This is a genomic window from Paracoccus sediminis, from assembly GCF_900188295.1.
In the GTDB taxonomy this organism is placed as follows: Bacteria; Pseudomonadota; Alphaproteobacteria; order Rhodobacterales; family Rhodobacteraceae; genus Paracoccus; species Paracoccus sediminis.
Genome location: NZ_FZNM01000006.1, coordinates 1 through 113,018 on the forward strand (window position 1 = coordinate 1; position 113,018 = coordinate 113,018).

114 protein-coding genes (1 of these 114 running past the window's edge) are annotated in these 113,018 nt (G+C 64.9%); 58 read left to right on the forward strand and 56 right to left on the reverse strand.

Features of this window, described 5'->3' with window-relative positions; translation table 11 throughout:
* The first annotated feature begins 217 nt into the window (after positions 1–217).
* The 3 genes from CHB77_RS09910 (at position 218) to CHB77_RS09920 (ending at position 1,966) form a co-directional block, all read left to right on the forward strand.
* A complete protein-coding gene (locus tag CHB77_RS09910) occupies positions 218–772 on the forward strand; it encodes a thioredoxin family protein (protein WP_089388060.1) in 555 nt (184 codons plus the stop codon).
* Positions 769–1,449: a phosphoglycolate phosphatase gene (gene gph / locus CHB77_RS09915; RefSeq protein WP_089388061.1), complete on the forward strand. Its 681-nt coding sequence runs from the start codon at positions 769–771 to the stop codon at positions 1,447–1,449. The genes CHB77_RS09910 and gph overlap by 4 nt, the downstream gene beginning before the upstream one ends.
* A 91-nt stretch (positions 1,450–1,540) precedes the next feature.
* Positions 1,541–1,966, forward strand: coding sequence for a protein tyrosine phosphatase family protein (locus tag CHB77_RS09920; protein ID WP_089388062.1), 426 nt, complete (start codon positions 1,541–1,543; stop codon positions 1,964–1,966).
* A gap of 7 nt (positions 1,967–1,973) precedes the next feature.
* On the opposite strand, the gene CHB77_RS09925 is transcribed toward CHB77_RS09920, so the two are convergent.
* The 6 genes from CHB77_RS09925 to CHB77_RS09950 all read right to left on the reverse strand — a co-directional run bounded on the left by CHB77_RS09925 (position 1,974) and on the right by CHB77_RS09950 (position 9,274).
* Complete coding sequence (locus CHB77_RS09925; RefSeq protein ID WP_089388063.1) at positions 1,974–2,318, reverse strand: arsenate reductase family protein; 345 nt, start codon at positions 2,316–2,318, stop codon at positions 1,974–1,976.
* Positions 2,319–2,450: 132 nt separating this feature from the next.
* Positions 2,451–3,758, reverse strand: a complete 1,308-nt coding sequence (locus tag CHB77_RS09930) for a DUF3422 family protein (protein WP_089388064.1) — start codon at positions 3,756–3,758, stop codon at positions 2,451–2,453.
* A gap of 11 nt (positions 3,759–3,769) precedes the next feature.
* The gene (locus CHB77_RS09935) at positions 3,770–5,203 is read right to left on the reverse strand and encodes an NCS1 family nucleobase:cation symporter-1 (RefSeq protein ID WP_089388065.1); all 1,434 of its coding nucleotides are present in this window, start codon (positions 5,201–5,203) and stop codon (positions 3,770–3,772) included.
* A gap of 199 nt (positions 5,204–5,402) precedes the next feature.
* Positions 5,403–6,842, reverse strand: coding sequence for an NAD(P)(+) transhydrogenase (Re/Si-specific) subunit beta (locus tag CHB77_RS09940; RefSeq protein ID WP_089388066.1), 1,440 nt, complete (start codon positions 6,840–6,842; stop codon positions 5,403–5,405).
* Between the two features lie 10 nt (positions 6,843–6,852).
* A complete protein-coding gene (locus tag CHB77_RS09945; protein WP_089388226.1) occupies positions 6,853–8,433 on the reverse strand; it encodes a Re/Si-specific NAD(P)(+) transhydrogenase subunit alpha in 1,581 nt (526 codons plus the stop codon).
* 175 nt (positions 8,434–8,608) lie between these two features.
* Complete coding sequence (locus CHB77_RS09950; protein WP_176430330.1) at positions 8,609–9,274, reverse strand: hypothetical protein; 666 nt, start codon at positions 9,272–9,274, stop codon at positions 8,609–8,611.
* Positions 9,275–9,468: 194 nt separating this feature from the next.
* Here CHB77_RS09950 and pepN point away from each other — a divergent pair, with 194 nt between their 5' ends.
* Together pepN and CHB77_RS09960 are read left to right on the forward strand one after the other, a co-directional pair.
* Entirely contained in the window at positions 9,469–12,060 is a 2,592-nt protein-coding gene (gene pepN, locus CHB77_RS09955; RefSeq protein WP_089388067.1) for an aminopeptidase N, read from the forward strand.
* 42 nt (positions 12,061–12,102) lie between these two features.
* On the forward strand, positions 12,103–13,011 hold the full coding sequence (locus CHB77_RS09960) for a 1-acyl-sn-glycerol-3-phosphate acyltransferase (RefSeq protein ID WP_242626608.1): 909 nt from the start codon (positions 12,103–12,105) through the stop codon (positions 13,009–13,011).
* Here CHB77_RS09960 and CHB77_RS09965 read toward each other — a convergent pair.
* The gene (locus tag CHB77_RS09965) at positions 13,008–13,868 is read right to left on the reverse strand and encodes a D-amino-acid transaminase (RefSeq protein WP_089388228.1); all 861 of its coding nucleotides are present in this window, start codon (positions 13,866–13,868) and stop codon (positions 13,008–13,010) included. The genes CHB77_RS09960 and CHB77_RS09965 overlap by 4 nt on opposite strands.
* 142 nt (positions 13,869–14,010) lie before the next feature.
* Here CHB77_RS09965 and CHB77_RS09970 point away from each other — a divergent pair, with 142 nt between their 5' ends.
* A complete protein-coding gene (locus tag CHB77_RS09970; RefSeq protein WP_089388068.1) occupies positions 14,011–14,967 on the forward strand; it encodes an L-malyl-CoA/beta-methylmalyl-CoA lyase in 957 nt (318 codons plus the stop codon).
* Here CHB77_RS09970 and CHB77_RS09975 read toward each other — a convergent pair.
* Positions 14,964–15,815 carry a TIGR02186 family protein gene (locus tag CHB77_RS09975; protein WP_242626609.1) on the reverse strand — a complete coding sequence of 284 codons (852 nt, stop codon included), beginning with the start codon at positions 15,813–15,815 and terminating at the stop codon, positions 14,964–14,966. The genes CHB77_RS09970 and CHB77_RS09975 overlap by 4 nt on opposite strands.
* Positions 15,815–16,729 carry a sulfite exporter TauE/SafE family protein gene (locus CHB77_RS09980; RefSeq protein ID WP_089388069.1) on the reverse strand — a complete coding sequence of 305 codons (915 nt, stop codon included), beginning with the start codon at positions 16,727–16,729 and terminating at the stop codon, positions 15,815–15,817. Before CHB77_RS09980 ends, CHB77_RS09975 begins: the two co-directional genes overlap by 1 nt.
* Before the next feature lie 163 nt (positions 16,730–16,892).
* Between CHB77_RS09980 and surE the strand changes: the two genes are divergently transcribed.
* From surE to CHB77_RS10000, 4 genes are all read left to right on the forward strand, one after another.
* On the forward strand, positions 16,893–17,711 hold the full coding sequence (surE, locus tag CHB77_RS09985; protein ID WP_089388230.1) for a 5'/3'-nucleotidase SurE: 819 nt from the start codon (positions 16,893–16,895) through the stop codon (positions 17,709–17,711).
* A complete protein-coding gene (locus tag CHB77_RS09990; RefSeq protein WP_089388070.1) occupies positions 17,708–18,367 on the forward strand; it encodes a protein-L-isoaspartate(D-aspartate) O-methyltransferase in 660 nt (219 codons plus the stop codon). Before surE ends, CHB77_RS09990 begins: the two co-directional genes overlap by 4 nt.
* A 36-nt stretch (positions 18,368–18,403) precedes the next feature.
* Positions 18,404–19,519, forward strand: coding sequence for a LysM peptidoglycan-binding domain-containing protein (locus tag CHB77_RS09995; protein WP_089388071.1), 1,116 nt, complete (start codon positions 18,404–18,406; stop codon positions 19,517–19,519).
* Positions 19,520–19,585: 66 nt separating this feature from the next.
* Positions 19,586–19,882 (forward strand): PRC-barrel domain-containing protein, encoded by a 297-nt coding sequence (locus CHB77_RS10000; protein ID WP_089388231.1) that lies wholly within the window; start codon positions 19,586–19,588, stop codon positions 19,880–19,882.
* A 40-nt stretch (positions 19,883–19,922) separates the two neighbouring features.
* Here the strand turns inward: CHB77_RS10000 and CHB77_RS10005 are convergent, their stop codons facing one another.
* From CHB77_RS10005 to purC, 7 genes are all read right to left on the reverse strand, one after another.
* Entirely contained in the window at positions 19,923–21,254 is a 1,332-nt protein-coding gene (locus CHB77_RS10005; RefSeq protein ID WP_089388072.1) for a glutamine synthetase family protein, read from the reverse strand.
* Between the two features lie 4 nt (positions 21,255–21,258).
* On the reverse strand, positions 21,259–22,083 hold the full coding sequence (locus CHB77_RS10010; RefSeq protein WP_089388073.1) for an ABC transporter permease: 825 nt from the start codon (positions 22,081–22,083) through the stop codon (positions 21,259–21,261).
* Complete coding sequence (locus CHB77_RS10015) at positions 22,080–22,961, reverse strand: ABC transporter permease (protein ID WP_089388074.1); 882 nt, start codon at positions 22,959–22,961, stop codon at positions 22,080–22,082. The genes CHB77_RS10010 and CHB77_RS10015 overlap by 4 nt, the downstream gene beginning before the upstream one ends.
* A 46-nt stretch (positions 22,962–23,007) precedes the next feature.
* Positions 23,008–23,730, reverse strand: coding sequence for a transporter substrate-binding domain-containing protein (locus tag CHB77_RS10020; protein WP_089388075.1), 723 nt, complete (start codon positions 23,728–23,730; stop codon positions 23,008–23,010).
* Between the two features lie 25 nt (positions 23,731–23,755).
* Positions 23,756–24,553 carry an ABC transporter ATP-binding protein gene (locus tag CHB77_RS10025; protein ID WP_423212891.1) on the reverse strand — a complete coding sequence of 266 codons (798 nt, stop codon included), beginning with the start codon at positions 24,551–24,553 and terminating at the stop codon, positions 23,756–23,758.
* Between the two features lie 80 nt (positions 24,554–24,633).
* Positions 24,634–24,873: a phosphoribosylformylglycinamidine synthase subunit PurS gene (gene purS, locus CHB77_RS10030; RefSeq protein ID WP_089388076.1), complete on the reverse strand. Its 240-nt coding sequence runs from the start codon at positions 24,871–24,873 to the stop codon at positions 24,634–24,636.
* A gap of 13 nt (positions 24,874–24,886) precedes the next feature.
* A complete protein-coding gene (purC, locus tag CHB77_RS10035) occupies positions 24,887–25,648 on the reverse strand; it encodes a phosphoribosylaminoimidazolesuccinocarboxamide synthase (protein ID WP_089388077.1) in 762 nt (253 codons plus the stop codon).
* A gap of 129 nt (positions 25,649–25,777) precedes the next feature.
* On the opposite strand from purC, the gene CHB77_RS10040 reads away from it, so the two are divergent.
* Entirely contained in the window at positions 25,778–26,095 is a 318-nt protein-coding gene (locus CHB77_RS10040) for a DUF1476 domain-containing protein (RefSeq protein ID WP_089388078.1), read from the forward strand.
* Between the two features lie 32 nt (positions 26,096–26,127).
* Here the strand turns inward: CHB77_RS10040 and CHB77_RS10045 are convergent, their stop codons facing one another.
* On the reverse strand, positions 26,128–26,625 hold the full coding sequence (locus CHB77_RS10045) for a PaaI family thioesterase (RefSeq protein ID WP_089388079.1): 498 nt from the start codon (positions 26,623–26,625) through the stop codon (positions 26,128–26,130).
* A 5-nt stretch (positions 26,626–26,630) separates the two neighbouring features.
* A complete protein-coding gene (locus tag CHB77_RS10050; RefSeq protein ID WP_242626610.1) occupies positions 26,631–27,071 on the reverse strand; it encodes a PaaI family thioesterase in 441 nt (146 codons plus the stop codon).
* Between the two features lie 140 nt (positions 27,072–27,211).
* Between CHB77_RS10050 and CHB77_RS10055 the strand changes: the two genes are divergently transcribed.
* From CHB77_RS10055 to CHB77_RS10085, 7 genes are all read left to right on the forward strand, one after another.
* Positions 27,212–27,592 (forward strand): MerR family transcriptional regulator, encoded by a 381-nt coding sequence (locus tag CHB77_RS10055; protein WP_089388080.1) that lies wholly within the window; start codon positions 27,212–27,214, stop codon positions 27,590–27,592.
* A gap of 122 nt (positions 27,593–27,714) precedes the next feature.
* The gene (locus tag CHB77_RS10060) at positions 27,715–28,122 is read left to right on the forward strand and encodes a MerR family transcriptional regulator (protein ID WP_089388081.1); all 408 of its coding nucleotides are present in this window, start codon (positions 27,715–27,717) and stop codon (positions 28,120–28,122) included.
* Positions 28,119–29,891: an acyl-CoA dehydrogenase C-terminal domain-containing protein gene (locus CHB77_RS10065; RefSeq protein ID WP_089388082.1), complete on the forward strand. Its 1,773-nt coding sequence runs from the start codon at positions 28,119–28,121 to the stop codon at positions 29,889–29,891. The genes CHB77_RS10060 and CHB77_RS10065 overlap by 4 nt, the downstream gene beginning before the upstream one ends.
* A gap of 271 nt (positions 29,892–30,162) precedes the next feature.
* Positions 30,163–30,804 carry a glutathione S-transferase family protein gene (locus CHB77_RS10070; protein ID WP_089388234.1) on the forward strand — a complete coding sequence of 214 codons (642 nt, stop codon included), beginning with the start codon at positions 30,163–30,165 and terminating at the stop codon, positions 30,802–30,804.
* Positions 30,801–32,012 (forward strand): acetyl-CoA C-acetyltransferase, encoded by a 1,212-nt coding sequence (locus CHB77_RS10075; protein ID WP_089388083.1) that lies wholly within the window; start codon positions 30,801–30,803, stop codon positions 32,010–32,012. The genes CHB77_RS10070 and CHB77_RS10075 overlap by 4 nt, the downstream gene beginning before the upstream one ends.
* A complete protein-coding gene (locus CHB77_RS10080) occupies positions 32,012–32,479 on the forward strand; it encodes a cupin domain-containing protein (protein ID WP_089388084.1) in 468 nt (155 codons plus the stop codon). The genes CHB77_RS10075 and CHB77_RS10080 overlap by 1 nt, the downstream gene beginning before the upstream one ends.
* Positions 32,476–34,659, forward strand: coding sequence for a 3-hydroxyacyl-CoA dehydrogenase NAD-binding domain-containing protein (locus CHB77_RS10085; RefSeq protein WP_089388085.1), 2,184 nt, complete (start codon positions 32,476–32,478; stop codon positions 34,657–34,659). The genes CHB77_RS10080 and CHB77_RS10085 overlap by 4 nt, the downstream gene beginning before the upstream one ends.
* A 252-nt stretch (positions 34,660–34,911) precedes the next feature.
* Here the strand turns inward: CHB77_RS10085 and proB are convergent, their stop codons facing one another.
* Complete coding sequence (gene proB / locus CHB77_RS10090; RefSeq protein WP_089388086.1) at positions 34,912–36,024, reverse strand: glutamate 5-kinase; 1,113 nt, start codon at positions 36,022–36,024, stop codon at positions 34,912–34,914.
* Positions 36,012–37,043 carry a GTPase ObgE gene (gene obgE / locus CHB77_RS10095; RefSeq protein ID WP_089388087.1) on the reverse strand — a complete coding sequence of 344 codons (1,032 nt, stop codon included), beginning with the start codon at positions 37,041–37,043 and terminating at the stop codon, positions 36,012–36,014. The genes proB and obgE overlap by 13 nt, the downstream gene beginning before the upstream one ends.
* A 110-nt stretch (positions 37,044–37,153) precedes the next feature.
* Between obgE and CHB77_RS10100 the strand changes: the two genes are divergently transcribed.
* The 4 genes from CHB77_RS10100 to CHB77_RS10115 all read left to right on the forward strand — a co-directional run bounded on the left by CHB77_RS10100 (position 37,154) and on the right by CHB77_RS10115 (position 41,994).
* Complete coding sequence (locus CHB77_RS10100; RefSeq protein WP_089388088.1) at positions 37,154–38,554, forward strand: protein adenylyltransferase SelO; 1,401 nt, start codon at positions 37,154–37,156, stop codon at positions 38,552–38,554.
* 90 nt (positions 38,555–38,644) lie between these two features.
* The gene (locus tag CHB77_RS10105) at positions 38,645–39,331 is read left to right on the forward strand and encodes an endonuclease/exonuclease/phosphatase family protein (protein ID WP_089388089.1); all 687 of its coding nucleotides are present in this window, start codon (positions 38,645–38,647) and stop codon (positions 39,329–39,331) included.
* A 68-nt stretch (positions 39,332–39,399) separates the two neighbouring features.
* Positions 39,400–40,674 carry a phosphopyruvate hydratase gene (eno, locus tag CHB77_RS10110; RefSeq protein WP_089388090.1) on the forward strand — a complete coding sequence of 425 codons (1,275 nt, stop codon included), beginning with the start codon at positions 39,400–39,402 and terminating at the stop codon, positions 40,672–40,674.
* Between the two features lie 198 nt (positions 40,675–40,872).
* Positions 40,873–41,994 (forward strand): TRAP transporter substrate-binding protein, encoded by a 1,122-nt coding sequence (locus CHB77_RS10115; RefSeq protein WP_089388235.1) that lies wholly within the window; start codon positions 40,873–40,875, stop codon positions 41,992–41,994.
* A 118-nt stretch (positions 41,995–42,112) separates the two neighbouring features.
* Here CHB77_RS10115 and CHB77_RS10120 read toward each other — a convergent pair whose 3' ends face one another.
* On the reverse strand, positions 42,113–43,987 hold the full coding sequence (locus tag CHB77_RS10120; protein WP_089388091.1) for a TRAP transporter large permease: 1,875 nt from the start codon (positions 43,985–43,987) through the stop codon (positions 42,113–42,115).
* Complete coding sequence (locus tag CHB77_RS10125) at positions 43,984–44,625, reverse strand: TRAP transporter small permease subunit (RefSeq protein WP_089388092.1); 642 nt, start codon at positions 44,623–44,625, stop codon at positions 43,984–43,986. Before CHB77_RS10125 ends, CHB77_RS10120 begins: the two co-directional genes overlap by 4 nt.
* Before the next feature lie 251 nt (positions 44,626–44,876).
* On the opposite strand from CHB77_RS10125, the gene CHB77_RS10130 reads away from it, so the two are divergent.
* The 4 genes from CHB77_RS10130 to CHB77_RS18785 are packed head-to-tail and all read left to right on the forward strand — an operon-like array spanning position 44,877 to position 50,402.
* Positions 44,877–46,478, forward strand: a complete 1,602-nt coding sequence (locus CHB77_RS10130; protein WP_089388093.1) for a peptide ABC transporter substrate-binding protein — start codon at positions 44,877–44,879, stop codon at positions 46,476–46,478.
* A gap of 5 nt (positions 46,479–46,483) precedes the next feature.
* A complete protein-coding gene (oppB, locus tag CHB77_RS10135) occupies positions 46,484–47,407 on the forward strand; it encodes an oligopeptide ABC transporter permease OppB (RefSeq protein ID WP_089388094.1) in 924 nt (307 codons plus the stop codon).
* A 4-nt stretch (positions 47,408–47,411) separates the two neighbouring features.
* Complete coding sequence (locus tag CHB77_RS10140) at positions 47,412–48,332, forward strand: ABC transporter permease subunit (RefSeq protein ID WP_176430331.1); 921 nt, start codon at positions 47,412–47,414, stop codon at positions 48,330–48,332.
* Positions 48,333–48,335: 3 nt separating this feature from the next.
* Positions 48,336–50,402 (forward strand): ABC transporter ATP-binding protein, encoded by a 2,067-nt coding sequence (locus CHB77_RS18785; protein WP_141133730.1) that lies wholly within the window; start codon positions 48,336–48,338, stop codon positions 50,400–50,402.
* Here CHB77_RS18785 and selD read toward each other — a convergent pair.
* A complete protein-coding gene (selD, locus tag CHB77_RS10150; RefSeq protein ID WP_089388095.1) occupies positions 50,394–51,482 on the reverse strand; it encodes a selenide, water dikinase SelD in 1,089 nt (362 codons plus the stop codon). The genes CHB77_RS18785 and selD overlap by 9 nt on opposite strands.
* 96 nt (positions 51,483–51,578) lie before the next feature.
* Here selD and hisF point away from each other — a divergent pair, with 96 nt between their 5' ends.
* From hisF to aat, 5 genes are all read left to right on the forward strand, one after another.
* Complete coding sequence (gene hisF / locus CHB77_RS10155; protein WP_089388096.1) at positions 51,579–52,340, forward strand: imidazole glycerol phosphate synthase subunit HisF; 762 nt, start codon at positions 51,579–51,581, stop codon at positions 52,338–52,340.
* Positions 52,337–52,657, forward strand: a complete 321-nt coding sequence (locus tag CHB77_RS10160) for a phosphoribosyl-ATP diphosphatase (protein WP_089388097.1) — start codon at positions 52,337–52,339, stop codon at positions 52,655–52,657. The genes hisF and CHB77_RS10160 overlap by 4 nt, the downstream gene beginning before the upstream one ends.
* 90 nt (positions 52,658–52,747) lie before the next feature.
* Positions 52,748–53,257: an acetyl-CoA carboxylase biotin carboxyl carrier protein gene (gene accB / locus CHB77_RS10165; protein WP_089388098.1), complete on the forward strand. Its 510-nt coding sequence runs from the start codon at positions 52,748–52,750 to the stop codon at positions 53,255–53,257.
* Positions 53,258–53,264: 7 nt separating this feature from the next.
* Positions 53,265–54,611 (forward strand): acetyl-CoA carboxylase biotin carboxylase subunit, encoded by a 1,347-nt coding sequence (gene accC / locus CHB77_RS10170; RefSeq protein ID WP_089388099.1) that lies wholly within the window; start codon positions 53,265–53,267, stop codon positions 54,609–54,611.
* Between the two features lie 9 nt (positions 54,612–54,620).
* Positions 54,621–55,250 carry a leucyl/phenylalanyl-tRNA--protein transferase gene (gene aat / locus CHB77_RS10175; RefSeq protein ID WP_089388100.1) on the forward strand — a complete coding sequence of 210 codons (630 nt, stop codon included), beginning with the start codon at positions 54,621–54,623 and terminating at the stop codon, positions 55,248–55,250.
* Here the strand turns inward: aat and CHB77_RS10180 are convergent.
* The 5 genes from CHB77_RS10180 to CHB77_RS10200 all read right to left on the reverse strand — a co-directional run bounded on the left by CHB77_RS10180 (position 55,217) and on the right by CHB77_RS10200 (position 58,574).
* A complete protein-coding gene (locus CHB77_RS10180; RefSeq protein ID WP_089388101.1) occupies positions 55,217–55,567 on the reverse strand; it encodes a DUF2155 domain-containing protein in 351 nt (116 codons plus the stop codon). The genes aat and CHB77_RS10180 overlap by 34 nt on opposite strands.
* The gene (mlaD, locus tag CHB77_RS10185) at positions 55,564–56,031 is read right to left on the reverse strand and encodes an outer membrane lipid asymmetry maintenance protein MlaD (RefSeq protein WP_089388102.1); all 468 of its coding nucleotides are present in this window, start codon (positions 56,029–56,031) and stop codon (positions 55,564–55,566) included. The genes CHB77_RS10180 and mlaD overlap by 4 nt, the downstream gene beginning before the upstream one ends.
* Positions 56,032–56,406 carry an NADH:ubiquinone oxidoreductase subunit NDUFA12 gene (locus CHB77_RS10190; protein ID WP_089388103.1) on the reverse strand — a complete coding sequence of 125 codons (375 nt, stop codon included), beginning with the start codon at positions 56,404–56,406 and terminating at the stop codon, positions 56,032–56,034.
* A 109-nt stretch (positions 56,407–56,515) separates the two neighbouring features.
* On the reverse strand, positions 56,516–57,781 hold the full coding sequence (gene clpX / locus CHB77_RS10195) for an ATP-dependent Clp protease ATP-binding subunit ClpX (protein WP_089388104.1): 1,266 nt from the start codon (positions 57,779–57,781) through the stop codon (positions 56,516–56,518).
* Positions 57,782–57,941: 160 nt separating this feature from the next.
* The gene (locus tag CHB77_RS10200) at positions 57,942–58,574 is read right to left on the reverse strand and encodes an ATP-dependent Clp protease proteolytic subunit (RefSeq protein WP_089388105.1); all 633 of its coding nucleotides are present in this window, start codon (positions 58,572–58,574) and stop codon (positions 57,942–57,944) included.
* A 164-nt stretch (positions 58,575–58,738) separates the two neighbouring features.
* Here CHB77_RS10200 and pth point away from each other — a divergent pair, with 164 nt between their 5' ends.
* Together pth and CHB77_RS10210 are read left to right on the forward strand one after the other, a co-directional pair.
* Positions 58,739–59,437: an aminoacyl-tRNA hydrolase gene (gene pth, locus CHB77_RS10205; protein WP_089388106.1), complete on the forward strand. Its 699-nt coding sequence runs from the start codon at positions 58,739–58,741 to the stop codon at positions 59,435–59,437.
* 62 nt (positions 59,438–59,499) lie between these two features.
* A complete protein-coding gene (locus CHB77_RS10210) occupies positions 59,500–59,874 on the forward strand; it encodes a DUF2237 family protein (RefSeq protein WP_089388107.1) in 375 nt (124 codons plus the stop codon).
* A gap of 115 nt (positions 59,875–59,989) precedes the next feature.
* Here CHB77_RS10210 and trpB read toward each other — a convergent pair whose 3' ends face one another.
* The 5 genes from trpB to rpsA form a co-directional block, all read right to left on the reverse strand.
* Positions 59,990–61,216, reverse strand: a complete 1,227-nt coding sequence (gene trpB, locus CHB77_RS10215; protein WP_089388108.1) for a tryptophan synthase subunit beta — start codon at positions 61,214–61,216, stop codon at positions 59,990–59,992.
* Positions 61,217–61,349: 133 nt separating this feature from the next.
* Positions 61,350–61,982, reverse strand: a complete 633-nt coding sequence (locus CHB77_RS10220) for a phosphoribosylanthranilate isomerase (RefSeq protein ID WP_089388109.1) — start codon at positions 61,980–61,982, stop codon at positions 61,350–61,352.
* A 3-nt stretch (positions 61,983–61,985) separates the two neighbouring features.
* A complete protein-coding gene (locus CHB77_RS10225; RefSeq protein WP_089388110.1) occupies positions 61,986–62,405 on the reverse strand; it encodes a LapA family protein in 420 nt (139 codons plus the stop codon).
* A gap of 59 nt (positions 62,406–62,464) precedes the next feature.
* Positions 62,465–62,749: an integration host factor subunit beta gene (gene ihfB / locus CHB77_RS10230; protein ID WP_089388111.1), complete on the reverse strand. Its 285-nt coding sequence runs from the start codon at positions 62,747–62,749 to the stop codon at positions 62,465–62,467.
* A gap of 212 nt (positions 62,750–62,961) precedes the next feature.
* Positions 62,962–64,641: a 30S ribosomal protein S1 gene (gene rpsA, locus CHB77_RS10235; RefSeq protein ID WP_089388112.1), complete on the reverse strand. Its 1,680-nt coding sequence runs from the start codon at positions 64,639–64,641 to the stop codon at positions 62,962–62,964.
* A 288-nt stretch (positions 64,642–64,929) separates the two neighbouring features.
* On the opposite strand from rpsA, the gene modA reads away from it, so the two are divergent.
* The 3 genes from modA to modC are packed head-to-tail and all read left to right on the forward strand — an operon-like array spanning position 64,930 to position 67,458.
* Positions 64,930–65,673 (forward strand): molybdate ABC transporter substrate-binding protein, encoded by a 744-nt coding sequence (gene modA / locus CHB77_RS10240; protein WP_089388113.1) that lies wholly within the window; start codon positions 64,930–64,932, stop codon positions 65,671–65,673.
* Between the two features lies 1 nt (position 65,674).
* Entirely contained in the window at positions 65,675–66,370 is a 696-nt protein-coding gene (gene modB / locus CHB77_RS10245) for a molybdate ABC transporter permease subunit (protein WP_089388114.1), read from the forward strand.
* Positions 66,367–67,458 carry a molybdenum ABC transporter ATP-binding protein gene (gene modC / locus CHB77_RS10250; RefSeq protein WP_089388238.1) on the forward strand — a complete coding sequence of 364 codons (1,092 nt, stop codon included), beginning with the start codon at positions 66,367–66,369 and terminating at the stop codon, positions 67,456–67,458. Before modB ends, modC begins: the two co-directional genes overlap by 4 nt.
* Here the strand turns inward: modC and CHB77_RS10255 are convergent.
* From CHB77_RS10255 to CHB77_RS10300, 10 genes are all read right to left on the reverse strand, one after another.
* Positions 67,398–68,246, reverse strand: coding sequence for a metallophosphoesterase family protein (locus tag CHB77_RS10255; protein ID WP_089388115.1), 849 nt, complete (start codon positions 68,244–68,246; stop codon positions 67,398–67,400). The two genes, modC and CHB77_RS10255, sit on opposite strands and share 61 nt — an antisense overlap.
* Entirely contained in the window at positions 68,243–69,199 is a 957-nt protein-coding gene (locus CHB77_RS10260; protein WP_089388116.1) for a diacylglycerol/lipid kinase family protein, read from the reverse strand. Before CHB77_RS10260 ends, CHB77_RS10255 begins: the two co-directional genes overlap by 4 nt.
* Positions 69,200–69,264: 65 nt before the next feature.
* Positions 69,265–69,465: a formate dehydrogenase subunit delta gene (locus CHB77_RS10265; RefSeq protein WP_089388117.1), complete on the reverse strand. Its 201-nt coding sequence runs from the start codon at positions 69,463–69,465 to the stop codon at positions 69,265–69,267.
* Positions 69,455–70,279 (reverse strand): formate dehydrogenase accessory sulfurtransferase FdhD, encoded by an 825-nt coding sequence (gene fdhD, locus CHB77_RS10270; protein WP_089388118.1) that lies wholly within the window; start codon positions 70,277–70,279, stop codon positions 69,455–69,457. Before fdhD ends, CHB77_RS10265 begins: the two co-directional genes overlap by 11 nt.
* A gap of 3 nt (positions 70,280–70,282) precedes the next feature.
* On the reverse strand, positions 70,283–73,216 hold the full coding sequence (gene fdhF / locus CHB77_RS10275) for a formate dehydrogenase subunit alpha (RefSeq protein WP_089388119.1): 2,934 nt from the start codon (positions 73,214–73,216) through the stop codon (positions 70,283–70,285).
* Positions 73,213–74,730, reverse strand: coding sequence for a formate dehydrogenase beta subunit (locus tag CHB77_RS10280; RefSeq protein ID WP_089388120.1), 1,518 nt, complete (start codon positions 74,728–74,730; stop codon positions 73,213–73,215). Before CHB77_RS10280 ends, fdhF begins: the two co-directional genes overlap by 4 nt.
* A complete protein-coding gene (locus tag CHB77_RS10285; RefSeq protein ID WP_089388121.1) occupies positions 74,727–75,203 on the reverse strand; it encodes a formate dehydrogenase subunit gamma in 477 nt (158 codons plus the stop codon). The genes CHB77_RS10280 and CHB77_RS10285 overlap by 4 nt, the downstream gene beginning before the upstream one ends.
* Before the next feature lie 88 nt (positions 75,204–75,291).
* Complete coding sequence (locus tag CHB77_RS10290) at positions 75,292–76,179, reverse strand: LysR family transcriptional regulator (protein ID WP_089388122.1); 888 nt, start codon at positions 76,177–76,179, stop codon at positions 75,292–75,294.
* Positions 76,176–79,298, reverse strand: a complete 3,123-nt coding sequence (locus CHB77_RS10295; protein WP_089388123.1) for an efflux RND transporter permease subunit — start codon at positions 79,296–79,298, stop codon at positions 76,176–76,178. Before CHB77_RS10295 ends, CHB77_RS10290 begins: the two co-directional genes overlap by 4 nt.
* A gap of 29 nt (positions 79,299–79,327) precedes the next feature.
* Positions 79,328–80,533, reverse strand: coding sequence for an efflux RND transporter periplasmic adaptor subunit (locus tag CHB77_RS10300; RefSeq protein WP_089388124.1), 1,206 nt, complete (start codon positions 80,531–80,533; stop codon positions 79,328–79,330).
* A gap of 198 nt (positions 80,534–80,731) precedes the next feature.
* Between CHB77_RS10300 and CHB77_RS10305 the strand changes: the two genes are divergently transcribed.
* Both CHB77_RS10305 and CHB77_RS10310 read left to right on the forward strand, forming a co-directional pair.
* Entirely contained in the window at positions 80,732–81,058 is a 327-nt protein-coding gene (locus CHB77_RS10305; RefSeq protein WP_089388125.1) for a DUF1330 domain-containing protein, read from the forward strand.
* A 77-nt stretch (positions 81,059–81,135) separates the two neighbouring features.
* On the forward strand, positions 81,136–81,885 hold the full coding sequence (locus CHB77_RS10310; RefSeq protein WP_089388126.1) for a WecB/TagA/CpsF family glycosyltransferase: 750 nt from the start codon (positions 81,136–81,138) through the stop codon (positions 81,883–81,885).
* Here CHB77_RS10310 and CHB77_RS10315 read toward each other — a convergent pair whose 3' ends face one another.
* Positions 81,886–82,563: a sugar transferase gene (locus tag CHB77_RS10315; RefSeq protein ID WP_089388127.1), complete on the reverse strand. Its 678-nt coding sequence runs from the start codon at positions 82,561–82,563 to the stop codon at positions 81,886–81,888.
* 350 nt (positions 82,564–82,913) lie between these two features.
* Between CHB77_RS10315 and CHB77_RS10320 the strand changes: the two genes are divergently transcribed.
* From CHB77_RS10320 to lexA, 9 genes are all read left to right on the forward strand, one after another.
* Positions 82,914–84,107 (forward strand): toxic anion resistance protein, encoded by a 1,194-nt coding sequence (locus tag CHB77_RS10320; RefSeq protein WP_089388128.1) that lies wholly within the window; start codon positions 82,914–82,916, stop codon positions 84,105–84,107.
* Positions 84,108–84,121: 14 nt separating this feature from the next.
* Positions 84,122–85,132, forward strand: coding sequence for a DUF2927 domain-containing protein (locus CHB77_RS10325; RefSeq protein WP_089388129.1), 1,011 nt, complete (start codon positions 84,122–84,124; stop codon positions 85,130–85,132).
* Positions 85,133–85,197: 65 nt separating this feature from the next.
* Entirely contained in the window at positions 85,198–86,313 is a 1,116-nt protein-coding gene (locus CHB77_RS10330) for an SPFH domain-containing protein (RefSeq protein WP_089388130.1), read from the forward strand.
* A 3-nt stretch (positions 86,314–86,316) separates the two neighbouring features.
* Entirely contained in the window at positions 86,317–87,552 is a 1,236-nt protein-coding gene (locus tag CHB77_RS10335; protein WP_089388131.1) for a TFIIB-type zinc ribbon-containing protein, read from the forward strand.
* A gap of 12 nt (positions 87,553–87,564) precedes the next feature.
* Positions 87,565–88,476, forward strand: a complete 912-nt coding sequence (locus CHB77_RS10340) for a carbohydrate kinase family protein (RefSeq protein WP_089388132.1) — start codon at positions 87,565–87,567, stop codon at positions 88,474–88,476.
* Between the two features lie 41 nt (positions 88,477–88,517).
* Positions 88,518–89,309: an indole-3-glycerol phosphate synthase TrpC gene (gene trpC / locus CHB77_RS10345; protein WP_089388133.1), complete on the forward strand. Its 792-nt coding sequence runs from the start codon at positions 88,518–88,520 to the stop codon at positions 89,307–89,309.
* Positions 89,306–89,779: a cyclic pyranopterin monophosphate synthase MoaC gene (gene moaC, locus CHB77_RS10350; RefSeq protein ID WP_089388134.1), complete on the forward strand. Its 474-nt coding sequence runs from the start codon at positions 89,306–89,308 to the stop codon at positions 89,777–89,779. The genes trpC and moaC overlap by 4 nt, the downstream gene beginning before the upstream one ends.
* On the forward strand, positions 89,776–90,954 hold the full coding sequence (locus CHB77_RS10355; RefSeq protein ID WP_089388135.1) for a molybdopterin molybdotransferase MoeA: 1,179 nt from the start codon (positions 89,776–89,778) through the stop codon (positions 90,952–90,954). The genes moaC and CHB77_RS10355 overlap by 4 nt, the downstream gene beginning before the upstream one ends.
* Before the next feature lie 101 nt (positions 90,955–91,055).
* Positions 91,056–91,757 carry a transcriptional repressor LexA gene (lexA, locus tag CHB77_RS10360; protein WP_089388239.1) on the forward strand — a complete coding sequence of 234 codons (702 nt, stop codon included), beginning with the start codon at positions 91,056–91,058 and terminating at the stop codon, positions 91,755–91,757.
* 15 nt (positions 91,758–91,772) lie between these two features.
* On the opposite strand, the gene hemC is transcribed toward lexA, so the two are convergent.
* Positions 91,773–92,714, reverse strand: coding sequence for a hydroxymethylbilane synthase (gene hemC / locus CHB77_RS10365; RefSeq protein ID WP_089388136.1), 942 nt, complete (start codon positions 92,712–92,714; stop codon positions 91,773–91,775).
* 74 nt (positions 92,715–92,788) lie between these two features.
* Between hemC and hemE the strand changes: the two genes are divergently transcribed.
* Positions 92,789–93,817, forward strand: a complete 1,029-nt coding sequence (gene hemE / locus CHB77_RS10370) for a uroporphyrinogen decarboxylase (RefSeq protein ID WP_089388137.1) — start codon at positions 92,789–92,791, stop codon at positions 93,815–93,817.
* Positions 93,814–94,692 (forward strand): DMT family transporter, encoded by an 879-nt coding sequence (locus CHB77_RS10375; protein ID WP_089388138.1) that lies wholly within the window; start codon positions 93,814–93,816, stop codon positions 94,690–94,692. Before hemE ends, CHB77_RS10375 begins: the two co-directional genes overlap by 4 nt.
* Positions 94,693–95,017: 325 nt before the next feature.
* Here CHB77_RS10375 and hemF read toward each other — a convergent pair whose 3' ends face one another.
* A complete protein-coding gene (gene hemF, locus CHB77_RS10380; RefSeq protein WP_089388139.1) occupies positions 95,018–95,872 on the reverse strand; it encodes an oxygen-dependent coproporphyrinogen oxidase in 855 nt (284 codons plus the stop codon).
* Positions 95,873–95,948: 76 nt separating this feature from the next.
* Between hemF and CHB77_RS10385 the strand changes: the two genes are divergently transcribed.
* The gene (locus CHB77_RS10385; RefSeq protein ID WP_089388140.1) at positions 95,949–96,368 is read left to right on the forward strand and encodes a hypothetical protein; all 420 of its coding nucleotides are present in this window, start codon (positions 95,949–95,951) and stop codon (positions 96,366–96,368) included.
* Positions 96,369–96,372: 4 nt separating this feature from the next.
* On the opposite strand, the gene CHB77_RS10390 is transcribed toward CHB77_RS10385, so the two are convergent.
* The 3 genes from CHB77_RS10390 to clpS are packed head-to-tail and all read right to left on the reverse strand — an operon-like array spanning position 96,373 to position 98,500.
* Positions 96,373–97,176: an SDR family NAD(P)-dependent oxidoreductase gene (locus CHB77_RS10390; RefSeq protein ID WP_423212892.1), complete on the reverse strand. Its 804-nt coding sequence runs from the start codon at positions 97,174–97,176 to the stop codon at positions 96,373–96,375.
* Complete coding sequence (locus CHB77_RS10395; RefSeq protein ID WP_242626611.1) at positions 97,176–98,180, reverse strand: class I SAM-dependent methyltransferase; 1,005 nt, start codon at positions 98,178–98,180, stop codon at positions 97,176–97,178. Before CHB77_RS10395 ends, CHB77_RS10390 begins: the two co-directional genes overlap by 1 nt.
* 2 nt (positions 98,181–98,182) lie before the next feature.
* Positions 98,183–98,500, reverse strand: a complete 318-nt coding sequence (clpS, locus tag CHB77_RS10400) for an ATP-dependent Clp protease adapter ClpS (RefSeq protein ID WP_089388240.1) — start codon at positions 98,498–98,500, stop codon at positions 98,183–98,185.
* Positions 98,501–98,771: 271 nt separating this feature from the next.
* On the opposite strand from clpS, the gene CHB77_RS10405 reads away from it, so the two are divergent.
* Positions 98,772–100,361 carry a serine hydrolase gene (locus CHB77_RS10405; protein ID WP_089388241.1) on the forward strand — a complete coding sequence of 530 codons (1,590 nt, stop codon included), beginning with the start codon at positions 98,772–98,774 and terminating at the stop codon, positions 100,359–100,361.
* A 71-nt stretch (positions 100,362–100,432) separates the two neighbouring features.
* Here the strand turns inward: CHB77_RS10405 and ccoS are convergent, their stop codons facing one another.
* From ccoS to ccoG, 4 genes are read right to left on the reverse strand one after another with little or no spacing between them, the layout of a single operon-like run.
* Positions 100,433–100,594 (reverse strand): cbb3-type cytochrome oxidase assembly protein CcoS, encoded by a 162-nt coding sequence (gene ccoS / locus CHB77_RS10410; protein WP_089388143.1) that lies wholly within the window; start codon positions 100,592–100,594, stop codon positions 100,433–100,435.
* Positions 100,595–100,605: 11 nt separating this feature from the next.
* A complete protein-coding gene (locus CHB77_RS10415; RefSeq protein ID WP_089388144.1) occupies positions 100,606–102,795 on the reverse strand; it encodes a heavy metal translocating P-type ATPase in 2,190 nt (729 codons plus the stop codon).
* A gap of 1 nt (position 102,796) precedes the next feature.
* Entirely contained in the window at positions 102,797–103,261 is a 465-nt protein-coding gene (locus CHB77_RS10420) for a FixH family protein (protein WP_089388145.1), read from the reverse strand.
* Position 103,262: 1 nt separating this feature from the next.
* Positions 103,263–104,702 carry a cytochrome c oxidase accessory protein CcoG gene (gene ccoG, locus CHB77_RS10425; protein WP_089388146.1) on the reverse strand — a complete coding sequence of 480 codons (1,440 nt, stop codon included), beginning with the start codon at positions 104,700–104,702 and terminating at the stop codon, positions 103,263–103,265.
* Positions 104,703–104,845: 143 nt separating this feature from the next.
* On the opposite strand from ccoG, the gene CHB77_RS10430 reads away from it, so the two are divergent.
* From CHB77_RS10430 to CHB77_RS10450, 5 genes are all read left to right on the forward strand, one after another.
* A complete protein-coding gene (locus CHB77_RS10430) occupies positions 104,846–105,505 on the forward strand; it encodes a glutathione S-transferase family protein (RefSeq protein WP_089388147.1) in 660 nt (219 codons plus the stop codon).
* A gap of 107 nt (positions 105,506–105,612) precedes the next feature.
* Positions 105,613–107,571, forward strand: a complete 1,959-nt coding sequence (gene parE, locus CHB77_RS10435) for a DNA topoisomerase IV subunit B (protein ID WP_089388148.1) — start codon at positions 105,613–105,615, stop codon at positions 107,569–107,571.
* Position 107,572: 1 nt separating this feature from the next.
* Positions 107,573–108,406 (forward strand): thymidylate synthase, encoded by an 834-nt coding sequence (locus CHB77_RS10440; protein ID WP_089388149.1) that lies wholly within the window; start codon positions 107,573–107,575, stop codon positions 108,404–108,406.
* A complete protein-coding gene (locus CHB77_RS10445; protein ID WP_089388150.1) occupies positions 108,406–108,885 on the forward strand; it encodes a dihydrofolate reductase in 480 nt (159 codons plus the stop codon). Before CHB77_RS10440 ends, CHB77_RS10445 begins: the two co-directional genes overlap by 1 nt.
* Before the next feature lie 62 nt (positions 108,886–108,947).
* Positions 108,948–109,376, forward strand: coding sequence for a VOC family protein (locus tag CHB77_RS10450; protein ID WP_089388151.1), 429 nt, complete (start codon positions 108,948–108,950; stop codon positions 109,374–109,376).
* A 12-nt stretch (positions 109,377–109,388) separates the two neighbouring features.
* On the opposite strand, the gene CHB77_RS10455 is transcribed toward CHB77_RS10450, so the two are convergent.
* Together CHB77_RS10455 and CHB77_RS10460 are read right to left on the reverse strand one after the other, a co-directional pair.
* Positions 109,389–109,889 (reverse strand): MarR family winged helix-turn-helix transcriptional regulator, encoded by a 501-nt coding sequence (locus CHB77_RS10455; RefSeq protein ID WP_089388242.1) that lies wholly within the window; start codon positions 109,887–109,889, stop codon positions 109,389–109,391.
* 128 nt (positions 109,890–110,017) lie between these two features.
* Positions 110,018–110,308 (reverse strand): succinate dehydrogenase assembly factor 2, encoded by a 291-nt coding sequence (locus CHB77_RS10460; RefSeq protein ID WP_089388152.1) that lies wholly within the window; start codon positions 110,306–110,308, stop codon positions 110,018–110,020.
* Positions 110,309–110,400: 92 nt separating this feature from the next.
* Here CHB77_RS10460 and CHB77_RS10465 point away from each other — a divergent pair, with 92 nt between their 5' ends.
* On the forward strand, positions 110,401–111,603 hold the full coding sequence (locus CHB77_RS10465; protein ID WP_089388153.1) for a pyridoxal phosphate-dependent aminotransferase: 1,203 nt from the start codon (positions 110,401–110,403) through the stop codon (positions 111,601–111,603).
* A gap of 17 nt (positions 111,604–111,620) precedes the next feature.
* Here CHB77_RS10465 and CHB77_RS10470 read toward each other — a convergent pair whose 3' ends face one another.
* Positions 111,621–112,403 (reverse strand): 3-hydroxybutyrate dehydrogenase, encoded by a 783-nt coding sequence (locus tag CHB77_RS10470; RefSeq protein WP_089388154.1) that lies wholly within the window; start codon positions 112,401–112,403, stop codon positions 111,621–111,623.
* 390 nt (positions 112,404–112,793) lie between these two features.
* Between CHB77_RS10470 and CHB77_RS10475 the strand changes: the two genes are divergently transcribed.
* Positions 112,794–113,018, forward strand: partial view of an extracellular solute-binding protein gene (locus CHB77_RS10475; RefSeq protein ID WP_089388155.1) — the 5' end (the start) only. Its footprint extends 1,509 nt past the window's final position; only the first 225 of its 1,734 coding nucleotides appear in the window; its start codon is at positions 112,794–112,796; the stop codon falls past the right edge of the window.

Below are 113,018 nucleotides of genomic sequence, written 5' to 3' on the forward strand. Positions count from 1 at the left end.
AAAGCTCAGGTGCTGGTAGTGGGAAGCCATTCGTCAACCTCAATGCAAATACCTGTATTACTTTGGCATTTGCACTTCGTTTGTGAATCCACCCGCGGTTATACTGAATTTTTATAATCTGTGTTATGGAATAAAGCTCCATGGGATCCGACCAAGGCGGGACTTGTTTCGTGTTCTGCCACTGTTCAGACTGCCTCTGAAACCAAGGAGGATTTGCATGGCCGTTTCACCACCTGTCTGCGATTTCGGTGCTCTGTGGCATGACTTTCGCCTGCCTGACACCGATGGCCGCACTTGCAGTCTTTCCGACATCGCCGGGCCACGCGGCACATTGATCATGTTCATCTGCAATCACTGCCCGTATGTCCAGTCGATCATCGACCGGGTTGTCCGGGACGCGCGGCAGATGCAAGCCGCGGGGATCGGGGTGGTCGCGATTTCGGCTAACGACGCTGACGAATATCCGCAGGACGGCCCGGACCAGATGCGGGCCGAGGCGGCACGGCACGGTTTCACCTTTCCTTATCTTTATGACGAAACCCAGGCGGTCGCGCGGGCCTATGGCGCGGAATGCACGCCTGATTTCTTCGGCTATAACGCCAAGGGCGAATTGCAGTATCGTGGGCGGTTCGACATTTCGGCCCGGACGCCCGGCCCGTCGGGCGCCCGTCGCGAGCTGCTCGAGGCCATGTTGCAGATCGCGGAAACCGGCAAGGGACCGGAAAACCAGGTTGCCTCGATGGGATGCTCGATCAAGTGGAAAACAGCATGAATGTCTGCCTTGCACCCCTTCCAATTGTCTTCGATCTTGACGGCACCCTGATCGACAGCGCGCCCGACATTCATGCCTGCGTGAACACGGTGCTGGGCCATCACGATACGCTTCCGCTGACGCTGGATCAGGTCCGCAGCTTCATCGGCGGCGGTGTTGAGGTCCTGTGGCAAAAGATCATCGCGGCCCGTGATCTGCCCGATGACAAAATCCCCGATTACATTTCGGCGTTCATGTTGTGCTATCAGGATGCAACCCAGATGACTCGTCTGTTTCCCGGCGTGGCAGAGGCGCTGAATCTGCTGGCCGATCGGGGATACCCCCTGGGTATTTGCACCAACAAGCCCCATGCCGTGACATGCGGCATTTTGGATCATTTCGGGATCGCGAATCTGTTCGGATCGGTCATCGGCGGGGATTCGGTCCAGGAACGCAAGCCTCATCCGGCGCCCTTGCGGGCCGCGCTGCTGGGGCTGGGCGCCGACCCGTTGAACCCCAAGGCACTCTACGTCGGCGACAGCGAATTCGACGCGGCCTGTGCGGCGGCGGTTCCGGTGCCCTTTCTGATCTATTCGCAAGGCTATCGGCATACACCCTTGGCCGATCTGCCGCATCTGGCGTCTTTCGACGATTTCGCCGCCCTGCCCGGCCTGATCGACATGCAGCCCGCCGATTGAACCGGACCACGCGGGATTCATCGCCGCAACCGCTTGACATTCCTTCCCGTTTGCCACCATTCCTGCCGTGTTTGCTTGGGAAAGGACAGCCATGGACCTGCGTCAGCTTACGCCGAACCTTGCGGTATCGCCGCAGATTGGCATCGACGACGTGCCGCTGTTGGCAGAGTCCGGGTTCAAGACGCTGATTAACAACCGTCCCAATGACGAGGCGGGCGCCGTCGACAACGAGGCGATGGCCAAGGCTGCGGCCGATGCGGGGATGGATTATCACTATCTTCCGTTTCAGCCGGGTCAGGTCACACCCGATCTGATCCAGGGCTTTGCCTCGGCGCTGGATGGCGCCAAGCCCGCGATTGCCTATTGCCGTTCGGGCAACCGTTCGACGGTCCTGTGGGCGCTGAGCCAGAGCGGCAAGCAGTCCGAAACCGAACTGCTGAACACCGCGGCCGAGGCCGGCTTTGACCTGACGGGGGTTGTTCCCTTGATGCGGTCGCTGGCAGGCCAGCGAAGCTGATCCGTCATCAGGCCGGCACGCCCAAGGCGCGCTTGACGTTCGCGGTCCATCCCAACAGCCGCAGGTCGCCTGCGACGATTGCCGGGCGCTTCATCACGCTGGGCTTGCGGCCCATCATGGCGACTGGATTGTCCGCGCGTTCCGCGTCATCCATGCCGCGCCAGGTCAGGCTGGCCCGGTTGACGATCTTGTCGCCAAAGTCGGCCATCAGCACCGCTCGCTCGTTCTCGGACAACGGCTGCTTCTGGACATCGCGGAAATCGACGGTCCAGCCGTGCTGTTCCAGATCAGCCTGCGCCTTTTGGCAGGTGGAACAATGCGCAAGTCCGTATAGGGTCAGTTTCCCCGGCATCAGACGAAGGGCACCAAGGGCACCCCGCAGGCGGTCAGGGACAGGCAGGCGGCAAGGACGGCAAACAGTTTCACGGCGGTTCCATCGGTCAGGGCATCACCCCTTATCGTCGCCCTGCCCCGCCCCTTCAAGTCACAAATCACCCGGCGATCCATGGCCGTGCAGACTGCGGCGAACCTGCCGCATCGCCAGCCAGACGACCAGGACGGCCACCGGGGTCAGTCCCGCGATCAGATAGGCCTTGTCCACCCCCATCCGGGATGCGACCGGATACAGCGCATAGGACAAAAGGCCCACCACGTAATAGCTGATGGCGACGACCGACAGCCCCTCGACCGTGTGTTGCAGGCGCAATTGCAGGTCGGCCCGGCGGTCCATGCGTTCCAGCAGCAACTGGTTCTGGGCTGACCGTTCGACGTCGACTCGGGTGCGCAGCAGTTCGCCCGCACGTGCGGCGCGTTCCAGCATGGCCTTTAAACGCGTCTCGGCCGAGGCCGCGGTGCGCATGGCGGGTTGATAGCGGCGGCGCATGAATTCGGTCAGCATCTGGCGGTCGCGGAACCGCGTTTCGCGCAGCGCGGCGATCCGGTCCATGACGATGGCCTCATAGGCCTTGGTTGCGCCAAAGCGGAACGAATGCTGAACGGCCTGTGCTTCAAGCTCGGCCGATACCGTCAGCAGTTCCTGCAAGACCGTCTCGGCGGGGCGGGTTTCGTCGGTCATTCCGTCCACGATGGCCGACAGGCGCGGTTCAAGCTCGTTCAGGCGGCTGCTCAGTCCACGAACCCGACCAAGGCCCAGCATGGACATCGCGCGATAGGTTTCCAATTCGACAAGCCTGTGGACGATCCGGCCGATGCGGCCGTCCCCGACGCCGGGTTTCACGAACAGGGCGAACCGCATCCAGCCGTCGGCGTCGATCCTGAAGTCGCTGGCGATCAGGGCCGCTTCCTCCAACACCCAGACAGCGGTCAGGCTGTCGCGCGCGAACCAGGTGCCGATCCGGTCCAGGGCATCGGCCGGATCGTCCGGCAGAACGTCGATCTGTACCATGACGGCCGCCACGCGCTTGCCGGGCGCCGCTGCCTGCCAGTCCTGCGAAAAGATCGCCACCGCGCTTGGATCGAAAGGACGGATCGGCAGACCTGCCGTCAGGGCCATATAGGTCACGAACTCGGTATGGCTTTCCCATTTCAGGTCGTGGCGGCCCAGCCGCCCCTGGTAATGGCTTTCGTGGGGATCAGGACGCGGCCCGCCATGCCGGCTGGTCAATTGGGTCAGATGGGCCAGATCCCGCGCCCGGTCGCGGTTGGCTGCGTCCAGAGGCTCCTTGAAGGCCACAAAGACGCAGGTGGCCGGTGCGGACAGGCGGGGCGAAGGCCGGGCATGCAGTTCGTTGACAAGATCGTATCGCAACGGATGTTCAAGTTCCGGCCCCACGCCATTCCCCTTCAATTCCGGCGCGACAGCAGGATATACAGCACCCCGCCCAGGACCGCACCGATCAGCCATCCAAAGCCCGACAGGGCCTGCAACGGCGGCAACCAGACCGTGCCGATCGAAAACACCGCCGCGATTCCCACTGCCATGATCGCACGCCGGTTCCAACCGCCATCATAGTAGTACTGACCGTTCGGATCGGCGGTGAACATCTGATCGATGTTCAGTTTCCGCTTTTTGACCACATAGTAATCGGCGATCAGGATCCCATAGAGGGGCGCAAGGATCGCGCCCAGCGTATCGACGAACCCGGCGATGCCGATGGTCGAGATGACCGAAACCCACAGCGCGCCGATCACGAAGGCCAGGGCCGCCGTGATAAGCCCCCCGGTTCGGGCGCTGATGGTCGAGGGCGACAGGTTCGCGATGTCATAGGCGGCCGGAACAAAGTTCGCGACCAGGTTTATGCCCACGGTCGCGGCGAAGAAGGTGACGGCCGCGATCAGGGTCAGTGCCAGGCTGTCCACCCGTTCGACGATGGCGGTGGGATCGGTCAGCCGTTCGCCGAACAGCACGACCGCGCCTGCCGTGATGAACAGCGCGATGAACGAAAAAAACGCCATGGATACCGGCAGGCCCCAGAAATTGCCGGCCCGCATCTGGCGTTCCGTCTGAACGAAGCGGGAAAAGTCGCCGAAATTGATGACCACCGCCGCGAAATACGCGACCATGGTGCCCACCACCGCGATGAAGCCCGCAACCGTGCCACGGTCGCTTGCGCCGCCCTGAAAGATCAGTCCGATCTCGGACCAGATGCCGTTGCCGGCCTGATACCAGATCATCAGCGCCAGGGCGATCATGACCACATATACGAACGGGCCGGCCCAGTTCAGGAACTTGCCGACCCATTCGATTCCCATCAGGAACAGCCCGATCTGGAATCCGGCGACGATGACATAGGCGATCCAGTCCACGCCGTTCAGACCCAGGAATCCGCCCGCCGCGTCCTCGATCCCGAACAGGGCGTGGATCGCCAGGGCGACGGCCGTGGAGGCGAAATAGGTCTGCACACCGTACCAGAAGATCGCCACGATCCCCCGGATCAGCGCCGGAAATCTCGCGCCCTTAACCCCCATCGACGATCGCGCCATGACCGCATAGGGAATGCCATAGCGGACCGAGGGGCGGCCGGACAGGTTGACCAGCCACATCACGATCAGGCCCGACACCACGATTGCGGTAAAGGTCAGCCAGCCGTTCAGCCCATAGGACAGGAACAGGGACGCGGCCAGCGTGTAACCGAACAGGCTCTGAATGTCGTTGTTCCAGACGTTGAAAATCTCGAACGCGCCCCATTGCCTTCTTTCATGGGGGACGGGCGCAAGATCCTCGTTGAACAGCGACGGATCGCCAGTGCTGATGTGGATATAGTCCGGGTGGTTCATGGCGGCGCCCCCTGTCGCTGCGGTTGTTGGTTGATCTGCATCACAGCCGAAAGTTCGTGCGCCTCCAAGCAGGACCGTGCCGAAGCAAGTCCGGGTTTCGTGAAATCACTGTTGCGGGAAAATGACTTTACAGATTGCCCAAAACACGGGCGCGGCCGGAACGAATCAACAGGGGGGCGATGCTTCCGCCCCCCTGGCCTCACTCGATCATCGGCAACAGCTTGTTGATGCTGTCCTTGGCGTCGCCATAGAACATCCGGGTGTTGTCCTTGAAGAACAACGGGTTCTCGATGCCGGAATAGCCGGTGCCCTGCCCGCGCTTGGACACGAACACCTGCTTGGCCTTCCAGACCTCCAGCACAGGCATCCCGGCGATGGGGCTGTTCGGATCGTCCTGGGCGGCCGGGTTCACGATGTCGTTCGATCCAATGACGATGACCACGTCGGTGGACGGGAAATCCTCGTTGATCTCGTCCATCTCCAGCACGATGTCATAGGGCACCTTCGCCTCGGCCAGCAGGACGTTCATGTGGCCTGGCAGGCGTCCCGCGACGGGGTGGATGGCAAAGCGCACGGTCTTGCCCGCCGCGCGCAGCTTGCGGGTCAGTTCGCTGACCGCGCCCTGCGCCTGGGCCACCGCCATGCCGTATCCCGGCACGATGATGACGCTGTCGGCGTCGTTCAGCGCCGCGGCCACGCCGTCGGCGTCGATGGCGACCTGTTCGCCCTCGATCTCGGCCGCAGGCCCGGTCTCTCCCCCAAACCCGCCCAGGATGACGCTGACGAAGTTGCGGTTCATCGCCTTGCACATGATGTAGGACAGGATCGCACCGGACGACCCCACGAGTGCCCCCACCACGATCAGCAGGTCGTTGCCCAGCGTAAAGCCGATGGCGGCGGCCGCCCAGCCGGAATAGCTGTTCAGCATCGATACCACCACCGGCATGTCGGCCCCGCCGATGCCCATGATAAGGTGATAACCGATGAAGAACGCCAGCAGCGTAATCAGGATCAGCCACAGGATCGCCGGTCCGACGCCCGTGAAGTACAGGATGCCCAGCAGGACGGACAGCGCCAGGGCGCCCGCGTTCAGCATATGCCCGCCCGGCAGCTTTTTCGGCTTGCCGTCGATCTTTCCGGCCAGCTTGCCAAACGCTACGATCGACCCGGTAAAGGTCACGGCGCCGATGAAGATGCCCAGGAAGACCTCGATCTTCAGCATGGCGATCTCGGCCGGGGTCTTGTCGGCCAGAACGGCGGCAAAGCCGTGGAACACCTGCACGCCCTCGGCCTTGGCGCGCAGGACGCGGGCCAGTTCGATCTGGGCGTTGAAGCCCACGAAGACCGCCGCAAGGCCCACCAGCGAATGCATCGCGGCGACCAGTTGCGGCATCTCGGTCATCTGGACACGCTTGGCCACAATCCAGCCGACAGTGCCGCCGATCGCGATCATGACGACCGACAGCAGCCAGTTGCCCGCGCCCGGACCAAGCAGCGTGGCCAATACGGCCAAGCCCATGCCGACGATACCGTACCAGATGGCGCGCTTGGCGCTTTCCTGGCCCGACAGCCCCCCCAGCGACAGGATGAACAGCACGGCTGCGACCACATAGGCCGCGGTGGTGAATCCGTAATCCATGGCTGCCTCCTCAGGACTTCTGGAACATGGCAAGCATCCGGCGAGTCACCATGAAGCCGCCGAAAATGTTGACGCCCGCCATCAGGACGGCCAGCGCCCCCAGCAGGACGACCCACCACGACCCCGATCCGATCTGCATCAGCGCGCCCAGGATGATGATGGAGCTGATCGCGTTGGTGATCGCCATCAGCGGCGTGTGCAGCGAATGGGCGACGTTCCAGATCACCCGGAAGCCGACAAAGCAGGCCAGCACGAAAACGATGAAATGCGCCATGAAGCTGGCCGGCGCGATCGCGCCGATCAGCAACAGAACGATCGCGCCGACGCCCAGCAGCGTCACCTGCGATTTCGTATCCGCCCTGAAGGCGGCAACCTCGGCGGCGCGGCGTTCCTCGACCGTCAGCTCGCGTTTCTTTTCCTTGGGCTTTTGCGCCGCGATGGCCGCGATCTTGGGCGGCGGCGGCGGCCATGTGACGTCGTGATCGCGCGTCACCGTGGCGCCGCGGATCACGTCGTCCTCCATGTTGTGCTGGATCACGCCGTCCTTCTTGGGCGTCAGGTCCGTCATGAAGTGGCGGATGTTGTTGCCATAGAGTTCGGACGCCTGCGCGCCCATGCGCGACGGAAAATCGGTATAGCCGACGATGGTGACGCCGTTTTCGGTGACGTGCTTTTCGTCGGGAATGGTCAGTTCGCAGTTGCCGCCACGCTCGGCGGCCAAATCCACGATCACGCTGCCGGGCTTCATCGCCTCGACCATGTCGCGGGTCCACAGCTTGGGCGCGTCGCGGCCGGGGATCAGCGCGGTGGTGATGACCACGTCCATCTGGGGCGCAAGCTCACGGAACTTGGCCAGCTGCTTTTCCCGGAATTCGGGGCTGGACGGCGCAGCATAGCCGCCGGTCGCGGCGCCGTCCTGGGCAGCAGATGCCTCGTCGAAATCAAGGAACACGAACTCGGCGCCCATTGATTCGATCTGTTCGGCCACCTCGGGGCGCACGTCGAAAGCATAAACCTGCGCACCCAGGCTGACGGCAGTGCCGATGGCGGCAAGCCCCGCAACGCCCGCGCCCACCACAAGAACCTTGGCCGGGGGCACCTTGCCCGCTGCTGTCACCTGACCGGTGAAAAAGCGGCCAAAGTTGTTCGCCGCCTCGATCACGGCCCGATAGCCGGCGATGTTGGCCATGGACGACAACGCGTCCATCTTTTGCGCACGGCTGATGCGCGGCACCATGTCCATGGCGATGGCGGTGACGCCCTGCTCCTTGGCAAGCGCCAGCAGTTCCGAGTTCTGGCCGGGATAGAAAAAGCTGATTAGCGTCTGACCCGGCTGCATCTGCCGTATCTCGTCGTCGGATGGCTGACGGACCTTGGCGACGACATCGACAGCCCCGATCAGTTCGGATGCGTTCGGAACGACGGTGACACCCGCCCCCCGATAGCTGTCGTCCGAAAACCCGGCCCGTGCGCCCGCGCCGCTTTCCACGAACACTTCGTGTCCCAGCTTCATCAGATGCCCGGCAGAGGACGGCGTGACCGCAACCCGCGCCTCGCCCTCGAAGCTTTCCTTCAATGCGCCAATCTTCATGGCCCAGTTGCCCCCCTGCGTGTCCATTTCCGTTGCCGACAGATAGCACCGCGAAATATTCTTTCACAAGTCCGTGCGGCAGAACACCATGCGGAATGTTCAGGAAACGATGCAGGAAATGAAAACGCCCGCGATCCTGGGATCGCGGGCGATGGCAATGACATATTGTCGACGATCAGTTGGTCGGTGCAGGAGTAGCCGGTGCAGTGGTCGCGGGCGCAGGGGTGGCCGTTGCAGGAGCGGGCGTTTCATCGACCGTCACCGCATCATCGACCGCATCGGCGGCGTCGTCCGCCGACTCGGCTGCCGCATCCGCCGCGTTCTCGGCCGCCGCACCGGCGGCATTGGCCGCATCCTCGGCAGCGGTACCGGCGGCATCGACCGCGTTCTGGGTGGCCGACGCGGCGCTTTCGGCAGCATTCTCTGCAGCAGCGGCCGCATCTTCAGCCGCATCGTTCGTCGCGTCGGCTGCGTTATCGACTGCGTTTTCGGTTGCCGTGGCGGCGCTGTCCGCCGCAGCCTCGGCATCGCTGCTGGCGGCCTCGGCATCCGCGGCGGCATCGGCCGCGGCGTCTGTCGCGGGCGCGTCGGTGGTCGTCACGGTGGTGGTGTCGCCGTCCACGGCAACGGTGTCATCGCCGGTAAAGCGTTGCAGCACGAAATATGCCAGCGCCAGTGCCAGCAGGACGCCGATAATCAACGGCAGCGGCGAAGAACGGCGTTCCACAGGTTCGACATAGGTTTCGTTGCGAACCAGCGGATCGGCAGGGCGGGCGGGATCGACGGGACGGGCGGGATCGACGGGGCGGGTACGGTTCGGATCGTTGGGATCATAGGTCATCGCTGGCCTCCAAGAGTTCTGTGTCAAGGCACCGGTATGGTGTCGCGGTCTTCGCCCCGCCTGCGACCCTGCCGTGTGATGCTGGGACGTCCGGCAGGGGCCAGCCGACTTGCGACCCGGCCTTCATGCGACTAACACCTTGGACAAGATCAGGTTCCGCCGCGCAGAGCAGCTTTCTTCACGCCGAGGATACGATGACTACGACCCAAGGGCAGAATGCGCATTATCTTGCCGATTACCGGCCTTATCCGTTTGTTTTGACTGCAACTCGGATGACATTCGAACTGCACCCGCAGGCCACCCGCGTCGTCACCGCCCTGTCCCTGGCGCCGCGCGATCCGCAGCAGGCCGAGGATTTGGTTCTGGACGGCGGCAAGGGCGTCAAGCTGGTTTCGCTGACCATCGACGGCGTTGCGCCGGACCCCTCCCGGATCATCCGTCGCGAGGAAACCCTGACGATCTCGGCCGCCGCCCTGCCCCCGCATCCGTTCCTTCTGGAAACCGCCGTCCAGATCGATCCCTCGGCAAACACGGCGTTCGAGGGGCTGTACATCTCGAACGGGATGTTCTGCACCCAGTGCGAGGCCGAGGGGTTCCGTCATATCACCTTCTATCCCGACCGCCCGGATGTGATGGCGACCTTTCACGTCACCATCGACAGCGATCTGCCGGTGCTGCTGTCGAACGGCAATCCTGTCGGGCAATCGCAGGGCCGCGCCGAATGGCACGATCCCTGGCCCAAGCCCAGCTATCTGTTCGCGCTTGTCGCGGGCGATCTGGTTGCGGTCAGCGACAGTTTCACCACACGGTCGGGCCGCCGGGTTGCGTTGAACGTCTGGGTCCGGCCAGGCGACCAGGATCGGGCGGGCTTTGCGATGGAATCCCTCGTCAAGTCGATGTCATGGGACGAGGCTGTCTATGGCCGGGAATACGATCTGGACGTATTCAACATCGTTGCGGTGGACGATTTCAACATGGGAGCCATGGAAAACAAGGGGTTGAACATCTTCAACTCGAAACTGGTCCTGGCCAGCCCCGATACCGCGACTGACACCGACTATGACCGGATCGAGGCCGTGATCGCCCACGAATATTTCCACAATTGGACCGGCAACCGGATCACCTGCCGCGACTGGTTCCAGCTGTGCCTCAAGGAAGGGCTGACGGTGTTCCGCGACCAGCAGTTCACGTCCGACCTGCGATCCGCCGCAGTCAAGCGGATCGAGGATGTGCAGGCCCTGCGCGCCCGGCAGTTCCGCGAGGATCAGGGTCCGCTGGCCCATCCCCCGCGCCCCGACCGGTACGAGGAGATCAACAATTTCTATACCGCGACCGTTTACGAAAAAGGCGCCGAGGTGATCGGGATGTTGAAGCGGCTTGTGGGTGACGACGGCTATCGCCGGGCGCTGGATCTGTATTTCGACCGTCACGACGGCGACGCGGCCACTATCGAGGACTGGTTGCAGGTGTTCCAGGATGCCACCGGCCGCGACCTGACGCAATTCAAGCGGTGGTACACCGATGCCGGCACCCCGCGCCTGAGCCTGGCCGAGGACTGGCAGCCCGGCGACACGGGCGGCACGCTGACCCTGACCTTCACGCAGGACAATCCCCCCACGCCCGGCCAGACGCAGAAATCGCCGCGTGTCATACCCGTCGCGGTGGGCCTCATCGGCCCCAATGGCGACGAGATCGTGCCGACGCAGGTTCTAGAGATGACCGAAGCCAGCCAGAGCTTTTCCTTTGACGGCTTGGGCGCCCGCCCCGTCGTGTCGGCCTTGCGCGGCTTTTCGGCCCCCGTCACGCTGTCGCGCCCTCTGGACGACGCCACCCGAGCTTTCCTGCTGGCTCACGACACCGATCCTTTCGCCCGATGGGAGGCCGGGCGCGATCTTGCGCTGTCGGCTCTGACCGCCGCCTCTCGGGGACAGGCCGTCAGCGGGGATTATGTCGATGCCATCGGCCACCTGATCGCCGACGGCAATGCCGATCCGGCCTTTCGTGCCCTGTGCCTGAACCTGCCCGGAGAGGAGGAGATCGCCACCCGCCTGTCGTCACAGGGTATCGTTCCTGTTCCCGACGCGATCCATGTTGCCCGCGAAGCCTTGGCCCGCCGGATTGCGGAAACGCATCTGGACCTGCTGTCGCGGCTTTACGACGACATGGCGGTCCCCGGACCCTATCGTCCCGATGCCTCGGACGCTGCCCGGCGGTCGCTGCGCCATGCCGTGCTGGCGCTGCTGACCCGCATCGACGGCGGCGAACGCGCCGAGATCCTGTTCGGGATCGCGGGCAACATGACCGAACGAATGGCGGCGCTGACGGCCCTGCTGCGGCGGGGCCTGGGACAGGCCGAACTTGCGGCCCTGCACGACCAGTTCGCGGGCAACCGGCTTGTCATGGACAAGTGGTTCGGGATCCAGCCCATGGCCGCGCCCCCCGCCCAGGCCGTGCAGATCGCCCATGCCCTGTCGCAGCGCAAGGATTTCGACTGGAAAAATCCCAACCGCTTTCGCGCGCTGATCGGCGGGCTGTCGGCAAACCACGCCGGTTTTCATGCCGCCGACGGATCGGGCTATGACTTCGTGGCCAACTGGCTGCTGCGCATGGATCCGCTGAACCCGCAGATCGCCGCGCGCATGTCCACGGCGTTCGAGACCTGGACCCGCTATGACGCGGGACGGCGCGCCAGGGCCTTAACGGCCCTGGAACGAATTGCCGCTGCCGACGGTTTGAGCAGGAATACCAGCGAGATGGTGTCGCGGATGATCGCCGCGGGTTCGTGAAGCCGCTTGTGATCGCCTGAACGCCGGGGCAGAAAGGCCGCGATGACTGACCGTTATGCCGACGCCAAGGCCGAAATGCAGGCCCGTCTGGACCCGCTGATTGCCGAGCGGGCGCCTTGGCTTTATTCCGGAAAGCGGCATCACCGGCTGGCAAAATGGGCGATGATGGGTCTGTTGCGCTATCCGACCACCATCCGGCTGGGCGCCGAATTCCGCGATATCCCCACGTCTGAAATCATGCGGCGGATGACTGACCTGATCGTCCGCGATGTCCGGGTCGAGGGGATGGAGCATATCCCGGCCACGGGTTCCGCGCTCATCGTGGCAAACCACCCGACCGGAATTGCGGACGGCATCGTCGTTCATGCGATGCTGTCGCACCTGCGCGACGATCTGTTCATCTATGCCAACCACGACATGATCCGCGTCCTGCCCCAGGTGGCGGATCTGATCGCGGGCGTCGAGTGGCGGGTGGAGAAACGCAGTCACGCCAAGACCAAGGCCACGATGGATTACACCCGCGAGGCGTTGGAGGCCGGGCGGATCGGTCTGATCTTTCCGTCGGGACGGCTGGCCAAGCGCCACGGGCTGGCGCTGCATGAACGTCCCTGGATGGCAAGCGCCGCGATGATCGCGCGCAAGTTCGGCGTGCCGATCATTCCCATGAACATTCGCGCCCGCAATTCGTCGCTGTTCTATCTGCTGGACGCCATCCACCCGACGCTGCGCGACGTGACCCTGTTCAACGAGGTTCTGAACAAGCGCCGGCAGCCCTATCGCATCAGGGTCGGGGCGCCCATCGACCCCGCCACCCTGCCCAGGGGAGAGGATGCGATCACGGTTCTGCGCGACACGGTTCTGGCATTGCCCGCCCCCGGCCCGGACGCCGCGCGCCTGATGCAGGATCGCGGCCGCGCGCGGCTGGTGCGGGGATCCGAAGGACTGGCCTAGACCGCCGCCTTGCGGCTTTCCTCCAGATAGATTTCGCGCAGGCGCGTCGCCACCGGACCCACCTGCCCCGTGCCGATGGCCGCGCCGTCGATTTCCACCACCGGCATCACGAAGGCCGATGCCGAGGTGATGAAGGCCTCGTCCGCAGCCTGCGCCTCGGCGATGGTGAAGCTGCGTTCCTCGACCTGCATCTGCGCCTCGGACGCAAAGCGCAGCACGGCGGCGCGGGTGATGCCGTGCAGGATGTCATTGGACAATGCGCGGGTGACGATGGCGCCGCCCTTGACGATATAGGCGTTGTTGCTGGTGCCCTCGGTCACGAAGCCATCCTCGACCATCCAAGCGTCATCGACGCCGCGCGCCTTTGCCTCCATCTTGGCCATCGACGGGAACAGCAGCTGCACGGTCTTGATGTCGCGGCGCGCCCACCGAAGATCGTCGATGCTGATGACCTTCCAGCCGGTTCTTGCGGCTGGCGCATCGGCCAGGCCGGGCTTGGACTGGGTGAACATCACGACCGTGAGGCGGGTGCCCGTTGGGGGATAGGCGAAATCCCGGTCGCCGGGATTGCCGCGCGTCACTTGCAGATAAACAAGCCCGTCGGTGATGGCGTTTCGTTCCACCAACTCGCGGAAGGCGGCCAGATAACCGTCATCGGACAAGGGATTGTCCATCGCCAACTCGCCCAGCGACCGTTTCAGCCGCACCAGATGGCCGTCGAAATCCAGCAGCTTGCCGTCCAGGACGCTGACGACCTCGTAAACGCCATCGGCCATCAGGAAACCCCGGTCAAAGACCGAGATCGTGGCCCGATCCTCGGGCAGGTAGTCGCCGTTGACATAAACCGTGCGCGTCATGAGATCCCCCTGGTTGTTGGCTGTGGTCCTGCCCCCAAAGCACGCCATCGTCAAGGCGCGGCCATGCTGCATTGCAGCCTTGATGGCGTGTCCGCGAAAGATTATTGCTGTCAGGAACACAAATCTTTTCGGAACGGATCCCATGAGCTTTCGAACCCAACCGCTGCCTCCTGCCCGTCTGAACCGTTGCCAGTTGTTCGGCCCCGGTTCGCGCGACAGCCTGTTCGGAAAGATGGCGACATCCGCTGCCGATGTCATCAATCTCGATCTGGAGGATTCGGTTGCCCCCGACGACAAGGATCGTGCTCGGGCGAACGTCATCCAGGCCATCGGCGACATCGACTGGGGCGACAAGACTCTGTCGGTGCGCATCAACGGCCTGGACACACCCTTCTGGTATCGCGACGTGGTGGACCTGCTGGAACAGGCGGGCGACCGGCTGGACCAGATCATGATCCCCAAGGCCGGGAACGCCGGCGACATCTATGCGGTGGATGCCCTGGTCACGGCCATCGAACGCGCCAAAGGCCGGACCAAACGCATCAATTTCGAGGTCATCATCGAAAGCGCGGCCGGCATCTGCCATGTCGAGGAGATCGCCGCATCGTCCCCCCGGATGCAGGCCATCAGCCTGGGGGCGGCGGATTTCGCGGCGTCCATGGGGATGGCGACCACGGGAATCGGCGGGACGCAGGAAAATTATTACATGATCCGCGAAGGGCAGAAATACTGGCCCGATCCCTGGCACTGGGCGCAGACCGCCATCGTCGCCGCCTGCCGCACTCACGGACTGCTGCCGGTCGATGGCCCCTTTGGCGATTTCAGCGACAGCGATGGCTTTGTCGCCCAGGCCCGCCGGTCGGCGACCTTGGGCATGGTCGGAAAATGGGCGATCCACCCCAAGCAGGTGGAACTGGCGAACGAGGTCTTTTCGCCCAGCGACGCCGCCGTATCCGAGGCGCGGGAAATCCTGGCCGCAATGGACAAGGCCAGGTCCGAAGGTGCGGGCGCCACGGTCTACAAGGGACGGCTGGTGGACATCGCCTCGATCAAGCAGGCCGAGGTGATCGTGCGGCAGGCGGAACTGATCGCGGGCTAGGGCCGACGCAGCTTTCGGAACGCCGCTGAGGCCCCCCATCCGGCAAAGACCGCGACGGCCAGCGACATCAGCCCGTACAAAAACGGCTGGTCAAAGGCCAACCGATACAGCCAGCGTTCCAATCCCACCTTGCGGACGTTGATGGGGGCCACGAAGACATCCATCACCTGCCCGTCCCGCAGCAGGAAGATGCGCGTCTTGTAGGCGCCTTCGACCAGATTGGCGGGCAGGCTGACATCGGCGCGGAACAGGGTCTGGTCGATCAGCGACACCGTGCCCTCGTCCAGGCGGTACAAGCCTTCGTCCTGGCGGATGCGGATCAGCGCCTCGGTAAAGGGAACGGCGCTGTCAACCGCGACCTGCCCGGCAAAGGCGCGCATCGCGTGGGACAGCGAGATCCGATAACGGCTGTCCCATTCCGGCAGCAGGATGTCGTCCAGCGGGGCCGAGGTGGCGACGGCATAAAACCCCGGCGCGGCGCCGATCCTGACCGCCTGGGAATTGACCCAGATCCCGGCCCTGCGTTCCTTGCGCCACACCGTGACGCCGCCGGACGGCGCCTCGACCGTTACGATCACCTGCAATGGCGGGCCGGGCGGGATCGGAGTTTCGCGCTTGATCGCGCCATAGATGAGGATCTCGGATCCGTCGAAGCTGGCGGTGATGGCCACGGAATCGCTGGACAGGCCCGCAACCACCGTTTCCGCGGGCTGCACGTCGGAGGGAGGATTGGCGGCCGGCGTGGCAGGTATGGGAAAGGCGTCCGCATCGGTCTGCGGCACGGTGGACTGCCCATGGGCCGTGCCGGTCATCGCCAGCAGCACCAGCCCCGCAAGCCACCCCCGCATCAGCGGATTCCCGGCTGGATGGCGTACAGGTCGTCGGGCGTCAGGAACAGATCCAGCGCCAGCTTGCCGCAAACCACCAGCACCAGCAGGGCCAGTAGGATCCGCAACTGTTCGGCCCGCAGCTTGGCGCCCAGTGTCGTCCCGATCTGCGCGCCGACCACACCGCCCACGATCAGCAGCAGCGCCAGCATCATGTCCACGGTGTTATAGCTGACCGCGTGCATCACGGTCGTGAAGGCGGTGACGAAGGTGATCTGGAACAGCGACGTGCCCACCACGACCTTGGTGGGCATCCCCAGCAGATAGATCATCGCGGGCACCATGATGAAGCCGCCGCCGACACCCATGATCGCGGCCAGAACGCCCACGGCGACACCGACCAGAAGCGGCGGAAAGGTGCTGATATACAACCCGGATGCCCGGAACTTTACCTTCAGCGGCCAGCGATGGACCCAGTTGTGCTGGTGCAGCCGCTTGCGATAGCCGGGCTTGCTGGACCGGTGCAGCGCCCGGACGCTTTCCTGCAACATCATCATGCCGATCAGGCCCAGAAAGACGACATAACACAGTTGCACGACCAGATCGACCTGACCGACGCGTTGCAGCAGGGTAAAGACCCACACCCCCAGCCAGGATCCGACAAGACCCCCGGCCAGAAGGACGCCCCCCATCCTGAAATCGACGCTCTTGCGTTTGACATGGGCCAGCACGCCCGACACCGACGACGCGACGACCTGGTTCGCCCCGGTCGCCACGGCGATGGCGGGCGGAATGCCGATGAAGAACAGCAGCGGCGTGATAAGGAACCCGCCGCCCACACCGAACAGCCCGCTCATGACGCCGACCAGGCCGCCCAGGCCGATCAGCGTGAAGGCGTTGACCGATACCTCGGCAATGGGAAGATAAATCTGCATGGTTCGCGCGGCGGCTGCGTCAGAGGCAAGGATGCAACGCCAAGGCACCCAGGTCAAACCGCTTTCGGGCCGCGGGCGCTTGAAGCAGGTCGGTGGCCCGGTTAATCAGGAACGAAGACGTGAACGGGCGCTGACCTTGGCGCGGAACCATTCGGGCGGGACAATGCGCATCCTGATTACCAACGACGACGGCATCAACGCCCCCGGCCTGCATGTGCTGGAGGAGATCGCGGCCGATCTGGCAGGCCCTGGCGGGCAGGTCTGGGTCGTGGCTCCTGCCTTTGAACAGTCGGGCGTCGCCCATTGCATCAGCTATGCCCATCCGACAATGGTTGCGCGTCTCGACGAACGCCGCTATGCGACCGAAGGCAGCCCTGCCGATTGCGTGCTGGCCGCGATCTGCGACATCATGGCGGATGGCCTGCCCGATCTGGTCCTGTCCGGCGTGAACCGAGGCAACAATTCCGGCGAGAACGCGATGTATTCCGGCACGATCGGCGGCGCGATGGAAGCCGCGTTGCAGGGACTGCCCGCCATCGCTCTGTCACAATATCTGGGGCCGCTCACCGGGGGCCTCGACGATCCCTTCGAAGGCGCGCGCCGTCATGGCGCCGCCGTGATCCGCAGGCTTCTGGATCACGGCGACTGGACCTCGGACGCGGATTTCCGGCTGTTCTACAACATCAACTTTCCTCCGGTTCCGGCGGCCTCGGTCCGGGGCGTTCGCGTGGCGCCCCAGGGACGGCGGCAGGGCACGAATTTCAGCGTCGTGCCCTATACCGCGCCCAATGGCCGCCGCTTCATGTGGGCGGCGGGGGGCGCGCAGAATGCCCCGGCCCGCCCCGGCACCGATGTCGCGGTCAACATGGAGGGGTTCGTTTCGGTCACGCCGATGCGGGCCGACCTGACCTGCCATGTTTCGCTGCATGACATGGCGGGCCTGTTCGAACAGGACATCCCCCGAGAGACGGAGACCTCATGACCGTCGATCACGGCGATGACGACCCGGCCGAGCGCACCATGCGCTTTCTGTTCCAGTTGCGCTCGCGCGGCGTGACCGATCCTCGCGTGCTGGCGGCAATGGAAAAGATCGACCGGGGCCTGTTCGTGCGCGGCCAGTTCGCCGACCGCGCCTACGAAGATACGCCGCTGCCGATCCCCTGCGGCCAGACGATCAGCCAGCCTTCGGTCGTGGGCCTGATGACCCAATCGCTGAATCCCGGCCCCCGCGATACCGTGCTGGAAATCGGGACCGGATCGGGCTATCAGGCGGCGGTCCTGTCGGGCCTGTGCCGCCGCGTCTATACCGTCGATCGCCACAAGCGGCTGGTCCACGAGGCCGAGGCGATCTTTCGCCATCTGGGCCTGCACAATATCATCGCACAGGTCGCCGACGGTTCGCGCGGCCTGCCCGACCAGGCGCCCTTTGATCGCATCCTTGTCACCGCCGCGGCCGAGGATCCGCCCGGCCCCTTGTTGGCACAGCTGAAGATCGGCGGTATCATGGTGGTGCCGGTGGGACAGTCCGACGCGGTCCAGACCTTGATCCGCGTCACGCGGTCCGACACCGGCTTCGACTATGACGAATTGCGACAGGTGCGGTTCGTGCCGCTGGTCGAAGGGTTGGGACAGACATAGCCCCGATCTGCGGCGTGGCAGGTAAGGACGACGGGAATGAGCAGGACTTTCAAGCTGGCCGCCAAGGCCGGCGCAGTGGTGTTTCTTCTGGCTTCGTGCGCGGCGACGGGCTTTGACCCCGATCTGCGCGCCTGGATGCCGGGCGCGCTGAACACGGCCGATGCCGCTGCCCGCGCAGCTCCGCGTCCGCAGCCTGACGATCGCGGCATCATCCGTTTTTCCGATTATGAGGTCGTCGTGGCCCGCAGCGGCGACACGCCCGCCATTGTCGCCCGCAGACTGGGGATCGATCCGGCACGGCTGGCACAGCACAATGCCCTGCCGGTCGATGCGCCTCTGGCCGCAGGGCAGACGCTTGTGCTGTCGCAACAGGTCGCGGCGGGGGGCGCGGCAGGCGCGGTCCGCGACCCCTTTGCAGGGCAGACCGCACCGGCTCGCGCCGCAGCGCCCGCCGCGCCGCCCGCCGCGACTGCGACCGCCAGTCCCGCACAGCACACCGTTGCGGCCGGAGAGACGGCATGGTCCATCGCCCGAAAATACAGCGTCGATGTCAAGGATCTGGCGTCCTGGAACGGCCTGCCGGTCAGCATGACCCTGCGCGTCGGGCAGCGGTTGGTGATCCCCGTTGCCGGGCGAAAGGCGCCCGATGCAGCCGCCGTCACCACCATGCCCGGCAGCGGCAGCCCGACCCCGCGCCCGCCCTCGGCGGCCCAGCCCCTGCCCACCGAAACCACCACCCCCACCGCGGAACCCGGACCGGCGGCGCCCGCGACCGATCTGGGCGCGACGCGGACCGCGGCCTCGGCCAGCGGTCGGTTCCAGATGCCGGTGTCGGGATCGATCATCCGCGTCTATGAAAAGGGCCGGAACGACGGCATAGACATCTCGGCCACCGCAGGGACGGCCGTGAAGGCGGCGGGGGGCGGCACGGTTGCTGCGATCACCGAGGATGCCACGGGTGCGCCCATCGTCGTCCTGCGCCACGACGGCAACCTGATGACCGTCTATACCGGACTGGATGGCCTGGATGTCGCCAAGGGCGACCGCCTTTCCGCCGGCCAGGCCATCGGCAGGGCCGGAAAAGGCGGCTTTGTGCATTTCCAGGTGCGCCAAGGCTTCGAGAGCGTGGATCCCGAAGAATATCTCAACTGAATTAGCGGAACGTCATCCTTTGCCGGACGTTGCCCTGCCATCAGCAATGCAAACAAGGGGATGACCATGGACCATTCTGAGCACCCGCGGCTTTTGCCCGACGAACTGACGGACGCGGTTTTGACCGGCGCCACCATCTATGGTCCGGGCGACGAAACCGTCGGCACGATATCCCATGTCCACGGCTCGGGCGGGTCCGCGCAGGTCGTCATCGACGTGGGCGGCTTTTTGGGAATCGGATCGAAGCCCGTTCTGGTATCCGCGTCCGACATCGACCTGATGCGCGACGGGGACGGGGTGGTGCACGGCGTGTGCCGCTGGACCAAGGAAGACCTGAAGGCCCTGCCCGAACATACCGACTGACGTTCGACAGCCGGGCGGCGGATCGTCCGCCGCCCCTCTTTCAGACGGTATCGAGATACAGTTCAACCGTTTCCTCGTCCGACAATTCGGCCATGTAATGCAGTTCCTGCCGCTTGGTCATCACGAAATTGTCGATCAGGTGGCCGGGGAAAATCCGCCGCATTTCGGCACATTCGTGAAAAGCATCGATGGCCGCGCCCCATGTGCCGGGAAGCTGGTCAAGATGCTGGTCATAGGCGTTGCCCTTGAAGGGTTCCGGCGCCTCCATCTTGTCCAGCAGGCCGTTCAGCGCGGCCCCCAGGATCGCCGCGACCGTCAGATAGGGGTTGACGTCGCCCCCCGCCACCCGGTGTTCGATCCGCCGCGCCTTTGGACCCGATGACGGAATGCGGATCGCCGCCGTCCGGTTTTCATAGGCCCAGCCGATTCCGGTCGGCGCATGGGCATTCGGCACAAGCCGGTCATAGCTGTTTTCATGCGGCGCAAACAGCAGCATCGATCCTGGCATGGCGCGCAGGCAGCCCGCGACGGCATGGCGCAGTTCAGCAGTCCCTTCTTCGCCCCCGTTGTCAAAGATGTTGCGCCCGGCCCGATCCAGGATCGAAAAGTGCATGTGCATTCCGTTTCCCGAAAACGTCTCATAGGGCTTGGCCATGAAGCTGCCGGCAAAGCCGTATTGCCGGGCGATCCCCTTGACCAGCATCTTGAAGAACCAGGTATCGTCGGCGGCCTTCAGCGGATCGGCCTGGTGCATCAGGTTGATTTCGAACTGGCCTGGCCCGGCTTCGGAAATGGCCGTGTCTGCCGGAATGTCCATCGCCTCGCAGGCGTCGTAAAGCGCGGTGAAGAACTGGTCGAAGGCATCAAGCGCCCGCAGGCTCAGCACCTCGCCCCCCGTCCGGCGCTTGCCGGATCGGGGGCTGGGTGGCACGCGCAACTGTCGCCCGGAATCGTCGATCAGGAAGAATTCCAGTTCGGTCGCGACCACCGGGGTCAACCCCGCCTGCCGATAGCCATCCACGACGCGCGCCAGGGCCTGACGCGGATCGCCTTCGTATGGCCGTCCGTCCGGATGGAACATCCACAAGGGCAGCAGGGCGGTGGGTGCATCCAGCCAGGGCATCGGCAGAAAACCCCGTTCGGTCGGCAGCAGCAGCCCGTCCGGGTCGCCAATTTCGAACACAAGGGGGCTGTCCTCGACATCTTCGCCCCAGATGTCCAGGTTCAGGACGGAATAGGGAAACTTGGTCCCTTCCTCGCTGACCTTGTGCGCATAGCGGGCCGGGATCCGCTTGCCGCGCGCGACGCCGTTCAGGTCGGCGGCGGCGACGCGGATCGTCTTGACCTCGGGGTGTTCTTTCAGCCAGTCCATGAATTCACCGGATCATTTGCGGGCGGTATCGAATGCGCTGCACGGCGCCGGGCAGATGGCGGTTCAACCGCCGGTTCACGACGCCGAACAAGCCGATCAGCGCCAGCGTGCAGAGGATAAAGTATCCGGCCACGATCGGATAGGCGACAAAGGGATTGAAAGTCTGGCCCGCGAAATAGCTGGCGTAGTACAGGCTGTCGCCGCGCTGCTGGAACGCGGGGAAACCGGAAAAGAACACTAGCGTCGTGGCGTGGAACAGAAAGATTGCCTCGTTGGTATAGGACGGCCAGGCCAGCCGCAGCATGGTGGGCCACAGGATCCGGCGAAATTTTGTCCAGCCGGTCATGCCATAGGCTTCGGCGGCCTCGATGTCGCCCTTGGGCACCGCCATTAGCGCGCCGTGAAAGATTTGCGCGGAATAGGCGGCGGTGTTCAGCGTCAACACGATCAGCGCCCCGGCCCAGGCCTTGGTCAGCCAGCCTGTTCCCAAGGTCATGCCAAAGATCTCGATCCCGGCGCGGGGCAGTAGCACCAGGGCCTCGTAGGCCAGGAAAAACTGGATGAACAACGGACTGCCGCGGAACAGGAAGATGAAGCCGTTCGCGGATTTGCGCAGCCAAGGGTTCAGGCTGGTCTTGGCCAAGGCCAGCCCCGTGGCCAGAAAGAACCCGAACAGCAAGGCGAAAAACGCGAAATACAGATTCCAGATCAGACCCGAACCGATCAGCGTGACCTGCTGGCACAGGGTAAAGTCCGAACGCGGCAACAGCCGTTCGCCCAAGCCCAGGGACCGCAGGCCATAGTCGACAACGGTTTGCGCGCAGCTCACAAGGCACCTGCCTTGCGCTGCGCCTCACCCGCCAGGGTGGCCTGCCCGGACGACAGGCGGGCGACCAGCCGATCCAGAACCCTTTCGGAAATCCAGGTCATCAGCAGATAGAACGCCAGCACCGCCAGGAAATAATACAACCGCCAGTCGGGATGCGGATAGGCAAAGGATGACGTCTTGGCCCCGCCCAGTTCGCGCGCCCAATACACGATGTCCTCGATCCCCAGCAGGAACAGCAAGGGCGTGGCCTTTATCAGGATCATCCACAGATTCGACAGGCCGGGCAGCGCATAGGTCCACATCTGCGGCACCAGGATGCGGCGCGTCACCTGCCGGGGGGTCATCCCATAGGCCTCGGCCGTTTCCAGTTGGGCGCGGGGCACGGCCTGCATGGCGCCGTACAGGACATTGGCGGCAAAGGCCCCGAACACGACAGAAAAGGCGATGACCGCCAGCGTCATGGCATAAACGTCATGGACCCATTCCGGGCTGGTGGACAGGGGCAGCTTGGCCGCCGCGCAGACCACGAAATCGTTGCCTTGCCGCACCGGCGCGTCGCCGTCGCACAGCGCCTGGTGGCGCAGCCATTCCAGCCCCTGATCCAGGGCGATCGGCACGAACAGGAAGAACACGATGTCGGGCACGCCGCGGACCATCGAGGTATAGATCCGCCCCAGCCACCGCAGCGGCGCGACCCGCGACCGCGAGGCCATGGCACCGCCATAGCCGAACAGCAGGGCAATCGGGGCGGTGATCGCCAGCAGCAGCAGAACGATCCCGAAACTGGCATAGAACAGCAGGTGCGTGCCGGTCGTCAGATAGCACGACAACCAGGCAAGCCCCTCCAGCACCGATGGGTCGCTGCAATAGGTAAACATTCACCAGCCCCAATGAACGCCGCGGAACGACCCGCGGCGCATCGCATCATTCGTATGTCTGCGCGTCGTCGCCGAAATGCTTCCTAATCAGGTCATTCAGGCTGCCGTCCTCCTTCATCGCGGTGATGGCGGCGTCGAATTTCCCGCGCAGTTCAGTGTCGGACTGGCGCAGGCCCACGCCGATGCCTTCGTCCAAGCTCACCTGTTCGCCGGTGAAGACAAGATCGTTGCTGTCCTCGACAAAGGGGCGCAGCACCTCGTGATCGCCAAAGCCCGCGTCAGCCTCTCCGTTGCGGACGGCGGCCAGCACCTGGTCGATGTTGGGAAATTCCAGCAGCGTCGCGCCGGTTTCGGCGATGTGGGACGCCTGCACGGTGCCCGTCTGGACTGCCACCACGCCGCCTTCCAGATCCACGCCATCCTGCAACGCGACATAGGACGACGGCGCGGGCGGCAGGTAATCCTGTGTGAATGCAATGACGGCCTTGCGTTCGTCGTTGATGCTCATGGCGGCCATGATGGTGTCATAATTCGACGACACCAGGTTGGGGATGATCGAATCCCAGTCGTTCTTGACCCAGGCGCATTCCAGCTGGGCGCGCTTGCACAATTCGTCCCCCAGTTCGCGTTCGAACCCCGCCACTTCGCCGGCCTCGTTGATGAAGTTGTACGGAGGATAGGCGCCCTCGGTTCCCATGCGCACGGTCTGGCCGAATCCCGCACCCGTGGTCAGGGCAAGGGCCGTCGCGGCGATAAGCAGTCTTTTCATTCATCGTCTCCTGTTGGTTCGGTGTTCAGTGCGCAGCCGAGGCACTGAGAAACTGGCGCAGCCGATCCGTTTGCGGCGCGCCGAAAAGCCGGTCGGGGGGGCCTTCCTCGGCGATCAGGCCCTGATGCAGGAACACCACATGATCGCTGACGTCGGCGGCCAGCCGCATGTCGTGGGTCACGATAATCATGGTGCGGTGTTCCGCCGCCAGATCCTTTATGACGCGGACGACCTCTTGCTGCAATTCGGGATCGAGCGCGCTGGTCGGTTCATCGAACAGCAGCGCCTTGGGCTGCATGCACAGGGCACGGGCGATGGCCGCACGCTGCTGCTGGCCGCCGGACAGCTGCGCGGGCCAGGCGTCGCATTTGTCGGCGATGCCCACCTTGTCCAGCAGGGCGCGGGCGCGGGATTCAACCGCCGCCCGGTCCTCGCGCAGGACCGTCAGGGGGGCCTCCATGACGTTTTGCAGGATGGTCATGTGGGACCACAGGTTGAACTGCTGGAACACCATCGACAGGTTGGTGCGGAACCGCATCATCTGCGCGCGGTCGGCCGGGACGCGGGCCGCGCCCTGCCCTTTCCATCGCACGGGTTCGCCGTCAAAGGCGATGTCCCCCGCCTGGCTGTTTTCCAGCAGGTTGCAGCAGCGCAGCAGGGTGGATTTGCCCGATCCGGACGATCCGATCAGGCTGACCACATGGCCGCGCGGCGCGGTCAGCGACACGCCCTTCAGCACCTCGACCGACCCATAGGCCTTGAGCAGTCCCTGGATCTGGATCACGGGCGCGGCGTCAAACGGTGCGGCTTTGTCGTTCATCATCGGCACATTGGGCGACAATCCCGGCGCATTTGCAACGGGGTCTGATGGCCAGCCCGCCAAAAGCGCGGGCTGCCGCTGCGTCAGGCGATCTCGACCGCGTATTTCTCGATCACGGTGTTGGCCAGAAGGGCTTGGCACATCCTCTCGACCTCGGCCCTGGCCGTCTCGGGATCGGTCGCCTCAAGATCCAGTTCGATCAGCTTGCCCTGCCGGACGCCGGACACGCCCCGATGGCCCAGGCCGCCAAGCGCGTGGCGGATCGCCTCGCCCTGCGGATCCAGGACGCCATCCTTCAGCATGATCGTGACACGGGCTTTCATCGGGCGGTCCTTTTCAGTTTATCGCGGTCGGTTTCAGGCTGGTGGTGTTGGCGGGCATCAGGCCCAGGCGGCGCGCGACCTCGGTATAGGCGTCGGTCAGGTTGCCAAGGTCGCGGCGGAACACGTCCTTGTCCAGCTTCTGGCCGGTCTTCATGTCCCAAAGGCGGCAACTGTCGGGGCTGATCTCGTCGGCGACGATCAGGCGCATGAAGTCATTGTCCCAGACGCGTCCGATCTCGATCTTGAAGTCGATCAGCTTGATGCCGACGCCATAGAAGACGCCCGACAGGAAATCGTTGACGCGCAGGGCCAGCGATACGATGTCGTCCAGATCCTGCTGGGTCGCCCAGCCGAAGGCGATGATGTATTCCTCGGACACCATCGGATCGCCCAGCTCGTCGTTCTTGAAGCTGTATTCGACGATCGGGCGCGGCAGCAGCGTGCCTTCCTCCAGCCCCAGCCGCTTGGAGATGGAACCGGCGGCGAAATTGCGCACGATCACTTCCAGCGGCACGATCTCGACCTGGCGGATCAGTTGCTCGCGCATGTTGATGCGGCGGATGAAATGGTTGGGGACGCCGATGTTGGTCAGGCCGTTCATGAAGAATTCGGACAGCCGGTTGTTCAGCACGCCCTTGCCTTCGATGGTCGCACGTTTCTGCGCGTTGAAGGCGGTGGCGTCGTCCTTGAAGTACTGGACCAGGGTGCCCGGCTCGGTGCCTTCGTACAGGATCTTCGCCTTGCCTTCATAGACCTTCTTCCGGCGCGGTGCCATGGCGGCGTCCTTTCGCATGTCCCTTATCCCATGGGCCTTACCCCACAAGGCCCACCGGGGGCAATACGAGAGGCTTGCAAGCGCCTGCGGGCGGGCTAAGATCTGCGTCAAGCCAACACGGAGGCCCCGATGACCACCTTCGACGACCGCGAACGCGCCTATGAGACCAAGTTCGCCCATGACGCCAACCTTCGCTTCAAGGCCGAAGCGCGGCGCAACCGCCTGCTGGGCGAATGGGCTGCGGGTATTCTGGGCAAGGATGGCGACGACGCGCGGGCCTATGCCATGAGCGTGGTGACATCCGATTTCGCCGAACCGGGCGATCACGACGTTTACCGCAAGATCGCGGCCGACCTGGACGGCAAGGCGGGCGAGTCCGAAATCCGCACCAAGATGGCCGAGTTCACCGACATCGCGCGCCGTCAGATCGTGGACGAGGCCGAATAGGAGGCTGGCGGATCGGACGCTCCGCCAGCCTCCTATCCCTGCGGCATCAGGAAATGCCCTGTCGCCTGGGCCAGCAGCCGCGATCGGTTATCCTGCCATGCCTCGACCTGGACACTGGCGTAACGCCGTCCCGACCGGACCACCCGCGCGCGGGCATAGGCGTCGCGCGGCAGTCCGCTGCGCAGATAGTCGACGGTAAAGTCGATGGTCTTGGGCAGGCGCGGGGGATGGATCGCAACCGCCGCGTCCGGGACCGCTCGGCCGGACTCCATGTCCTCCCACATCGCGGCCCAGGCCAGCTCGATGATGGCCGTCGTTTCCAGAAACGCCGCCGTGACCCCGCCATGCAGCGCGGGCAGCAGGGGATTGCCGATCAGCTTTTCATCATAGGGCAGGATCGCGGTCAGTTCGTCGCCCCTGCGGTCGAACCGGATGCCCAGCCAGGTCAAGTAAGGGACACCGGACACAAGGGCCGACAGCGCCGAATCGCGGCGCGACTTGATCCGGTCCAGAGGTTCGCGCCGGTCCATCGCCCTCACCGTTCCACCGTGAAGGCGCCCGTCGCGGCGGCGACCGGGTTGCCCTCGTCCTCGTCCAGGGCCACGGCACGGACAAAGGCCACCGTCCGCGTCAGGTGATAGCATTCGGCCCGCGCGGTGATCCGCTGCCCCCTGGTCGCCGACCGCATGTAATCGATGCGCAGGTCGATGGTCGCCGTCGATCCCGGCCCGGACGGATGCGACATCACGGCGGCGCCGCAGCATGTGTCCATCAGCGCCGACACCACACCGCCATGCACAACGCCGCTGCGCGGATCACCCACCAGATGTTCGGCCCACGGCATGCTGATCGTGGCGGCGCCCGCGCCAAGCGCATCGACCCGCATTCCCAAGGCGCGGGCATGGGGGATCGCCTCGATGAACTGCTGTGCGATTCGGGTCTGGTCGCTGTCCGCCATGCCTGTGTCTTCGGCCATCGCTGATTTCCTTTCGTGTCCGCGCCACGCTAGCCGCGCCGGGCGCATCGGCTCAAGCCCTGTCCGGCACCGTCGTTGCGCCGGTTGAGATGCGAGGGGCGAACGGCTAGCCTTTGACACGTCACGAACAGGAGGGGCAAATGCCGGGCGAACAGATGGTCAGCTTCAAGGACATGTGCGCGCGCTTCGACGTCACGCCCCGGACGTTGCGCTATTACGAATATATCGAACTTCTGAACCCCCGCAAGGAAGGCCGCTCACGCTTTTACGGCCCGCGGGAAATCGCCCGCATGACGCTGATCCTGCGCGGCCGCCGCTTCGGCTTCTCGCTGGAAGACATCCGGCAATGGCTTTTGATCTATGAACAGAAGGGGTCGCGCGAGCAGTATCAGGTCTGGCTGGATCTGGCGGACCGGCAGCTGTCGGTTCTGGACACCCAGATCGCCGATCTGCGCGCCGCGCGCGCCGATCTGGAGGCCCTGCGCGCCACGGCTGCCCGCGAATTGAGCGAGATGGGTTGACCAAGCGTCACGCCTGTCCTTCACTCCGCCTGTGACGTGGCGTCCCGCTTACGTTCACGTCAACTTGCCGCTATATCCGTGGGCAAGGACGGCAGCCGGTGAATGAGGAGGAACCGCGATCCATGTCCGACGAGCTGATGACGATTCGCCACATGTGCGATGCTTTCGGCGTAACCCCTCGCACGTTGCGTTTCTACGAGGCCCGCGAACTGATTTTTCCCGAACGCCGGGGGCAGCACCGCCTGTACGATCGCCGCGACAGGGCGCGCCTGACGCTGATCCTGCGCGGCAAGCGGTTCGGCTTCAGCCTCGAGGAAATCCGCCAGCTTCTCGAACTTTACGAGCCGGGCGGCACCAACAGCGCGCAGATCGCCGCGACCATCGGGGTCGGGCGTCAGCGCCTTGCGGACATGGAACGCCAGTATGCTGAACTGAGCGAGGCGATCGTCGAACTCAAGTCCCAGCTTTCCGATGCAGAATCCCGGCTTGCCGCCGCGTCCCGAAACACGTCCACAGGATTCACGCCATGACGATCTACAATCCGCCTGTCCGCGACATGCAGTTTGCCTTGCATGACGTGCTGAAACTGTCCCGGTCCGGGCTGCCCGGCCATGAAGACCTGGATCCCGATTTCACCGAGGCGATCCTGGACGCCGCGGGCAAGCTGGCGGTCGAGGTTCTGGCGCCGCTGAACGCCGTAGGCGACCGGCAGGGCTGCCGTCTGGAAAACGGCGTGGTCCGCACGCCGGACGGTTTCGACAAGGCCTTCCGGGCCATGAAGGACGGCGGCTGGACGGCGCTGGATTGCGACCCGGAATACGGCGGCCAGGGGATGCCCTATGTGATGGGTGTCGCCACGGGCGAGATCTTCGTCAGCGCGAACATGGCCTTCAACATGTATCAGGGCCTGACCCACGGCGCCTATTCGGCGATCCACGCCCACGGGACGGACGCCCAGAAGCAGACCTATCTGCCGAAAATGGTCAGTTGCGATTGGACTGGCACAATGAACCTGACCGAACCGCATTGCGGCACCGATCTGGGTCTGCTGCGCACCAAGGCCGAACCCCAGGACGACGGCAGCTACCGGATCACGGGCCAGAAGATCTTCATTTCCGCCGGGGATCACGATCTGGCGGAAAACGTCATCCACCTGGTGCTGGCCAAGGCGCCCGGCGGGGGCGAGGGAACCAAGGGCATCAGCCTGTTCATCGTGCCGAAATTCCTGGTCAACGCGGATGGATCCCTGGGCGAACGCAACGGCGTGTCGGTCGGCGCGTTGGAACACAAGATGGGCATCCACGGCAATTCCACCTGCGTCATGAACTATGACGGCGCGCGGGGCTGGCTGCTGGGCGACCTGCACAAGGGCATGCGGGCCATGTTCACGATGATGAACGAGGCGCGTTTGGGCGTGGGCCTGCAAGGCTATGCCTGCGCGGTTCCGGCCTATCAGAACGCCGTCGCCTATGCCAAGGATCGTGTGCAGGGCCGCGCAGTGACGGGTGCCGCGAATCCCCAAGGGGCGGCCGACCCGCTGATCGTGCATCCCGACATCCGCCGCAGCCTGATGGACCAGAAGTCCTTTCTGGAAGGCGCCCGGATGCTGACCCTGTGGGGCGCGCACATGATCGACAAGGGCCACAACGGCGACGCCGATGCCGAGGGCCTCGTGTCGCTGCTGACGCCCGTCATCAAGGGCTTTCTGACCGACAAGGGGTTCGAAACGACGGTGCTGGCCCAGCAGGTCTTCGGCGGCCACGGCTATATCGAGGAATGGGGCATGTCGCAGTTCGTCCGCGATGCCCGCATCACCATGATCTATGAAGGCGCCAACGGGGTGCAGGCCCTGGATCTGGTCGGCCGCAAGCTGGCCCAGGACGGCGGCAGGCATGTCGTGGCCTTCTTCGATATGGTGAAATCCTTCTGCAAGGAACACGGAGATAGCGCGATCACCGACGATTTCATCTCGCCCTTGAAAGCCGCGTCGAAGGATCTGCAGACCGCTGCCATGTTCTTCATGGAACGGGGCATGAAGAATCCCGACGACGCGCTCTCGGGCAGCTATGATTTCATGCATCTGTTCGGTCATGTCGCGCTGGGCTTCATGTGGGCGCAGATGGCGGTGGCGGCACGGACGGCCCTGGACGCCGGCACGGGCGACGCCGCGTTCCTGAAAACCAAGCTGGCGACCGGACGCTATTACATGAAGCGGCAGCTGCCGATGACGGGGACGCATCTGGCGCGCATCCAGTCGGGCGCCGCGCCGGTCATGGAGCTGGAGGCGGAGGCGTTCTGAACAGGCCATGGCGCCTGCGTCACGGGCAAAAGCCTCCGGCGGGGATATTTGAGTGAAGAAGACGCGGCATTTCCGACCTGCACACGGCCATCGGCATCAAACTCGCAGGCCGGAAACGTCTCCTTCAGCGGTCATCGGCTTCCCAGCCTGTACCGCATGATGGAGGCTAGATGGGGAAGGTTGAAGAAGGGTTAACCCCGCCCCTTCTTCTTCACGAAAATATCCCGCGGGGGTCCGGGGGCGCGAAGCCCCCGGTGGTTGGAGGATCATGATGACGGCGCAGCTATGGTGTTTCGGCGAATCGGGCAATGCCTACAAGGCGGCGCTGACCATGGAACTGGCGGGCTATGACTGGACGCCGGTGTATGTCGATTTCTTCAATGGAGAGGCGCGCGGTTCCGCCTTTCGCGCCCTCAATCCGATGGGCGAGGTGCCGGTCCTTCGCGACGGCGATCTGATCCTTTCCCAATCCGGCGTGATTCAACTGCACATCGCCGAACGCACCGGCAGGTTCCTGGGCTCGGACCGCAACGAAACCCTCCGCTGGCTGATGTTCGACAATCACAAGCTGTCGGGCCAGGCCGGTCCGGCGCGGTTCCTGCTGAACTTCCTGCCTGCCGACAAGCGCCCGACGGGCGCGGCGGAATACCTGCAAGGTCGGCTCAAGGCCGCCTACAAGGTTCTGGACGATCATCTGTCCACCCGCGACTGGGTGGCCGACAGCACCCCCACCATCGCCGACTTCGCCTGCTGCGGATACCTGTTCTATCCCGAACCCTTCGGCTTCGACCGCAAGGACTGGCCCCATATCGACCGCTGGCTGGATGCGATCAGCGCCCTGCCCGGCTGGAAACACCCCTATGACCTGATGCCCGGCAACCCGTCCGACCGGGCGCCCAAGGAGGACCAATGACCGACGCCTATATCTATGACGCCACCCGCACCCCGCGCGGCAAGGGCCGCCCCGACGGCAGCCTGCACGAAGTGACCTCGCTGGCGCTGTCCGCCCGGCTGCTGAACGCCCTCAAGGACCGCAACAACCTGCAAGGCCACGCGGTCGAGGATGTGATCTGGGGCAATGTCACCCAGGTCAAGGAACAGGGCGGCTGTCTGGCGCGGTCGGCCGTGCTGGCATCCGATCTTGACGAACGCATTCCCGGCCTGTCGATCAACCGCTTCTGCGCCAGCGGAATGGAGGCCGTGAATCTTGCCGCCAACCAGGTCAAGGGCGGCGCGGGCCAAGCCTATATCGCCGGCGGGGTCGAGATGATGGGCCGGGTCGCCATGGGCAGCGACGGGGCGGCCATCGCCGTCGATCCGTCCCTGGCGATGAAGACCTATTTCGTCCCCCAGGGCATCAGCGCCGACATCATCGCCACCGAATACGGATTCACGCGCGAGGAGGCGGACCGACTGGCTGTCGAAAGCCAGCGTCGCGCGGCGCAGGCCTGGGACGAGGGGCGGTTCGCCAAGTCCATCGTGCCGGTCCTGGACCAGAACGGCCTGACCATTCTGGACCGCGACGAATACATGCGCCCCGGTACCAGCATGGCGGATCTGGCCAAGCTCAAGCCCGCCTTCAAGGACATGGGCGAGGTGATGCCCGGCTTCGACAAGATCGCGATGCTGAAATATCCGCATCTGGACCGGATCGACCACATCCACCATGCGGGCAATTCCAGCGGCATCGTGGACGGCGCGGCGGCGGTGCTGATCGGAAACGAGGAATTCGGCAAGGCCCACGGGTTGAAACCCCGCGCCCGCATCCGCGCCACCGCCAAGATCGGCACCGATCCCACCATCATGCTGACCGGCCCGGTCCCCGTGACCGAGAAGATCCTGGCCGACAGCGGCATGTCCATCGGCGACATCGACTTGTTCGAGGTGAACGAGGCATTTGCCGCCGTGGTTCTGCGCTTCATGCAGGCGTTCCAGGTCGATCCCGGCAAGGTGAACGTCAACGGCGGCGCCATGGCCTTGGGCCACCCCCTGGGCGCAACCGGCGCCATCATCATCGGCACGCTGCTGGACGAGCTGGAACGGCAGGACAAGAACGTCGGCCTTGCCACCCTGTGCATCGCCTCCGGCATGGGTGCCGCCACCATCATCGAGCGGGTGTGATGATCCTGCGCAAGGACAGCGTGCCCGTGACCGAAGGGGTCTCGGGCTATCCCGATCCCTGCAACCTGGGGCGCGGGTTCCTGTCCTATCAGCATCTGACCGAGGCCGGGGGACTGACGCAGTTCGGCATCGCCCTGGAAACCTTGCATCCTGGCAGACAATCCAGCCAGCCTCATTGGGAGCAACACGAGGACGAGTTCCTGTATATGCTGGAGGGCGAACTGACGGTGATCGAGGACGGCGTGCCGACGATCATCCATCCCGGCGATGCCTGCTGCTGGAAGGCGGGCACGCCGGTCGGACATACGCTGAAGAACCATACCGACGCGCCTGCGGTCTATCTGATCGCGGGCAGCCGCAACCCCCACAACATCACGCATTATCCGGGTCTCGACATGCTGGCGACGCCCATGGGGTACACGCATCTGGACGGTACCCCCTACCCGACCAAGGGAGAGAACGAATGACCGATTTCACCATGCAGAAGGACGCCGACGGCGTTGCCGTCATTACCTGGGACGTGCCGGGCAAGTCGATGAACGTGCTGTCGCTGGACGGCGCAGGCGAACTGAACGCGCTGATCGACGACGCCCTGGCGGACGATGCCGTCAAGGGGATCGTCATCACCAGCGGGAAAAAGGATTTCGCCGCCGGGATGGACCTGAACGTCATCGCCGAGATGAAAGAAGGCGGCGCGCAGCAGGTCTTTGACGGGATCATGTCGCTGCACCATGTCCTGCGCAAGATCGAACGGGCGGGCATGGACCCCAAGACGCTCAAGGGCGGCAAGCCCATCGCGGCCGCCCTGCCCGGCACCGCGCTGGGGATCGGGCTGGAACTGCCGCTGGCGACGCACCGCATCTTTGCCGCCGACAACGCCCGCGCCAAGATCGGCCTGCCCGAGATCATGGTCGGCATCTTCCCCGGCGGCGGCGGCACCATCCGTCTGTCGCGCAAGCTGGGGGCCATGGCCGCCGCGCCCTATCTGCTGGAAGGCAAGCTGTCGGACCCCAAGAAAGCCAAGGCCGCCGGGCTGATCGACGAAGTGGTGGCTGACCCGCTGGCCGCCGCCCGCGCATGGGTGCTGAGCGCGACCGACGCCGATCTGGTCAAGCCTTGGGATGCCAAGGGCTACAAGATGCCGGGCGGAGAGCCGTATCATCCGGCGGGCTTCATGACCTTTGTCGGCGCGTCCGCCATGGTCAACGGCAAGACCATGGGCGTCTATCCGGCGGCCAAGGCGCTGCTGTCGGCGGTCTATGAAGGCGCGCAGGTGCCGTTCGATACCGCGCTGAGGATCGAGGCGCGGTGGTTCACCAATGTCCTGATGAACCCGTCCAGCACCGCGATGATCCGCAGCCTGTTCATCAACAAGGAGGCGCTGGAGAAAGGCGCCAACCGTCCCGAGGCGCCGGACCAGACGGTGAAGAAGGTAGGCATCCTCGGCGCCGGCATGATGGGCGCGGGCATCGCCCATGTCAGCGCCATGGCAGGCATCCAGGTCGTGCTGATCGACGCGAATCAGGACAACGCCGACAAGGGCAAGGCCTATTCCGAAGGGTTGCTGGACAAGGCCATCAGCCGCAAGAAATCCACGCCCGAGAAGAAGGCCGAGGTGCTGGCCCGGATCACCGCCACCACGGATTACGCCGCGCTGCAAGGCTGCGACCTGATCGTGGAAGCCGTATTCGAGGATCCGGCCATCAAGGCCGAGGTCACGAAAAAGGCCGAAGCCGTGATCCCGGCCGACGCGATCTTCGCCACCAACACCTCGACCCTGCCGATCGGCGACCTGGCAAAAGCCAGCGCGCGCCCCGAGCAGTTCATCGGCATCCACTTCTTCAGCCCCGTGGACAAGATGATGCTGGTCGAGATCATCAAGGGCCAGCAGACCGGCCCGGTGGCGGTCGCCAAAGCGCTGGATTTCGTGCGCCAGATCCGCAAGACGCCCATCGTGGTCAACGACGCGCGGTTCTTTTACGCCAATCGCTGCATCATCCCCTATATCAACGAGGGCATCCGCATGGTGGCCGAAGGGGTCAGCCCGGTTCTGGTCGAAAACGCCGCCAAGCTGATGGGGATGCCGCTGGGACCGCTGCAACTGGTCGATGAAACCAGCATCGACCTGGGCGTCAAGATCGCCAAGGCCACCCGCGCCGCGATGGGCGACGCCTATCCCGACGGCGCCGTGGACGAGGTGCTGTTCTGGATGGCCGACGAAGGCCGCCTGGGGCGCAAGTCGAGTGCCGGTTTCTATGCTTATGATGCTGACGGCAAGCGGCAGGGGCTGTGGGACGGTTTGGCCGCGCGTTACCCGCAGCCGGACGACCAGCCGGATCTGACCACCGTGCAGCATCGCCTGATGTTCGCCCAGACGCTGGAGGCCGTGCGCGCCCTGGAAGACGGCGTGCTGGAGGACATCCGCGAAGGCGATGTCGGCGCGATCCTGGGCTGGGGCTTTGCGCCTTGGTCGGGCGGGCCGTTCGCCTGGCTGGACATGCTGGGCGCAGCCCGCGCGGTCCAGATCTGCGACCGGTTGACGGCGGACCATGGCAACCGCTTCGCGGCCCCCAAACTGCTGCGCGACATGGCGGACAGCGGGCAGGGCTTCTATGACCGCTTTGGCGGCGGGAAAAAGGCCGCATGACGAACGGAAAACGCCCCGGCTGAAAGGCCGGGGCGCGTCTGACCTGCTCCTTGCATTTATTGTTGTTCAATCATCGTCCTCGTCATCGGCCAAGGCGGCGCCCGGCATGGCAAAGGTGGCGGCCGCCGCTAGGGCAGGCAGAAGGCGGCGTCGTGTCATGGCTGCGGTCCTTCATCTCTTGCAGGCCACTATGCCTGCGGAATGATGACGGATGAGGCGGAGGATTATTCCCGGCCGACCAAAAAAATCGCCCTACAGCGCCATGTCGTCGCGATGGACCAAGGCGGCGCGACCGGTATAGCCCAGGATCGCCTCGATCCGGTCGGACCGGTGGCCGGCGATGCGACGCGCCTCGTCGGCGGTGTATCGGGTCAGGCCGGTGGCCAGCGTTTCGCCCGAAGGGCCGGTGATGGCCACCGGATCGCCACGGCCAAAGTCTCCGATCACGGTGCGCACGCCTGCGGGCAGCAGCGACTTGCCCTGGCGCAGCGCCAGGGCGGCGCCCTGATCCACCACAAGCGCGCCCTTGGGCTTCATCGCCGCGATCCAGCGTTTGCGGGCAAGCTGGGGATCGCTTTCGGCCAGGAACCAGCTGCACCGCGCGCCGTTCGCCACCGCCGACAGGGGTCTCAGGACCGACCCTTCGGCGATGGCCATTGCGCATCCGCCGGCAATCGCCGTGCGCGCGGCCATCAGCTTGGTCTTCATGCCGCCTTTCGACAGGCCCGACACCGGGTCGCCGCCCATCGCCTCGATCTCGGGCGTCAATTGTTCGATCACCGGCAGATGGCGCGCGGCGGGGTCGGTCTTGGGATTGGCGGTGTAGAGGCCGTCCACGTCCGACAGCAGCAGCAACTGATCCGCCCCGCAGGTCACGGCGATCTGCGCGGCCAGCCGGTCGTTGTCGCCAAAGCGGATCTCGTCGGTGGCCACCGTGTCGTTTTCGTTGACGATCGGCACCACACCCATGCCCAGCAAGGTCTGCATGGTGGCACGGCTGTTGAGATACCGGCGCCGGTCCGCGCTGTCTTCCAGCGTCAGCAGCACCTGCGCGGTCGTGACGCCATGGGGGGCCAGGGCTTCCTCATAGGCGCGGGCCAGGCGGATCTGGCCCACGGCGGCAGCGGCCTGCGCCTGTTCCAGCGGCAGCGCGCCCAGCGGCAGGCCCAGCACCCGCCGCCCAAGCGCGATGGACCCCGACGACACCAGCACCACGTCGCAGCCGCGCCCGCGCCATTCGGCCACATCGTCGCAAAGGCCCCGCAGCCAGTCGCCGCGCAGCCCAAGGTCATCGACCAGCAGCGCAGAGCCGATCTTGACGACCAGCCGCCGCGCCGCGGTCAGGGACGGGCCTAGGGCCGCCATGGCGCTTCGGGTTCATCCCTGGCAACGCGGCGGGTCGGTTCGATCCGCACCCACAGCGCGCGCAGAACCTCGGTCACGCCCAGTTTCGCCACGCCCGACATCAGCAGGATCGGCCCACCGATCTCGGCCTCCAGCGCGGCCTTGCGTTCGGCGATGGTGTGGTCGTCCAGGGCGTCGATCTTGTTCAGCACGGTCACGCGCGGCTTGTCCATCAGGACCGGCGAATAGGCCCCGAGCTCCAGCAGAATGGTCCGGGCATCAGCCGCCACGTCGTCGGATGTGCCGTCCACCAGATGCAGCAGCACGTTGCTGCGTTCGACATGGCCCAGGAACTGGTCGCCAAGCCCCCTGCCCTCGCTTGCCCCCTCGATCAGGCCGGGAATGTCGGCCATCACGAACTCATGGCCGTCGATGCCCACCACGCCCAGGTTCGGGTGCAGGGTGGTGAACGGATAATCCGCGATCTTGGGCCGGGCGTTCGACACGGCGGCCAGAAAGGTGGACTTGCCCGCATTCGGCAAACCGACCAGCCCGGCATCCGCGATCAGCTTCAGCCGCAGCCAGATCGTGCGTTCGACCCCCGGCTGGCCCGGATTGGCGTTGCGCGGGGAACGGTTGGTCGAGGTCTTGAAATGCAGGTTCCCCCAGCCGCCATTGCCGCCCCGCGCCAGCAGAACGCGCTGACCGGGTTCCGTCAGATCGGCGATGACGGTTTCCTCGTCCTCCTCAAGGATCTCGGTCCCCACGGGCACCTTCAGCACCACGTCATCGGCGGATTTGCCGGTCATCTGGCTGCCCATGCCGTGCTGGCCGGATTTGGCGAAGAAATGCTGCTGGTAACGGAAATCGATCAGGGTGTTCAGCCCAGGGGCGGCCTCGGCCCAGACATCGCCGCCATTGCCGCCGTCGCCGCCGTCGGGACCGCCGTATTCGATGAACTTCTCGCGCCGGAACGACACGCATCCCGCACCGCCGCCACCCGAACGGATATAGACTTTGGCGAGGTCGAGGAATTTCATGGCGCAGGCTCCTTTGGGGATGATGCGATACGCGCTTGGACCCTGCCGCGCAAGGGCGCCGGTCTGGCAATGCGCCCGGCCAGCCCTATGTATGAACGAAGGAGGCCCGGATGATCCCTTTCGATAACAGCTATGCCCGCCTGCCTCAGGGCTTCTTTGCCCGCGTGGCCCCCACACCGGTCGCCCAGCCCTGCCTGCTGGCGCTGAACACGGGGCTGGTGCAGCGTCTGGGTCTGGACACCGAATGGCTGTCCAATTCCGAAGGCGTCGCGATGCTGGCGGGCAACGCGGTGCCCGAGGGGGCCGAACCGATCGCCCAGGCCTATGCCGGCCATCAGTTCGGCGGCTTCGTTCCTCAGCTAGGCGATGGCCGCGCCGTCCTGCTGGGCGAGGTGGTGGCCCCCGACGGCGCGCGCTTCGACATCCAGTTGAAGGGCAGCGGCCCGACGCCCTTTTCCCGGCGGGGCGACGGACGGGCCTGGATGGGTCCGGTGCTGCGCGAATACATCGTCAGCGAATTCATGCACGCCATGGGCGTGCCGACGACGCGCGCCCTGGCGGCGGTCGCGACCGGCGAAACCGTGTGGCGCGAAAGCGGGCTGCCGGGGGCGGTGCTGACCCGCGTGGCCTCTAGCCACATCCGCGTCGGCACCTTCCAGTATTTTGCCGTCCGGGGGCAAGAGGACGCCTTGGCCGCCCTGACCGATCATGTCATCGCCCGCCATTATCCGACCGCCAACGGACCGCTGTCGCTGCTGGATCATGTCGTGGCAAGGCAGGCGGAAACCATTGCGCACTGGATGGCGCTTGGCTTTATCCATGGCGTGATGAATACCGACAACATGGCCGTTTCCGGCGAAACCATCGACTATGGACCCTGCGCCTTCATGGACGCCTATCATCCCGACACGGTGTTTTCGTCCATCGACCGGGGCGGACGCTATGCCTGGGCGCAGCAGCCGCAGATCGCCGTCTGGAACCTGGCGCAGCTTGCCACCTGCCTGATCCCGCTGATGGGCGAACGCGATGCCGCCATCGAGGCCGCGACGAAATCCGTCCACAGCTTCGCGCCGCTGTATCAGGCGGCGTGGAAACGGCGCTTTGGCGAAAAGCTGGGTCTGACCGAGGCGTCGGATGCGCAGCCCCTGGCTGAACGCCTGCTGACGATCATGGCCGGGCAGCGCGCCGATTTCACCCGCGTCTTTGCCGGCCTGTCCGACGGCAGCGCCCGTGACGAATTCGCCGATCCCGAGGCCTTCGATGACTGGCGGTCGGAATGGCAGTCGCAGCGGCCCGATCCCGACCTGATGCGCCACGCCAATCCTCGCCGCATTCCGCGCAACCACCGGATCGAGGAAGCCATCGCGGCAGCCGTGGCCGACGACCTGACGCCGTTCCGGCGGCTGTTCGACGCCGTGATTCATCCCAGGGACGACCGCGGCGATTGGGATGATCTGGGTCAGGCGCCCCAGGCCGATCAGGTCGTTCACCAGACCTTCTGCGGAACCTGATGAAATTGCGTGCAGCCGACCGGAAGGGCGCCCGATCCCCTTGCGGCGCCGTTGGTCCCGGCTATCCTGCGCCCAGCATCGAAAGGCGGCATGTCGTTGTTGAGATTGGCAAGTTACAACCTGCACAAGTGTCGTGGCCTGACCGGTCCGCACGCGCCGGAACGCAACCTTGCCGTCATCAATGCGCTGAAGCCCGACATCATCGCCCTGCAAGAGGTCGATTTCCGCCTGGGCGCGCGCCCCGAGGCCCTGCCCCGCCGCCTGATCCGCGACGCGACCGGCCTTGTCCCGGCGGACATGACCACCACGGGCGAGAATTCGCTTGGCTGGCACGGGCAGACCATTCTGATGCGCCCCGATCTGGCCGATCAGGCCGTCTTGCGCCGCCTGCCCCTGCCGGGGCTGGAACCGCGCGGCGCGGTGGTCCTGCGCCTGCCGCGCCTGACGGTGATCGGGGTGCATCTGGGCCTTGCGCGGTCGTCGCGCCGGGCGCAACTGGCGCGCATCACCGCGCAGGCCGCGCGGATCGCGGACGACAACATCGTCCTGATGGGCGATTTCAACGAATGGCACGACAGCCGGGGGCTGGAATCCCTGGCCGGGTTCCGGGTCATCGCCCCCGGCCCGTCCTATCCCGCGCCCCTGCCGCAGTTCCGGTTCGACCGCATCGCCATGTCCCAGCACCTGAAACTGCTCAAGCACGGCGTCTTCACCGGCGCCCAGGCGCGTGACGCATCCGACCACCTGCCGATCTGGGCCGAGATCGAGCAGCCCTGACATTTCCGTCTTCCGGCTTGCCCTTGCGGCAGGTATGAAGGCGCCGAATGAAACATCAGGGGGCACCCATGACCGCCATCATCGACATTTTCGCGCGCGAGATCCTGGACAGCCGGGGCAATCCGACCGTCGAGGTCGACGTGACGCTGGAGGACGGCACCCTGGGCCGGGCGGCGGTGCCGTCGGGGGCGTCCACCGGCGCGCATGAGGCGGTCGAAAAGCGCGACGGCGACAAGGCGCGCTACATGGGCAAGGGCGTGCTGGAAGCCGTGGCGGCCGTCAACGGCGAGATCGCCGAGACCCTGATCGGAGAGGACGCGACCGAACAGCGCGCCATCGACATGATGATGTGCGACCTGGACGGCACCCCCAACAAGGGCCGATTGGGGGCCAACGCCATCCTGGGCGTGTCGCTGGCCGTGGCCAAGGCGGCGGCGGATGCCTGTCAGCAGCCGTTGTATCGTTACGTCGGCGGCACGAGCGCGCGGATCCTGCCGGTGCCGATGATGAACATCATCAACGGCGGCGAACATGCCGACAACCCCATCGACATTCAGGAATTCATGATAATGCCGGTCAGCGCGGACAATCTCCGCGACGCCGTGCGCATGGGGTCCGAGGTGTTCCACACGCTGAAAAAGGAACTGTCGGCCGCGGGCCTGTCCACCGGCATCGGCGACGAGGGCGGCTTTGCCCCGAACCTGTCCAGCACCCGCGACGCCCTGGATTTCATCCTGCGCGCGGTCGAGAAGGCCGGCTACAAACCCGGCGACGACATCATGCTGGCACTGGATTGCGCGTCCACGGAATACTTCAAGGGCGGCCGTTACGAGATGAAGGGGGAAGGCAAGTCGCTGACCCCGGCCGAGAACGTCGAATACCTGGCGGCCCTGTGCGACGCCTATCCGATCCTGTCGATCGAGGACGGCTGCGCGGAAGACGACTGGGACGGCTGGACGCTGCTGACCGACCGGCTGGGCGGATCGGTGCAGCTGGTGGGCGACGACCTGTTCGTGACCAACCCCCGCCGCCTGGCCGAGGGGATCGAAAAGGGCTGCGCCAACAGCCTGCTGGTCAAGGTGAACCAGATCGGCACGCTGTCGGAAACCCTGGACGCGGTGCGCATGGCGGATCGCGCGGGCTATACCTCGGTGATGTCGCATCGTTCGGGCGAGACCGAGGACGCGACCATCGCCGACCTGGCGGTGGCCACCAACTGCGGCCAGATCAAGACCGGCAGCCTTGCCCGATCCGACCGGCTGGCCAAATACAACCAGCTGATCCGCATCGAGGAAATGCTGGGCGCGACCGCCGAATACGCAGGCCGCAGCATCCTGCGCTGAGGACAAGTCCCCATGCGGACCGTCCATGCCGCCCCTGCCGGATACCGGGGCGGCCTCATTTTTTCGGCAGACACGGCGCAGACCTCTCGACAGGATGCAAACAGGAACTAAACTGCACCGCATTCGGGGCCGGGAACCCGTTGGGCGGTCATCCCGCGAACCCTGATCGGAGGAAAATTCATGAAAGATTCGAAGACCTTGCACCGCAGGTCGTTTCTGAAGACCGCGTCCGTCGGCGGCGCCGCAGCCGCAGTCGGATCGGCGCTTGCGGCGCCCGCAATCGCGCAGGAAAGCCCCACCATCAACTGGCGGTTGGCGTCGTCCTTTCCCAAATCGCTGGATACGATCTATGGCGGCGGCGAGGAAATCTCCACCCGCCTGAAAGAGGCCACCGATGGCAAGTTCACCATCCAGGTGTTCGCCGCGGGCGAAATCGTGCCGGGTCTGGACGCCATCAACGCTGCCCGTGACGGCACCGTCGAATCCGCGCATTCGGTCGGCTATTACAATTGGGGCAAGGATCCGGCCTATGCCTGCGGCGCCGATCTGCCGTTCACCTTCAGCGCGCGGGCCAAGGCCGCCTACAACTATCAGGGCGGCGGTATCGACCAGTACAACCAGTTTCTGGAAACCGTTGGCCTTGTCAGCTTTCCCGCCGGCAACACCGGGGTCCAGATGGGCGGCTGGTTCCGCAAGGAAGTGAACACCCTGGCCGACATGCAGGGCGTCAAGATGCGGATTTCCGGTCTGGCGGGCCGCGTGGTCGAGAAGCTGGGCGTCGTGCCGCAGCAGATCGCGGGCGGCGACATCTATCCGTCGCTGGAAAAGGGCACCATCGACGCCGCCGAATGGGTCGGTCCTTATGACGACAACAAGCTGGGCTTCCAGAAGGTCGCGCCCTATTACTATTACCCCGGCTTCTGGGAAGGCGGGCCGACGGTCAGCTTTTTCGTCAACAAGGCGAAGTACGACGAACTGCCCGAAAACTACAAGTCGCTGCTGCGCACCTGCTGTCAGGCGACCGACCAGAACATGCTGGCGAAATACGACTTCAAGAACCCGACCGCGCTGAAGGAACTGGCCGCGTCGGGCGCCCAGCTCCGCTCCTACAGCGAGGAGATCATGAATGCGGCCTTTACCGCCGCGCATGAGGTTTATGCCGAACTGTCTGGCGAGAACGAACATTTCAAGCGCCAGTACGAAGCCCAGCTTCAGTTCCGCGACGACTGGTATCTGTACAACCAGACGGCAGAATATACCTTTGACACCTTTATGATGATCCAGCAGCGCAACGGCAAGCTGGCGCCGACGCAAGGCTGATCTGCCGATAACGCGTGAAACCGCCGCGATCCGTCGCGGCGGTTTTTGCATGTCCAAGGACCGTATTCGGGCTGCGAAATGGAAACGGGGCCGGTTTCCCGGCCCCGCGAACCGGGGGTCAGTTCCCGCCCAGACCGGGCGGCGGACCGCTCAGGCCGGGGCTGCCGCCCTGCTGCTGGGATTCCGCAGGCCGCGGTTCGGGTGCAGAAGCAGGGGCCGGCTGTTCGCCGGGTGCCCCAAAGTTCGGCACACCGCCCAAGCCGCCGCCAAGGCCGCCGGGAGCCGGTACCTGGGCGTCGCCGCCCGACGGGGCCTGTCCGAACGGGGATCCAAGCCCCCCGCCCAAACCACCGCCCAGACCCCCGCCGAAGCCGCCGGAACCGGACGCCGGAATTTCCAGCCGCACGTTCGAGGTATCGACCGGCGCCCCCTTGTAATGCATGACCATCTGCGGAAAGGCGATGACCACGCCGATCATGACGATCTGGATGCAGACGAACGGCACCGCGCCCCAATAGATCTGGCTGGTCCGAACCGGATCCATCGTCTTGCCGGTCACGCGATCCTTGTAAGGCTGTTTCGGCGCGACCGATCGCAGATAGAACAGCGCGAATCCGAACGGCGGGTGCATGAAGCTGGTCTGCATGTTCACGCCTAGGATGATCCCGAACCAGATCAGGTCGATGCCAAGGCTTTCCGCCGCAGGGGCCAGCAAAGGCACGATGATGAAGGCCAGTTCGAAGAAATCCAGAAAGAACGCCAGCAGGAAGACCAGCACCGACACCGCGATCAGGAAGCCCAGTTCCCCGCCGGGCAGCGAAGTCAGCAGATGTTCCACCCAGATATGTCCGTTGACCCCATAGAACGTCAAAGAGAAGATCCGGGCGCCGATCAGGATGAACATGACAAAGGCCGACAGCCGGGTAGTTGCCGCAAGCGCCTGGCTGACGACCGTCATGTTCAGGCGGCCCTTGACGGCGGCCAGCAGCAGCGCGCCGACCGCGCCCATCGCTCCGCCCTCGGTCGGGGTGGCGATGCCCAGGAAGATGGTTCCCAGCACCAGGAAGATCAGCGCCAGCGGTGGGATCAGCACGATGATGACCTGCTGTGCAAGCCGCGACATCAGGCCGATCCTGAATGTCTTGTCGATCAACGCCGCCGCATAGATGGCCAGAACCGCGACAACGGCGGCCAGCACGTCGGCATTCGCGCCGTAACTCTCGTGCAGCCGGGAATACATCGCGTAGAAGATGCCGCATCCGATCAGCAGCGCCACCAGCAGCGACGTCACGCCGGATCCCAGCGTCCGCGCCTCTTTCGGCAGGGCAGGCACCGCCTCGGGGCGGATGATCGACATCACGAAGACATAGGACATGTAAAGCCCCGTCAGCACCAGGCCGGGGATCAATGCGCCTTTGTACATGTCGCCCACCGACCGGCCCAACTGGTCGGCCAGCACGATCAGCACCAGCGAGGGCGGGATGATCTGCGCCAGCGTCCCCGACGCGGCGATCGTTCCCGCCGCGATACGCCGGTCATATCCATAGCGCAGCATGATCGGCAGCGAGATCAGGCCCATTGCGATGACCGATGCCGCGACAACCCCGGTGGTCGCCGCCAGCAGCGCGCCCACGATGATGACCGCATAGGCCAGACCGCCCCGGATCGGCCCGAACAACTGGCCGATCGTGTCCAGCAGATCCTCGGCCATGCCGGATTTTTCCAGCACGATGCCCATGAAGGTGAAGAACGGCACTGCCAGCAAGGTCTCGTTCGCGACGACCCCGCCGAAGAACCGGTCCGGGATCGCGCCCAGCAGCGGCCAGCTGAGGTTGATCGAGCCGTTCGACAAAGGCGCCAGTTCGACCCCGATCAGAAAGAACAGCAGCCCGTTCGCCCCCAGGGCAAAGGCCACCGGATAGCCCGCAAGCAGGAACAGGATCAGCGAAACGAACATGATCGGCGCCATGTTCTGCGCAATAAGCTCCATCATGTGCGGGGATCCTTGCGGGTGTCGTCGGCCAGGTCGGTCAGCGGGTGATGGGGATCGGCGAAACCCGCCTGGGCTGCCAGATCGGGATCGATCTCCAGCGGGGCGTGGTGGCTGACGGCGGGAAAGGGATCGGGTATCAGCCCGCGCATCACGGCGATCTTCTTGATGATCTCGGAAATGCCTTGCAGGAACAGCAGCACAAAGCCGATGAACAGCATCGCCTTGGCGGGCCACAGGATCAGTCCGCCCGCGTTCATCGATATTTCCCCCCCGCGATAGCTGGTCAGCAACCACGGCCAGACCAGATACAGCGTCAGCAGGACCACCGGCATCAGAAAGAAGATCGTGCCCAGAAGGTCGATCCAGTGCTGCACCCGGCGCGACCATGCGCCATACACGATGTCGATGCGGATATGTTCGTTTTCCAGCAGCGTATAGGCCGCCGCCAGCAGGAACGCGGCACCGAACAGATACCACTGCAATTCCAGATACGCGTTCGACGACACGCTGAACACCTTGCGCACGACGGCGTTGATCGCGCTGACGAAGATCGCCAGCAGGATCAACCACGAGGCACTGCGTCCGATCACGGTGTTGACGCGGTCGATGCCGCGAGACAGGGCCAACAGGCCGTTCATTGCAAGTGTCCTCCCCTGGATCAGTCTTATGGGCCGACCGGCCGACTGTTTGTCGTTGCGGTATGCGCGAAGGTCCAGATCCGGTCAAGAAGTTCGATGACCGGCACGAAAGGCGGCCGTGCGGTCCACCGCGATCCCGGCGATTTCCGTCGCGGCCCGCAGGCAACCGGCAACCTGTGGCTGATGAAAACGGACTTTCGCCCCCCTGCGGCCGTGGCTAGTGTCAACCATTCCAGACAAGGAACCCCGCCATGACCAAGCTGTTCGCCCCCACCGCGCTGATCGTCGCCCTGTCCCTGCCCGCCCATGCCGTCCAGCCTGCCGAGGGCGAGACGCTGGCCGACAGCCAGACCTATACCTATTGGCTTCTGGACGCGATAAAGTCGCTGGATCCCGCGAAGAACACGGATGTCGAGGGTTCGGACGTGCTGCGCCAGCTGTTCGAGGGGCTGATGAACGAGGATGCGACCGGCGCCATGGTCCCCGGCGTGGCCGAAACGCATCAGGAAAGCGAAGACGGGCTGACGTACACCTTCACGCTGCGCGACGCGAAATGGTCGAATGGCGATCCGGTGACGGCGGGCGATTTCGTCTATGCCTGGCGGCGGGTGGTGAACCCGGACACCGCGTCGGAATACGCCTGGTTCCTGGAACTGATGAATGTCGCGAACGCCACCCGGATCATCGCGGGCGAACTGCCGCCCGACCAGTTGGGCGTCAGGGCCATCGACGACAGGACGCTGGAGGTGACGCTGTCCACGCGCACCCCCTATTTCCTGAAAACCCTGTCCCACGCCACCACCTTCCCGGTGCCGCAGGCGGTGGTCGAACGGCTTGGCGACGCCTGGACGCAGCCGGGCAATCTGGTCGGCAACGGAGCCTTTGTGTTGGAAAGCCACAACCTTGGCGTGGACATCACGCTGGCGAAGAACCCCGAATATTGGGACGCCGCCAATGTGGCCCTGGACACCGTGCGCGGCGTGACCGTGAACGACAACAACGTCGCCCTGACCCGCTATCTTGCGGGCGAACTGGACCGTGTGCAGATCCCCGCGGGCCAGTATCCGCGCCTGTCGCAGGACTATCCCGACCAGGCGGTGTCCATACCTTATGCCTGTTCCTATGCTTATGTGTTCAACCTTTCGGACAAAGGCCCCGAGGCGCTGAAGGACGTGCGCGTCCGCCAGGCGCTGTCGCTGGGGCTGAACCGCGACATCATCGTGGACCAGGTGCTGCAAGGCGGCCAGAAACCCGCCTATAGCTGGACGCATTGGGCCATCGAGGGCTTTCAGTCGCCCGATGCCGACATCGCGGGCATGACCCAGCCCGAACGCACCGAAAAGGCCGCCGCCCTGTTGGCCGAGGCGGGATACGGTCCCGACAGCCCGCTGGCCTTGACGCTGCAATACAACACCGACGAGAACCACAAGAAGCTGGCCATTGCCGCCCAGCAGTTCTGGAAGCCGCTTGGCGTGAACATCACGCTGAACAATGTCGAATGGAAGGTCCACACGGACCGGATGCAGTCGCAGGACTTCGACATGGCGCGATACGCCTGGTGCGCCGATTACAACGAGGCGAGCCCGTTCCTGGACTGGTTCCGCACCGACGGCTACAACAGCGGCAAATGGTCGAATGCCGAATACGACGCGCTGATGGCCCATTCCAAGACCGCGCCCGACACCGCGCCCCTTTACAAGCGGGCCGAGGAAATCCTGGCCGAGGAGGTTCCGGCCGTCTTCGTCTATCACTATGCCAAGGTCGATATGCTGAACCCGGCGATCAAGGGCATCCCGACCCAGAACGTCACGAACAGCTGGTATGCCAAGGGTCTGTACCGCATCGCCGAATAGATCCCATGGCGATGTTCATCCTGCGGCGGCTGGCGGTGGCGATCCCGACGCTGCTGGCGCTGATCGTGCTGTCGTTCCTGCTGATGCACATGGCGCCGGGCGGGCCGTTCACCCAGGAACGCGCCCTGCCCCCGCAGGTGCTGGCGAACCTGAATGCCAAATACGGGCTGGACGATCCGCTGTGGCGCCAGATCTGGAACTATGTCCACGGCATCGTGGTCCATTTCGATTTCGGCCCCAGCTTCGTCTATCCCGACCGCACCGTGAACCAGTTGATCGCGGCCGGTTTCCCGGTCACGCTGACCTATGGCACGCTGGCTTTTGCCGCCGCCGTCATCGTCGGCGTGACGCTGGGCACGATTGCGGCGATCCGGCACAACACATGGCTGGACTACCTGGCGGTCGGCGTGTCGATCGGCGCGCAGGTGCTGCCCAATTTCGTGATGGCGCCCCTGCTGGTTCTGGTCCTGACGCTGTGGATGGGCTGGCTGCCCGGCGGAGGGTGGAGCTTTTCGGATCCGTCCTTCTGGATCATGCCGGTGATCGCGCTGTCTACCAGCTATATGGCGTCGATCGCGCGGATCACCCGGTCGTCGATGCTGGAGGTGCTGGGCGGCAATCACATCCGCACGGCGCGGGCCAAGGGGATGCCGGAACGTCGCGTCATCCTGCGCCACGCGCTGCGGCCCGCGATGCTGCCGGTCATCAGTTATCTGGGTCCGGTCTTCGTGTCGATGATTACCGGATCGGTCGTGATCGACATCTATTTTTCCACCGGAGGGATCGGCAAGGCCTTCGTGGATTCGGCGCTGAACCGGGATTACGCGGTGATGATGGGCGTCACCATCCTGGTCGGCGCGCTGACCATCCTTTTCAACCTGCTGGTCGATATCCTGTACGCCTGGATCGATCCCAGAATCCGGTACTGAGGCCATGGTGATCGAACCGCAGAAGATGCAGGCGCTTGCCGACCGCATGGCCGAGGTCAGGGGCCGCAGCCCCTGGGCCGACGCCCGCAGGCGGTTCCTGCGCAACAGGGCGGCAATGGCCGGCATGGCGATCCTGATCCTGGTGGCGCTGTTTGCGGCTTTCGGCGACCGGATCGCCGTCTGGTCGAACGAGGAGCTGGATTTCAGCGTCATGGGTCAGATCGCCACGCTGGGCGCGCCCTCGCTGGACAACGGCCACTATTTCGGCACCGACGACCTGGGGCGCGACCTGTTCGCCCGCACGGTCCAGGGCACGCAGGTCAGCCTGCTGGTGGGCATCGTCGGCGCGGGCATCGCGGTGATCGTCGGCACGATCTATGGCGCGGTGGCGGGCTATGCGGGCGGGCGCACCGATCAGGTGATGATGCGCGCGGTCGATATCCTGATGTCGGTTCCCTACATGTTCGTGCTGATCCTGCTGCTGGTGATGTTCGGGCGGTCCATGTCGATGCTGTTCCTGGGGATCGGTCTGATTTCCTGGCTGGACATGAGCCGGATCGTTCGCGGCCAGACACTGTCGCTGAAGCATCGGGAATTCATCGAGGCCGCGCGCGCCACGGGCGTTCCGGCATGGCGCATCATCGCCCGCCATATCGTGCCGAACCTGCTGGGCGTGGTCGCGGTCTATGCCACGCTGCTGGTGCCGCTGATGATCCTGACCGAAAGCTTCATCAGCTTTCTGGGACTGGGCGTGCAGGAACCGCTGACCTCCTGGGGCGCGCTGATTTCCGAAGGCGCGGGCACCATGGGCTATGGCACCCTGTGGCAACTGGTCTTCCCGCTGTTCTTTTTCGTGGTGACTCTGTTCGGGTTCTTTTTCGTCGGCGACGGGTTGCGCGACGCCCTTGACCCAAAGGACCGCTAGGCCATGGCGCTGCTGGACATTCGCGGCCTGTCGGTCCGCTTTCGAACGGGCGATGGCACGGTGCAGGCCGTCAACGGCCTGGATCTGACCCTGCGCGCGGGCGAGACGCTGGGCATCGTCGGCGAATCCGGTTCGGGAAAATCGCAGCTTGCCTTTGCGATCATGGGGTTGCTCGCCCGAAACGGCACCGCCACGGGACGTGTGCTGTTCGATGGCCAGGACATCCTGAACGCCCCGCCCAGGATCCTGAACCGCATCCGGGCCGAAAGGATCGCGATGATCTTTCAGGATCCGATGACCTCGCTCAATCCCTATATGCGGGTGTCCGACCAGATGGCCGAGGTTCTGGTCATGCACAAGGGCCTGACACAGCACGCGGCCCTGGCGGAATCGGTGCGGATGCTGGATGCGGTGGGCATCCCCGACGCGCGCGGGCGCATCGGTCTGTATCCCCATGAATTCAGCGGCGGGATGCGCCAGCGGGTGATGATCGCCATGGCGCTGCTGTGCCGCCCGCAACTGCTGATCGCGGACGAGCCGACGACCGCGCTTGACGTGACCGTGCAGGCGCAGATCATGGCGTTGCTGTCGGATCTGCAACGCGACTTTGGCATGGCGATGATGCTCATCACGCACGATCTTGGCATCGTCGCGGGGGCCTGCGAACGGGTGGGTGTGATGTACGGGGGCCGCATCCGCGAATCCGGCCCCACAGACGCCATCTTTGCCGATCCGGCCCATCCCTATACGCAGGGGCTGTTATCCGCCATTCCGCGCATCGACGCGCAGGCAGGCGACATGGCCACGATCCCCGGCCAGCCCCCGGACATGACCTGCCCGCCACCCGGCTGCGCCTTTGCCCCCCGCTGCGCCTTTCGCCGCGCGGTGTGCGACAGCCTGCCTCCACCGCTGGAGGCCTTTGCCGAAGGGCGCGGGCGTGCATGTTTTGCGTCGTTGGAGGAGGTTCGCGTCGGCAGGCCGGATCCCTCGACGCCCCGCGACCCCGCAAGACCGACACAGCCTGATCGGCATTTGCTGAACGTCAGCGACCTGCGGGTGACATTCCAGATACGGGGCGCAGGCGTCCTGCCCTGGGCCAGGGCGCGCAATCTTCATGCCGTGAACGGCGTCGATTTCACCCTGAACGCCGGCGAAACCCTGGGTGTCGTCGGCGAATCCGGCTGCGGCAAATCCACGCTGGCTCGGGCGTTGGTCGGGCTGGTGCCTGCGACGGGCCGCGCGGCCTGGATCGACGGACGCAACCTGATCGGCCTGTCGCCGCGCGGGATGCAGCCTTATCGCAGCGACATCCAGATGGTGTTCCAGGATCCGCTGGCGTCCCTGAACCCGCGCATGACGGTGGGCCAGATCATCGCCGAGCCGCTGACCACCCACCGTCCCAGCCTGGGCCGCGCCGCCGTGAAGGATCGCGTCAAGGCCATGATGGACAAGGTCGGACTGCTGCCGAACCAGATCAACCGTTATCCCCATGAATTCAGCGGTGGCCAGTGCCAGCGCATCGGCATCGCCCGCGCGCTGATCGTCGAACCCCGTTTGGTCATCTGCGACGAACCCGTCAGCGCGCTCGACGTGTCGATCCAGGCGCAGGTCATCAACCTTCTGGTCCGGTTGCAGGATGACCTGCGCCTGTCGCTGATCTTCATCGCCCACGACCTGGCCGTCGTCCGGCATGTCAGCGACCGCGTGATGGTCCTGTATCTGGGCAAGGTGATGGAGATCGCGCCGGTCGGCGATTTGTATGCCACGCCCCTTCACCCCTATACCCAGGCGCTGCTGTCCGCCGTTCCCGTACCCGATCCGGGCCACGATCCGGCGCTGACCGCCGTGCCGCTGCGGGGCGACCTGCCCTCGCCCAGTGATCCGCCGTCGGGCTGCGTGTTCCGAACCCGATGCCCGCGCGCCCAGCCTCGATGCGCGGCCGAGGCGCCGCTGCTGCAAGGGTTGCGCCATCGCACCGCCTGCCATTTTCCCGGCCCCCTGACGGACCAGGAAATCGCCCGCGCCCGCAACGCCGGGGCCGAGAGACCGGCCGTGTCTTCTTTACCCTGAATCTCCCTGCCGGAGACTGCCGGCCTGACCGACGAGGATCTGTCCCGGTCCCTCGACAGCCCGCCCGATCACCGCCGCCTCGGCAAAGCCGTGGTCGCGGAAAATCGCCAGGGCCGAATCAACGGTGTCTTCGGCGCAGGCGATCAGCAGGCCGCCGCTGGTCTGGGGGTCGGTCAGCAGCGCGCGGTCGGTATCCGCGAAGCTGTCGGGCAGCGCGACGTCCGATCCATAGCTGGCCCAGTTCCGGCCCGAAGCCCCTGTGACATACCCCCCAGCGGCAAGGTCACGCGCATCCGCCAGCAACGGCATGGCGGCCCAGTCCAGATGCAGCGCGCAGCCCGACCCGCGCGCCATTTCCAACGCATGGCCGGCAAGTCCGAAGCCCGTGACGTCCGTCATCGCATGGACGCCCGAAAGCCGCGCCAGATCCGGCCCCGGCGTGTTCAGCCGGGTCGTGGCATCGATCATGGCGCGATAACCCTCAGGCGACAACGCACCCTTTTTCAGCGCCGCCGACATCACGCCGACACCCAGCGGCTTGCCCAGGATCAGAACGTCGCCCGGCCTTGCCCCGCTGTTGCGTTTCACATGCGCCGGATCGACGAGTCCCAGGGCGACAAGCCCATAGATCGCCTCGACCGAATCGATGGTGTGGCCGCCGCCAATCGGGATGCCCGCATCGCGGCAGGCCATCGCGCCGCCCTCCAGGATCCGGGCGATGGTTTCCCCCGACAGGGTGTTGACCGGCATCCCCACCAGCGACAGCGCCATGATCGGCGTGCCGCCCATGGCATAGACGTCGCTGATCGCATTCGTGGCGGCAATGCGGCCGAAATCCAGCGGATCATCGACGATGGGCATGAAGAAATCGGTCGTTGCCACCAGGGCCTGCCGGTCGTTCAGCCGGTACACCGCCGCGTCGTCCGACGTTTCAATACCCACCAGCAGCGCGTCCGGGACGGGCAGCATCGCGGTGCCGCGCAGCAGCCCCGTCAACACCCCCGGCGCGATCTTGCAGCCGCAGCCGCCCCCATGGGACAGCGAGGTCAGGCGGGGTTCGGTCGGTGTCTGGTCGTCCATCGTGGCCTCCTTCGACTGGCCGCAGGCTATCACCCGAAAATCGCATCTTCAACGAGGCGCGGTTTCGGCATAGGAGGACAGCGCAAGGAGAGAGCCATGCTCAAGACCCGCATCATTCCCTGTCTGGATGTGGCCGATGGCCGCGTCGTCAAGGGTGTCAACTTCGTCGATCTGATCGATGCAGGCGATCCGGTGCAGGCCGCGCGCGCCTATGACGCGGCGGGCGCGGACGAGATCTGCTTTCTGGACATTCACGCCACGCATGAGAACCGGGGCACCATGTTCGATCTGGTGACGCGCACGGCCGAACAGTGCTTCGTTCCCCTGACCGTGGGCGGCGGCGTGCGCACGCACGAGGACGTGCGGGCGCTGCTGCTGGCGGGGGCCGACAAGGTCAGCTTCAATTCCGCCGCCGTGGCCGATCCCGACGTCGTGGCCCAGGCCGCCGACCGGTTCGGCAGCCAGTGCATCGTGGTGGCCATCGACGCCAAGACGGTTCAGGACGGCCGATGGGAGATCTTCACCCATGGTGGCAGGAAACCCACCGGCATCGATGCCGTCGAATTCGCCCGCACGGTCGCGGCCAGGGGTGCGGGCGAAATCCTGCTGACCAGCATGGACCGCGACGGCACGCGGGCGGGTTTCAACCTGCCGCTGACCCGCGCCATCGCGGATGCGGTGAACATTCCCGTGATCGCCTCGGGCGGGGTCGGCACGCTGGATCACCTGGTCGAAGGCGTGACCGAGGGTCATGCAAGCGCCGTGCTTGCCGCGTCCATCTTTCACTTCGGCGCCTTCACCATCGCCCAGGCCAAGGCCCATATGGCGGCAGCCGGCATCCCGATGAGGCTGACATGAGCGCGATCCACGATCTGGCCGCCACCATCGCCGCCCGGAAATCCGCAAGCCCGGATGAAAGCTGGACTGCCAAGCTGCTGGCCAAGGGGCCGGAAAAATGCGCCGAGAAATTCGGCGAGGAAGCCGTCGAGGCGATCATCGAGGCTGTCAAGGGCGATCGCGCCGGCCTGACCTCGGAAGCCGCCGACGTGATCTTTCACCTGCTGGTGATGCTGGCCGCCCGCGGCGTCACCCTGGCCGAGGTCGAGGCGGAACTGGACCGCCGTGCGGGCCTGTCGGGATTGGCGGAAAAGGCGGCGCGTCCTGTCCAGGGCTGACTAACCCTTCCCCTTGGCAGGGCTTGAGGGCTATAAGCGGAAAAATTGTCGCGGCAGGGTTGCGACCAGATAATCATGGCAGAGGACCGCATGAGCAACGATTCCAAACATGACAAACACCACGAAGGCGACGTGGCGTTCATTCAGTCGCTGGCGGAACTGCTGAATTCAAGCGATCTGTCCGAACTGTCGGTCAAGCGCGAATACGGCGAACACGACCGCCTGACGGTCAGCCTGTCCAAGCACGCCAGACAGGCGGTCCATGCCCCGGCCCCTGCCATTGCGGTTGGCCCTGCGCCCGCCGCCGCCCTGGCCGCCCCGATGCCTGCCCAGATGCCTGCGATGTCCGAAGATCCGGCCAGCCTGCCCGGCGCCGTCACCTCGCCCATGGTCGGCACCGCCTACCTGTCCGCCGAACCCGGTACCGCGCCCTTTGTCCAGATCGGCCAGGCCGTGGCCGAAGGCGACACGCTGCTGATCGTGGAAGCGATGAAGACCATGAACCACATTCCCGCCCCCCGCGCGGGAACCGTGCGGCGCATCCTGATCGACGATGGTACCCCGGTCGAATTCGGCGCCCCCCTGATGGTTGTCGAGTGAGGCGGGAATGTTCGACAAGATCCTGATCGCCAACCGGGGCGAGATCGCCCTTCGCGTGATCCGCGCCTGCCGCGAAATGGGAATTCAATCCGTCGCCGTTCATTCCACCGCGGATGCCGACGCGATGCATGTCCGCATGGCCGACGAATCCGTCTGCATCGGGCCCGCGCCGTCATCGGCCAGCTATCTGTCGATGCCCGCGATCATCTCGGCCTGCGAGATCACGGGCGCGCAGGCGATCCATCCGGGTTACGGTTTTCTGTCGGAAAACGCCGCCTTCGTGCAAATGCTGGAAGACCACGGCATCACCTTCATTGGCCCGCGTGCGGAACACATCCGCATCATGGGCGACAAGATCACCGCCAAGGACACCATGAAGAACCTTGGCGTGCCCTGCGTGCCGGGCAGCGACGGCGGCGTCGATGACGTCGATCAGGCCCGCAGCGTCGCGGCCCGGATCGGCTATCCGGTCATCATCAAGGCGACGGCGGGCGGCGGCGGGCGCGGCATGAAGGTGGCGCAGGACGCCAAGGGGCTGGAGGTCGCCTTTCGCACCGCACGGGCCGAGGCCAAGGCCGCCTTCGGCAACGCCGATGTCTATATGGAAAAATACCTGCAAAGGCCGCGCCACATCGAAATCCAGGTGTTCGGCGACGGGAAAGGCCGCGCCGTCCATCTGGGCGAACGCGACTGTTCCTTGCAGCGCCGCCACCAGAAGGTGCTGGAGGAAGCGCCCGGCCCCGTCATCACGACCGAGGAACGCGCCCATATCGGCAAGGTCTGCGCCGACGCCGTGGCCCGGATCGGTTATGCCGGTGCGGGAACCATCGAATTCCTGTACGAGGACGGCGCGTTCTATTTCATCGAGATGAACACCCGTCTCCAGGTCGAACACCCCGTCACCGAGGCGATCTTCGGCGTCGATCTGGTCCGCCAGCAGATCCTGGTCGCGGCGGGCGCGGACATGGAGTTCCGCCAGGAAGATCTGTCAATCCGCGGCCATTCGATCGAGGTGCGCATCAACGCCGAAAAGGTGCCCGGATTTTCGCCCTGCCCCGGCCGCATTACGCAATATCACGCGCCGGGCGGCCTGGGGGTGCGGATGGATAGCGCGCTTTACGACGGATATTCGATCCCGCCCTATTACGACAGCCTGATCGGCAAGCTGATCGTCCACGGCCGCGACCGTGCCGAGGCCCTGGCCCGCCTGGACCGTGCCCTGGGCGAGTTGATCGTGGATGGGATCGACACGACCGTTCCGCTGTTCACCGCGCTGTTGCAGGAACCCGACATTCTGGCAGGGAACTATTCGATCCACTGGCTTGAGCGCTGGCTGGATCAGAAGTTCGGCTGAACCTGCTGGATGCTGGGGCCTGCGCAACTGCTGACCGGCTATGCGCGCGGGGTCTTTCCCATGGCCGAAAGCGCGGACGATCCGCGCCTTTACTGGTACGATCCGCCGATGCGGGGGATCTTGCCGATTGGCGAGGTTCACGCCGCGCGATCGCTGTTGCGCGACCTGCGCCGGGGTGGATGGACGGCGCATCTGGACGGGGATTTCCATGACATCGTGGCCGCCTGTGCGGCCCGCGAAACGACATGGATCAACGCGCCGCTGTCGCGTCTTTACAGCCAACTGCATCAGGCGGGATACGCTCATGCGTTGGAAATACGTCATGACGGCGCATTCGCGGGCGGCATCTTCGGGGTGACACTGGGCGCGGCGTTCTTTGGCGAATCCATGGTGTCGGCCCGGACCAATGGGTCCAGGATGGCCTTGCTATGGCTGTCCAGCCATCTGGCGCGCTGCGGCTTCAGCCTCTTCGACACCCAGTTTTTGACCCCCCATCTTGCGCGCATGGGCGGGCGGGAAATTACCAGGGACCATTACCACCGGCTTTTGGCCGAAGCCTTGGCGCGTCGGGCGGACATGCACCGCCATCCCGTGATCGGCGCCGATCAGCTCTGGCAGGAAATCACCCAGACGTCATAGCGGGTATCGTCAAGCGCGGACAGCGCGGGGGACGATGCGATCATCCAGCCGCTGAACAGGGTGACGTTCTGCGTGGTGTCCGTGATGGTCAGTTGCGCATAGGCGTCCGAACTGGGATCGCCCGCCGGATAGCGGCATTCTCCCAACCGCACCTCCAGCCGGCCATAGCGGACGGCCTGCCCGACCGACACCGGCATGTCCGTCGTCCGTCCCGAAATCTTGTCCAGGCCGCGCAGCAGCGCGCCATTGGCCCGCGCGACCTCTTGCGCCGCCGCCGGGGCGGCCAGGCCGGCCAGAAGCAATGCCACGCGGATCACGGGCCTTCCCTTGCGTCCTGCGCCTGGCTGTCCACGAACTTCATCATCAGCGCCAGCAGGCTGACCGCGCCCTGAACGTCCTCGATCTCGTCTCCCGGCGCCAGATTGTCGGGACTGCCGCCGGGCTGGATCTGGATATAGGCCCCGCCCAGCAACCCGTCCGACTGGATCAGGGCGGCGCTGTCGGACGGCAACACGATGTCCTGCGGAATCGTGAGGCTGGCATCGGCCATGTAGGTGGCGGGATTCAGCGTCACGCTGGTCACGCGGCCGACCCGCACGCCTGCCAGCCGAACCTCGGTTCCGACCGCGACGCCATCCACATCGGGGAACGACGCCCTGACCTCATACCCTGGATCGCGCCCGAACCCCTCGCCGAATCCCCAAAACAAGAAGCCTGCTGCGGCCGTCAGAACGACAGCCCCCGCCAGGAATTCCGCCCGATGCCCGATCGCCGAGGTCATCTATTCCGGCTGCCAGGCATCATAGTCGCGCCGTGCGGCCGGTTCCGCCCGATAAAGCGAACCTTCGGGGTAATAGGCGCCCACCGTTCCGGTCTGGTTTTCCCGGTGCGGCTGTTCCCATATCTTGTGCGGTAACGGAGCCTTGGTCGGCGGCTGGTCCCAGGTGTGGTGCAGCCACCCGTGCCATTCGGGACTGACCCGGCTGGCTTGGGATTCACCGCTGTAGATGACCCATCGGCGCGACCCGTCCTTGTTCTGATAGAAGACATTGCCTTCGGCGTCCTCGCCGACCTTCGTGCCGTTGCGCCAGGTCCAGAACTGGGTGTTGATCGTCTGGCTGTTCCACCACGTCAGGGCGCGGAGCAGAAAGGACATCGGAAGGAACCTCTTGTTCGTCATCTGCGCAGATATGGCGCAAAGCTGCGCTAAGATCCAGCCTGTCCGCGTCCGGCGGCCAAAGGGGACGCCGCCCCCTTTGCACCCATCAACCGGCCGAGGCCGTTTCCTTTTTGGGATCCGAATGGATCAGCAGCGGCTTGGTGGCCGCGTTGTCCACCGCTTCCTCGTTCACCACGACTTCCTCGACGCTGTTCAGGCCGGGCAATTCGAACATGGTGTCCAGCAGGATATCCTCCATGATCGACCGCAGCCCCCGCGCGCCGGTCTTGCGCTTGATGGCGCGTTTGGCGATGGCTTGCAGTGCGTCTTCGGTGAAGGTCAACTGCACGCCTTCCAAGTCGAACAGCCGCTGATACTGCTTGACGAGGGCGTTCTTGGGCTTGGTCAGGATGATAATCAACGCTTCTTCGTCCAGGTCGGTCAGGGTCGCGATGACCGGAAGACGGCCGACGAATTCGGGGATCAGACCAAATTTCAGCAGATCCTCGGGCTCCAGTTCCTTGAACATTTCGCCCACGCCACGATCGTCGTTGTCCTTGACGGACGCGCCAAAGCCCATCGCGGTGCCCTTGTTGCGCTGCGCGATGATGCGTTCCAACCCGGCAAAGGCCCCGCCGCAGATGAACAGGATGTTGGTGGTGTCCACTTGCAGGAATTCCTGCTGCGGATGCTTGCGCCCGCCTTGCGGGGGAACGCTGGCGACCGTGCCCTCCATGATCTTCAGCAAGGCCTGCTGAACCCCTTCGCCCGACACGTCGCGGGTGATCGAGGGGTTGTCGGACTTGCGGGTGATCTTGTCCACCTCGTCGATATAGACGATGCCGCGCTGCGCGCGTTCGACATTGTATTCGCTGGCCTGCAACAGCTTGAGGATGATGTTCTCGACATCCTCGCCCACATAGCCCGCCTCGGTCAGGGTGGTGGCATCGGCCATGGTGAACGGCACGTCCAGGATCCGGGCAAGCGTCTGGGCCAGCAGCGTCTTGCCGCAGCCGGTCGGGCCGATCAACAGGATGTTCGACTTGGCCAGTTCGATATCGCCCTTGGTGCCGTGGTTCAACCGCTTGTAGTGATTGTGGACCGCGACCGACAAAACCCGCTTGGCATGTTCCTGGCCAATCACGTAATCGTCCAGAACGCCGCAGATTTCCCGCGGCGTCGGTACGCCGTCGCCCGATTTCAGGCCCGAGGACTTGGTTTCCTCGCGGATGATGTCCATGCACAGTTCGACGCATTCGTCACAGATGAATACGGTCGGCCCCGCGATCAGCTTGCGCACCTCATGCTGGCTCTTGCCGCAAAAGCTGCAATAGAGCGTGTTCTTGCTGTCATTGCCGGACTGGTTCGCCATCGTCCACGTTCCTTGATTGCCACGGGCCTGCGGGCCTGCGGGCGGCGCCGGTCGCCCGTCGCCGCGTCTGAATTGATCCGTGGCTGCCCCGATCTGGGCGGCCACGGCGTCTGTCTGGTATGTTAGGGTTCGCGCGCTTCGGTCACAATCCCCAACAGGCCTATTTCTTTTCCGGCTCGGCCTTGCCGCGCGGGGCGACGACCTCGTCGATCAGGCCCCAGTCCCTCGCTTCCTCGGGGGACATGAAACGGTCGCGCTCCAGCGCTTCCTCGACTTCTGCAAGATCGCGTCCGGTATGCTGGACATAGATCTCGTTCAGGCGGCGCTTCAGCTTTTCGGTCTCTCGGGCGTGGATCAGAATGTCGGTCGCCTGTCCCTGGAAACCGCCCGACGGCTGGTGGACCATCACCCGGCTGTTGGGCAGCGAATAGCGCAGTCCCTTTTCGCCCGCCGCCAGCAGCAGCGACCCCATCGACGCCGCCTGCCCGACCACCAGCGTGGACACGCGCGGCCGGATGTACTGCATCGTGTCATAGATCGACAGGCCCGACGTCACGACACCGCCGGGGCTGTTGATGTACATGCTGATGTCCTTGTTGGGGTTTTCCGCCTCCAGGAACAGCAATTGCGCGCAGATCAGTGTGGACATGCCGTCGTGGACCGGCCCCGACACAAAGATGATCCGTTCCTTGAGCAGGCGCGAAAAGATGTCATAGGCCCGTTCCCCGCGCGAGGTCTGTTCGACCACCATGGGAACAAGGTTGTTCATGTAGAATTCTGCCGGATCGCTCATCGTCTGTCCTTGCCTTGTGTCCCTGTTCCCGCGATTCGTCCGGGCGCTGTTCCCATCTGTTAGCCGCGAAAGGTTGACAGAGTCTTAGTAACGGGCAAGGTCCGCCGCAAGGCATCGAACGAACTTCGCCCCGGCAAGGGCGGCGCAATCGGCAGGAGACAAGCGTGAAGCTGATCGTTGGTCTGGGCAACCCCGGAACGAAATACGCGTCAAATCGTCACAACATCGGCTTCATGGCCGTTGACCGCATTGCCGGGGACCACGGCTTTTCGCCTTGGAAGACGCGCTTTCGGGGCCTGGCGTCCGAGGGACGGCTGGGCGACGCCCGCGTGACCCTGTTGAAGCCGCAGACCTTCATGAACCTGTCGGGGCAATCCGTGGGCGAGGCGATGCGCTATCTGAAACTGACCCCCGGCGACGTGATCGTGCTGCACGACGAGCTGGATCTGGCCCCCGGCAAATGCCGCGTCAAGCACGGGGGCGGCCATGCGGGGCACAACGGGCTGCGGTCGATCCATCAGCATATCGGGCCGGATTACGGCCGCGTCCGCCTGGGCATCGGTCATCCCGGCGACAAGGATCGCGTCGCATCCTATGTCCTGTCGGATTTCGCCAAGGCGGATGCGGATTGGCTGGATGACCTGATGCGCGGCCTGTCGGATGGGGCGGGCGGCCTGGCGGCGGGGGACGGCGCGCGGTTCCAGAATGCGGTGGCGGCACGGATGCAGCCCGCGCGCAACAGCGGCACTCGGTCCCCTGCCCCGAAATCCGCCGTGCCGACCGTTCCTGCGCCCGGACCTGCCGAACCGGCCAGTCTGACGGACAGGCTGCGGCAGTTGACCGGCCGGTTTCGCCAGCCGTGATCGGCGCAGGGCTTGGCGGCCCGGCGGCATCGCTGTAGCCTGCGAGATGGGGAGGACAGGTCATGGAACCATCTGTGAACGTGCTGGGAACCCGGCTGGAGCCCTGTTCGATACGGCCGATGACCGGGTTTTATCGCAACGGCTGCTGCGATACCGGGCCGGGCGACGCGGCCAGCCACACGGTCTGCGTCATCGTGGACGCGGAATTTCTGGCGCTGTCGAAATACCTGGGCAACGATCTGTCCACGCCGCGTCCCGAATTCCGCTTTGGCGGGTTGAAGCCGGGCGACCGCTGGTGCCTGTGCGCGGCCCGGTTTCTGCAAGCCGCGCAGGAATTCGGCGCGCCCAAGGTCGTGCTGGAATCGACCCACAGACGCGCCCTGGACATCATTCCGCTGGAACTGCTGCGGGCGCATGCGGCCGATGCGCAAAGCTGATCTTTTGGCAGCCGCGGCTGCCTGCCTGCCGGTGGCAGCGTGGCCTCAGACCCTTGCAGACGCTACCGCCCTTGTGATCCTGACCGATATTCTCACGCTAAGTCTTTGATCGGTTTCATGTCTTGATATCGAAGCCCAGGTGCTTGGCGACGGTGAAGATGTCCTTGTCGCCGCGGCCGCACATGTTCATCACGATGATATGGTCGCGCGGCAGGCCGGGCGCGATCTTCATGACATGCGCAAGGGCGTGGCTGGGCTCGAGGGCCGGGATGATGCCTTCCTGCGCGCAGCACAGTTGAAATGCCTCGAGCGCCTCGGCGTCGGTGATGCTGACGTATTCGGCGCGGCCCATATCCTTCAGCCAGGCATGTTCCGGCCCGATGCCGGGATAATCCAGCCCTGCGCTGATCGAATGCCCTTCCAGGATCTGCCCGTTGTCGTCCTGCAACAGATAGGTGCGGTTGCCGTGCAGAACGCCCGCGCGCCCGCCGGACAGGCTGGCGCAATGTTCCATCCGGTCGTCCACGCCCTTGCCCCCCGCCTCGACCCCGATGATGCGGACATCGGTGTCGTCGAGAAACGGATGGAACAGGCCCATGGCGTTCGATCCCCCGCCGATCGCCGCGACGATCGTATCGGGCAACCGGCCCTCGCGCGGCAGGATCTGTTCCTTGACCTCCTTGCCGATGATCGACTGGAAATCGCGGACCATGGCCGGATAGGGATGCGGCCCGGCGACAGTGCCGATGCAATAGAACGTGTCGCGCACGTTCGTCACCCAGTCGCGCAGCGCGTCGTTCATCGCATCCTTGAGGGTGCCGCGGCCACTAGTGACAGGCACAACCTCGGCCCCCAGCAGGCGCATCCGAAAGACGTTTGGCGCCTGTCGTTCGACATCCGTGGCGCCCATATAGACGATGCATTGCAGTCCGAAGCGCGCGCACACAGTCGCCGTCGCCACGCCGTGCTGTCCGGCGCCGGTTTCGGCGATGATCCGGGTCTTGCCCATCCTGCGCGCCAAAAGGATCTGGCCCAGAACATTGTTGATCTTGTGGGCGCCGGTGTGGTTCAGTTCGTCCCGCTTCATGTAGATCTTGGCGCCGCCCAGGTGATCGGTCAGGCGTTCCGCGAAATACAGGGGCGACGGGCGGCCGACGTAATGCGTCCACAGGTCGTCCATTTCGGCCCAGAAATCCGGGTCGGTCTTTGCGCGTTCGTATTCCGTCTCCAGATCCAGGACGAGCGGCATCAGCGTCTCGCTGACGAAGCGGCCGCCATAGATGCCGAAACGGCCCTGTTCGTCGGGGCCAGTCTTGAAGCTGTTCACCAGATCGTCTGCCATGGGGCGCGCCTTCTTGGATGTCTTTGGAAGCCTGGATAGGTTTCTTATAACCAATATGGCTGGCCGTGAACCCCGGCCGGCCATGGAAACGATGCGCGTCCGCCCGAATGCCGCAGGGGTCAGGACACCACGATCACGATGCCGCCGCGACGAACGCCCGCATCAGCCCTTCGTCCTTTTCACCGGGTTCGATTTCCACGCCCGACGAGACATCGACCGCTGGCGCGCCGGTCAGCCGGATCGCCTCGGCCACATTCTGCGGGGTCAGGCCCCCGGCCAGCATCCAGGGGCCCAGCCATGTGCGCCCAACCAGCAGGCGCCAGTCGAAAGGCAGCCCGTTGCCGCCGGGCAGATCGCCCCCCTTGGATGGCTTTGCATCGACCAGCAGCATATCGGCCACCAGACCGTAATCTGTCAGCGCGGCAAGGTCGTCAGGCCCCGCCAGTCCGACCGCCTTCATCACCGGCAGCCCGGTCAGCGCCTTGACGGCCGCCACCCGGCCGGGATCTTCGGACCCGTGAAGCTGGATGATGTCCAGGGGAACATGTCCAAGCGTATGGTCCAAAAACGCGTCGTCCGGGTTCACGAACAGGCCTACACGCGCCACACCGACCGGAACATGCGGAATCAGCAATGCGGCCTCCTCGGCCGATACGGCCCGAGGCGATTTCGGAAAAAACACGAAACCCACGAACCGCGCGCCGGATTCGGCGGCCGTGACGATGTGGTCAGGTCGCCGCAACCCGCAGATCTTGACCTGCGCCATGGCTTAGCGACCAGTCGGCAGCGTCAGACCTTGTGCCGGTTCGGGCGACGCCACGGGCAAACCGGCAGGCGCAGCCTTGGGACGGTCGATGATGGCCAGAACCTCGTCCTTGGGGGCGGCGTGGCGGTGGCGAAGGTGATCGACCTCATTTTCCAGCCGGGCGGCGCGGTCGGAATGACGCCGCGCCTCGCGGCGAATATGCGATTCGCGCAGCCATTCCCAGACAAGACCCGCCAACATACCCAAGGCAAAGGCCAGAAAGATCACCAGGAACAGGGGCAGGTCCACGGCCCACCGCCCGCCGAGGTACTGACCGAAGTTCGCGGGGAACGCCGACAGCGTGACGATTCCGCGGTTGGCCAAGGCGACCGCGACCAGCACGATCGCCAGGGCCACGACAAAGATCAGACGAAGAAAGCGCATGGATAATCCTTGCTGGCGACCAAGAGCCTTGGCCGAATGTCCGGCCGTGTTTAGACCGTTCAGGCGTCCCCGTTCAACCGATCGCGCAGCAATTTTCCGGTCTTGAAGAAGGGAACATATTTCTGATCGACATCCACCGCCTCGCCGGTACGGGGATTGCGGCCAGTCCGGGCATCGCGCTTCTTGACGGAGAATGCGCCGAAACCGCGAAGCTCGACCCGGTCGCCGCGCGCCATGGCGTCGATGATTTCCTCGAACACCGTGTTCACGATCCGTTCGACATCACGCCGGAACAGATGCGGATTCTCGTCAGCGATAAGCTGGATCAGTTCGGAACGGATCATCATCCCCCCAGGTGGCGTAACGGCGGCAACAACTCGGTCGCTTCACGCGCGACGAAAAAGCAACGCGGGAAAAGGTCCCGAGTTTCCATAGCGATGCCAGTTTTAACCTGGCCGCGCAAGAGAACTGAACGGTCTGTGCCTATCCGTCAGGCAGCAAAAAGACCGCCCCCGCGATTGCAGGGGCGGTCCATGTCAAACGGGCAAAGCCGCGATCAGCGGTCGCGGTTCAGCGCCGCGCCCAGAATGTCGCCCAGCGACGCGCCCGAATCCGAGCTGCCGTACTGGTCGATGGCTTCCTTTTCTTCGGCGATCTCGCGCGCCTTGATCGACAGGCCCAGACGGCGGGTCTTGGTGTCGATGTTGGTCACGCGGGCATCGACCTTGTCGCCGACGCCGAAACGCTCGGGGCGCTGATCCTGGCGGTCGCGGGCCAGATCCGAACGGCGGATGAACGACTTGACGCCGTTGTACTCCACCTCGATCCCGCCATCCTCGATGGCGGTGACTTCCACGGTCACGACCGAGCCGCGCTTCACGCCGTCAACGGCTTCGGCCATGTGCTCGTTTTCCAGCGACTTGATCGACAGGCTGATGCGTTCCTTTTCGACATCCACGTCTTGGACGACGGCCTTGACCACATCGCCCTTGCGGAAGTCCTGGATCGCATCCTCGCCACGGGCATCCCAACTGATGTCCGACAGGTGGACCATGCCGTCGATGTCGCCGTCCAGGCCCACGAACAGACCGAATTCGGTGATGTTCTTGACCTCGCCCTCGATGACGGTGCCCGACGGATGGGTTTCCGCGAACACTTCCCACGGGTTGCGCTGCGTCTGCTTCAGGCCCAGCGACACGCGGCGCTTGGCTTCGTCGATTTCCAGCACCATGACCTCGACCTCTTGCGAGGTGGAGACGATCTTGCCCGGATGGACGTTCTTCTTGGTCCAGGACATTTCCGACACGTGGACCAGCCCTTCGACCCCGGCCTGCAATTCGACGAACGCGCCGTAGTCGGTGATGTTGGTCACGCGGCCCTGGTGGACCGAGCCGATCGGGAATCGGTCGCCCACGGTATCCCACGGATCGGCCTGCAACTGCTTCATGCCCAGGCTGATGCGGTGGCTGTCCTTGTTGATCTTGATGACCTGAACCTTGACGGTTTCGCCGATTGCCAGAATCTCGGACGGATGGTTGACGCGGCGCCAGGCCATGTCGGTGACGTGCAGCAGGCCGTCGACGCCGCCCAGGTCAACGAACGCACCGTATTCGGTGATGTTCTTGACCACGCCGTCGACCGTCTGACCTTCGGTCAGGTTGGCGATGACCTCGGCGCGCTGTTCGGCGCGGCTTTCTTCCAGGATGGCGCGGCGCGAGACGACGATGTTGCCGCGGCGGCGGTCCATCTTCAGGATCTGGAACGGCTGCTTCAGACCCATCAGCGGACCGGCATCGCGCACGGGGCGCACGTCGACCTGCGAGCCGGGCAGGAAGGCCACGGCGCCGCCCAGGTCGACGGTGAAGCCGCCCTTGACGCGGCCGAAGATGGCGCCCTCGACGCGCTCCTCGTCGGCATAGGCTTTTTCCAGACGGTCCCAGGCTTCCTCGCGGCGGGCCTTTTCACGGCTGATGCTGGCTTCGCCGCGGGCATTTTCCACGCGATCCAGATAAACCTCGACCTCGTCACCCACCTTGATGCTGGGTTCCTCGCCGGGGTTCGCGAATTCCTTCAGATCGACGCGGCCTTCCATCTTGTAGCCGACGTCGATGATGGCCTGTCCCGCCTCGATGGCGATGACGCGGCCCTTGACGACCGAACCTTCGTCCGGGGTGTCGATGTCGAAGCTTTCGTTCAGGAGGGCTTCGAATTCCTCCATGGTCGCTTTAGCGCACATATATGATCGTTTTCCTTTAGGTCGATGTCACTGGCCATGCGGTTGGCTCCGCCGGTCTTTATGGCTGCCTTTCGGGAACGGCAAAGGGCCGCGGCGTGACGCCCGACCCGTTCCGATGCGGTCTGTTCTGACCCTGTCGCCCACAAGACTGGCGGTCGAATATCCACATTTGCCATGACTTTCAACTTATTTGTGAATCCTGCCCGGTTATTTCCGGGTGGAAATATCGCTTGCCCAAGGCGCAAGAAGGTCGATAGGTTCGAAAAGACATATCCCGTCGAGGTTTCCATGCGCCCTGTCTTGTTGGCCTCTGCACTGACCTTGGCCGCACTGCCCGGCTGGGCCGGGGACGTGACCGTTTTCGCGGCAGCGTCGTTGAAAAACGCCTTGGACGAGGTGGCGGCCGAATTTGCCCAACGGACCGGAAACACCACGGCGATTTCCTATGCGGGGTCGAATGCCTTGGCCAGGCAGATCATCGAAGGCGCGCCCGCCGACATCTTCATTTCGGCCAGCACCGACTGGATGGATGAGGTCGAAAAGGCCGGGCTGACCCGGCAGCGCGGGGATCTGCTGGGCAATACACTGGTCCTGATAGCCCATGGCACCGACGCGGAAGCCGTGCCGATTTCGTCCGATACCGATCTGGCCGGAATGCTGGACGGGGGCAAGCTGGCCATGGCCCTGGTGGAGGCCGTGCCCGCCGGGCAATACGGCAAGGCGGCCCTGGAAAACCTGGGGCTTTGGGACGGGGTGCAGGCCGATGTCGCGCAATCCGACAACGTGCGCGCGGCCCTAGCCCTGGTCGCTGCGGGCGAGGCGCCCCTGGGGATCGTCTACGCCACCGACGCCGCCGCCGAAGACAACGTGACCGTTGTCGGCACCTTCCCCCCCGACAGCCATCCGGCCATCACCTATTCCGCCGCGCTGCTGACCGGCGCGGACGGCGCCGGTCGCGCCTTTTATGATGCCTTGTCAGGCGATCCTGCCCGCGCGATCTTCGAAAATCATGGCTTTGTGGTGACGGACTGACGTGGCCGACTGGCTGGGCCCCGAAGGCTGGCAAGCCGTGCGCCTGTCGCTGAAGGTGTCGCTGTGGGCGGTGGCTGTCAGCCTGCCGCTGGGGATCTTGGTGGCCTATGCCTTGGCCCGCTGGCGCTTTCCCGGCCATGGGCTGCTGAACGGGCTGGTGCATCTGCCGCTTGTGCTGCCGCCGGTCGTCACGGGCTATCTGCTGTTGCTGACCTTCGGGCGGCGTGGCTGGGTTGGGCAATGGCTGGACGGGATCGGCGTCGTTCTGGCCTTTCGCTGGACCGGCGCGGCGCTTGCCGCCGCGATCATGGCATTTCCGCTGATGGTCCGCGCCATCCGCCTTGCGATCGATGCCGTGGATCCGAGGCTGGAACAGGCTGCGTCCACGCTGGGCGCGCCGCGCATCTGGGTCTTCCTGACGATCACCCTGCCCCTGATCCTGCCCGGCATCCTGGCCGGCGCGATCCTGGCCTTCGCCAAGGCGATAGGGGAATTCGGCGCCACGATCACCTTTGTGTCGAACATTCCCGGCCAGACGCAGACCCTGCCGTCGGCCATCCATGCCGTCCTCCAGGTGCCGGGCGGAGAGGCCGAGGCCGCCCGGCTGGTGGCCGTCGCCATCGTGATCGCCATGGCGGCGCTGTTCCTGTCGGAATGGCTGTCGCGCCTGATTGCGCGCCGTATCCGGGGGGCGTGATGCTGAAGGTCGCGCTGCGCCATGCCGTTCCGGGCTTCACGCTGGATGCCGTCTTCGACGCGCCCGCCGGGCTGACCGCGCTGTTCGGCCGGTCGGGGTCGGGCAAGACAACCATCGTGAATGCCGTGGCCGGCCTGCTGCGCCCGCAGTTCGGGCGGATCGCCGTGGACGGGACGGTGCTGACCGACAGCGGCCAAGGCATCTTCCTGCCGCCGGACCGGCGCGGCATCGGCTATGTCTTTCAAGAGGCGCGGCTGTTCCCGCATCTGACCGTGCGGCAGAACCTGCTGTTCGGCCACTGGTTCACCGGGCGCGGCCGCCGGCCCGACCTGCCCCGCATTGTCGAGATGCTGGGCATCGGCCATCTGCTGCCCCGCCGTCCCGCCGCCCTGTCGGGGGGCGAACGCCAGCGGGTCGCGCTTGGCCGGGCGATCCTGTCCCATCCCCGTCTTCTGCTGATGGACGAACCGCTGGCCGCCCTGGACCAGCCGCGGAAAGAGGAAATCCTGCCTTATCTGGAACGGCTGCGCGACCACGCCGGGCTGCCGATCCTGTATGTCAGCCATTCCGCGGCAGAAGTCGCGCGGCTGGCCACCACCGTCGTGCTGATCGACAGGGGCCGGGTCACAGCGGCGGGTCCGGTTGCCGCGCTGCTGTCGGACCCTGCCGCCGCGCCGTTGTTCGGCCTGGCTGAAACCGGCGCCATCCTGGCCGCGCGGATCGAGGCGCAGGATGCGGATGGCCTGACGCGCTTGTCCACCCCCTTTGGCCCGCTGTTCCTGCCCCGGATCGGGGCGCCTGTCGGCACCTTGCTGAGGCTGCGTGTCCTGGCACAGGACGTGATGATCGCGACCGCCGCGCCGCAGGGGATTTCCGCGCTGAACGTGATCGCGGCGCGCGTGCGGGACATGACTGACAGCGGCGGCGGCGGGATGCTGGTGCGGCTGGACGCGGGCGGACAGGTGATCCTGTCCCGGATCACCGCCCGATCCGCCAAGGCCCTGGATCTGAAACCCGGCCGCCCGGTTCACGCCGTGCTCAAGGCCGTTTCCGTGGCGCCGGGCACAATCGGTATTTCCGCGGGCTGATGGGCGACCCAGACCCCGCTTTCGCGGGAAAACCACTCATGCTCCGGCGGGCGAAACGTCGGCTCGTCCATGGGGGCGACGTGGCGTTCGACCGTCAGCACCGGCCCGTCGATCTGCAACACCGCGAATTCGTTCTGCCGGTCCGAAACGCGACCGCACAGCGCCGTTCCGGCCTGGATCTGCAAGATCCCCGGATGGGTCGTCTGGTCCAGCATGGCGCCCGTCGCCCAGACATGCAGGTGCCCCGACAGAACCACCTGCGCACCCGCGCGTTCCAGCCGGGCCAATGCCTCGGGGGCGCGGCGGGACAGTTCCTTGTCCACCTGGTCCAGCTGTTCCAGGGGATGATGCACCGCCACGACGTTGGTGGCCAAGGGATCAAGGCCACCGATCAGCCGCGCAATCTCTCGGTCGCGGATCGTGCCGCGCTGGACCGCAAAGGGATCGACGCTGTTCAGCCCGATCACGCGCAGATCGCCGACCTGACGCGTAGGGGCAAGGTCGCGACCGAGGGTGCGGCGATAACCCCAGTATGGGGCCAGAAACCGCATGGGCAGATTGTACAGCGGCACATCGTGATTGCCCGGAACGACCATCACCGGCGCCCTGATCCGTGAAAGGAACCGGGCCGCCTGGGCGTATTGGCCCATGCGCCCGCGATGCGTCACGTCGCCGGTGATGACAACCAGATCGGCGCCCGACCGATTCACCCGATCCAGCAGGGGATCGACCAAAGGCGTGCGGTGGAAACCGAAATGCAGGTCCGACAGGTGCGCGATGCGGGTCACGCCTTGGGATCCTGCGTCTTGCTTCGTCCATCAGCCGGAACCAGCACATTCAGGGCGCCATGCCTGATTTGCAGGTGAAAGGGACTGACCATGCGCGTCTTTTCCCCGTCATGGGCGACCAACTGGCTGCGCCTGCCAGTTTCAATCGTCAGCCTGTCGGTGATGATAAGGTCGAAATCGCTGTCCTTGGCGCTGAACCCGAAGGCCAGCCGAAACGCCGACCGCAGCAGCGGCAGCGGACGGCGCGCCTTGGCGATCAGCACGGCAAAGTTCCCCGCCCGGATCGCATCCGCCCCGTCCAGACCAAAAGAATCCAACTGATAGGCGCTGCGAGCGATAAAGACCAAGGCCGTCGTGAAGTCACGCGCCCGGCCATCGACCGTCGCGGTCAGGTGCATCGGATTGCGCAGCCGCCGCAGGGCCACCAGCACGGACCAATAGGCCGCCAGCCGCGACCGGCCCCATCGCTTGTAGATCCCCTCGCGCGTCTTCAGGATATGCGGATAGGCCCCAAAGCTGACGTTGTTCAAAAATACCAGATTTTCGATCTGCCCCACGTCGACAGATCTGACCCTGGCCTCCGCAAGGGTTGCCAGGGCTTCGTCGAAGGTTTCCCCGACGCCCAGATCGCGCGCGAAATAATTGAACGTTCCGCCCGGCAGCACGCCCATGAGCACATCCGTCCCCGCAAGCGCGCCCGCCACAGCCGATTGCGTCCCGTCCCCGCCCAGGGCGACCACGATATCGAACCCGTCATCGGCCGCCTGACGCGCCAGGTCGACCAATTGATCGCCACGGCTCGTTTCGCGCAGCTCGAACTCGGCCACCCTATCCTGCAAGGCGTCGCGGATCGAGCGCAGCAGTTCCGGCGGATCCTTCTTGCCGGATCCGCGATTGCGGATCACGCACAGCCGACACGCGGACAGATCGACTTTGTCGGCAGAATCGCGCATCTAGAATCCCGGTGTGATTGCCCACACCAACCCCCCGGATGCCAGCCAGTTTCACGCCAAGCCGATCAAAGGCGGCTCACCGCCTCGTGAACCGAAGGGCGCAGGCCCGTTCCGCCCGCCGCCAGATAGGATTTCAGCTGGTCGCGCATTCGCGGTTCCCAATAATCCTTCAGGTGATCGGCGATCCTGTCCGGCGCGCTGCCCGGCTGGCTGTCGAAAAAGACGGCGATCTGGTTGGCCATCGTGACCATCTTCTCAGGCGACATCGGACACCTTTGCCCGCAGGCGTTCGGGGTGGCAGAACAGGTCGAACCCCTCGCCCCGTGCGAAGGCGGCAAGGGTCAGATGCGCGCCTTCGGCCAGGCGCAAGGCGTGCAGCGTGGGGGCCGATACGGCGATCAGGATGGCGCAGCCGGCCATCACGCATTTCTGCACCATTTCCGTGGATACCCGGCTAGTCAACACGATCGCGCCCTGCGACGGATCGATCCCCTGTCGGGCCATGGCACCGATCAGCTTGTCCAGCGCGTTGTGCCGCCCCACGTCCTCGCGCGCCAGGACGACGCCCTGCCCCGGCAACATGAAGCCCGCCGCGTGGACGGCCCGCGTCCGGTCGTGCAGGGGCTGCCAGCCGCGCAGGGATTCCGTGGCGGCCGTGATTTCATCGATCGTCAGGGTCGGACCTGCCCCGGCAAGGCCAGGCAAGGACCGCACAGCCGCCTCGATGCTGTCGATGCCGCACAACCCGCAGCCGACCGGACCCGCCAGCGTCCGGCGGCGGGCGGCCAGGGCTTCGCCCCGATCCTCGGCCAGCCACATCTGCGCCTCGATTCCCTTGGGATGGGCGATCACGTCGCAACTGGCGATCTGGTTCGTGCCGGTCACGATTCCCTCGGTCAGGGAAAATCCGACCGCGAAATCCTCAACATCCGCGGGCGTCGCCATCATCACCGCATGGGTCGTGCCGTCGTAGACCATGGCGATGGCGGCTTCTTCGGGCAGCGCGCGGCTGACCGAAACATGGCTTCCGGGCCGGTGATGGGTCGCGTCCGTGGCCCGGAAGGGCGGCGGCAGGTCCATCGGCTACTCCGCAGCCGTCAGGATCCGGCGGGACCGTTCGGCTTGCTCGCTGTAACGTTCCTGCCAGTCGGTCGGCCCGTTCGAAGGACTGACCTGCACCGCCGTCACCTTGAATTCGGGACAGTTCGTGGCCCAGTCGGAAAAGTCGGTCGTCACCACGTTGGCCTGCGTCGCGGGATGGTGGAAGGTGGTATAGACCACCCCCGCCGCCACCCGGTCGGTCAGGGTCGCCCGCAGCGTGGTTTCGCCCGCGCGCGATGCCAGCCGAACCCAGTCGCCATCCTTGACGCCGCGCTGTTCGGCGTCGTGGGGGTTGATCTCCAGGATGTCCTCGGGGTGCCAGGCGACGTTGTCGGTCCGCCGGGTCTGGGCGCCGACGTTGTAATGGGCCAGGATCCGGCCCGTGGTCAGCAGCAGCGGAAAGCGCGGGCCGGTGCGCTCGTCGGTCGCCACATATTCCGTGACCATGAAATGCCCCTTGCCCGACACGAAGCCATCGACATGCATCAAGGGCGTGCCGTCCGGCACGGATTCATTACAGGGCCATTGGACTGACCCTTTCTCCTCCAGCACGTCATAGGTGACGCCGGCAAAGCTGGGGGTCGTCGCGGCGATCTCCTCCATGATCTGACGGGGATGGGTATAATGCCAGGCCGCGCCCCCCGTTTCCTTCAGCAAGGCATTGGCCAGAAGCTGCGTCACCTCCCAATCCTCATAACCGTTGCGGGGCGCCATGACCTTGCGGACACGGTTGATGCGGCGTTCGGCATTGGTGAAGGTGCCGTCCTTTTCCAGAAAGGTCGATCCCGGCAGAAAGACATGGGCATAGTTCGCGGTCTCGTTCAGGAACAGGTCGTGGACGATCACGCACTCCATCGCCGCAAGCCCGGCCGCGACATGATGGGTGTCGGGGTCCGATTGCAGGATATCCTCGCCCTGACAGTATAGGCCCTTGAAGGTGCCCTCCACTGCCGCATCCAGCATGTTGGGGATGCGCAGGCCGGGTTCGGGGTCGATCGCGCAGTTCCAGGCCTTTTCAAAGATCGCGCGGACATCTGGCAGCTTGACGTGGCGATAGCCCGGCAGTTCGTGCGGGAACGACCCCATGTCGCAGGCCCCCTGCACGTTGTTCTGCCCCCGCAGCGGGTTCACACCCACGCCGACCCGGCCGATATTGCCGGTCAGCATGGCAAGGTTGGCGATGCCGATCACGGTGGTCGATCCCTGGCTGTGCTCGGTCACGCCCAGGCCGTAATAGATCGCGCCATTGCCGCCCGTGGCATACAGCCGCGCCGCCGCGCGCAGATCGGCGGCGGGAACGCCGGTCAGCAGTTCCACGTTTTCGGGCGCATGGCGCGGGTCGCTGACGAAATCGACATAGAACTGGAATTCGTCCCAGTCGCATCGGGTGCGGATGAAGTCCTGGTCGAACAGCCCCTCGGTCACGATCACATGCGCCATCGCCGTGACCACGGCAACGTTGGTGCCGGGCTTCAGCGGCAGGTGATACTGCGCCTCGACATGAGCGGATCGCACGATGTCGGTGCGGCGGGGATCCACCACGATCAGCTTTGCCCCGTCGCGCAGACGTTTTTTCAGGCGGCTGGCAAAGACCGGATGGCCGTCGGTCGGGTTGGCGCCGATGATGACCACCACATCGGCCTGTTCGACCGAATCAAAGTCCTGCGTTCCGGCGGATGTGCCATAGGTCTTGCCCAGCCCGTATCCGGTCGGCGAATGGCAGACGCGCGCGCAGGTGTCGGTGTTGTTGTTGCCAAAGACCGCGCGGGTCAGTTTCTGGACCAGATAGGTTTCCTCGTTGGTGCAGCGGCTGGAGGTGATGACGCCCACCGACTTGCGGCCGTATTTCTCTTGAATGCCCTTCAGCCTGGCGGCGGCGAAGGCCATCGCCTCGGGCCATTCGACCTCGCGCCACGGCTGGTCGATGCTGTCGCGGATCATGGGCTTCAGGATCCGGTCCTTGTGCTGGGCATAGCCATAGGCGAAGCGGCCCTTGACGCAACTGTGGCCCCGGTTGGCCTTGCCGTGCTTGTAGGGGACCATGCGCACCAGCTGGTCGCCGTTCAGTTCCGCCTTGAAGCTGCACCCCACGCCGCAATAGGCGCAGGTGGTGATGACCGACCGTTCGGGCGTGCCAAGCTCGATCACCGATTTTTCCTGCAAGGTCGCGGTCGGGCAGGCCTGCACGCAGGCGCCGCAGGACACGCAGTCCGAGGTCAGGAAGCTGTCCTCGGGCGTGCCCGCGCGGACGCGGCTGTCGAAACCGCGCCCCTCGATGGTCAGGGCGAAGGTGCCCTGCACTTCCTCGCAGGCGCGGACGCAGCGGGAACAGACGATGCACTTGGCCGGGTCAAAGGTGAAATACGGGTTGCTTTCATCCTTGGGAACATAATGCGCATTCACCCCCGCCCCGTCGCGTCGGGCAAAGTGGTTCAGCAAGGTGCGATCCTCGGGCGCCTGATAACGCACGTCGCGCAGGCCCACGGCCCCCGCCATGTCCTGCAATTCGCAATCGCCATTGGCCGCGCAGGTCAGGCAATCCAGCGGATGATCGCTGATGTACAACTCCATCACGCCCTTGCGCATCCGGCGCAGCTTGTCGGACTGGGTGTGGACGACCATGCCTTCGGTGACGGGGGTCGTGCAGGACGCGGGCGTGCCGCGACGGCCCTCGATTTCCACGACGCACAGGCGACAGGAACCGAAGGCCTCCATGTTGTCGCTGGCGCACAGCTTGGGGACCATGATCCCCGCCTCGGCGGCGGCGCGCATCACAGAGGTGCCTTCGGGCACGGTGATGGCGAAACCGTCCACGGTCAGCGTGACCGGCAGGCCGACCTTGGCGGGGGTGCCCATGTCGCGGTCGTCGTGCGGTTCGGCGCCCGGCGGGTATTGGGGGATGATGAAGTCTCTCATTCGGCTGCCTCCTGCAAGGTGGCGAAATCGTCGGGGAAATGGGTCAGGGCGGACATCACCGGAAACGGCGTGAAGCCGCCGAGCGCGCACAGCGATCCGTCCTTCATCGTCTCGCACAGGTCGGTCAGCAGCGGGATCGCGGCGGGATCGCCCTGGGCGATGCGGTCAATGGTTTCGACGCCGCGCACGGCGCCGATCCGGCAGGGGGTGCATTTGCCGCAGGATTCGACGGCACAGAACTCCATCGCGAAACGGGCCATGCGCAGCATGTCGGCGGTGTCGTCGAACACCACCAGCCCGGCATGGCCGATCAGCCCGCCCTGGCTGTCGAATTCCTCGTATCCCATCGGCGTGTCGAATTTGGATACCGGCATGTAGGCGCCCAAGGGGCCGCCGACCTGCACGGCCTTGACCGGGCGTCCGCTGGCGGTGCCGCCGCCTATGTCGTTCACGACCTCGCCCAGGGTCATGCCAAAGGCCGTTTCGAACAGCCCGCCGCGCCTGACATTGCCCGCGATCTGCAAGGTCACGGTGCCGCGCGACCGGCCCAGGCCGAAATCGGCGTAATGCTGTGCGCCGCGTTCGAAGATCACCGGGACCGTCGCCAGCGAGATCACGTTGTTCACGACCGTCGGCCGGCCCAGAAAGCCCTGAAGCGCAGGCAGAGGCGGCTTGGCGCGTACGGTGCCGCGCTTGCCCTCCAGACTGTTCAGCAGGCTGGTTTCCTCGCCGCAGACATAGGCGCCCGCGCCGGTCCGAACCTCCATGTCGAAGGCGCGACCGGAATCCAGCACGTCAGGCCCAAGCAACCCCCGCTGGCGCGCGATCTGGACCGCCTGCGTCAGGACGTGGATGGTATCGGGATATTCCGACCGCAGATAGACATAGCCGCGCGTGGCGCCGACGCCTAGGCCCGCGATCGCCATCCCCTCGATCAGGGAAAACGGATCGCCCTCGATTATCATGCGGTCGGCGAATGTGCCGCTGTCGCCCTCGTCGGCATTGCAGACGATGTATTTCTGCGGGGCTTCCGCCTCGGCCACGGTCTTCCACTTGATGCCGGTGGGGAACCCTGCCCCGCCGCGTCCGCGAAGGCCGCTGTCGATGACCTCTTGCACGATCCGGGCCGTGGTCATGCCGATGGCGCGGCGCAGGCCGACCAGACCGCCATGCGCGGCATAATCGTCCAGGTCCAGCGGATCGGTCAAGCCGCAGCGGGCAAAGGTCAGGCGGGTCTGGCGGGCAAACCAGTCGATGTCCTCGACGCGGCCCAGGCCGTTCAGCTTGCCGTCCAGCAGATCCGGCACCTGGTCGGCGGTCACGTTTCCGTAACCAATCCGGCCCTCGGGCGTGTCGATCTCGACCAGAGGCTCCAGCCAGACCATGCCGCGCGTGCCGTTTCGGACGATCCGCACGTCCACGCCACGCGCCTGGGCCTGCTGCGCAAGCGCATCGGCCACCTCGTCGGCGCCAAGCGCCTTGGCCGCGCTGTCCAGGGGAACGAAAATCCTCATGCGCCCGCCTCGGCCAGGATGCGGTGCATGCGGGCCTCGTCCACCCGGCCAACGACCTTGCCATCGACCATGGCGGCGGGGGCGCAGGCGCACATGCCCAGACAGTAGACCGGCTCTACCGTCAGCGCACCGTTGGGCGTGGTGCCGTGCCAGCCGATGCCCAGCTTTTGCAGCGTGGATTGCGCAATCGCATGGCCGCCCATCGCTTGGCAGGCCTCGGCCCGGCAGATCTTAAGGACGTGGCGCCCGGTCGGATGGTCCCGGAAATCGTGATAAAAGCTGATAACGCCGTGCACCTCGGCCCGGCCAAGGTTCAGGATGTCGGCAAGCACCGGAACGGCGCCCTGCGGCACGAAACCCCAGACATCCTGCACGGCGTGAAGCATCGGCAGAAGCGGCCCTTCCAGCGAGGCAAGCGGCATGACGACGCCACGGATCTCCTCCTCGGTCGGGGCTGGCGCATGGACATGCATAGGCTGGCCTTTCAACGGTCTTTCGGAAACCATCTAAGCAGGCGGAACAATCCGAAATCAATATCGTTGTTCCGTCGATTGATAGAAACTATCTATCGTCCACCATGCGCCGCGCTTCGGCCAGCAAGGCCTCCAGCACCGGCGTGTGCGGTTCGCGCCACGGCGCCACCAGACCGACCGAATGGCTGGCCCCCGCGCCGTCCAGGGGGATCATGCGCAGCAGCTTTCCCTGTGTCAGAAAGGCGGCGATGTCTTCGGGAAGAATGGTGATCCAGCCGCCTTCCAGCACATGTGCGACCAGAACCACGGTCGAACTGGATTCGACCGTGGCCTGCGGGGCCACGCCCGCCTCGATCAGGTTGCGGTTGATGATCCGGCGGTTCTGCATGTCGCCCGTCAGCAGGCACAGCCGATGGCCCGCCAGATCCGCCCAGGCGATGCGGTCCTGCCCGGCCAGGGCCGCATCGGGGCCGCAGACCAGCATGTAGCGTTCGTCATACAGGCTGACCGTGCTGACCCGGCCCAGCGGTTCGTTGTCCAGATACGAGATTCCTGCATCCACATCCAGATCGTCGATCATTTGCAGGATCTCGACCGAGGTGCGCGACAGGATCGTCATGCCGACATTCGGGTGGGCGGCCCCGAACCGGGCGCTGATCCGCGCGGCCCAGGTCAGCGCCGTGGGAATGACGGCGATGCGCAACTGGCCCGACAAGCCATGACGGGTGGCCCGCATCTCCTCTCGCAACTGACGGGTGTCGCCGACGATGCGCCGCGCCCAGACCAGGGCCGACTGGCCCTCGGGCGTCAGCCCGCCGAAACGCGATCCACGAAAGACCAGCAGGACGCCAAGCTGCTCCTCAAGCTGCTTGATGCCCGCTGAAAGCGTGGGCTGGGTGACGCCGAGGCTGGCGGCGGCGCGGCCGAAATGGCGTTCCTTGGCGACGGCCAGGAACATTTCCAGCTTGTCGATCATTCGGCGGGCGCGGCGGCGGTATCGTCCATCCGGTCCTTGCGGCCCAGCAGGCGGCGCATCAGGACATAGAACAAGGGCGCGAACAGAATGCCCATCACGGTCGAGGCGATCGTGCCGCCGATCACCGTGGCGCCGATGGCATTCCGGCCGTTCGCCCCGGCCCCCGATGACAGCAGCAGCGGCAGCACGCCCAGCGTAAAGGCAATCGATGTCATCACGATGGGGCGGAACCGCTGGCGCGCGGCCTCGATCACGGCCTTGAACAGGGGAACGCCGGATTCGGACTGTTCGCGCGCAAATTCGACGATCAGGATGGCGTTCTTGCCGGTCAGACCGATCACCGTCAGCAGACCGACCTGAAAGAACACGCCGTTGTCGAACCCGCCAAGATACGCGCCCGCAAGCGCGCCCAGAACGCCGATGGGCATGACCAGGATGACGGCCAGCGGGATCGACCAGCTTTCGTACAGCGCGGCAAGACACAGGAACACGGCGGCCAGCGACATGGCGTAAAGCAGCGTCGTCTGATCGCCGGATTCCTGTTCCTCCAGCGACAGGCCGGTCCAAGCGACGGCAAAGCCCGGCATTTCGGACACGATCCGTTCGACCTCGGCCATGGCATCGCCGGAACTGACGCCGGGGGCGGGGGCGCCCTGGATTTGCATGGCCGGGATGCCGTTGTACCGGTTCAGCCCCTGGGGGCCGAAATTCCAGTTGCCGATCGAGAAGTTCGAGAAAGGCACCAACCCGCCCCCGGCGTTCCTGACCCGCCATTTGTCAAAATCGGACGGCGTTGAGCGCGATCCCGCGTCGCCCTGGACATAAACGCGCTTGATGCGTCCCCGATCCACGAAGTCGTTCACATAGACGCCCGTCCAGGCGACCTGCAACAGGTTCGCCACGTCGGTCGCCGTCACCCCCATGGCGCCGGCCTTCCGCCAGTCGATGTCCAGCCGGAACTGCGCCGAATCCTCCAACCCCGACGGGCGGGCCTGCGCGATCAGCGGGCTTTGCGCAGCCATGCCCAGAAACTGGTTTCGCGCCTCTAGCAATTGTTCATGCGATTGCCCGCCGCGAGCTTGCAGATAGAAATCGAAGCCCGACACGTTGCCCAGTTCAATCACCGAAGGGGGCACGATGGGAAACACCATCGCGTCCTGAATGCCGCTGAGCGCGCCAAAGGCCCGGCCCGCAACCGCCTGCACCGATTGGGACGGGTCGGGGCGTTCGTCCCAATCCTTCATCCGCACGAACGCGATGCCGACGTTCTGCCCCTGCCCCGCAAAGCTGAAACCCACGACGCCGAACATCGAATCGACCGAATCCTTTTCCTGATTCAGGAAATAGTCCTGAACCTGATCGATCACCGCGCCGGTCCGTTCGGCCGTGGCGCCGGTGGGCGCCTGGATCAGCACGAACATGATCCCCTGATCCTCGTCCGGCAGGAAACCTTCGGGCGTGCGCAGGAACAGCAGCACCATGGCCGCGCCGATCCCGGCATAGACCAGCAGCATCCGCAGCGGACGGTGCACCATCCAGGCCACGGCGCCGGTATATCCGTTGGTCGTGCGGTCGAAATTGCGGTTGAACCAGCCAAACAGGCCGCGTCTGGCGTGGTGATCCTTGGCGCGCAGCAGCGTCGCGCACAGCGCGGGCGTCAGGGTCAGCGCGACCAGGACCGACAGGGCCATTGCCGACACGATGGTGATCGCGAACTGCTGATAGATCACCCCGGTCGATCCGCCGAAAAACGCCATGGGCACGAAGACCGCCGACAGGACCAGGGCGATGCCAACCAGGGCGCCGGTGATCTGGCCCATGGACTTGCGGGTCGCCTCGCGGGGGGAAAGACCCTCCTCCTCCATGATCCGCTCGACGTTTTCGACGACGACGATGGCGTCGTCCACAAGCAGGCCGATGGCCAGAACCATGGCCAGCATGGTCAGCGTGTTGATGGTGAAACCAAAAGCCGCCATGATCCCGAAGGTACCCAGCAGGACGATGGGAACGGCCAGGGTCGGTATCAGCGTGGCGCGCCAGTTCTGCAAGAAAACGTACATGACGATGAAGACCAGCACGATGGCTTCGATCAGCGTCTTGACGACTTCCTCGATGGAGATCTCTACAAAGGGCGCGGTGTCGAAGGGGATGACGTATTCGACCCCCTCGGGAAAGAATTCCGCGAATTCCTCCATGCGTTGCTTGACGCGGTCGGCCGTGTCCAGGGCGTTCGCGCCGGGCGCCAGCGACAGCGCCATGCCCGATGCCGGCCGTCCGTTATAGGTGGCCTCGGTGGCATAGTTTTCCGACCCGACCTCGACCCGTGCCACATCGCGCAACAGGACGAGGCCGCCGTTCTCCTCGGCCCGCAGCACGATCTGGCGGAAATCCTCGGGGGTGGACAGCAGCGACTGCGCCGTGACGGTCGCGTTCAGCTGTTGCCCCTGATTGGCCGGAAGCGCGCCGAAGGCCCCGGCCGAGATCTGGGTGTTCTGCGCCGACACCGCCGCGACCACGTCGCCGGGCGTGATCTCGTAGGAGGCCAGCTTGTCGGGATCCAGCCAGATGCGCATGGCATAGGGCGATCCAAAGACCTGGACGCTGCCCACGCCCTCGACCCGCGACAGGTCGTCCACGAGGTTCGAGAACATGTAGTCCGACAGGTCGGTCTGGTCATAGTCGTCGTTGCCGATCAGGCCGATGACCATCAGGAAGCCTGCCGTGGATTTCTCCACTACGACGCCCTGGCGCTGCACGGGTTCGGGCAAAAGGGGCGTGGCCTGCGACAGCTTGTTCTGGACCTGCACCTGGGCGATGTCCACGTCCGTGCCGGTTTCGAACGTCAGCGTGGTCGATGAATCGCCCGCCGATGACGAACTGGAGGAGATGTAGCGCAACCCGTCCAGGCCCGTCATCTGCTGTTCGATGACCTGCGTCACCGTATTCGAGATCGTGTCGGCCGACGCGCCGGGATAGATCGCCCGGATCGTGACCGAGGGCGGCGCGATCTGCGGGTATTGCGCGACCGGCAGCGACAGGATCGACAGGATCCCGATCCCCATGATGATGATCGAGATCACCCAGGCGAAAACCGGACGGTCGATGAAGAAACGGGCCATGATCTGTCACGCCTTGCTTGTCAGGGTCGTCATTCGCCCGATGCGGGCGCTGCGTCCGGGGCTGCCGCCTCGCCGGTGGCGGGCTGTTCCTGCGCGGCGTCCCCGCCCTCGGCACCGCGTTCCTGCGCCACGACCGTCGCGCCCGGTGCGATCCGTTGCAGGCCGGCCACCACGATGCGGTCGCCTTGTGCCAGACCGTCGGTCACGACCCACTGGTTGCCGCGGTCCTGCGCAATCTCGATCACGCGTTCCTCGACCACGTTCTGATCGTTGACGACCATGGCCAAGGGGCGCCCGCGCCGATCGCGGCTGACGCCTTCCTGCGGGGCAAGGACGGCGTCTTTCAACTGGCCTTGGGGGATGTCGGCCAGAACGAACATGCCGGGCAGCAGGAAGCCGTCGGGATTGGCGAACTCCATCCGCAGGGTGATGACGCCGGTGGTTTCGTCCACGCGCGGTTCGGCCGCCGTCATCGACCCGGTATGTTCATAAGTGCTTCCGTCGGCCAGGCGCAGCGTCACGGTGCGGTCGGTGCCTGCGGGCAACGCGGCCTCTGGCCCCATGCGCTGCCATCGCAGGATTTCAGCCGCGGATTGGGTGACGTCCACGCGTACCGGGTCGATGCGCCGGATGACGGCCAGGGGCGTGGCCTGGCCCGCCGTGACCAACGCGCCGGGGCTGACCTGGGCCAGACCGATCACCCCGTCGATGGGCGCGGTGATCGTGGTGCGGTCCAGATCGATCTGGGCGGCCAGCAACTGCGCCTCGGCCGCCTTGACAGCAGCTTCGGCGGCGTCGCGGGCGGCGATGGCGCTGTCCTGGGTCTGTTCGCTGGCCACGCGGCGGTCGCGCAGCGCCACGACGCGATCAGCCTCGCGCCGGGCGGCATCGGCCTGGGCCTGGGCCTGGGCCTGGGCCGCCTGGGCCTGGGCCACGGCGGCCTCGTAGGTCCGGGGGTCGATGCGGTACAAGGGATCGCCTTCCGCGACCGGGCTGCCCTCATCGAACAGACGCTCGACGATCAGGCCGCCGACCTGCGGACGCAGTTCCGCCTCGGCCGAGGGGAGCACGCGGCCCGGCAGACTGGAGGTCAGGGTGATGTCCTGAACCGCCAGGGTCACGACGGTAACGGCCGGGGGCGGCATTTCTCCTCCGGGCGCCTGGGCGGAAAGGCTGGCCGGAAACGCCGAAACGACCATGCCGGCAAGAACAAGAAATCGCTTCAGCGTCACCATGCTGTCCGTCCGTGTGGATTAAGTGCCGGTTCTGACGTCTGCCTGTCGGTTCAGGCAGTTCGCCGCCGCTCACGCTATCGTCAAGCGAGCGGAAGGACAACGGGTGCGATGCAGATCCGCGCGCCGTTCGACGATCCTTGCCGGATGCCTTTTGAACGGGCACTGTGATGGACGTAAACCCAACAACGCGAGGATCCCATGGCAGCCTATCTGATCGCGGACGTGAAGGTGACGGACGATTCCTGGGTGCCCGATTACGCCGCCCGTGTGCACGAGATCGCCGCCAGGCACGGCGGTCGCTATCTGTCGCGATCCGGCAACGTGGATACGCTGGAAGGCAAGCCCCTTGGCGGCACCCTTGTCGCCCTGATCGAGTTTCCGTCCAAGGACGCGGCTCGGGCGTTCGCCGCCGATCCCGAATATGCCCCCTTCGGCGCCGCGCGCAAATCAGGCAGCGTCAGCAACTTTCACCTGATCGATGACACGGATCTGGCAGGCGGCATCCCCTATTTGCCGAAAGGTTGATCCATCGCATTGCCGCGATGGCCTAAAGGTGCAAGGAACGGGCACGGCGCCTTGGCCGTCTGGTTTCGGAACATCTGATGCGTTTTGCCTATGGCCCGGCCCTGATCCGGGTGAACATGCCCGACCGGCCGTCCCTGCTGGCCGAGGTGACGCGGCGGTTCCGCGCGGGACAGGGCTTCGCGCTGGCGACCATCAATCTGGATCACCTGGTCAAGCTGCGCCAGGATCCGGCGTTCTGCACGGCCTATGCCGCCCAGGATCTGGTGGTCGCGGACGGAAACCCCATCGTCTGGCTGTCCCGTCTGGCGCGGCGCCCGGTGGGCCTTGTGACGGGTTCCGATCTGGTGATCCCCCTGGCGCAGATCGCGGCGGCCGAAGGTGTGGGCATGGCGCTGGTCGGAACCACCGATGCCGCTTTGGACGCCGCCGCCGCCGAAATTGTCCGGCTTGTTCCCGGTTGCCGGATCGATCTGCGGATCGCGCCGCCGATGGGGTTCGATCCTGACAACAACGACGCACGGAATCTGTTGCGCAAGGTTCAGGACAGCGGCGCCCGGCTGTGCTTTCTGGCGCTGGGCGCGCCCAAGCAGGAACGGCTGGCCGCACGCGGACGGCAAGAGGCCCCGGATGTGGGCTTTGCCTCGATCGGCGCGGGGCTGGACTTTCTGGCGGGCAATCAGACCCGCGCGCCGGAATGGGTCCGAATGATTGCGATGGAATGGGCGTGGCGGATGCTGTCGGCGCCCAAACGGCTGGTGCCCCGATATGCCCGCTGCGCAGCCATCCTGCCGACCGAAGCGGTAGCGGCGCTGAAACAGCGTCCCTGATTAGCAGCCGGTCCGGCCCACCACGACCGACACGGTGCGCATCAGGATCGCCACATCCTTGGAAAAGGACAGATCGTTTTCGTAACGGTCATCGTACCAGGCTCGGGCAGCAAAGGTCGTGCCGTTGCGCCCCGACGTCTGCCAGAATCCCGTGATGCCGGGACGCAGACGATAATATCCGTCGCCCGAATACAGCTCCTGCTGATCGGGCATCATCGGACGCGGTCCGACCAAGCTCATGTCTCCGGTCAGCACGTTCCACAACTGCGGCAGCTCGTCCATCGAACTGGCCCGCAGCAGACGGCCAAAGCCCGTAACGCGAGGATCGTGGCGCAGCTTTTGCGTGGTGTTCCATTCCGCGTGCGCTTCGGGGTTCTGGGCCAGGTAATCGCCCAGCCGCTGGTCGGCATCGTGAACCATGCTGCGCAGCTTCCACATCCGGAACATGCGCCCGTCACGGCCGATCCGCTTCTGCGCATAAAAGGGACTCTTTCCATCCGTCATAATAATCAGCGCCAGCAACACGACCAGCGGCAGCACCACAGGAGAGGCCAGCAGGACCATCAGCATGTCCAGCGGACGCTTTATCAGGCTGCGATACAGCCAAGGGCGCGATTTGTCGTTGGAAAGGGCGCCCGCGACACGGGCCAAAGCGACCGTCTGAAATTTAACCGACATCTTTACCTGCACATCACTGAAAAGAGCCCCGGACCGGTGGGGCGTTCACTGGCAACCCCAAAAACATAGCACCCCCGCAACGCGCTGAGTATCGATAAAGTTTGATTCAATTGGTTAATTAATTGTCGTTTTGGATAGTTTGTCTGGATCGGCCGCCCTGTCGCGGTGCCGAACAGGGTCGCAACAACCGTTGCGGGACGGATTCCGGGGTTCACGGGCGCGCCGATTCGTGTGGCAGGCGCTTTTCCGGCAACCGGATCGCCTTTCGTGTCGCCATTCGGTTGAACTGCGCCGGTTTCTGCCTATGCTGCGCCGCAATACCCTGCCCCCCAAGGGATACAAAATACGCCATGACCGACGAAACCCGCCGCCGCGCCGAGGATATCCGTACCGAGATCGAGGATCTGACCTCGACAGCGTTGCCAGAGCCACGATCGGATCCCTTGTCCGCGCAGGCATCCGATCCCCAGCTTGCCGCCGAGATCCGACGCCGCATGGATGAAATCGACCTGACCGATTCCGGATCCATCGTGCGGTTCGGCACGCGGGCGCAGGCGGGCTTGCAGGAAATCAGCCAGAAGATGCTGGCCGATGTCAAAAGCAAGGAGGTCGGTCCGGCCGGCGAAAGCCTGCGCAGCATCGTGACGACGATCCGCGGCTTTTCGACCAGCGAACTGGACATGCGCCGGACCCGCAGCTGGTGGGAAAGGCTGCTGGGCCGGTCCGCGCCCTTTGCCAGGTTCGTGGCCAATTACGAACAGGTCCAGACCCAGATTGACCGCATCACGGTGGAACTGGATCGGCACGAACAGACGCTGCTGAAGGACATCAAGGCGCTTGATCTGCTGTATGACCACACGCTCAAGTTCTATGACGAACTGGCGCTGTACATCGCCGCAGGCGAGAAAAAATTGCAGGAACTGGACCGCACGGCCATCCCGGACCTGGAGGCCAGGATGCGAGCGGCATCGGAAGACGATCAGGTCATGGAGGCCCAGGCGCTGCGCGACCTACGCGCCGTGCGCGACGAGCTGGAACGGCGTGTCCACGACCTGAGGCTGACGCGACAGGTGACGATGCAGTCCTTGCCCTCGATCCGGCTGGTGCAGGAAAACGACAAGTCGCTGGTGACAAAGATCAATTCGACGCTGGTGAACACCGTCCCGCTGTGGGAAACGCAACTGGCGCAAGCGGTGACGATCCAGCGCAGCGCCGAGGCCGCGCGCGCCGTCAAGGAAGCCAGCGACCTGACAAATGAGCTTTTGACCCGCAACGCCGACAACCTGCGCCAGGCCAACGTCCAGATCCGCACCCAGACCGAACGCGGTGTGTTCGACATCAATTCGGTCAAGGCCGCCAATGCCCAACTGATCGCCACCATCGAGGACAGCCTGCGCATCGCCGACGAAGGCCGCACCCGCCGCGCCGCCGCCGAAAGCGACCTGACCAAGATGGAGGCCGACCTGCGCGACACGCTGGCCCGCGCGACGGCCCAGCGGCAGGATAGCCGTGCCCTTCCGACGGCGACGACGACGCGGCAATGACGGGGCAAGGATCGATGTTCCGGCCGGTTCTGCTTCTGCTGGGACTGCTGGCCGTCGCCGCCTGCCAGGCGCCGGAGCCGGCCCCGCCGCCGATCCCGGAACCGCGTCCCCTGGCCCGTCCGGCCAAACCCGTTCCGTCGCAAGAGGATCTGCGAAAGGCCCGCGCCCAACGCAATCGCCAGGCCAATGCCGCAGCGGCCCAGGCCGTGGTCATGGCAAGCGCCACCAGCACCGAGCAGCGGGATTTCTATGCTCGCGCCGAACGGTCCCTGCGCGATCAGGGCAGACTGCGGCGCGACCGCATACCACAAGATGCGCCGGTCGACGCCGAAACGCTGACCCGCAATTTTCTGGCAATCGCGTTGCGGGATGAATACGCCCATGGCGGCATCCAGACAGGCGGCGGCGGCGCGGCGGCCCCTTTGAGGCGCTGGCAGGATCCGGTTCGGTTGCAGATCGAATTCGGCGCCTCGACCGATGTCGCGACAAGGCGCGTGTATCGGGTTGAAACTGGCGAATTCGCATCGCGTCTGGCAGCGGCGACGGGACATCCGGTCATGCAGACGGACAGCGGCGGCAACTTCATCGTGATGGTCCTGTCCGATGACGAACGCCGCGCCATCGGGCCGCGCCTCGCCCAGCTTGTGCCGGGGATTCCCGCACGGGACATCGCGGTGATGCAGGATCTGGACGCCGACAACTTCTGCACGGTGTTCGCCTATTCGCGCGGCGCCGTCCCGGTCTACTCCAACGCCGTCGCCCTGATCCGGGCCGAGCTTCCGCCCCTGCTACAAAGTTCCTGCATCCACGAGGAATTGGCCCAAGGCATGGGGCTGGCCAATGACAGCCCCGACGCCCGTCCGTCGATCTTCAACGACGACGAGGAATTCGCCCTGCTGACCCGGCACGACGAACTGCTGCTGAAAATCCTGTACGATCCCCGCCTGCGCCCCGGCATGTCCGCGCCCGAGGCCGAACCGATCGTCCGCCGGATCGCCTCGGAACTGCTGGCGCAAAGTCTCTGACTGGCGGCTTGCGTGGCGACGGGGCATGGCCGCATACAGGGGCATGACATCCCGAGGAGGCGGACATGGCGATCTTCGACATCCTGGGCGGAGAGTTCATCGAGATCATCGAATGGACCGACGACACGCGCGACACGATGGTCTGGCGCTATCCGACGGTCGGCAACGCCATCAAGTACGGCGCCAAGCTGACCGTCCGCGAAGGCCAGACCGCGGCCTTCGTGCACGAAGGCCAGCTGGCCGACACATTCGGCCCCGGCCTGTATCTGCTGGAAACCAACAACCTGCCCGTCCTGACACGGTTGCAGCACTGGGACCACGGCTTTCGCAGCCCCTTCAAGTCCGAGATCTATTTCGTCAACACGACGCGATTCAACGACCTGAAATGGGGCACCCGGAATCCGATCATGGCGCGCGACCCGGAATTCGGCCCGGTGCGTCTGCGCGCCTTTGGCACCTATTCGCTGCGCGTCACCGATCCCGGACGCTTCATCACGGAGATCGTCGGCACCGACGGCGAATTCACGCGCGACGAGATCGCGTTTCAAATTCGCAACGTGATCGTGCAGGAATTTTCTCGGGTCATCGCGGAATCAGGGATCCCGGTGCTGGACATGGCCGCCAACACGGACCAACTGGCCAAGCTCGTCGCCACCGCCATTGAACCCACAATCAGCGCCTATGGCCTGACCATCCCTGAATTCTATATCGAAAACATCAGCCTGCCGCAGGAAGTCGAGAAGATGCTGGACAAGCGCACCTCAATGGGAATTCTGGGCGATCTGGACCGTTTCGGCCAGTATGCGGCAGGCGAGGCGATGGTGAATGCCAGCCAGAATCCCGGCGCGGCGGGCGCGGGCGTGGGTGCCGCCATGGGGGCCATGCTGGGTGCCGGCATGGCGGGCCGCCCGTCATCGGGTCCATGGGGCAATGTTCCGCAAACCGGGCCGGGCACACCGCCCCCTGTGCCCCAGGGGTATGATGCCGTCTGGCATGTGGCGCTGAACGGACAGGCGGAAGGGCCTTACGGTCGCACTCAGCTGGAACGTCTCTCGGCCGAGGGACGCTTTACCCGCGACACGCTGGTCTGGACACCCGGCCAGGACAATTGGCGCAAGGCAAGCGAGATGACCGAATTGGCCGCCATGTTCCCCACCATGCCGCCGCCCCTGCCCGGCTGAGCGATGCCGACCCCGCAGACGGAACACCGCTATCCCTGCGACCGGTGCGGGGCCAGCCTGCGCTTTCAGCCGGGTCAGCAGGTGCTGATCTGCGACTGGTGCGGGCATCGCCAGACCATCGGCCAAGGCCCGGCCCGCCAGACCCAAGGCGGATCCGAGGGCAAGGACGCGATCCTGGCCGATCCCGAAACCGGGCGGGCGCTGCAATGGGACGCAGGCCACAAATCGCCCGAACTGCGGGAAATCCCGTTGGAACAGGGCCTGCGGCTGGACGCGGCGTGGGATCTGGCGGCAACGGTGCGGCTGCTGTCCTGCCCTAATTGCGGCGCGCAGATGGAGGTCGGCGACAGGATCCATGCGACGGCCTGCCCGTTCTGCGCCACGCCGGTCGTCACCGATACCGGCACCAGCCGCAAGATCAAGCCGCAAGGCATCATGCCGTTCCGCCTGACCGAGGATCAGGCCCACCGCGCCATGGAGGAATGGCTGGGCAATCTGTGGTTCGCGCCGTCGGGACTGATCGCCTATGCCCGGCGCGGACGGCGGATGCGCGGCGTCTATTCGCCGTACTGGACCTTTGACGCCCGGACCCGGTCCAGCTATGCCGGGCAACGCGGCGATCATTATTACGAAACGGTCTGGGTCACGCAGCAGATCGATGGCCGCAGCAAGCAGGTCGCCCGTCAGGTCCGGCGCACCCGCTGGCGCCCCGCGCAAGGCAGGATCGCGCGCGATTTCAACGATGTGCTGGTGCTGGCTTCGGCATCTCTGCCACGCAAATTTTCGGACGGGCTGACGCCATGGGATCTGTCGCACCTGCGGACCTATGCCCCCGATTATCTCGCGGGTCTGGAGGCCGAGGCCTATACCATCCCGCTGGCGGATGGCCACAAGACCGCACGGTCGGAAATGGCGGGCGTGATCCTGAACGATGCCCGGCGAGACATCGGCGGCGACGAGCAGCGCGTGGACCGGATCAGCACCGATCATTTGGACGAGACGTTCAAGCATGTCCTGCTGCCGGTCTGGACCGCCGCTTATCGCTATAACGGCAAAAGCTTTCGCTTTGTGGTGAACGGCCAGTCGGGCCGTGTCATGGGCGAACGCCCCTGGTCCGTGTGGAAAATCGCTGCGGCGGTCATTGCCGGACTGGTTGCGCTAGCGGCTTTGCTGTATCTGGCCGATGCAGGGGGCTATATCGACCTGAATGCGGGCGATGTCGTCATTCAGGGATTTTGAGGGAGGGGTTCGATGATCCTGTGCGCTGGCGAATCGCTGATCGACATGGTGCCGGACAATGGCTGCTTCCGGCCCTTGGCGGGCGGGTCCGTCTATAACACCGCCATCGCGCTTGGCCGTCTCGGCGAACCGACGGCCTATTTGTGGCCGATCAGCCGCGACCCCTTTGGCGAGGTATTGCTGCGCCCCTTGGCCGAGGCTGCGGTGAACACCGACCTTTGCCCCAGGACGGATCGCCTGACGACCTTGGCGATCGTCACGCTGGTCGGCGGCGAGGCCCGGTATTCCTTTTACGACGAAGGCTCTGCCGGACGGATGCTGCGGCCCGAGGATCTGCCTGCCCTGCCCCAGGACGTTCAGGCGATTTTCGCGGGCGGGATCAGCCTGGTGCCGGATCCCTGCGGGGCCGCCATCGAATCGCTGATCGAGCGGGACGGCGATCGCCTGCCGGTCATGCTGGATCCGAACATCCGGCCGTTCTTCATCGACGATACGGATGCCTATCGCGCGCGTCTGTCCCGCCTGATCGCGAAAGCCGACGTCGTGAAGCTGTCCGGTGACGACCTGGAATGGCTTTTCCCCGCCATGCCGCCCGAGGATGCGGCACGCAAGGTCTTGGCCCAAGGCCCGCGGATCGTCCTGCAAACCGGAGGCGCGGCAGGCGCGCGCGCGCATTGGCGGGGTGAAACGGTCGTCGCCCCGGCGATCCGCACCACGGTCGCCGATACCATCGGCGCGGGCGACACCTTCAACGCCGGTGTTCTGGCCAGCCTGCGCCGCCAGGGCATCCTTTCCAAGGTCGGCTTGGCAAGCATCACAAAGGATCAGATCGCCACCGCTTTGGGCCTTGGCGCAAAAGCCGCTGCGATCACTGTGTCCCGACCGGGCGCGAACCCGCCCTGGGCACACGAAATGTCCTTCTGAACGCCCTTTCCGAACGGGGGCCGGAACGTTAGAACCGCGATATGGATATTCTTGACCGGATCAAGGCCTACAAGCTGGACGAAATCGCCGCCGCCAAGGCCGCGCGTCCGCTGGCCGACATGGAAGCCGCCGCCCGCGCGGCCTCAGCCCCCCGCGGCTTTGCGCGCGCCCTGTCCGAAAAGGCGGCGACCGGCCCCGCGCTCATCGCCGAGATCAAGAAGGCAAGCCCGTCCAAGGGTTTGATCCGCGCCGATTTCGACCCCCCGGCGCTTGCCCGCGCCTATCAGGCAGGCGGGGCCGCCTGCCTGTCGGTCCTGACGGACGCGCCCAGCTTTCAGGGTGCCCCCGAATTTCTGGCCGCCGCCCGCGACGCCTGTTCGCTGCCCGTCCTGCGCAAGGATTTTCTGTATGACCCCTATCAGGTGGTCGAGGCTCGGGCTTGGGGCGCTGATTGCATCCTGATTATCATGGCCTCGCTGGATGATGCGCAGGCTCGGGATCTGGAGGACGCCGCGGCCGAATGGGGCATGGATGCGCTGATCGAGGTCCACGATGTCCATGAACTGGATCGGGCGCTGCGCCTCAAGTCTGTCCTGATCGGTATAAACAATCGCAATCTCAAGACCTTTGACCTGACACTTGATGTCACGCGAGAACTGGCGCCGCAGGTGCCGCCGGATCGGCAAATCGTGTGTGAAAGCGGTCTGTTCGCCGCTGTCGATCTGGCGGCCATGATGCAGGTCGGTGCGCGGCGCTTCCTGATCGGTGAAAGCCTGATGCGTCAGCACGACGTTGCTGCGGCAACCCGTCGGATCCTGGATTTGGCCGCATGAGCCTGACCCATTTCGATGCCGCCGGTCAGGCCCACATGGTCGATGTGTCCGGCAAGCCCGTCACGACGCGCGAGGCTGTTGCCCAAGGCAGTGTGGTCATGTCCCCCGCGACGTTGGCCTTGGCGCAGGCCGGCGCGAAAAAGGGCGATGTGCTGGGCGTGGCGCGTCTTGCAGGAATCATGGCGGCAAAACGCACGGCGGATCTGATCCCCCTGTGTCATCCCCTACCGATCACCAAAGTGGCTCTGGACCTGATTGCCGATGACGCTCTGCCCGGCATCCGCATCACCGCCACCGTCCGCACCACCGGCCAAACGGGGGTCGAGATGGAAGCCCTGACCGCCGTATCCGTCGCTTGTCTGACCGTTTATGACATGCTGAAGGCGGCCGAAAAGTCCATGATGATCGAGGGGATAGGCCTGGTTCGAAAGACTGGCGGAAAATCAGGTCATTACGAGAAGAAGCCGTGATTTCGGTCGACGATGCCTTGGCGCAGGTGCTGCAATTGGCGCCCACGCCGGCGGCCGAGCAGGTTCCGCTGGAAAAGGCCTTGGGCCGTGCCCTTCTGGAACCGGCTATCTCTCGGATGACCCAGCCGCCGTTTCCGGCCTCGGCCATGGATGGCTATGCGATCCGGCAGGACGAAGCGGCAGGCGCTCTAGTCGTAATCGGCGAATCCGCGGCCGGGCACCCCTTCACGGGTGTCTGCCGCCCCGGCACGGCGGTCCGCATCTCAACCGGGGCGGTTGTTCCGCCCGGATACGACCGGGTCGTCATGCAGGAAAACGTAACCCGGAACGGCGACACCATCACGATGACGGATCTGTCGGGAGGCGACAATATCCGGCCTGCGGGGGATGATTTCCATGCGGGCGACCACCTTGCCCCACATCGGAGGCTGGGTCCGGCCGACCTGGCTTTGCTGGCCGCCATGAACGTTCCAGTCGTGACTGTCGCGCGTCGTCCCCGCGTGGCGATCGTTGCGGGTGGCGACGAATTGACACGGCCGGGAACCATGCCTGCGCCCGGCCAGATCATCAGTTCCAACGATCTGGCCATTGCCGCCCTGGCCCGGCAGGCGGGGGCCCTGCCGACCATCTTGCCGCTTGCCCGCGATACCGGCGACAGTCTTCGGGCCGGATTCGAGGCTGCGGCGGACGCCGATCTGCTTGTCACGATCGGCGGCGCGTCGGTCGGAGACCATGACCTGATCGGCGCTGTTGCGGCCGAAATGGGCCTGCACTGCGTGTTTCACAAGGTCGCCATGCGGCCCGGCAAGCCGTTGCTGGCCGGACACATCCGGCGGACCCCGATGATCGGCCTTCCAGGAAATCCCGTTTCCGCAATTGTTTGCGGCCTGTTGTTCGTGGAACCTCTCATCCACGCAATGCAGGGCCTTTCAGGGGTCCGAACCCTGTCCAAGGCCCGTCTGGGGTGCGACCTTGGTCCCGAAGGCAACCGGCAACATTATCTGCGTGCCTCCCTTGCGGACGGAGCCGATCTTCCGGTCATCCACCCGTTTGCAAGCCAGGATTCGGCCCGTTTGTCGATCATGGCCCAAGCCGATGCCCTGTTGGTGCGTCCCGCCGAGGATCCTGCCCGCAACGTCGGCGACATCGTGAACTTCATTCCTCTTCCTCGCTGAGCGTTAACCGAATTTTCAGCTCTCGGTGTTCTGTTCATTGACGCACATCCGCTTGTGCGATAGAACAGATACGGAACAAGATGATGTCGGGAACGAACGCCATGCTGACCAAAAAGCAGATCCAGCTTTTGGATTTCATTCAGAAGCGAATGGCCCGCGATGGCGTCCCCCCGTCTTTCGATGAAATGAAGGACGCCCTTGACCTTCGATCAAAGTCGGGGATCCACCGGCTTGTGACGGCGCTGGAGGAGCGGGGCTTCATCCGCAGGCTGCCGCATCGCGCGCGCGCGCTGGAGATCGTGCGCCTGCCCGAGGCCTTGGCCGATGCGACCGAAACCAGGCCCGGATTCACCCCGCGGGTCATTGCGAATGCCAAACCGCCCCGCCCGCGCGGCGCCATTACCATCGTGGACAGCCCGGCAGTTGAACTGCCGTTGATGGGCCGCATCGCCGCCGGCGTTCCGATCGAGGCTATTTCCGAAGTTTCGCATCATGTGTCCGTCCCCGGCACGATGCTGACGGGACGCGAACATCACTACGCTTTGGAAGTTCAGGGCGATTCCATGATCGAAGCGGGAATCAACGACGGCGATGTCGTCGTGATCCGGGAACAGGACACGGCCGACAACGGCGACATCATCGTTGCGCTTGTCGATGGCCACGAGGCCACGTTGAAGCGGTATCGCCGCCGAGGCGGCATGATCGCCCTCGAGGCGGCCAATCCGGCTTATGAAACCCGCATCCTGCCCGAGGAGAGCGTCCGCATTCAGGGGCGCCTGGTGGGTCTGATTCGCAGTTACTAAAAACGGCGCGAAAGGTCACGAAGGTTCGAAAAATCCCGGTCCCGCCTGATCCAGCAGGTCTTCGGCAAGATCTGCGCCCATCGCTGGCCCATCGGAAATCTCGCCTTCGCGATAGCCGCTGATCGCCGCCGATCCATCTGGCCGCAAGATTTCCCCGCGCAGCAACAGCTTGTTCCCGTTGATGCCGGCCAGCCCTGCGATGGGCGTCTGGCAAGACCCGTCCAGCCTGGTCAGAAAGGCGCGCTCTGCGGCAATGCGCTGTCCCGTCTCGACATGATGGATGGCAGACAGCAAGCCGGCCGCAGAGACGTCGTCTTTCCGCCGTTCCACCCCGATGGCCCCCTGGGCGATGGCAGGCAGCATCTGGGCCGGATCGATGGCATCGCGGGCGACATGCAGCATTCCCAGTCTGGACAGTCCCGCCATGGCAAGAAAGGTCGCGGCGGCCACGCCATCGTCCAGTTTCTTCAAACGTGTCTGCACGTTGCCACGAAATTCGACCAGATGCAGATCCGGCCTGCGATGCGCAAGTTGCGCACGCCGCCGCAGGCTGGAACTGCCGACCACGGCGCCCGCAGGCAGATCCGCAATCGATGCGGCAATGGGGCTGACGAACGCATCGCGCACGTCCTCTCGGGGCAGGAAGCAATCGATGACGAGACCGTCCGGCTGGATCGTCGGCATGTCCTTCATCGAATGGACGGCGATGTCGATCTGCCCCGCCAGCAAGGCATCCTCGATTTCACGGGTGAACAGACCCTTTCCGCCGATGTCCTTGAGAGGCCGGTCCGTGATCCGGTCGCCGGTCGTCTTGATGACCACGATCTCGAATGCCTCGGACGGCAGGCCGTGTGCGGCAGCAAGGCGGTCGCGGGTTTCGCGCGCCTGGGCAAGCGCCAGCATCGAGCCTCGGGTGCCGATTTTCAACGGGCGGGTGGTATCGGGCAATTGCATCATGGCCTTCGCATAGCGGGCGGCACCTTGCTTGACAACGCCCCATACCTCGCCTTGAAGGGGCAGCAGGAGGCCCCATGACGAAACTTCTGCTGCGTGCCCTGGCCGGCGAAACGCTGCCCACCCCACCGATCTGGATGATGCGTCAGGCAGGCCGCTATCTGCCCGAATATCGCGCCACTCGCGCGCAGGCGGGCGATTTCCTGTCGCTGTGCTATGACCCTGATCTTGCGGCCGAGGTGACGTTGCAGCCGATCCGCCGGTTCGGTTTCGACGCGGCGATCCTGTTTGCCGACATCCTGCTGGTTCCCCAGGCGCTTGGCGCCGACCTGTGGTTCGTGACCGGCGAGGGGCCGCGCCTGTCGACGATTACCGGCCCAGGCGATCTTGCGCGGCTGAAACCAGCCGACCAGATCCACGACCGGCTGGCCCCGGTTTACGAGACGGTGCGCATTCTGTCCCGCGCGCTGCCGTCCGAAACGGCCCTGATCGGCTTTGCAGGTGCGCCATGGACCGTTGCAACCTATATGATCGCGGGCCGCGGCACACCCGATCAAGGCCCTGCCCATATCCTGAAAAACCGGGACCGCGCCACCTTTTCCACCCTGATCGACCTGATTACCGAGGCCACGATCCTGTATCTTTCCGCCCAGATCAAAGCCGGGGCCGAGGCGGTCAAGCTGTTCGACAGTTGGGCAGGCAGCCTGAAGGGCCAGGATTTCGACGACTTCGCCATCGCCCCTGCCCGCCGCATCATCACGGGGCTTAAGGACCGCCATCCCCATGTGCCGATCATCGCCTTTCCGCGCGAGGCGGGCGAACGGTATATCGGGTTCGCCCGCGCGACCGGTGCCGATTGCGTGGCCCTGGACAATTCCGTCGCCGCGGATTGGGCCGCGCGCCACGTTCAGACGAATGGCTGCGTGCAGGGAAACCTGGATCCGCGTCACATGGTCACGGGCGGCCCCGCATTGGTATCCGAAGCGCAAAGGATCACCCGCGCGCTGCGCGGCGGTCCGCATGTCTTCAACCTGGGCCATGGCATCACGCCGGATGCCGACCCCAAAAACGTGGCCGCGATGATACAGGCCGTGCGCAGCGCATGATCTGGGTCGCGGCCACGTTGATCGCGGCCACGGCGCAGACCGCCCGCAACGCCGCCCAAGCGGGGCTGACAAAGGACATCGGCACGGTCGGCGCCACGGCGGTCCGGTTTGTCTTCGGCTTTCCCTTTGCGCTGCTGGCCTTGGCGCTGGCGGGGGCGCTTGTGCCGATCCCCCGCCCGGATCTGGCGGTTTTAGGTTGGGCCGCGCTTGGGGCAATGGCGCAGATCGCGGCGACAGCCCTGATGCTGATGACGATGCGGCAGCAGGGTTTCGGCGTCGCGACCGCGCTGATGAAGACCGAGCCCGTCACACTCGCGCTCATCGGCGCGGTCGTTCTGGCCGAACCGCTTGGTTTGGCCCGCCTGGGCGCGATCGGCGTTGCGACCTCGGGCGTCGTCCTCGCCTCGGGCGCGGGGTGGGGCCGAGCGGCCTGGTCATCTGTGGCCACCGGCGTGCTGGCCGGGGGGCTGTTCGGGCTGTCCGCCATCGGCTTTCGCGGTGCCTTGCTGGCCTTGCCGGACGGCGGCTTCGTGACGCGCGCCGTTACCATCCTGTCCCTTACGCTTGGGTTGCAGGCGGCGGTCATGGTGGCATGGCTTGCGGTGCGGGATCGTCCGGCGCTGAAGGGCATCGCCAGACACTGGCGCGTCTCGCTGGGCGCCGGTGCCCTGGGGGCGTTCGCCTCACTGTTCTGGTTCATCGGTTTCGCGCTGACGCCCGCCGCCAATGTCCGCACGCTGGCGCTGATCGAGGTCGTGATGGCGCATGTTCTGTCGGGCCGCATGTTCCGGCAAACGGTGCGGCCCGCGCAGCTGGCGGGCATGGGCCTGATCCTGGCCGGGGTCGGCTGGCTGCTGGCAATCGCCGCCCGATGATGCGCCATTCAGAACCGTGGGAAGCACCGCGATACGCGGCGCGATGGCACCGGGGTTCAGAACATTCGTTAACAGTCCGGGTCCGAAGAACCGCCCCGCCAAGGATCCTTGCGTGGCATCGGGGGGCGGTTCCTGCGCGTTGCGCCAGCCATCCCATTCCGGGCTTGGCACAGCAGATCGGCGACGCCGACCGCCGCATAAATCCGCTTGGCATCCCTCGCTTGGGGACAGGACCGGGCGTGACCTTCCACCGGGATCGGCGCAGGCACGAAGCCCGCGCAACGCGGCCTGGTTCACGCCCCCGGCCGCGCTGACAGGGACGGCGTCAGGTCCATTTGGCAAGCGGCGGCAGGCTCATCAGAACCGCGTCGGCGTTGTGGCCGGTTTCCAACCCGAAGCGGGTGCCACGGTCATAGACAAGATTGTATTCCGCATAAAGACCGCGATGGACCAGTTGCGCGTCGCGGTCGGCATCCGACCAGGGCAGATCCATCCGCGTCCGCACCAAAGGCTGGAACGCGGGCAAAAAGGCCTGACCCACGGCCTGGGTAAAGGCGAAATCGGCTTGCCAGTCGCCAGTGTTCAGGTCGTCGAAGAAAATGCCGCCGACGCCCCGCGCGCGTCCCCGATGGGGAATGAAGAAATACTCGTCCGCCCAAGACTTGAAACGGGCGTAATAGTCGGCGCCATGGGCGTCGCAGGCGGCACGCAGGGTGGCGTGGAAATGCGCGGTATCGTCCGCGTATTCGATGCAGGGATTCAAATCGGCGCCGCCCCCGAACCACCAGGCACCGGGCGTCCAGAACATCCGCGTGTTCATGTGGACGGCCGGCACATGCGGATTCTGCATATGCGCGACCAGGCTGATCCCGGATGCCCAGAAACGCGGGTCGCGGTCGATCCCCGGCACCCCGCGCGAGGCCATCGCGGCCTGCGCCCGCGGCTCCAGGGCCCCGTGAACCTCGGACCAATTGACGCCGACCTTTTCGAAGACGCGACCGCCGCGCATCACCGACATCACGCCGCCGCCCCCATCCTCGGTGCGCTTGGTCGGGGTGACAACGAAGCGGCCCGGCGGCGCGGCGCCTGGCCCCTCATCCTCCAGCATCTCGAAGGCCGTGACGATGCGGTCGCGCAGTTTGCGGAACCAGGCGGCGGCGATGCTGCGTTGCTGTTCCATCGGCCCTCTCCAAACTTGATTTGCCAGCCCAGTCCGGCGGCGCTAGCATTCGTGACCCGCTGTAATGAGACACGCCATGACCCGCAACACCGCCCTTGCCGCGACCCTTGCCCTGCCGTTGCTTGTCGCCGCCTGCGGGACGCCGCAGGAACGCTGCATCAGCCGGAACACCAGCGAATACCGCACCGTCAGCGGACTTCTGGCCGAGGTGGAGGGCAATCTTGCGCGCGGCTATGCGTGGGAGGAACGGCAGGTCGTCCGCGACCGCCTGACCCAGTGCCGCACCTACCTGCGCGACGAAGACGGACGTGCGGTCGTCGCCTACGAGCCTTGCTGGCGCGATTATGTCGATACCGAACGCTATCGCGTCCCTATCGATCCGGCGGCGGAACAGCGCAAGCGTGACAACCTTGCGGCGCGGCAAGCGGTGCTGGGCAACCGGGCGGCTTCGGTCGTGCAAGCCTGCCAAGCGGCCTTTCCCGAAGACAACGGATAAGCGGTCAGACCGTCTGAGTTCCGACCCGATCGGCCAGACTGCGGCCGCCATCGACCGTCAGGATCTGGCCCGTGACGAATCGCGAGGCGTCGCAGGCCAGATACAGCACGGTGTCCACGAGTTCGTCGGCAGGCGCGATGCGGCCCATCGGCGTCGCTTCGACGATCCGGTCGCGCAACTCGGGCTTGTCGCGCAGGGAATCCTTCAATTCATGCGACATGACGCTGCCGAAGCGGACGCCGTTCACGCGGATCCGATGGGGCGCCAGCACCAGTGCCATGGCCCGCGTCGCCTGTTCCTGCGCGGCATAGGCGATCGAATAACCCAGCATGGTGGGTACCGGATGCTGGGCCGCCAGTGTCGAAAGATTGACGATGGCCCCGCCCGAGCCTGTGTCGGGATTGCCTTCGGCCTGCTTTATCATGCGTTTGGCCACCACCTGCGTCATGCGAAGCCCGGCCATCATGTTTTGCCGCAGCAGTTGTTCCAGAACGTCCAGATCGGTGTCCAAGGGATCCGATGCCTTGACCAACCGGTGCGCGTTGACAAGGATGTCCACCCGGTCGAAGGCATCCAAGGTGGCCGACAGCAGGTTGGCCGTCGCCAGCTTTTCCGACATCCGGCCTGAAAAGCTGCGGACCTTGGGATCGGCCTCGTCGAAATCGGCCATGGCCTCGGACAGGGCCGCTTCGTCGCTGTCGGCAAACATCACATTGGCGCCTCGGTCGACGAAATGGCGTGCGATGGCGCGACCAATCCCGCGACCGGCACCGGTAACGATGGCCGTCTTGCCCTGAATCCCGCCCATCAGCGCCGCCCCTTGCGCGCCGCGCCCCGGTTCGCGCCCGTCGCCTCGAACACCTTGAAGCGGCTGTTGCCCGCAACCTCGCGCACATGTGCGAAATGCTGTTCAAGGGCGGATTCATAGGGCAGATGCCGGTTGGCCACCATCCACAGACGCCCCGCGCCGGTCAGCAGGCGCGCCGCGGCGGCGATGAAATCCCCACCGATCCGCGGATCGGCGGCCCGGCCATCGTGGAACGGCGGGTTCATGATCGCTCCATTCACAGGTTGGGACAGCGCAAAGTCGCGCACATCGGCCCAGTGAAACTGCGCGCGGGGATCGCGGATGTTGTCGCGCGCCGACTCCAGGGCTGCATGGTCGGCCTCGACCAAGTGGATGACCTCGACTCCCGGCCGGTCCAGGGCCTGGGACGCAAGCCAGCCCCACCCCGCGCCCAGATCAACGATCCGGGTCGGCATCCGGTCTGGCAAGGCCGATGCCAGCAGGGCCGATCCAGGGTCGATGCCGTCCGCCGAAAAGACGCCCGGCCGGGTGACAAAGTCCGGCGCGACATGATGGGGGTGGGCGGACCAGTCCGCAGGCAACCAGTTGCCCGACGGAACCGTCACGCGAAAAATCTTGCCATGCGCCTTGCTGTGAACCTCGTCCACGGGACCGAGGCCGCGCAGGTCGCGCAAAAGGGAATCGACGCCGTCCGTCTTTTGCCCGTCGATCCACAACGCAGCCCCCGGCGACAAGCGCCCGGCGGCATCGGCGATCCAGGCGCGGGCGGCGGCCTTGGCGCGCGGCAGGATCACCAGGGCGGCGTCGAACCGGCCTTGAGCCAGCGGGGCCACCGAAAAACCACGCGCGGACAAGGCGCGATGATCGGGAAAGTTTCCCTGCTGGATGTCGGTGCGGGCGGGATCCAGAGGCGCCAGATCGTCGCCGCCCCGCGCCCCGACGACAAGAAATCGGCCTTCGGGTGGACCGTCGGCAAGCGCAAGGGCCAGGCGTGTTGTTGTCACTGCTATTCTTTTTCCATGGTGCATTGCAGCGGGTGCTGCTGCCGGCGCGCCAGTTCCATGACCTGCGCCACCTTGGTTTCCGCAACCTCGTGCGAAAACACGCCGACAACCGCCACGCCCTTGCGGTGAACGGTCAGCATGATGTCGATCGCCTGGGCATGGGTCATGTTGAACAGCCGTTCCAGAACATGCACCACGAATTCCATAGGCGTAAAATCATCGTTCAGCATCAGCACCTTGTACATGGGCGGCCGCTGGGTCTTGGGGCGCGTCTTGACGGCCAGTTCGATCTGGTCGTCAGGTCTGTCGCCATCTGTCATCCAATGCGCCATGCTGTCCGATCTGGTGGTAATTGCCGTCATGCGAGCATCAATATAGTCGATTTCGCCGCCGATGAAAGCCCGAGCCGGGCGGGCGGAAGGCAGGAAAATAACGCAAATCAACGGTTACATGATGCACAAGGTCATGCTATTATCCGATTGTTAAGCAATGGCATGCGACAAACGACATGCCGCCAGAGGCAGAGAGACCGCGACAGTGATCCGAATTTCCCAAACAGCCCGGCTGTGGGCTATCCTCGTGCTGGCCCTGATGGTCCCCGCAACCCTGTCGGCGGCGCCCTTTGCCGCCTATGTGATCGACGCACGGACAGGCCAGCCCATCTACAAGCAAAACGAATCGACGCGGCTGCACCCCGCGTCGCTGACGAAGATGATGACGCTGTACATGGCCTTCACCGCGATTGAACGCGGTCAGGTCCGGCTGGATTCGCAGTTCCCGGTGTCGACCAATGCGGCGTCCGAACCCCCGTCAAAACTGGGGCTGCGGGCAGGCCAGCGGATCGAGCTGCGCTATCTGATCCGCGCCGCTGCCATCAAGTCCGCCAACGATGCCGCAACGGCGATCGGCGAAGGTCTGGCCGGATCCGAGGCGGCATTCGCCCAGCAGATGACGCAGATGGCCCGCGCGCTTGGGATGAACGGCAGCAATTTCCGCAATGCGCACGGGCTGACGCAGGAAGGGCATTATTCGACCGCTCAAGACATGACGATCCTGGGGCGGCGGCTGTTCTATGATTTCCCGCAGTACTACAACATCTTCTCGCGCCGGTCGGCCGACGCGGGCATCGCTCAGGTGGCATCCACGAACAAGCGGTTCCTGGATTCCTATCAGGGCGCGGACGGAATCAAGACCGGCTACACCCGCGCGGCGGGCTTCAACCTGACCGCATCGGCTCAGCGCGGCAACAAGCGGCTGATTGCGACGGTGTTCGGCGGCACTTCGACCGCGCAGCGCAATCAGGTGATGGCGCAACTGCTGGATGCGGGCTTTACCCGCGTTCCGAATCGGGTCCGCGAAGTCCGGCCCGAAGCGCCGCGCCTGCTGGCGCAGCGGGTGGTGCGCCGCGCGCAGGTGCAACCGACCCTCGCCGCGACGCAGCCTGAACCGCAGCGGCTGGTTCTGGACGCATCGGCGCCGCCCGTGCGTGTCAGCCGCACGGCCAGCGCATCGACCGCCGCCGTGGCCCAGCCGGTCCCCGCCCCGCAGATCCGCGCGGCCGAAACGGTGGCGGGCGGTCTGACGCTGGCCGTCAGTGCCCGTCCCTTGGCCCGTCCGGGATCGGCGCCCATGGCCGTGGCAACGGCGTCCCAAGCCGCGCCGCAGACGGCAAGCCTGGCCGCGCCCGTCCTGGCGCAATCGGTTCGCCCTGCCCCCGCGCCGCGCCGTCAGGCCGACGCGACGGTCAGCGCCAACGGCGGAGCGGATCCGGCGGACATCGCCCGCGCGGTGGCCGAGGCCGTGCCGCAGAACGGCGGAACCTCGATGTCGCTTCTGGCATCGCCGTCCCCGAAACCCCGGTCCGAAACGGTGATCCTGGCCGCCATGGGCGAAGGCGACATCGCGGAACCCGAGGCGTTGGAGATCGTGTCCCGCCCTGACAGCAGCGGGCGTGGCTGGGGGGTGACGCTGGGCAGGTTCACCTCGCGGGCCGAGGCCGAGCAGTTGCTGCTGCGCAGCGCCTTGCAGGACGGTGCCATCCTGGAAGGCGCACGGCGCGATGTCGCGGACACCAACCGCGGCTTTCAGGCCAGTTTCGTCAACATGTCCAAGGGCAATGCCGAACTGGTGTGCGAACGCTTCGTCAGCCGGTCGCAGGAATGCCAGGTCGTGGGCGGCTGAGGCAACTTCCTCTCGACCCACGGCAGAAAGGGGCAAGCTCAGCTTGCCCCTTTTTCGTGTTCAAGCAGCCCTCAGTCCGGGCGCGGCCGGTCGTCCCAGGCATTGCCGAGGATCCGTTCGGCGTCGCCCTTGGGATCCTCGAACTGGCGGAATCGCAGCGCCCAGACGAATGCCGCCAGTCCGACACCGCCGAGGCCAAGCGAGACAGGGATCAGAAGGGACAGGATTTCCATGCCGGTTTCTTTCAATCGCGCAGCCGCAAGGCGTTCAACGTCACCGTGATCGAGCTGAGAGACATCGCCAGCGCCGCGATCAGCGGCGTCACCATTCCTGCGACCGCCAGCGGCACCGCCACCGCATTGTAGGCAACAGAGATCGCAAAGTTCTGCCGGATCCGCCGGGTCGCGCGGCGCGCGGTCTTTACCGCCTCGGCCACGGGGGTCAGGTCGTTGCCGGTCAGGACCATGTCGCTGGCGACCCGCGCGGCGTCCAGTGCGCTTGCCGGCGAGATCGAGGCATGGGCGCGCGCCAGGGCCGCCGTGTCGTTCAGCCCGTCGCCGACCATCAGGACGCGCGCGCCCCGCGCGGCCAGGTCGCGGATCATCGCCTCTTTGCCGTCCGGACCTACGTCCGCATGGAAATCGCCGATGCCAAGACGCCCGGCCAGATCGGACACAACCGCCCTGCGGTCGCCCGAGATGACGATGACGTCCAGCCCCATGCCGCGCAACCCGGCCACGCAATCGGCGGCGCCGGGCCGCAGGTCGTCGGAAAAATCCAGACGCACGGGCGCCTCTCCCTGGACCGCCAGCCAGGTCGCACTGGTCGGGGCTTGTCCGTCGTCTGCCACCCCCAGCCATTCGGCGCGGCCCAGCCGGACGGATCGTCCTTGCCACCGACCGGAAACGCCCGAACCGGGCTGTTCGGCCACATCAAACAGGTCGGCAGACGGATGATCGACCAGGGCCATGGCCAAGGCGCGGGACAGGGGGTGGGCGGACGCTTCGGCCAAGGCTCGGGCGACAGGACGAAGATCGGCCGGCAACGGCTTGACCGAGACCAGAGTGGGCCGGCCGAGGGTCAATGTGCCGGTCTTGTCGAAAACGACGGTATCGATCTCTGCCAGACGCTCCAAGGCCGTGCCATCCTTGATAAGCAGCCCGAGCCGGAACAGCCGCCCCGATGCCGCCGTGGCCACCGCCGGAACCGCGAGGCCAAGCGCACAGGGGCATGTCACGATCAGCACCGCCGCTGCGACGTTCATCGCAAGCCTCAGGTCGCCCGTGGCCCAATACCAGCCCACGAAACTGAGCAGCGCCATCAGATGCACGGTTGGCGAATAGGCGCGGGAAGCCCGTTCAGCCAGCGAGGTATAGCGTCCCCGCGCCGCCTCGGCCGCCTCGACCAAGGAGGTCAGCCGGGCAAGAGACGAATCGCGGCCCGCAGCCGTTACCCGCAGGGTCAGGGGTCCGGTCAGGTTCACCTCGCCCGCCGAAAGCATCTGGCCGGGGATGACCGCCACCGGCAGCGTTTCGCCCGTCAGCAACGCGCGGTCGATTTCGGACCGGCCCTCGGCGATCATGCCATCCGCGGGCACGCGGGCGCCGGGGCGGATGCGGATCAGATCGCCGGGACGCAGCGTCGCGACGGGCACGACCTGTTCGGCGTCGTCGGCCAGCAGGGTGGCGCGCGTCACCTCCAGTGCGGTCAGTTCGGCTGCGGCGGATCGCGCGATCGCGCGGGTGCGGTGATCCAGATACCGGCCGATCAGCAGGAAAAAGCACAGCATCGTTGCTGCGTCGAAATAGGCGTGACGCCCCGACTGCACGGTTTCGTAAACCGAGATGGCGCTTGCCAGGATCAGCGCCAGGGAAATCGGCACGTCCATGCCCAGCCGCCCGACCCGGATCGCCGCCCAGGCGCTTTGAAAGAAGGGTTGGCCTGCAAAGAACACCGTCGGCAGCGCGATGGCGCCGCTGATCCAGTGAAACAGGTCTCGGGTGGCAGAATCGGCCCCGGACCAAACGGCGACCGAAAGGACCATGATGTTCATCATCGCGAAACCCGACACGCCGATGCGCATCAGCAAATCGCGCCCTTGCCGGTCGGCGGCGTTGGCCGACAATGCGTCGGGGTCCAATTCGTGCGCCTCGTATCCGATGCCTGCCAGGACCGGAACGAGGTCGTCCGGGGTCAGGCCGGGCGCGTCCACCGTCACGCGACGCAGGGTCAGGTTGACGCGGGCCTTGCGGACCTTGGGATGCGCCATCAGCGCGGTCTCCACATCGCCGATGCAGGCCGCGCAATGCGCTGTCGGAAGCGACAGGATCACTGTGCCGTCCGTCGTATCCGCCCGGTCGGCCAGCCGCTGCGCCAAGGGGACGGCATCGCAGGCGGGACAGGCGCTCAAGCCCGATGCGGTCAGGTTGGCCATGTCAGTTCCCCCGTGCCTCTGCCCGATGGTCCAGGCGTTGCCGGAACAGGGTGCCGTCCTGCGATGTGGCCCGGACCCGGATGGTCCACGCCCCCGGTTCCAGCACCAGCGGCGTGCGATATATCCCGCCTGCCTCTTGGAATTCGGGTGCGACATCGGCCCGTCGATGGGTGGGTCGCCCGACCGTGACTGCGAAATCACGCAGGATCGGATGCCCGCCCTGCCCGTCCAGAACCTCGATCATCAGGTTTGTTCCGTCATGGCTGGCCCTGGCTGTCCAGCCGAGGGCATCCTGGGCGCGACGATCCCGGTCGAACCGCTGAGAGGCGACATAGCTGTTCGCAACCTCCAGCCCCGGAAAGCTGCCGATGGCCAGGACCGCCATGGTGCCATTGACCGCGATGATGACGCCAAAGGCGGCCAGCGTGACGATCAGGACGTGGCGGCCCGTCAATTCCCTTGCCATGTCAGTCCTTTTTTCCATGAAACGCTGCGTCCGCCGTCGCGACCGTTCCGTCGGCCGTATCACGGACGACTAGGGTCAAAGGCGTCGTCCGGGTCGATGCGATCGCGTGTCCGGCGGGGGCCGTGACATACAGCCGGATGCCCAGGGTTCGATCAGCCGGCACCGTCACAATTCCTGACGGCGCCCCCTCGACGGCGACGGTCAGGCCCGTGCCGCCCTGGACGCCAAGGCGGACATTGCGCGGCTCGGGCCGCTTGTTGCGCAGCCGCACGTCGTATGTGTTGCGGATCGCCCCATCCGACAGCGTGACGAAAAGCGGGTTTCGAACGGGCGACGCGTTCATTTCCAGTGGCAGGCGCAGCAGAAGCGCGATCACCAGGGCAATGCCGATGCCCGACCACAGCGTGAAGTACAGCACTGTGCGCGGGCGCAGCACATGGCGCCAGATCGATTTCGGCGCCGCTCCGGCCCGTTCGGCCGTCTCGTCGCTCAGCGCCATGTAACCGATCAGGCCGCGCGGTTTTCCGATCCTGTCCATGATGGCGTCGCAGGCATCGATGCAAAGCGCGCAGGTGATGCACTCCATCTGCTGCCCGTCGCGAATGTCGATGCCCATCGGACAAACGTTCGCGCAGGCCATGCAGTCGATGCAGTCGCCAGTGGCGGGGGTCGTCGAGTCGGCCGGTTGGCGGTTGACCTTGCCGCGCGGCTCGCCCCGCCAGTCGCGATAGGCAACGGTCAGGGTGTCCTCGTCCATCATGGCGGCCTGGATGCGCGGCCAGGGACAGGCATAGATGCAGATCTGTTCGCGGGCAAAGCCGCCGAACAGAAAGGTCGTCGCGGTTAGGGTCGCCATTGTGACATAGGCGACCGGATGGGCCTGGCCCGTCGACAGGTTGCGCAGAAGCGTTGGCGCATCGGTAAAATAGAAGATCCAGGCCCCGCCGGTCAGCAGGGCGATGACCAGCCAGACCGTCCATTTCGCCATTCGCAAACGGATTTTCCGCCCATCCCACCGCTGGCGCTGCAATCGCAGCCGGGCGTTGCGGTCGCCCTCGATCCAGCGTTCGACCAGAATGAACAGGTCGGTCCAGACCGTCTGCGGACAGGCATACCCGCACCACACCCGCCCCGCGGCCGAGGTGAACAGAAACAGGCCAAGGCCCGCCATGACCAGCAGGCCCGCGACGACATAGAATTCGTGCGGCCAGATCTCGATCCAGAAAAAGAAGAACCGGCGATTGGCCAGATCCACCAGGACCGCCTGATCGGGCATGGACGGACCCCGATCCCATCGGATCCACGGCGTGGCGTAATAGATCGTCAGGGACAAAGCCATGACGATCCATTTGAGGTTTCTGAACCGCCCCGTGACGCGCCTGGGAAATATCGGCTCGCGCGCCGCATAAAGGCTCGGGGGGTCCAACTCGGGGCTGGACATGGGATGAATCGCTCCTGTTTCGCGGTTCCGGTCTAGTGGGGGGCCGCGGGCAGTTCCTTGACCTGCATCAAACGGCGCCGCCGCTTCGCGCTTTCCGAACCTCTGGCCGGCGCGTAACCTGACCGCCACAGAAGGAGTGTTTCATGCTGACCATCCACGGCGTCACCCGGTCCCGCGCGTCGCGCATCATCTGGCTGTGCCACGAGATCGGACTGGCGTTCCGGCAGGTTCCGGTGATCCAGGCCTATCGGCTGGCCGATCCCGACGCGCCCGACGCGCCGCTGAACACGCATTCCCCGGCCTTTCTGTCGCTGTCGCCCGCAGGCGCCATTCCGGTGATCGAGGATGACGGGCTGATCCTGTCCGAATCGCTGGCCGCGACCCTGTATCTGGCGCGCAGGCATGGCGGCGCCCTGGGGCCTTCGGATCTGTCGGAAGATGCCCTGATGATGCAGTGGAGCTTTTACGCCGCGACCAGCATCGAACCCGACGCATTGACGATCCTGTTTCTCCACGCCCGGTCCCGCCTGCAATCGGGCGACGATCAGGCCCTGGTCGCCAATGCGGCCCAACGCCTTGTCCGTCCCCTGAACGTTGTCGAAGGGCATCTTTCGACCCGAGACCATCTGGTCGGCGACCGCTTCTCGGTGGCCGACATCAATCTGGCAGAGATCCTTCGCTATGCCCAAGGTTATGGCGAACTGATGAGCCAGTTTCCGGCAACGATGGCATGGCTTGAAAGCTGCCAGTCCCGACCCGCCTTCCGAAAGATGTGGGACGAACGATCGGCCGAACCCGAATGACCCACCGGGCATCAGCCCAATCCCGCCCGGTCGTGCGGGGCTGGCCTTGCGTTCCCCCGCATGTGATAATCCCGACCAGCCGACCAAAAGAACAAGAGCAGACACAGATGGCCGACGACCTTCTTTCCGCCGCTGACGCGACCGACAGCTATTCCGCCGCCTCGATCGAGGTGCTGGAGGGGCTGGAGCCTGTGCGAAAGCGCCCCGGCATGTATATCGGGGGCACGGACGAACGCGCGCTGCATCATCTGGTGGCCGAAATCCTCGACAATTCGATGGACGAGGCGGTGGCGGGCCATGCCACCCGGATCGAGGTCGAACTGCTGGCCGATTTCAGCGTCATCGTCCGCGACAACGGCCGCGGCATTCCCATCGACCCGCACCCCAAGTTTCCGGGCAAGTCGGCGCTCGAGGTGATCCTGTGCACCCTGCACGCGGGGGGAAAGTTTTCCGGCGATGCCTATCAGACATCGGGCGGGTTGCATGGCGTGGGCGCCTCGGTCGTCAATGCGCTGTCGGACACCATGATCGTGCAGGTGGCGCGCAACAAGGAAGTGTTCGAACAGCGATTCTCTCGCGGTGTGCCTCAAGGTCCGATTGCCCGGATCGGCGCGGCACCTAACCGTCGCGGCACCACCGTCATCTTTCATGCGGACGAACAAATCTTCGGCCATCACCGCTTCAAGCCGGCGCGGCTGCTAAAGATCGTGAAATCCAAAGCCTATCTGTTCAGCGGCGTCGAAATCCGCTGGAAGTCCGAGATTGACGACGGCGAAACCCCGCGCGAGGCCACGTTCCATTTTCCCGGCGGCCTGGCCGATTATCTGGCGGAAACACTGACCGGCGCCAGCACCTATGCCGACCGCCCCTTTTCGGGCAGCGTGGATTTCCGCCGCCAGGGCGCGCCCGGCAAGGTGGACTGGGCGGTGAACTGGACCCCCGCGCGCGACGGTTTCATCCAATCCTATTGCAACACCGTGCCCACCCCCGAAGGCGGCACGCACGAGGCGGGTTTCTGGGCCGCGATCCTGAAGGGCGTGCGGGCGTATGGCGAACGGATCAGCAACAAGAAGGCCGCGTCGATCACCCGAGAGGATCTTCTGACCGGCGGTTGCGCCCTGGTCAGTTGCTTCATCCGCGAGCCTGAATTCGTGGGCCAGACCAAGGACCGACTGGCGACGACCGAAGCCGCGCGTCTGGTCGAAAACGCGGTGCGCGATCATTTCGACACCTGGCTGGCGGCCGATACGAAATCGGCGGGCGCGATCCTGGATTTCCTGGTCCTGCGCGCCGAAGAACGCCTGCGGCGCAGGCAGGAAAAGGAAACCGCCCGCAAGACGGCCACCCGCAAGCTGCGCCTGCCGGGCAAGCTGGTCGATTGTTCGGCCACCAACCGCGACGGGACCGAGTTGTTCATCGTCGAGGGCGACAGCGCCGGAGGTTCCGCGAAGATGGCGCGGGACCGCACGAACCAGGCACTGCTGCCCTTGCGCGGCAAGATCCTGAACGTCTTGGGCGCGGCATCGTCCAAGATGGGCGCAAACCAGGAAATAAACGATCTTTGCCAAGCCCTTGGGGTCGGAATCGGATCCCGTTTCAACGTCGAGGACCTGCGTTACGACAAGATCATCATCATGACGGATGCCGACGTGGACGGGGCCCATATCGCCTCGTTGCTGATGACCTTTTTCTTTACCCAGATGCGGCCGATGATCGACAAGGGGCATCTGTACCTGGCGTGCCCGCCGCTTTACCGGCTGACGCAGGGGGCGCACCGCGTCTATGTCGCGGACGATGCCGAAAAGGAACGGATGATGGCCAAGGGACTGGGCGGCAAGGGCAAGATCGACGTGCAACGCTTCAAGGGTCTGGGTGAAATGGACGCCAAGGATCTCAAGGACACGACGATGAACCCCAGGACGCGCAAGCTGATCCGGGTCAGCATCGACGATGACGAAGGCGGCGAAACCGGGGATCTGGTCGAACGGCTGATGGGGAAAAAACCGGAACTGCGTTTCGAATACATCCAGGAAAACGCCCGTTTCGCCGAAGAACTGGACGTCTGACATGCGGCAGTATCATGACGCGCTGCGCACGGTCCTGGACAGGGGCGTCGAAAGCACGGACCGGACGGGGACGGGCACCATTTCCCATTTCGGGCTGCAATGCCGTTACCCGCTGGCGGACGGGTTTCCGTTGGTGACGACCAAGAAGCTGCACCTGAAGTCCATCATCCATGAACTGCTCTGGTTCCTGTCGGGCGATACGAACATCGGTTACTTGCAGGCCAACGGCGTCTCGATCTGGGACGAATGGGCAGACGAACAGGGCGATCTCGGGCCGGTCTATGGCCATCAATGGCGCCGGTTTCCCAAGCTGGTGCCCAGCGGTCGGGCGACGGACGGCCAACCGCTGTTCCTGGCGGGTCAGGTCGATCAGATCGCCGATCTGGTCGATGCGATCCACCGCACGCCTGACAGTCGCCGCCTGATCGTCTCGGCCTGGAACCCCGGCGATGTGCCAGAGATGGCGTTGCCGCCGTGCCATACGTTGTGGCAGGTGCGCATCCTGGACGGCAAGCTGCATCTGCAACTGTATCAGCGGTCGGCCGACATGTTTCTGGGGGTGCCGTTCAACATCGCGTCCTATGCGCTGTTGCAAGTCATGCTGGCCCATGTGACGGGATATCGGGCGGGCGATTTCATCCATTCCATCGGCGACGCGCACATCTATCTCAACCACCTGGACCAGGTTCGAACGCAGTTGCAGCGGACTCCGAAGCCCTTGCCGCAGATACGGCTTCGGCGCGATGCAAAGTCGATCTTCGATTTCCGGTTCGAGGATTTCGAGGTTTTGAATTACGACCCCGACCCGGCCATCAAGGCCCCGGTGGCGGTCTGATGCTGACCTTGATCGCCGCGCGCGACCGCAACGGCGCCATCGGCAAGAACAACGAAATCCCATGGCGCGCGCCCGAGGATCTGGCCTTCTTTCAACGCGAAACGACCGGCGGGGCCATCGTCATGGGACGCAGGACATGGGACAGCCTGCCGGTCAAACCGCTGAAGAACCGGCTGAACCTGGTGGTATCGTCCGATCCTGGGGTGGCGGATCACGTCTTTGCCGCACCCGGCGCGGCGGTCGATCATGCCCATCGATCCGGCCACCGCCGGATATATGGTATCGGAGGCGCGGGGATCTATGGCGCGCTTCTGCCGGTGGCGGACCGGCTGCTGCTGACCGAGGTCGAGCTTGCTGTGCCGGATGCCGATACGTTTTTCCCGCGAATGGATCCGGCCGAATGGGCCTGCCTGGGATCCGTCCCGCTTCGCTCCGCCGATCCTGCCTGCGTGCTGTTCGAATATCTGCGCCGCCGCTGATCCGTTTGCACCCCGAAGCCGCCCATGCGAAGCTGATGCCACCAGAATGACAAGGAGATGCCGTGAATATCCGCTATTTGCACACCATGGTTCGCGTCGCCGACCTGGACAAGACCATGGCCTTTTTCAGGCTACTGGGACTTGAGGAAACGCGCCGCATCGACAATGACAAGGGGCGCTTCACGCTGGTCTTCATGGCCCCGCCGGGCCAGCCGGAATGCCTCGTCGAACTGACCCACAACTGGGACGGCGACGATGGGCTTCCGTCCGACAGCCGCCATTTCGGCCACCTGGCCTATCGCGTCGGCAACATCTATGACCTGTGCCAGACGCTGATGGATGCGGGCGTCACCATCAACCGTCCGCCGCGCGACGGGCACATGGCCTTTGTGCGCAGTCCCGACAACATCTCGATCGAGCTGTTGCAGGAAGGCGACGCCCTGCCCCCGGCGGAACCTTGGGCCAGCATGGACAACACCGGGCATTGGTAGGTTGGGCGCCGATCAGTAGATATAGCGGATCTGTTCCAGCCAGAACCGTTCGATCCGGCGGCTTTGCAGGTTCACCTGCTCCAGCGGGGGATCTTCCAGGACGCCGGACATGGCAAGGCCTTCGGCATGGCGCTGAAACAGCCGGTGGACCATATCCCGCACCGCCTGCCCGTCGTCCGTCAGCTTGACCCTGACCGACCGGCGATCCATGTCGCTGCGTTCGTGATGGACATAGCCCATCGTCACCAGCTTTTTAAGGTTATAGCTGACGTTCGACCCCTGATACATGCCGCGGGATCGCAATTCGCCCGCCGACACCTCGGCCCCGCCAAGATTGTACAGGATCATCGCCTGCACGGGGGTCAGGTCGTGGCGGCCGAGGCGTTCGAATTCATCCTTGACCAGATCGAGCATCAGCCGATGCAAACGTTCCAGCAGTTGCAGCGACTCGAGATAAGCCTCGGTGGTGTCTGCCAGATCGGGCAGGGCCTGAACGTCGGCTTGGGGGCGCATATCGCGCGGCGCGGGGGAAATCATGGCGTCTCGCGGTCCTGATTTGTTCGTCATGACCACATCATTGCCGCAAAAGTCAAAATCTACAGTTAATGCAAACGCATTTTTGAAACGGAATGGAAAAAATTTTATCGAACGGGTCCAAACCGTTCCGCCGCATGCCTGGCGATCCTGTCCAGAACGGGGGCCAGGGCAGCCGGTCCCCGACCATCCCCGCCATTCATCCGCCCGGTGATCCACCTATACAGATCCTGGTCGTTCTCGTTTAGCACGGCCTCGTAATCATCCAGTTCCGACGCGGTCAGCCCGGCCAGCGGGCCGTCAGCGAAGTGACCCAGGATCAGGTCCATTTCCTTCATGCCGCGCCGCCAGCTGCGCATCTTCAGGCGGCGCAGGCGAACTTCGGGCGTTTCCGTCATGATCGTTCCTTCCGGCGCACAGCCTGCGCTTGTTGTCCTGTTCCGCACAGCATAAGCCATGCGCACCCGTTGTTCCAACCGTCAAGGTCGCCATGGATCTGCTGTCCGATCGCCTGTCCCGAATCAAGCCGTCGCCGACGATCGCGATGACGGGCCGTGCCGCCACTCTGCGCGCCCAAGGCCGCGACATCATCGCCCTTTCTGCCGGAGAGCCGGACTTCGACACGCCGCTGCATGTTCGTGACGCCGCCAAGGCCGCCATCGACGCGGGCCATACACGCTATACCGCCGTGGACGGCACGCCGTCGCTGAAGCGTGCCATCTGCCGGAAATTTTCGCGCGAGAACGGGCTGGACTACACGCCGTCGCAAATTACCGTCGGCACGGGCGGCAAACAAATCCTGTTCAACGCGCTGATGGCGACGCTGAACGAAGGCGACGAGGTCATTATCCCCGCGCCATACTGGGTCAGCTATCCCGACATGGTTCTGCTGGCCGGGGGCAGCCCCGTGATCGTCGAATGCGGTCTGGACCAGGGTTTCCGGTTGACCTCGCACGCGTTGGAGGCGGCGATCACGCCCCGGACCAAGTGGCTGATCCTGAATTCGCCTTCCAATCCGTCAGGCACAGGATACGACCATGCGGCACTGCGGGCACTGACTGATGTCCTGCTGCGTCATCCCCAGGTCTGGATCCTGACCGACGACATCTATGAACATCTGGTTTTCGACGATTTCCAGTTCGCCACCCCGGCGCAGGTCGAGCCTCGGCTAAAGGACAGGACGCTGACCATGAACGGCGTCAGCAAGGCCTATGCGATGACCGGCTGGCGGATCGGTTATGGCGCGGCGCCCGAACCGCTGATCCGGGCGATGGCCGTGCTGCAATCGCAATCCACATCGAACCCCTGTTCCATCAGCCAATATGCAGCCGAAGCCGCCCTGACCGGGCCGCAGGATTATATCGGCCAAAGCCGTCTGGAGTTTCAGCGGCGGCGCGACCTGGTGGTGGCCGGATTGAACGCCTGCGTCGGCATCGAATGTCCGGTCCCCCAAGGGGCATTCTATGTCTATCCCACGATCCGGGATCTGATCGGCACGACCTCGGCCGCGGGGACGCCGATCACCGACGACGAAGCCTTTGCCAATGCGCTGCTGGAGGAAACGGGCGTCGCGGTCGTCTTCGGCGCGGCTTTCGGTCTCAGCCCCCATTTCCGCATTTCCTATGCCGCGAGCGATGACCAGTTGACCGAGGCTATTGTCCGCATTCGCCGCTTCTGCGAGGGCTGCGCATGATGCCCTGTGGACGGTCCTTAAAGGGCCGTCCAGCCGCCATCGACGCTGATGGTCGTTCCGGTGATCTGGGCCGCCGCGTCGCTGCACAGAAAGACGACCGTATCGCCCATCTGTTCGACTGTCGCAAATTCCTTGGATGGCTGGCGCTCCAGCATGACGTTTCGGATCACCTCGTCCCGCGTCATGTTGTATTCCTTCATGGTGTCGGGAATCTGCGCCTCGACCAAGGGGGTCAGGACATAGCCGGGGCAGACGGCGTTGCAGGTGATGTGTTCCCTGGCTGTTTCAAGCGCCGTGACCTTCGTAAGCCCGACGATTCCATGCTTGGCCGCGACATAGGCCGACTTGAATGCGCTGGCGGTCAATCCGTGAGCCGATGCGATGTTGACCACCCGGCCCCACCCGGCGCTGCGCATCATCGGCAAGGCGACGGCCGTGGTGTGAAACGCCGATGACAGGTTGATTGCGATGATCGCATCCCATTTCTCGGACGGGAAATCGGGAATCGGGGCGACATGCTGGATGCCCGCATTGTTGACCAGGATGTCACAGCGCCCGACCTGTTCGATCAACCCCCGGCATTCGGACGCCTTTGACATGTCCGCCCTTACATAGCGGACATTTACGCCATGTTCCTCAGCCAGATTCTGGGCCAAGGCATGATCTTCGGGGCGATCGGTGATGCTGTTCAGGACGATTTCGGCGCCCGCCCTGGCCAGCCGGTGCGCAATCCCCAACCCGATGCCAGAGTTGGAACCCGTCACGATTGCGGTCTTACCGTCCAGAAATCTTTCGAACATCGTCCCTCCACGACTGTTACCCCGGCAATCCGACATGCGTCACGATCCCGTTTGCAGTCGCAGCATGAGGAAAAAAAAACGCCCGCACAAGGCGGGCGCTAAGTCATGAGGCAGGTTTCATACAGGCAAGAAACCTATCGAGCAGTAAGGTATTTATACGCCAATGCCTGCCAAAGTCCAATGAAGAAGTTGAGCCGCCATTGACGATCCCTTTCCGAGTCAGTTGAATTTGTATTGAAAAGAAGAAAAACGGGCGGGCAGGCGATGCAAAGCGTGAAAAAACTTGAAAAATCCGTGACTTTACAGGCCTTGTGCCTGACTTTACTAACTTTTCTGTGTGTTGCAACATTGCCGCTGTCTGCACGCGCAGAACCAGTTCATGCGGTTTCGATGTATGGGGAACCCGCACTGCCGCCGGGATTTTCTGTTCTTCCCTATGTCAACCCTGACGCGCCGCGGGGTGGAACGATTCGTCTGGCGGAACCGGGTGGGTTCGATTCGCTGAAACCCTGGGTGCTCAAGGGCAATGCGGCGTGGGGTGTGGGCGTTCATGTGACCGAAACGCTGATGTATCGCAGTCTCGATGAGCCATTCACCCTTTACGGCCTGCTGGCT

Coding starts and splice junctions, on each gene's coding strand:
- CHB77_RS09945 (WP_089388226.1), bottom strand. CDS start 8,433: ATGAAGATTGGCGCATTGAAGGAAAGCTTCGAGGGCGAGGCGCGGGTT.
- CHB77_RS10040 (WP_089388078.1), top strand. CDS start 25,778: ATGACCACCTTCGACGACCGCGAACGCGCCTATGAGACCAAGTTCGCC.
- CHB77_RS10295 (WP_089388123.1), bottom strand. CDS start 79,298: ATGGCCCGTTTCTTCATCGACCGTCCGGTTTTCGCCTGGGTGATCTCG.
- CHB77_RS09935 (WP_089388065.1), bottom strand. CDS start 5,203: ATGAACCACCCGGACTATATCCACATCAGCACTGGCGATCCGTCGCTG.
- CHB77_RS09910 (WP_089388060.1), top strand. CDS start 218: ATGGCCGTTTCACCACCTGTCTGCGATTTCGGTGCTCTGTGGCATGAC.
- proB (WP_089388086.1), bottom strand. CDS start 36,024: ATGGCGGCCCTAGGCCCGTCCCTGACCGCGGCGCGGCGGCTGGTCGTC.
- CHB77_RS10125 (WP_089388092.1), bottom strand. CDS start 44,625: ATGAACGGCCTGTTGGCCCTGTCTCGCGGCATCGACCGCGTCAACACC.
- CHB77_RS10070 (WP_089388234.1), top strand. CDS start 30,163: ATGACGGCGCAGCTATGGTGTTTCGGCGAATCGGGCAATGCCTACAAG.
- gph (WP_089388061.1), top strand. CDS start 769: ATGAATGTCTGCCTTGCACCCCTTCCAATTGTCTTCGATCTTGACGGC.
- CHB77_RS10055 (WP_089388080.1), top strand. CDS start 27,212: ATGCCGGGCGAACAGATGGTCAGCTTCAAGGACATGTGCGCGCGCTTC.
- purS (WP_089388076.1), bottom strand. CDS start 24,873: ATGAAAGCCCGTGTCACGATCATGCTGAAGGATGGCGTCCTGGATCCG.
- rpsA (WP_089388112.1), bottom strand. CDS start 64,641: ATGTGCGCTAAAGCGACCATGGAGGAATTCGAAGCCCTCCTGAACGAA.
- aat (WP_089388100.1), top strand. CDS start 54,621: ATGCTGGGGCCTGCGCAACTGCTGACCGGCTATGCGCGCGGGGTCTTT.
- CHB77_RS10455 (WP_089388242.1), bottom strand. CDS start 109,889: ATGCGCCCCCAAGCCGACGTTCAGGCCCTGCCCGATCTGGCAGACACC.
- eno (WP_089388090.1), top strand. CDS start 39,400: ATGACCGCCATCATCGACATTTTCGCGCGCGAGATCCTGGACAGCCGG.
- CHB77_RS10285 (WP_089388121.1), bottom strand. CDS start 75,203: ATGCATGTCCATGCGCCAGCCCCGACCGAGGAGGAGATCCGTGGCGTC.
- CHB77_RS10065 (WP_089388082.1), top strand. CDS start 28,119: ATGACGATCTACAATCCGCCTGTCCGCGACATGCAGTTTGCCTTGCAT.
- CHB77_RS09975 (WP_242626609.1), bottom strand. CDS start 15,815: ATGCGGGGGTGGCTTGCGGGGCTGGTGCTGCTGGCGATGACCGGCACG.
- CHB77_RS10465 (WP_089388153.1), top strand. CDS start 110,401: ATGGATCTGCTGTCCGATCGCCTGTCCCGAATCAAGCCGTCGCCGACG.
- CHB77_RS09990 (WP_089388070.1), top strand. CDS start 17,708: ATGACCGTCGATCACGGCGATGACGACCCGGCCGAGCGCACCATGCGC.
- CHB77_RS10445 (WP_089388150.1), top strand. CDS start 108,406: ATGCTGACCTTGATCGCCGCGCGCGACCGCAACGGCGCCATCGGCAAG.
- CHB77_RS10415 (WP_089388144.1), bottom strand. CDS start 102,795: ATGGCCAACCTGACCGCATCGGGCTTGAGCGCCTGTCCCGCCTGCGAT.
- oppB (WP_089388094.1), top strand. CDS start 46,484: ATGGCGATGTTCATCCTGCGGCGGCTGGCGGTGGCGATCCCGACGCTG.
- CHB77_RS10190 (WP_089388103.1), bottom strand. CDS start 56,406: ATGTCCTTTCTGCTCCGCGCCCTGACGTGGTGGAACAGCCAGACGATC.
- ccoS (WP_089388143.1), bottom strand. CDS start 100,594: ATGGAAATCCTGTCCCTTCTGATCCCTGTCTCGCTTGGCCTCGGCGGT.
- CHB77_RS10005 (WP_089388072.1), bottom strand. CDS start 21,254: ATGGACTGGCTGAAAGAACACCCCGAGGTCAAGACGATCCGCGTCGCC.
- trpB (WP_089388108.1), bottom strand. CDS start 61,216: ATGGCAGACGATCTGGTGAACAGCTTCAAGACTGGCCCCGACGAACAG.
- CHB77_RS10260 (WP_089388116.1), bottom strand. CDS start 69,199: ATGCGCGATTCTGCCGACAAAGTCGATCTGTCCGCGTGTCGGCTGTGC.
- CHB77_RS10305 (WP_089388125.1), top strand. CDS start 80,732: ATGGCAGCCTATCTGATCGCGGACGTGAAGGTGACGGACGATTCCTGG.
- CHB77_RS09965 (WP_089388228.1), bottom strand. CDS start 13,868: ATGACGCGCACGGTTTATGTCAACGGCGACTACCTGCCCGAGGATCGG.
- CHB77_RS10000 (WP_089388231.1), top strand. CDS start 19,586: ATGGACCATTCTGAGCACCCGCGGCTTTTGCCCGACGAACTGACGGAC.
- CHB77_RS10460 (WP_089388152.1), bottom strand. CDS start 110,308: ATGACGGAAACGCCCGAAGTTCGCCTGCGCCGCCTGAAGATGCGCAGC.
- hemF (WP_089388139.1), bottom strand. CDS start 95,872: ATGGAACAGCAACGCAGCATCGCCGCCGCCTGGTTCCGCAAACTGCGC.
- CHB77_RS10335 (WP_089388131.1), top strand. CDS start 86,317: ATGCCGACCCCGCAGACGGAACACCGCTATCCCTGCGACCGGTGCGGG.
- CHB77_RS10220 (WP_089388109.1), bottom strand. CDS start 61,982: ATGGCGCAGGTCAAGATCTGCGGGTTGCGGCGACCTGACCACATCGTC.
- surE (WP_089388230.1), top strand. CDS start 16,893: ATGCGCATCCTGATTACCAACGACGACGGCATCAACGCCCCCGGCCTG.
- CHB77_RS09995 (WP_089388071.1), top strand. CDS start 18,404: ATGAGCAGGACTTTCAAGCTGGCCGCCAAGGCCGGCGCAGTGGTGTTT.
- fdhF (WP_089388119.1), bottom strand. CDS start 73,216: ATGAGAGACTTCATCATCCCCCAATACCCGCCGGGCGCCGAACCGCAC.
- CHB77_RS10470 (WP_089388154.1), bottom strand. CDS start 112,403: ATGTTCGAAAGATTTCTGGACGGTAAGACCGCAATCGTGACGGGTTCC.
- CHB77_RS10075 (WP_089388083.1), top strand. CDS start 30,801: ATGACCGACGCCTATATCTATGACGCCACCCGCACCCCGCGCGGCAAG.
- hisF (WP_089388096.1), top strand. CDS start 51,579: ATGCTCAAGACCCGCATCATTCCCTGTCTGGATGTGGCCGATGGCCGC.
- clpS (WP_089388240.1), bottom strand. CDS start 98,500: ATGACAGATGGCGACAGACCTGACGACCAGATCGAACTGGCCGTCAAG.
- trpC (WP_089388133.1), top strand. CDS start 88,518: ATGGATATTCTTGACCGGATCAAGGCCTACAAGCTGGACGAAATCGCC.
- moaC (WP_089388134.1), top strand. CDS start 89,306: ATGAGCCTGACCCATTTCGATGCCGCCGGTCAGGCCCACATGGTCGAT.
- CHB77_RS10060 (WP_089388081.1), top strand. CDS start 27,715: ATGTCCGACGAGCTGATGACGATTCGCCACATGTGCGATGCTTTCGGC.
- hemE (WP_089388137.1), top strand. CDS start 92,789: ATGACGAAACTTCTGCTGCGTGCCCTGGCCGGCGAAACGCTGCCCACC.
- CHB77_RS10375 (WP_089388138.1), top strand. CDS start 93,814: ATGATCTGGGTCGCGGCCACGTTGATCGCGGCCACGGCGCAGACCGCC.
- CHB77_RS10325 (WP_089388129.1), top strand. CDS start 84,122: ATGTTCCGGCCGGTTCTGCTTCTGCTGGGACTGCTGGCCGTCGCCGCC.
- CHB77_RS10080 (WP_089388084.1), top strand. CDS start 32,012: ATGATCCTGCGCAAGGACAGCGTGCCCGTGACCGAAGGGGTCTCGGGC.
- CHB77_RS10420 (WP_089388145.1), bottom strand. CDS start 103,261: ATGGCAAGGGAATTGACGGGCCGCCACGTCCTGATCGTCACGCTGGCC.
- CHB77_RS09950 (WP_176430330.1), bottom strand. CDS start 9,274: ATGACCTATGATCCCAACGATCCGAACCGTACCCGCCCCGTCGATCCC.
- mlaD (WP_089388102.1), bottom strand. CDS start 56,031: ATGACCTCGGCGATCGGGCATCGGGCGGAATTCCTGGCGGGGGCTGTC.
- CHB77_RS10430 (WP_089388147.1), top strand. CDS start 104,846: ATGCTGACCATCCACGGCGTCACCCGGTCCCGCGCGTCGCGCATCATC.
- CHB77_RS09940 (WP_089388066.1), bottom strand. CDS start 6,842: ATGGATTACGGATTCACCACCGCGGCCTATGTGGTCGCAGCCGTGCTG.
- CHB77_RS10140 (WP_176430331.1), top strand. CDS start 47,412: ATGGTGATCGAACCGCAGAAGATGCAGGCGCTTGCCGACCGCATGGCC.
- obgE (WP_089388087.1), bottom strand. CDS start 37,043: ATGAAATTCCTCGACCTCGCCAAAGTCTATATCCGTTCGGGTGGCGGC.
- parE (WP_089388148.1), top strand. CDS start 105,613: ATGGCCGACGACCTTCTTTCCGCCGCTGACGCGACCGACAGCTATTCC.
- CHB77_RS10315 (WP_089388127.1), bottom strand. CDS start 82,563: ATGTCGGTTAAATTTCAGACGGTCGCTTTGGCCCGTGTCGCGGGCGCC.
- CHB77_RS10340 (WP_089388132.1), top strand. CDS start 87,565: ATGATCCTGTGCGCTGGCGAATCGCTGATCGACATGGTGCCGGACAAT.
- CHB77_RS10320 (WP_089388128.1), top strand. CDS start 82,914: ATGACCGACGAAACCCGCCGCCGCGCCGAGGATATCCGTACCGAGATC.
- CHB77_RS10050 (WP_242626610.1), bottom strand. CDS start 27,071: ATGGCCGAAGACACAGGCATGGCGGACAGCGACCAGACCCGAATCGCA.
- CHB77_RS10290 (WP_089388122.1), bottom strand. CDS start 76,179: ATGATCGACAAGCTGGAAATGTTCCTGGCCGTCGCCAAGGAACGCCAT.
- ihfB (WP_089388111.1), bottom strand. CDS start 62,749: ATGATCCGTTCCGAACTGATCCAGCTTATCGCTGACGAGAATCCGCAT.
- CHB77_RS10100 (WP_089388088.1), top strand. CDS start 37,154: ATGATCCCTTTCGATAACAGCTATGCCCGCCTGCCTCAGGGCTTCTTT.
- CHB77_RS09980 (WP_089388069.1), bottom strand. CDS start 16,729: ATGCAGATTTATCTTCCCATTGCCGAGGTATCGGTCAACGCCTTCACG.
- pepN (WP_089388067.1), top strand. CDS start 9,469: ATGACTACGACCCAAGGGCAGAATGCGCATTATCTTGCCGATTACCGG.
- CHB77_RS10200 (WP_089388105.1), bottom strand. CDS start 58,574: ATGAGCGATCCGGCAGAATTCTACATGAACAACCTTGTTCCCATGGTG.
- CHB77_RS10280 (WP_089388120.1), bottom strand. CDS start 74,730: ATGAGGATTTTCGTTCCCCTGGACAGCGCGGCCAAGGCGCTTGGCGCC.
- accC (WP_089388099.1), top strand. CDS start 53,265: ATGTTCGACAAGATCCTGATCGCCAACCGGGGCGAGATCGCCCTTCGC.
- CHB77_RS10310 (WP_089388126.1), top strand. CDS start 81,136: ATGCGTTTTGCCTATGGCCCGGCCCTGATCCGGGTGAACATGCCCGAC.
- CHB77_RS09925 (WP_089388063.1), bottom strand. CDS start 2,318: ATGCCGGGGAAACTGACCCTATACGGACTTGCGCATTGTTCCACCTGC.
- CHB77_RS18785 (WP_141133730.1), top strand. CDS start 48,336: ATGGCGCTGCTGGACATTCGCGGCCTGTCGGTCCGCTTTCGAACGGGC.
- CHB77_RS10330 (WP_089388130.1), top strand. CDS start 85,198: ATGGCGATCTTCGACATCCTGGGCGGAGAGTTCATCGAGATCATCGAA.
- selD (WP_089388095.1), bottom strand. CDS start 51,482: ATGGACGACCAGACACCGACCGAACCCCGCCTGACCTCGCTGTCCCAT.
- CHB77_RS10160 (WP_089388097.1), top strand. CDS start 52,337: ATGAGCGCGATCCACGATCTGGCCGCCACCATCGCCGCCCGGAAATCC.
- clpX (WP_089388104.1), bottom strand. CDS start 57,781: ATGGCGAACCAGTCCGGCAATGACAGCAAGAACACGCTCTATTGCAGC.
- CHB77_RS10265 (WP_089388117.1), bottom strand. CDS start 69,465: ATGTCGCCTGAGAAGATGGTCACGATGGCCAACCAGATCGCCGTCTTT.
- CHB77_RS09960 (WP_242626608.1), top strand. CDS start 12,103: ATGACTGACCGTTATGCCGACGCCAAGGCCGAAATGCAGGCCCGTCTG.
- fdhD (WP_089388118.1), bottom strand. CDS start 70,279: ATGGACCTGCCGCCGCCCTTCCGGGCCACGGACGCGACCCATCACCGG.
- CHB77_RS10440 (WP_089388149.1), top strand. CDS start 107,573: ATGCGGCAGTATCATGACGCGCTGCGCACGGTCCTGGACAGGGGCGTC.
- CHB77_RS10210 (WP_089388107.1), top strand. CDS start 59,500: ATGGAACCATCTGTGAACGTGCTGGGAACCCGGCTGGAGCCCTGTTCG.
- hemC (WP_089388136.1), bottom strand. CDS start 92,714: ATGATGCAATTGCCCGATACCACCCGCCCGTTGAAAATCGGCACCCGA.
- CHB77_RS10045 (WP_089388079.1), bottom strand. CDS start 26,625: ATGGACCGGCGCGAACCTCTGGACCGGATCAAGTCGCGCCGCGATTCG.
- CHB77_RS10390 (WP_423212892.1), bottom strand. CDS start 97,176: ATGGGCGGGATTCAGGGCAAGACGGCCATCGTTACCGGTGCCGGTCGC.
- CHB77_RS10405 (WP_089388241.1), top strand. CDS start 98,772: ATGGTCCCCGCAACCCTGTCGGCGGCGCCCTTTGCCGCCTATGTGATC.
- CHB77_RS10105 (WP_089388089.1), top strand. CDS start 38,645: ATGTCGTTGTTGAGATTGGCAAGTTACAACCTGCACAAGTGTCGTGGC.
- accB (WP_089388098.1), top strand. CDS start 52,748: ATGAGCAACGATTCCAAACATGACAAACACCACGAAGGCGACGTGGCG.
- lexA (WP_089388239.1), top strand. CDS start 91,056: ATGCTGACCAAAAAGCAGATCCAGCTTTTGGATTTCATTCAGAAGCGA.
- CHB77_RS10085 (WP_089388085.1), top strand. CDS start 32,476: ATGACCGATTTCACCATGCAGAAGGACGCCGACGGCGTTGCCGTCATT.
- CHB77_RS10300 (WP_089388124.1), bottom strand. CDS start 80,533: ATGGTGACGCTGAAGCGATTTCTTGTTCTTGCCGGCATGGTCGTTTCG.
- ccoG (WP_089388146.1), bottom strand. CDS start 104,702: ATGTCCAGCCCCGAGTTGGACCCCCCGAGCCTTTATGCGGCGCGCGAG.
- CHB77_RS10385 (WP_089388140.1), top strand. CDS start 95,949: ATGACCCGCAACACCGCCCTTGCCGCGACCCTTGCCCTGCCGTTGCTT.
- CHB77_RS10120 (WP_089388091.1), bottom strand. CDS start 43,987: ATGATGGAGCTTATTGCGCAGAACATGGCGCCGATCATGTTCGTTTCG.
- CHB77_RS10020 (WP_089388075.1), bottom strand. CDS start 23,730: ATGAAAAGACTGCTTATCGCCGCGACGGCCCTTGCCCTGACCACGGGT.
- CHB77_RS10225 (WP_089388110.1), bottom strand. CDS start 62,405: ATGCGCTTTCTTCGTCTGATCTTTGTCGTGGCCCTGGCGATCGTGCTG.
- CHB77_RS09970 (WP_089388068.1), top strand. CDS start 14,011: ATGAGCTTTCGAACCCAACCGCTGCCTCCTGCCCGTCTGAACCGTTGC.
- purC (WP_089388077.1), bottom strand. CDS start 25,648: ATGGCACCGCGCCGGAAGAAGGTCTATGAAGGCAAGGCGAAGATCCTG.
- CHB77_RS09920 (WP_089388062.1), top strand. CDS start 1,541: ATGGACCTGCGTCAGCTTACGCCGAACCTTGCGGTATCGCCGCAGATT.
- CHB77_RS10025 (WP_423212891.1), bottom strand. CDS start 24,553: ATGATGAACGACAAAGCCGCACCGTTTGACGCCGCGCCCGTGATCCAG.
- modA (WP_089388113.1), top strand. CDS start 64,930: ATGCGCCCTGTCTTGTTGGCCTCTGCACTGACCTTGGCCGCACTGCCC.
- CHB77_RS10015 (WP_089388074.1), bottom strand. CDS start 22,961: ATGTTTACCTATTGCAGCGACCCATCGGTGCTGGAGGGGCTTGCCTGG.
- CHB77_RS10130 (WP_089388093.1), top strand. CDS start 44,877: ATGACCAAGCTGTTCGCCCCCACCGCGCTGATCGTCGCCCTGTCCCTG.